At 59.8% G+C, this 115,343-nt stretch carries 91 protein-coding genes (1 of these 91 running past the window's edge); 41 read left to right on the plus strand and 50 right to left on the minus strand.

Going from position 1 to position 115,343, the window contains the following annotated elements; genetic code table 11:
• Nucleotides 1-82 precede the first annotated feature (82 nt).
• From Enr8_RS00005 to Enr8_RS00015, 3 genes are all read left to right on the plus strand, one after another.
• Nucleotides 83-922 (plus strand): polymorphic toxin-type HINT domain-containing protein, encoded by an 840-nt coding sequence (locus Enr8_RS00005; protein WP_146428580.1) that lies wholly within the window; start codon nucleotides 83-85, stop codon nucleotides 920-922.
• A gap of 338 nt (nucleotides 923-1,260) precedes the next feature.
• The gene (locus tag Enr8_RS00010) at nucleotides 1,261-2,178 is read left to right on the plus strand and encodes a polymorphic toxin-type HINT domain-containing protein (RefSeq protein WP_146428581.1); all 918 of its coding nucleotides are present in this window, start codon (nucleotides 1,261-1,263) and stop codon (nucleotides 2,176-2,178) included.
• A 16-nt stretch (nucleotides 2,179-2,194) separates the two neighbouring features.
• Nucleotides 2,195-2,701, plus strand: coding sequence for a hypothetical protein (locus Enr8_RS00015; RefSeq protein ID WP_146428582.1), 507 nt, complete (start codon nucleotides 2,195-2,197; stop codon nucleotides 2,699-2,701).
• A 15-nt stretch (nucleotides 2,702-2,716) separates the two neighbouring features.
• On the opposite strand, the gene Enr8_RS00020 is transcribed toward Enr8_RS00015, so the two are convergent.
• The gene (locus Enr8_RS00020) at nucleotides 2,717-3,115 is read right to left on the minus strand and encodes a hypothetical protein (RefSeq protein WP_146428583.1); all 399 of its coding nucleotides are present in this window, start codon (nucleotides 3,113-3,115) and stop codon (nucleotides 2,717-2,719) included.
• Here Enr8_RS00020 and Enr8_RS00025 point away from each other — a divergent pair.
• Both Enr8_RS00025 and Enr8_RS00030 read left to right on the plus strand, forming a co-directional pair.
• A complete protein-coding gene (locus Enr8_RS00025) occupies nucleotides 3,114-3,794 on the plus strand; it encodes a transposase (protein WP_146428584.1) in 681 nt (226 codons plus the stop codon). The genes Enr8_RS00020 and Enr8_RS00025 overlap by 2 nt on opposite strands.
• A gap of 311 nt (nucleotides 3,795-4,105) precedes the next feature.
• The gene (locus Enr8_RS00030; RefSeq protein ID WP_146428585.1) at nucleotides 4,106-4,477 is read left to right on the plus strand and encodes a VOC family protein; all 372 of its coding nucleotides are present in this window, start codon (nucleotides 4,106-4,108) and stop codon (nucleotides 4,475-4,477) included.
• A gap of 1,341 nt (nucleotides 4,478-5,818) precedes the next feature.
• Here Enr8_RS00030 and xerC read toward each other — a convergent pair.
• From xerC to bshB1, 4 genes are all read right to left on the minus strand, one after another.
• The gene (xerC, locus tag Enr8_RS00035; RefSeq protein WP_146429925.1) at nucleotides 5,819-6,721 is read right to left on the minus strand and encodes a tyrosine recombinase XerC; all 903 of its coding nucleotides are present in this window, start codon (nucleotides 6,719-6,721) and stop codon (nucleotides 5,819-5,821) included.
• A gap of 21 nt (nucleotides 6,722-6,742) precedes the next feature.
• Nucleotides 6,743-7,042, minus strand: a complete 300-nt coding sequence (locus tag Enr8_RS25140) for a hypothetical protein (RefSeq protein WP_186767341.1) — start codon at nucleotides 7,040-7,042, stop codon at nucleotides 6,743-6,745.
• Nucleotides 7,043-7,090: 48 nt separating this feature from the next.
• Nucleotides 7,091-8,053 carry a hypothetical protein gene (locus tag Enr8_RS00045; protein ID WP_246119891.1) on the minus strand — a complete coding sequence of 321 codons (963 nt, stop codon included), beginning with the start codon at nucleotides 8,051-8,053 and terminating at the stop codon, nucleotides 7,091-7,093.
• A gap of 192 nt (nucleotides 8,054-8,245) precedes the next feature.
• Complete coding sequence (gene bshB1, locus Enr8_RS00050; protein ID WP_146428586.1) at nucleotides 8,246-8,938, minus strand: bacillithiol biosynthesis deacetylase BshB1; 693 nt, start codon at nucleotides 8,936-8,938, stop codon at nucleotides 8,246-8,248.
• Between the two features lie 120 nt (nucleotides 8,939-9,058).
• Between bshB1 and Enr8_RS00055 the strand changes: the two genes are divergently transcribed.
• Entirely contained in the window at nucleotides 9,059-9,316 is a 258-nt protein-coding gene (locus tag Enr8_RS00055) for a hypothetical protein (protein ID WP_146428587.1), read from the plus strand.
• Nucleotides 9,317-9,480: 164 nt separating this feature from the next.
• Here Enr8_RS00055 and Enr8_RS00060 read toward each other — a convergent pair whose 3' ends face one another.
• Nucleotides 9,481-9,894 (minus strand): hypothetical protein, encoded by a 414-nt coding sequence (locus Enr8_RS00060; RefSeq protein WP_246119892.1) that lies wholly within the window; start codon nucleotides 9,892-9,894, stop codon nucleotides 9,481-9,483.
• Nucleotides 9,895-9,948: 54 nt separating this feature from the next.
• Nucleotides 9,949-10,368, minus strand: a complete 420-nt coding sequence (locus Enr8_RS00065; protein WP_146428589.1) for a hypothetical protein — start codon at nucleotides 10,366-10,368, stop codon at nucleotides 9,949-9,951.
• Between the two features lie 494 nt (nucleotides 10,369-10,862).
• Between Enr8_RS00065 and Enr8_RS00070 the strand changes: the two genes are divergently transcribed.
• Nucleotides 10,863-11,291 carry a type II secretion system protein gene (locus tag Enr8_RS00070; protein ID WP_146428590.1) on the plus strand — a complete coding sequence of 143 codons (429 nt, stop codon included), beginning with the start codon at nucleotides 10,863-10,865 and terminating at the stop codon, nucleotides 11,289-11,291.
• A gap of 286 nt (nucleotides 11,292-11,577) precedes the next feature.
• Here the strand turns inward: Enr8_RS00070 and Enr8_RS00075 are convergent, their stop codons facing one another.
• Nucleotides 11,578-12,258 (minus strand): zinc metallopeptidase, encoded by a 681-nt coding sequence (locus tag Enr8_RS00075; RefSeq protein ID WP_146428591.1) that lies wholly within the window; start codon nucleotides 12,256-12,258, stop codon nucleotides 11,578-11,580.
• Between the two features lie 267 nt (nucleotides 12,259-12,525).
• Here Enr8_RS00075 and Enr8_RS00080 point away from each other — a divergent pair, with 267 nt between their 5' ends.
• Nucleotides 12,526-13,707, plus strand: a complete 1,182-nt coding sequence (locus Enr8_RS00080) for an ADP-ribosylation factor-directed GTPase activating protein isoform b (RefSeq protein WP_146428592.1) — start codon at nucleotides 12,526-12,528, stop codon at nucleotides 13,705-13,707.
• Here the strand turns inward: Enr8_RS00080 and Enr8_RS00085 are convergent.
• Nucleotides 13,704-16,919, minus strand: coding sequence for a PDZ domain-containing protein (locus Enr8_RS00085; RefSeq protein ID WP_146428593.1), 3,216 nt, complete (start codon nucleotides 16,917-16,919; stop codon nucleotides 13,704-13,706). The two genes, Enr8_RS00080 and Enr8_RS00085, sit on opposite strands and share 4 nt — an antisense overlap.
• Nucleotides 16,920-17,125: 206 nt before the next feature.
• On the opposite strand from Enr8_RS00085, the gene dprA reads away from it, so the two are divergent.
• Together dprA and Enr8_RS00095 are read left to right on the plus strand one after the other, a co-directional pair.
• A complete protein-coding gene (gene dprA, locus Enr8_RS00090; RefSeq protein WP_146428594.1) occupies nucleotides 17,126-18,256 on the plus strand; it encodes a DNA-processing protein DprA in 1,131 nt (376 codons plus the stop codon).
• A 379-nt stretch (nucleotides 18,257-18,635) separates the two neighbouring features.
• A complete protein-coding gene (locus Enr8_RS00095; RefSeq protein ID WP_146428595.1) occupies nucleotides 18,636-19,919 on the plus strand; it encodes a hypothetical protein in 1,284 nt (427 codons plus the stop codon).
• Nucleotides 19,920-20,081: 162 nt separating this feature from the next.
• On the opposite strand, the gene Enr8_RS00100 is transcribed toward Enr8_RS00095, so the two are convergent.
• Both Enr8_RS00100 and Enr8_RS00105 read right to left on the minus strand, forming a co-directional pair.
• Nucleotides 20,082-20,627: a hypothetical protein gene (locus tag Enr8_RS00100; protein ID WP_146428596.1), complete on the minus strand. Its 546-nt coding sequence runs from the start codon at nucleotides 20,625-20,627 to the stop codon at nucleotides 20,082-20,084.
• Between the two features lie 109 nt (nucleotides 20,628-20,736).
• Nucleotides 20,737-21,531 (minus strand): SDR family NAD(P)-dependent oxidoreductase, encoded by a 795-nt coding sequence (locus Enr8_RS00105; protein ID WP_146428597.1) that lies wholly within the window; start codon nucleotides 21,529-21,531, stop codon nucleotides 20,737-20,739.
• A 1,212-nt stretch (nucleotides 21,532-22,743) separates the two neighbouring features.
• Between Enr8_RS00105 and Enr8_RS00110 the strand changes: the two genes are divergently transcribed.
• The 3 genes from Enr8_RS00110 (at nucleotide 22,744) to Enr8_RS00120 (ending at nucleotide 25,780) form a co-directional block, all read left to right on the plus strand.
• Complete coding sequence (locus Enr8_RS00110; RefSeq protein ID WP_390620157.1) at nucleotides 22,744-24,300, plus strand: sigma-70 family RNA polymerase sigma factor; 1,557 nt, start codon at nucleotides 22,744-22,746, stop codon at nucleotides 24,298-24,300.
• Nucleotides 24,301-24,387: 87 nt separating this feature from the next.
• Complete coding sequence (locus Enr8_RS00115) at nucleotides 24,388-24,906, plus strand: hypothetical protein (protein ID WP_146428599.1); 519 nt, start codon at nucleotides 24,388-24,390, stop codon at nucleotides 24,904-24,906.
• 37 nt (nucleotides 24,907-24,943) lie between these two features.
• The gene (locus Enr8_RS00120) at nucleotides 24,944-25,780 is read left to right on the plus strand and encodes a class I SAM-dependent methyltransferase (protein ID WP_146428600.1); all 837 of its coding nucleotides are present in this window, start codon (nucleotides 24,944-24,946) and stop codon (nucleotides 25,778-25,780) included.
• A 630-nt stretch (nucleotides 25,781-26,410) separates the two neighbouring features.
• On the opposite strand, the gene Enr8_RS00125 is transcribed toward Enr8_RS00120, so the two are convergent.
• Complete coding sequence (locus Enr8_RS00125) at nucleotides 26,411-29,968, minus strand: hypothetical protein (protein WP_146428601.1); 3,558 nt, start codon at nucleotides 29,966-29,968, stop codon at nucleotides 26,411-26,413.
• A 261-nt stretch (nucleotides 29,969-30,229) separates the two neighbouring features.
• On the opposite strand from Enr8_RS00125, the gene Enr8_RS00130 reads away from it, so the two are divergent.
• Nucleotides 30,230-31,150: a hypothetical protein gene (locus Enr8_RS00130; protein WP_146428602.1), complete on the plus strand. Its 921-nt coding sequence runs from the start codon at nucleotides 30,230-30,232 to the stop codon at nucleotides 31,148-31,150.
• A gap of 52 nt (nucleotides 31,151-31,202) precedes the next feature.
• Here Enr8_RS00130 and Enr8_RS00135 read toward each other — a convergent pair whose 3' ends face one another.
• The 4 genes from Enr8_RS00135 to Enr8_RS00150 all read right to left on the minus strand — a co-directional run bounded on the left by Enr8_RS00135 (nucleotide 31,203) and on the right by Enr8_RS00150 (nucleotide 34,077).
• Nucleotides 31,203-31,634, minus strand: a complete 432-nt coding sequence (locus Enr8_RS00135) for a peptidylprolyl isomerase (RefSeq protein WP_146428603.1) — start codon at nucleotides 31,632-31,634, stop codon at nucleotides 31,203-31,205.
• A 122-nt stretch (nucleotides 31,635-31,756) separates the two neighbouring features.
• Entirely contained in the window at nucleotides 31,757-32,629 is an 873-nt protein-coding gene (locus tag Enr8_RS00140; RefSeq protein ID WP_146428604.1) for an HvfC/BufC N-terminal domain-containing protein, read from the minus strand.
• A complete protein-coding gene (bufB, locus tag Enr8_RS00145; protein WP_246119893.1) occupies nucleotides 32,626-33,606 on the minus strand; it encodes an MNIO family bufferin maturase in 981 nt (326 codons plus the stop codon). The genes Enr8_RS00140 and bufB overlap by 4 nt, the downstream gene beginning before the upstream one ends.
• A gap of 18 nt (nucleotides 33,607-33,624) precedes the next feature.
• Complete coding sequence (locus Enr8_RS00150; protein WP_146428606.1) at nucleotides 33,625-34,077, minus strand: hypothetical protein; 453 nt, start codon at nucleotides 34,075-34,077, stop codon at nucleotides 33,625-33,627.
• A 292-nt stretch (nucleotides 34,078-34,369) separates the two neighbouring features.
• Between Enr8_RS00150 and Enr8_RS00155 the strand changes: the two genes are divergently transcribed.
• From Enr8_RS00155 to Enr8_RS00165, 3 genes are all read left to right on the plus strand, one after another.
• The gene (locus Enr8_RS00155) at nucleotides 34,370-34,663 is read left to right on the plus strand and encodes a hypothetical protein (protein WP_146428607.1); all 294 of its coding nucleotides are present in this window, start codon (nucleotides 34,370-34,372) and stop codon (nucleotides 34,661-34,663) included.
• A gap of 392 nt (nucleotides 34,664-35,055) precedes the next feature.
• A complete protein-coding gene (gene gap, locus Enr8_RS00160) occupies nucleotides 35,056-36,075 on the plus strand; it encodes a type I glyceraldehyde-3-phosphate dehydrogenase (protein WP_146428608.1) in 1,020 nt (339 codons plus the stop codon).
• Nucleotides 36,076-36,267: 192 nt separating this feature from the next.
• Entirely contained in the window at nucleotides 36,268-38,580 is a 2,313-nt protein-coding gene (locus Enr8_RS00165; RefSeq protein ID WP_146428609.1) for an alkaline phosphatase D family protein, read from the plus strand.
• Between the two features lie 879 nt (nucleotides 38,581-39,459).
• On the opposite strand, the gene queC is transcribed toward Enr8_RS00165, so the two are convergent.
• Nucleotides 39,460-40,119, minus strand: coding sequence for a 7-cyano-7-deazaguanine synthase QueC (queC, locus tag Enr8_RS00170; RefSeq protein ID WP_146428610.1), 660 nt, complete (start codon nucleotides 40,117-40,119; stop codon nucleotides 39,460-39,462).
• A gap of 111 nt (nucleotides 40,120-40,230) precedes the next feature.
• Here queC and Enr8_RS00175 point away from each other — a divergent pair, with 111 nt between their 5' ends.
• Both Enr8_RS00175 and Enr8_RS00180 read left to right on the plus strand, forming a co-directional pair.
• Complete coding sequence (locus Enr8_RS00175) at nucleotides 40,231-41,106, plus strand: hypothetical protein (protein ID WP_146428611.1); 876 nt, start codon at nucleotides 40,231-40,233, stop codon at nucleotides 41,104-41,106.
• Between the two features lie 27 nt (nucleotides 41,107-41,133).
• Entirely contained in the window at nucleotides 41,134-42,030 is an 897-nt protein-coding gene (locus Enr8_RS00180) for an MFS transporter (RefSeq protein WP_146428612.1), read from the plus strand.
• A 106-nt stretch (nucleotides 42,031-42,136) separates the two neighbouring features.
• Here Enr8_RS00180 and ilvC read toward each other — a convergent pair whose 3' ends face one another.
• Together ilvC and ilvN are read right to left on the minus strand one after the other, a co-directional pair.
• Nucleotides 42,137-43,141: a ketol-acid reductoisomerase gene (gene ilvC, locus Enr8_RS00185; protein WP_146428613.1), complete on the minus strand. Its 1,005-nt coding sequence runs from the start codon at nucleotides 43,139-43,141 to the stop codon at nucleotides 42,137-42,139.
• Between the two features lie 133 nt (nucleotides 43,142-43,274).
• Nucleotides 43,275-43,763: an acetolactate synthase small subunit gene (ilvN, locus tag Enr8_RS00190; protein ID WP_146428614.1), complete on the minus strand. Its 489-nt coding sequence runs from the start codon at nucleotides 43,761-43,763 to the stop codon at nucleotides 43,275-43,277.
• 317 nt (nucleotides 43,764-44,080) lie between these two features.
• On the opposite strand from ilvN, the gene Enr8_RS00195 reads away from it, so the two are divergent.
• The 3 genes from Enr8_RS00195 (at nucleotide 44,081) to Enr8_RS00205 (ending at nucleotide 46,975) form a co-directional block, all read left to right on the plus strand.
• A complete protein-coding gene (locus tag Enr8_RS00195) occupies nucleotides 44,081-45,031 on the plus strand; it encodes a helix-turn-helix domain-containing protein (RefSeq protein WP_146428615.1) in 951 nt (316 codons plus the stop codon).
• A 525-nt stretch (nucleotides 45,032-45,556) separates the two neighbouring features.
• Complete coding sequence (locus Enr8_RS00200) at nucleotides 45,557-46,516, plus strand: DUF1559 domain-containing protein (RefSeq protein ID WP_146429927.1); 960 nt, start codon at nucleotides 45,557-45,559, stop codon at nucleotides 46,514-46,516.
• Entirely contained in the window at nucleotides 46,517-46,975 is a 459-nt protein-coding gene (locus Enr8_RS00205) for a hypothetical protein (RefSeq protein WP_146428616.1), read from the plus strand. It begins immediately after the preceding gene.
• Between the two features lie 107 nt (nucleotides 46,976-47,082).
• Here the strand turns inward: Enr8_RS00205 and mprF are convergent, their stop codons facing one another.
• The gene (gene mprF, locus Enr8_RS00210; RefSeq protein ID WP_146428617.1) at nucleotides 47,083-49,641 is read right to left on the minus strand and encodes a bifunctional lysylphosphatidylglycerol flippase/synthetase MprF; all 2,559 of its coding nucleotides are present in this window, start codon (nucleotides 49,639-49,641) and stop codon (nucleotides 47,083-47,085) included.
• 205 nt (nucleotides 49,642-49,846) lie between these two features.
• On the opposite strand from mprF, the gene Enr8_RS00215 reads away from it, so the two are divergent.
• From Enr8_RS00215 to Enr8_RS00245, 7 genes are all read left to right on the plus strand, one after another.
• Entirely contained in the window at nucleotides 49,847-51,457 is a 1,611-nt protein-coding gene (locus Enr8_RS00215) for a DUF3239 domain-containing protein (RefSeq protein ID WP_186767342.1), read from the plus strand.
• 200 nt (nucleotides 51,458-51,657) lie between these two features.
• On the plus strand, nucleotides 51,658-52,500 hold the full coding sequence (locus Enr8_RS00220) for a suppressor of fused domain protein (RefSeq protein WP_146428619.1): 843 nt from the start codon (nucleotides 51,658-51,660) through the stop codon (nucleotides 52,498-52,500).
• 97 nt (nucleotides 52,501-52,597) lie between these two features.
• Nucleotides 52,598-53,455, plus strand: a complete 858-nt coding sequence (locus Enr8_RS00225; protein ID WP_146428620.1) for an AraC family transcriptional regulator — start codon at nucleotides 52,598-52,600, stop codon at nucleotides 53,453-53,455.
• Between the two features lie 801 nt (nucleotides 53,456-54,256).
• Nucleotides 54,257-55,822, plus strand: a complete 1,566-nt coding sequence (gene lysS / locus Enr8_RS00230; protein ID WP_146429928.1) for a lysine--tRNA ligase — start codon at nucleotides 54,257-54,259, stop codon at nucleotides 55,820-55,822.
• Nucleotides 55,823-55,886: 64 nt separating this feature from the next.
• Nucleotides 55,887-57,593, plus strand: a complete 1,707-nt coding sequence (locus tag Enr8_RS00235; protein ID WP_146428621.1) for an ABC transporter permease — start codon at nucleotides 55,887-55,889, stop codon at nucleotides 57,591-57,593.
• Nucleotides 57,586-58,461 (plus strand): ABC transporter ATP-binding protein, encoded by an 876-nt coding sequence (locus tag Enr8_RS00240; protein ID WP_186767343.1) that lies wholly within the window; start codon nucleotides 57,586-57,588, stop codon nucleotides 58,459-58,461. Before Enr8_RS00235 ends, Enr8_RS00240 begins: the two co-directional genes overlap by 8 nt.
• Nucleotides 58,462-58,713: 252 nt before the next feature.
• Nucleotides 58,714-59,697: an exonuclease/endonuclease/phosphatase family protein gene (locus tag Enr8_RS00245; RefSeq protein ID WP_186767344.1), complete on the plus strand. Its 984-nt coding sequence runs from the start codon at nucleotides 58,714-58,716 to the stop codon at nucleotides 59,695-59,697.
• A 204-nt stretch (nucleotides 59,698-59,901) separates the two neighbouring features.
• Here the strand turns inward: Enr8_RS00245 and Enr8_RS00250 are convergent, their stop codons facing one another.
• Nucleotides 59,902-61,686, minus strand: coding sequence for a GntP family permease (locus tag Enr8_RS00250; protein WP_146428623.1), 1,785 nt, complete (start codon nucleotides 61,684-61,686; stop codon nucleotides 59,902-59,904).
• Nucleotides 61,687-62,119: 433 nt separating this feature from the next.
• On the opposite strand from Enr8_RS00250, the gene lpxD reads away from it, so the two are divergent.
• Nucleotides 62,120-63,166: a UDP-3-O-(3-hydroxymyristoyl)glucosamine N-acyltransferase gene (lpxD, locus tag Enr8_RS00255; protein ID WP_146428624.1), complete on the plus strand. Its 1,047-nt coding sequence runs from the start codon at nucleotides 62,120-62,122 to the stop codon at nucleotides 63,164-63,166.
• A gap of 22 nt (nucleotides 63,167-63,188) precedes the next feature.
• Complete coding sequence (locus Enr8_RS00260) at nucleotides 63,189-64,097, plus strand: LpxI family protein (RefSeq protein ID WP_146428625.1); 909 nt, start codon at nucleotides 63,189-63,191, stop codon at nucleotides 64,095-64,097.
• A gap of 202 nt (nucleotides 64,098-64,299) precedes the next feature.
• Here the strand turns inward: Enr8_RS00260 and Enr8_RS00265 are convergent, their stop codons facing one another.
• Complete coding sequence (locus tag Enr8_RS00265) at nucleotides 64,300-65,619, minus strand: outer membrane protein assembly factor BamB family protein (protein WP_146428626.1); 1,320 nt, start codon at nucleotides 65,617-65,619, stop codon at nucleotides 64,300-64,302.
• Between the two features lie 90 nt (nucleotides 65,620-65,709).
• Nucleotides 65,710-66,381 carry a DUF3386 family protein gene (locus Enr8_RS00270; RefSeq protein WP_146428627.1) on the minus strand — a complete coding sequence of 224 codons (672 nt, stop codon included), beginning with the start codon at nucleotides 66,379-66,381 and terminating at the stop codon, nucleotides 65,710-65,712.
• A 412-nt stretch (nucleotides 66,382-66,793) separates the two neighbouring features.
• On the opposite strand from Enr8_RS00270, the gene Enr8_RS00275 reads away from it, so the two are divergent.
• Complete coding sequence (locus tag Enr8_RS00275) at nucleotides 66,794-68,413, plus strand: Kelch repeat-containing protein (RefSeq protein ID WP_146428628.1); 1,620 nt, start codon at nucleotides 66,794-66,796, stop codon at nucleotides 68,411-68,413.
• A gap of 135 nt (nucleotides 68,414-68,548) precedes the next feature.
• Here the strand turns inward: Enr8_RS00275 and uvrA are convergent, their stop codons facing one another.
• Entirely contained in the window at nucleotides 68,549-71,419 is a 2,871-nt protein-coding gene (gene uvrA, locus Enr8_RS00280; RefSeq protein WP_146428629.1) for an excinuclease ABC subunit UvrA, read from the minus strand.
• Between the two features lie 333 nt (nucleotides 71,420-71,752).
• Between uvrA and Enr8_RS00285 the strand changes: the two genes are divergently transcribed.
• On the plus strand, nucleotides 71,753-74,614 hold the full coding sequence (locus Enr8_RS00285; RefSeq protein ID WP_246119895.1) for a DUF1553 domain-containing protein: 2,862 nt from the start codon (nucleotides 71,753-71,755) through the stop codon (nucleotides 74,612-74,614).
• A 52-nt stretch (nucleotides 74,615-74,666) separates the two neighbouring features.
• A complete protein-coding gene (locus Enr8_RS00290; RefSeq protein ID WP_146428631.1) occupies nucleotides 74,667-76,124 on the plus strand; it encodes a DUF1501 domain-containing protein in 1,458 nt (485 codons plus the stop codon).
• 7 nt (nucleotides 76,125-76,131) lie between these two features.
• On the opposite strand, the gene Enr8_RS00295 is transcribed toward Enr8_RS00290, so the two are convergent.
• Nucleotides 76,132-76,455 carry a hypothetical protein gene (locus Enr8_RS00295; protein WP_146428632.1) on the minus strand — a complete coding sequence of 108 codons (324 nt, stop codon included), beginning with the start codon at nucleotides 76,453-76,455 and terminating at the stop codon, nucleotides 76,132-76,134.
• A gap of 392 nt (nucleotides 76,456-76,847) precedes the next feature.
• Between Enr8_RS00295 and Enr8_RS00300 the strand changes: the two genes are divergently transcribed.
• Together Enr8_RS00300 and Enr8_RS00305 are read left to right on the plus strand one after the other, a co-directional pair.
• Nucleotides 76,848-77,756 (plus strand): HDOD domain-containing protein, encoded by a 909-nt coding sequence (locus Enr8_RS00300; protein ID WP_146428633.1) that lies wholly within the window; start codon nucleotides 76,848-76,850, stop codon nucleotides 77,754-77,756.
• A gap of 291 nt (nucleotides 77,757-78,047) precedes the next feature.
• The gene (locus Enr8_RS00305) at nucleotides 78,048-78,650 is read left to right on the plus strand and encodes a TPR end-of-group domain-containing protein (RefSeq protein WP_186767345.1); all 603 of its coding nucleotides are present in this window, start codon (nucleotides 78,048-78,050) and stop codon (nucleotides 78,648-78,650) included.
• A gap of 82 nt (nucleotides 78,651-78,732) precedes the next feature.
• Here Enr8_RS00305 and Enr8_RS00310 read toward each other — a convergent pair whose 3' ends face one another.
• The 10 genes from Enr8_RS00310 to Enr8_RS00355 form a co-directional block, all read right to left on the minus strand.
• Nucleotides 78,733-79,224 carry a dihydrofolate reductase gene (locus Enr8_RS00310; protein WP_146428635.1) on the minus strand — a complete coding sequence of 164 codons (492 nt, stop codon included), beginning with the start codon at nucleotides 79,222-79,224 and terminating at the stop codon, nucleotides 78,733-78,735.
• Complete coding sequence (locus Enr8_RS00315) at nucleotides 79,221-80,015, minus strand: thymidylate synthase (protein WP_146428636.1); 795 nt, start codon at nucleotides 80,013-80,015, stop codon at nucleotides 79,221-79,223. The genes Enr8_RS00310 and Enr8_RS00315 overlap by 4 nt, the downstream gene beginning before the upstream one ends.
• 74 nt (nucleotides 80,016-80,089) lie before the next feature.
• Entirely contained in the window at nucleotides 80,090-80,530 is a 441-nt protein-coding gene (locus Enr8_RS00320) for a hypothetical protein (protein ID WP_146428637.1), read from the minus strand.
• 223 nt (nucleotides 80,531-80,753) lie between these two features.
• Nucleotides 80,754-81,047: a PAAR domain-containing protein gene (locus Enr8_RS00325; RefSeq protein ID WP_146428638.1), complete on the minus strand. Its 294-nt coding sequence runs from the start codon at nucleotides 81,045-81,047 to the stop codon at nucleotides 80,754-80,756.
• Between the two features lie 4 nt (nucleotides 81,048-81,051).
• Nucleotides 81,052-81,564 (minus strand): hypothetical protein, encoded by a 513-nt coding sequence (locus Enr8_RS00330; protein WP_146428639.1) that lies wholly within the window; start codon nucleotides 81,562-81,564, stop codon nucleotides 81,052-81,054.
• Nucleotides 81,565-81,594: 30 nt separating this feature from the next.
• Nucleotides 81,595-82,167, minus strand: a complete 573-nt coding sequence (locus Enr8_RS00335) for a DUF6931 family protein (protein WP_146428640.1) — start codon at nucleotides 82,165-82,167, stop codon at nucleotides 81,595-81,597.
• Nucleotides 82,164-82,841: a DUF6931 family protein gene (locus Enr8_RS00340; RefSeq protein WP_146428641.1), complete on the minus strand. Its 678-nt coding sequence runs from the start codon at nucleotides 82,839-82,841 to the stop codon at nucleotides 82,164-82,166. The genes Enr8_RS00335 and Enr8_RS00340 overlap by 4 nt, the downstream gene beginning before the upstream one ends.
• 16 nt (nucleotides 82,842-82,857) lie before the next feature.
• The gene (locus Enr8_RS00345) at nucleotides 82,858-83,430 is read right to left on the minus strand and encodes a hypothetical protein (protein WP_146428642.1); all 573 of its coding nucleotides are present in this window, start codon (nucleotides 83,428-83,430) and stop codon (nucleotides 82,858-82,860) included.
• Nucleotides 83,431-83,526: 96 nt separating this feature from the next.
• On the minus strand, nucleotides 83,527-84,747 hold the full coding sequence (locus Enr8_RS26345) for a hypothetical protein (RefSeq protein ID WP_186767346.1): 1,221 nt from the start codon (nucleotides 84,745-84,747) through the stop codon (nucleotides 83,527-83,529).
• Nucleotides 84,748-84,780: 33 nt separating this feature from the next.
• Nucleotides 84,781-86,493 carry a type VI secretion system Vgr family protein gene (locus Enr8_RS00355; protein WP_146428643.1) on the minus strand — a complete coding sequence of 571 codons (1,713 nt, stop codon included), beginning with the start codon at nucleotides 86,491-86,493 and terminating at the stop codon, nucleotides 84,781-84,783.
• A gap of 321 nt (nucleotides 86,494-86,814) precedes the next feature.
• Between Enr8_RS00355 and Enr8_RS00360 the strand changes: the two genes are divergently transcribed.
• Both Enr8_RS00360 and Enr8_RS00365 read left to right on the plus strand, forming a co-directional pair.
• Complete coding sequence (locus tag Enr8_RS00360) at nucleotides 86,815-91,695, plus strand: vWA domain-containing protein (RefSeq protein ID WP_146428644.1); 4,881 nt, start codon at nucleotides 86,815-86,817, stop codon at nucleotides 91,693-91,695.
• Between the two features lie 17 nt (nucleotides 91,696-91,712).
• On the plus strand, nucleotides 91,713-96,104 hold the full coding sequence (locus Enr8_RS00365; protein WP_146428645.1) for a carboxypeptidase-like regulatory domain-containing protein: 4,392 nt from the start codon (nucleotides 91,713-91,715) through the stop codon (nucleotides 96,102-96,104).
• 640 nt (nucleotides 96,105-96,744) lie between these two features.
• Here Enr8_RS00365 and Enr8_RS00370 read toward each other — a convergent pair.
• Nucleotides 96,745-96,966: a hypothetical protein gene (locus Enr8_RS00370; RefSeq protein ID WP_146428646.1), complete on the minus strand. Its 222-nt coding sequence runs from the start codon at nucleotides 96,964-96,966 to the stop codon at nucleotides 96,745-96,747.
• 12 nt (nucleotides 96,967-96,978) lie between these two features.
• Nucleotides 96,979-97,581 (minus strand): DUF6677 family protein, encoded by a 603-nt coding sequence (locus Enr8_RS00375; RefSeq protein WP_146428647.1) that lies wholly within the window; start codon nucleotides 97,579-97,581, stop codon nucleotides 96,979-96,981.
• A 253-nt stretch (nucleotides 97,582-97,834) separates the two neighbouring features.
• On the opposite strand from Enr8_RS00375, the gene Enr8_RS00380 reads away from it, so the two are divergent.
• Nucleotides 97,835-98,389, plus strand: coding sequence for a sigma-70 family RNA polymerase sigma factor (locus Enr8_RS00380; protein ID WP_146428648.1), 555 nt, complete (start codon nucleotides 97,835-97,837; stop codon nucleotides 98,387-98,389).
• Nucleotides 98,386-99,828 (plus strand): FecR family protein, encoded by a 1,443-nt coding sequence (locus tag Enr8_RS00385; protein ID WP_186767347.1) that lies wholly within the window; start codon nucleotides 98,386-98,388, stop codon nucleotides 99,826-99,828. Before Enr8_RS00380 ends, Enr8_RS00385 begins: the two co-directional genes overlap by 4 nt.
• Nucleotides 99,829-99,839: 11 nt before the next feature.
• On the opposite strand, the gene hemW is transcribed toward Enr8_RS00385, so the two are convergent.
• The 3 genes from hemW to Enr8_RS00400 all read right to left on the minus strand — a co-directional run bounded on the left by hemW (nucleotide 99,840) and on the right by Enr8_RS00400 (nucleotide 102,407).
• Nucleotides 99,840-100,994: a radical SAM family heme chaperone HemW gene (hemW, locus tag Enr8_RS00390; protein ID WP_146428650.1), complete on the minus strand. Its 1,155-nt coding sequence runs from the start codon at nucleotides 100,992-100,994 to the stop codon at nucleotides 99,840-99,842.
• Nucleotides 100,991-101,830, minus strand: a complete 840-nt coding sequence (locus tag Enr8_RS00395) for an MBL fold metallo-hydrolase (protein WP_146428651.1) — start codon at nucleotides 101,828-101,830, stop codon at nucleotides 100,991-100,993. Before Enr8_RS00395 ends, hemW begins: the two co-directional genes overlap by 4 nt.
• Nucleotides 101,831-101,945: 115 nt before the next feature.
• Nucleotides 101,946-102,407 carry a TIR domain-containing protein gene (locus Enr8_RS00400; protein WP_146428652.1) on the minus strand — a complete coding sequence of 154 codons (462 nt, stop codon included), beginning with the start codon at nucleotides 102,405-102,407 and terminating at the stop codon, nucleotides 101,946-101,948.
• Nucleotides 102,408-102,570: 163 nt separating this feature from the next.
• Between Enr8_RS00400 and Enr8_RS00405 the strand changes: the two genes are divergently transcribed.
• Nucleotides 102,571-103,713, plus strand: a complete 1,143-nt coding sequence (locus tag Enr8_RS00405; protein WP_246119897.1) for a M20/M25/M40 family metallo-hydrolase — start codon at nucleotides 102,571-102,573, stop codon at nucleotides 103,711-103,713.
• Nucleotides 103,714-103,719: 6 nt separating this feature from the next.
• On the opposite strand, the gene Enr8_RS00410 is transcribed toward Enr8_RS00405, so the two are convergent.
• From Enr8_RS00410 to Enr8_RS00455, 10 genes are all read right to left on the minus strand, one after another.
• On the minus strand, nucleotides 103,720-105,678 hold the full coding sequence (locus Enr8_RS00410) for an alpha/beta hydrolase family protein (protein ID WP_222434777.1): 1,959 nt from the start codon (nucleotides 105,676-105,678) through the stop codon (nucleotides 103,720-103,722).
• A gap of 180 nt (nucleotides 105,679-105,858) precedes the next feature.
• Entirely contained in the window at nucleotides 105,859-106,893 is a 1,035-nt protein-coding gene (floA, locus tag Enr8_RS00415; protein ID WP_146428655.1) for a flotillin-like protein FloA, read from the minus strand.
• Between the two features lie 84 nt (nucleotides 106,894-106,977).
• Nucleotides 106,978-107,751: a DUF4013 domain-containing protein gene (locus Enr8_RS00420; protein ID WP_146428656.1), complete on the minus strand. Its 774-nt coding sequence runs from the start codon at nucleotides 107,749-107,751 to the stop codon at nucleotides 106,978-106,980.
• 72 nt (nucleotides 107,752-107,823) lie between these two features.
• Nucleotides 107,824-108,534 (minus strand): carboxylesterase family protein, encoded by a 711-nt coding sequence (locus Enr8_RS00425; RefSeq protein ID WP_146428657.1) that lies wholly within the window; start codon nucleotides 108,532-108,534, stop codon nucleotides 107,824-107,826.
• Nucleotides 108,535-108,823: 289 nt separating this feature from the next.
• Nucleotides 108,824-109,981, minus strand: coding sequence for a metabolite traffic protein EboE (gene eboE / locus Enr8_RS00430; RefSeq protein ID WP_146428658.1), 1,158 nt, complete (start codon nucleotides 109,979-109,981; stop codon nucleotides 108,824-108,826).
• A gap of 58 nt (nucleotides 109,982-110,039) precedes the next feature.
• Entirely contained in the window at nucleotides 110,040-111,326 is a 1,287-nt protein-coding gene (locus Enr8_RS00435) for an MFS transporter (protein WP_146428659.1), read from the minus strand.
• A 67-nt stretch (nucleotides 111,327-111,393) separates the two neighbouring features.
• The gene (locus tag Enr8_RS00440; protein WP_146428660.1) at nucleotides 111,394-112,092 is read right to left on the minus strand and encodes a DUF3299 domain-containing protein; all 699 of its coding nucleotides are present in this window, start codon (nucleotides 112,090-112,092) and stop codon (nucleotides 111,394-111,396) included.
• A gap of 26 nt (nucleotides 112,093-112,118) precedes the next feature.
• The gene (locus tag Enr8_RS00445; RefSeq protein ID WP_146428661.1) at nucleotides 112,119-112,799 is read right to left on the minus strand and encodes a DUF4190 domain-containing protein; all 681 of its coding nucleotides are present in this window, start codon (nucleotides 112,797-112,799) and stop codon (nucleotides 112,119-112,121) included.
• 87 nt (nucleotides 112,800-112,886) lie between these two features.
• Nucleotides 112,887-114,410 (minus strand): hypothetical protein, encoded by a 1,524-nt coding sequence (locus Enr8_RS00450; RefSeq protein WP_186767348.1) that lies wholly within the window; start codon nucleotides 114,408-114,410, stop codon nucleotides 112,887-112,889.
• A gap of 28 nt (nucleotides 114,411-114,438) precedes the next feature.
• Nucleotides 114,439-115,343, minus strand: partial view of an ABC transporter permease gene (locus Enr8_RS00455; protein WP_146428662.1) — the 3' portion only. Its footprint extends 538 nt past the window's final position; 905 of the gene's 1,443 nt are visible here — the last part of the coding sequence; the start codon falls outside the window, past its right edge; it ends in the stop codon at nucleotides 114,439-114,441.

Raw genomic sequence — 115,343 nt, forward strand, 5'->3', positions numbered from 1 at the left:
CTTCGGCTTCTGCATCACGATCTTCGCAGGCTGTGCCGGTTTGAAGGGTTGCAGCTTGGCCGGTTGAGCAGGCTTCCACGGCTTGAACACCGGCACGGCTGACGGCGGCGGCTTTGGCTTTTTGCTCAAGCTCTTATTGACCGCTGAATCTCTCGGCAACGGGTTCATCTTCGATAGCCCGATGTCGGCAGTCTTGTCATTGAGGCACAAGCCGCCGCGATTGCTTTCTACTGGGGAAGACGAAGGCCCCGTTTTTCCTGGCCGCTGGGTCAATTCCCATGAATTGCAAGCGGGGGATGTCATTACTGGCCGTGACGGCCGGCCGCAAATCATTCGTCAGATTCATCAACGGTATGAAGAATCGTTTCCGGTCTCGAACCTGACAATCGGAGACTTCCACAATTACGCGGTCGGCGTCGACTCCATTCTTGTCCACAACGAATCGTTGTGCGACGATGGAATCGAAAGGTTGAATGAACTCGTCAACCAAGGAGCGGTAAGACTTGAGGATGCGGAGTATTACGCTCTGTCGTTTGACAATGCCGACGAAATCCTTAAGAAACTGGATGATTTTCGTGCCCCAAACACAAAGATCGTCGAACGTGGATCCCTAGACTGGTCCATCGTAAAGAAGAAGACGGGTGAAACTCGTTGGCAACACATTCAAAAGCGCGGCATCAACAACACCAAGAAAGACCTTCATGGTGTCTTTGACGAAGATGCCGTTCTTACCGTACAAGAAGCGTGGTATCGTGCTCAGCGGCTTGGCATCAGGATGGACGACACCGGAACGTTGGTCGTGCCGATGGGTAGACGAGTAGGCTGGGAAGGCGGCAAGTTAGGCACAGGCGTTGACTTACATAGTGTCACGATCCACACTACCGACGGCACAAAAATCATAACAGCATATCCTTCAAAGTAGACAAATGGCACACTGGTGCAAATCATGTCCTCGATGTAACCAAGGTCGCCTTTTCCTCATGCGGCGAGACGATGACGGCTCCTTGTATCTCCATTGCGAAGAATGTGAATGGGCATGGCAACATCCAAGTCAGATCACACAAATAGACGCTGGCACACTTGGGATTGACTACGAAAGCGAACCGGCGACCATTGCGGACATAGAAGCAGCAGGCTGGACGAATTTCGCACTACACGAGGACGAGTAGCTTCTAATCCTTCGGCTTCTGCATCACGATCTTCGCAGGCTGTGCCGGTTTGAAGGGTTGCAGCTTGGCCGGTTGAGCAGGCTTCCACGGCTTGAACACCGGCACGGCTGACGGCGGCGGCTTTGGCTTTTTGCTCAAGCTCTTATTGACCGCTGAATCTCTCGGCAACGGGTTCATCTTCGATAGCCCGATGTCGGCAGTCTTGTCATTGAGGCACAAGCCGCCGCGATTGCTTTCTGCTGGGGAAGACGAAGGCCCCGTTTTTCCTGGCCGCTGGGTCAATTCCCATGAATTGCAAGCGGGGGATGTTATTACTGGCCGTGACGGCCGGCCGCAAATCATTCGTCAGATTCATCAACGGTATGAAGAATCGTTTCCGGTCTCGAACCTGACAATCGGAGACTTCCACAATTACGCGGTCGGCGTCGACTCCATTCTTGTCCACAACGAATCGTTGTGCGACGATGGAATCGAAAGGTTGAATGAACTCGTCAACCAAGGAGCGGTAAGACTTGAGGATGCGGAGTATTACGCTCTGTCGTTTGACAATGCCAACGAAATCCTTAAGAAACTGGATGATTTTCGTGCCCCAACAACAATTCCCGGCGATGCCGGTTTCATTGGGCCACATAAGAATAGTTGGACGCTGACTCCACAGGGAGCAGGCGCACATCTGGTTGAACGTGCAAACGTTAGTGGGCGGTCAGCGTTGCGTCAGTTTGACCAACCGGGAACGCCTCGATTCTATCCATCGGGTTCGCCTGAGAATGCTGGTGCTGCTCACATTCGGCTGCACCGAGCAACTAAAAATGCTGGTATTAAACTTCGACGTGGAGGGAACTCGAATCTCTCCGATGCAGAATTGTTGCAACGATATAGGCAAGCATATTCAGACCCGGCTTTGCGTGGGATTCGGGGAGACGTGCGAACTCCAGACGGTAGTACAGTTATCGGCACAGATGTAACCCCGTCAGAAGCACTGGATTTGTTGCTGCAATGGGGCGGGTGATAATTAGGACAAGACAATGGTAATTGATGGAAAGACAATCTGCTTAGAAACTGCTGGCATTGGAATCATCTTTCATTCGCCGAAGTTTGCTGAGCATATCTCAGAAGAAGAAGACTATCTTGAGTCTAACTACACGACTGAGGAGCAGGTTCAATCGCACATTCAACAAGGGACGATTGTTGGGTTCGGTACCGGAGCATCTGGCACATTCATCCTTCACTTCCATGCAGGCTATCCTGAAGAGCAGTTCCTGCTTGACTGTGACTTCAAGTTGCGATTAGCGGTAAAATGCGTAGGCGGTAAGCTGTGTTTTCGTGACCTGTATGATTTGATGGATTGGTTTTCCGATTGCCCAGAGGAGCAACTTCTCGACATTGAGGATGGCATTTACCATGTAACTCTTTGTTCAAATCGACCGGCTTCTGGATATCTGGGAGACCAACAGGAAATCCACGTTTACCTGCAATTGCTTGATCAGTTTCCAGCACTTGCCAAAGAAGGGATTCCAACACTCTGCACCTAACGATTTTAAGCGAACTTACACCTTCTGCATCACGATCTTCGCAGGCTGTGCCGGTTTGAAGGGCTGAAAGCGTGCCGGTTCAGCAGGCTTCCACGGCTTGAACACCGGCACTGCCGTTGGCAATGGCTTCGACTTCTGCTTCAAGCTCTTGTTGAACGCTGAATCCTTCGGCAATGGATTCGCAGGCGACATCCCTTTGAGTCTGCCATCGCTGCCCAGCAACAGCCCTTCCTGTTGCTTCTGTCGTTCTCTCAGCCATTCGTGAAACGTCTTCATGCAGTATCTATGGCGATGGCTGACGGCTTTCCCGTGCGTGCGTGAGCGGTTTGCTTGAACATAAAGAAAAAGCAACCGGCGAAGAAAAGGTGTCAGGACTCTTTTTTCCTCCGCCAGCACATGATACCCTGCTGTCATGGGTAGACCAAAGCGAGCCGACGAAGCGGGCGGCATTTATCATGCCTTGAATCGAGGCAACTCTCGGGCGGCGATCTTCGATACGCCGGACGATTTCGAAGCGTTTGAACGCATCTTGGCCGAGGGGCTGTCGCGGTACCCGTGTCAAATTTTAGCCTACCAACTGATGCCCAACCATTGGCATTTGGTCGTCCGCCCCACGGCTGACGGCGGCATGAGCGATTTGCTGCGGTGGGTCACCCTGACGCACACGATGCGCCGACACGCGCACTGCCACACTTCCGGCGAAGGGCACATCTATCAAGGGCGGTTCAAGAGTTTTCCGGTGCAAGACGACGGGCATTTTCTGGTCGCATGTCGTTATGTCGAACGCAATGCCCTGCAGGCTGGCCTGGCAACTCTGGCCGAAGACTGGAAATGGGGATCGCTCGCCCGTTGGTTGGCCAAGCCGAGGCGAAAGCCCGATCTCCTGACGCCGTGGCCGATCGCCCGACCTGGTCATTGGAAAGACCGAGTCAATCAGGCGATGTCCAAGAAAGAAGTCGACGCCGTCCGCCACGCGATCCGCCGAGGCTCCCCCTTCGGCGATCCCGATTGGACCCAGTCCATTGCCCGCCGCCTGAACCTAGATTCCACCCTCCGCCCCCGCGGCAGGCCGAAGAAGGTAGCGCCTGGTTGACACAAAGAGTCCTGACACCTTTTCTGTTCCGATGCACTATCCCCTCGGGCATCGATCGGATTGGGACGCCAGGCGGATCCTACCCCTTTTACCCCCTGCGGGTTCCAGCGGGGATTTCTAGGCCACCCGTTTTTCGTCTAGAGTAGGTATATCGCCCGATTACCCGGGATGTTCACTGGCTTTATCCCTGGTAGCTAACCGGGATAATTTACTGTTATCCGTCAAATAGTCTCGTGTGATTTCGAGTGGGTTGCTTGAACCCACGCAGATCGTGAAGCCAGATTCACCCTCTACTTAAGCAGGTAACCAGTATGCCAAAAATTCGACGACCAAACTTGCAACTCGTGCACGTTTCCGACATTGACGTATCCACAAAGTTCTACACGGATATTTTTGGTTTCGATCCATTCTTCATCACTCCACGGTATGTTGTGTTCAAGATTGACGGCGATGCCGATTTCGCAATTTGGTCAGGTGGCGATTCGCCAGATCCTGAAACGCCTCGCTTCAGCGAAATTGGCATCAATCTGGATTCCGACGATGAAGTCACTTCACTTTACAAAGAATGGAGCGACCGAGAGGAAGTTTCGTTCGCCCAGCATCTTCACACCGCCGTGTTTGGTGAGACATTCCAGATCAAAGATCCGGATGGCCACATCATTCGCGTTTCATCAAAAGACTGACGGATAACCAATAAGGATTTGACTTCGCGTGGATGCGGCGGTTGAGTGGCAGGGGCGGACGGTGCCAGGCACCTTAACTGGCAATGACATGTACACCCATCGCGCCGGCGACTACTTGTACTGGGAATTGGCTGACAGGTTACACCTACACTTGGGTGGAAGGAGTTGATGGATGCCCTGGAATGAAAACCGTTTGCTATGATTGTGGCTACGATTATGGATACGGCAACTGCTCTTGCGGTCAAGAGGAGGAGGCGAAGGATTGTAATTCGCCGGGTGCCACTGGCCAACAGCCAGTGTCTTCTTGAGTTAGGGGCAAGGTCCGAGTCGCGATTCCGTCTGAGGCAAAGAGCACGGGTTCCTTCCAGTGGTGCCCGGCGCCAATCGCCAGCAGCAAGAACGGAATCAGGACGGAAAACAGTTTCCAGGCGATTAGCGACATTCTTCGATCGCTCTGGAGTGCTCCCCAAATCCTGATCCATTCGTTATGAAAGATCCAGAGCCAAAATTCTGGCAAAGGATTTTTCATGAGCAAGAAGCGACGTCGGAATTCGGCCGAACAGATCATCAAGAAGTTGCGGGACGCGGACGCCATGTTGTGGCGGGGTACCGTCCGTCAAGTTGCGCACATTTGATTCTCAGCCTGGCTCTCAAATGTGCGCATTATTTAGGACGTTATCACACGGGGAATCCAGGAAAGAACAAATGGCCCCGCAAGAGCACCGCGAACCTCTTTCGCCGCTCGCCGGACTCTGTGGAGAGAAATAAGATTTTGCTTCTCTTTTTCTGCTGGTCGCTACAACCAACGGACATCACTTCCGCACCGCTTCCACAATAGGACGGCCCCCAGTCTCTTTCGCTTGACAAAGCGCACGGATTTGTGGTCGATTTCGGGGTGCGGATGGAGTTGCTCGCTCGGCGACGGTTGGCGATCTGAAGTTTGGATGCGAAGCGATTGTAAGCGCCGGTGGGCGGACGGTTTGGGGTTCGGCTGGCGGCGAGGCGGTCAGGCCGTGGAGCGCGAAAAAAAACGTGGCGGTCCAGTCCACTAACTCAGGGGCGCTGATGCGTTGGAGGGGAATCGGCGGTGCGTTGGGGAGATGAAAAAAATGTGTGCGGTGGTCCAGTCCGGTCTTCGCGGGCCGGGCTAAGCCATGCTCTTCTCGCGAAGACGCGATAAGAGCATGGCACCAGATATCCAGACCCCGTTTCGCGATTCCGGATTGGTGATTGGGGCATTCGGGCTTATTTAGACATTCGTTATTCGACCTTCGTCATTTAGCTGGCGGCCGGATTCCCTCGGCTCGCGCCTCGGGTTAGTGAAGAGTTGGCCAACCCGTTTTAGACTTGCGCTCTGGGGTGCGCTTTTTCGTAGGCTTCCTTCAGCCTTGTCGTACTGACGTGGGTGTAGATTTGCGTTGTCACCAGGCTTTTGTGGCCTAGTAGCTCTTGGACGCTGCGGATGTCGGCGCCTGCGTCGAGGAGGTGGGTAGCGAAGCTGTGCCGTAGGGTATGCGGCGAGGTGCGGGTGTCGAGGTCGGTTTGGGCGATGTACTTTTCGAGCATGCGGCCGACGCTGCGGGTGGTCAAGCGATTGCCAAACTTGTTGGTGAAGATCGGCTTCTCTTTGGCGGCGGCCGAGCGAACGCTCAAGGTTCGTTTGGCGAGCCAATCTTGCAGCGCTTTAGCGGCAAAGCTTCCGAGCGGACCGAGACGTTCTCGCTTCCCTTTCCCACGAACGCGGATCAAGCCTTGCTCGAAGTCGACGTCGCTATCGTTGAGCCCGACCAGTTCGCTGACGCGGAGGCCGGCGCTGTAGGTGGTCTCTAAGATCGCCCGATCACGCAGGCCAGCGGCGGTGTTGGTCGGCGGGGCATACAGCAGCTTGCTGATTTCATCGGTCGTCAGAAAGTGAGGGAGCTTCCGCTTGCGGCGCGGGTTGCGGAGCGGCTTGGCCGGACTGCGGTCGACCAGGTCCTCGCGCTGGGCGAAGCGGAAGAAGGAGCGCATCGAGGCGAGACGGCGGGCGATGGTCGTTTCGCTGTAGCCTGCGTCACTGACGGCGGCGACATAGCCGCGCAGGTCGAGGGTGGAGACTTCTCCGGTGGTGGCCGGCGCGGCGTAGAGTTCTTCGAGATAGTCGACCAGCGCTTCCAGGTCTTCGCCGTAACTTTTGATCGTCAGGTCGGACGCGTTACGTTCGACCTTGAGGTAACGGAGGAAGCGGTCGGCGGCGGCTCGCATATCCACGGCCGCGGGCTCCTGTTATTCGAATTCGTCGAAATCGAGATGATCGACGCCGCCCAAGTCGATGGCGCCTTTGGCCGGATACTCGAAGCGCGGCTTGACGGCCGAGCTAGCAGCTTCGGGCTTTTCGCTCTCGGGCGCCGACGCGCGGATCTTCTGGCTCAGTACGGCCGCATCATACCACGAAAAGCTGAGTTCGGGGTTCGAAGCGTAGCGGCCAAGGGTTCGCAAGGTTTCGGCGCGACGGCTGTCATTGAACATGAAAACGTAGCGCTCGGCGCCTTTGACCAGTGCTAGTACATTAATCTCTTCAGTCACGTGAGGCTCTCTTATCCAAACGCTTCGGGAAACAGGCGGCAATAAGCGTTATCGGCTATCGTGCCACCTCAACGCCACTTTCGATTTTCCGGCGCCGCCACGAAGTGAGAGCATCTCGGTAATGTGCGTGTAGCAACAGAATCGAATGAAATCATCGCTACGATCCAAATATCCTTGCCACCCGCCGATGCGGGCGTCGTCGATGAATGCATAGTGGTCTTGCGCGAGTTCGGTGAAGTCGGTGTCGTTTTCGTCATAGCTGCAAATTTGCGAGATAATCGGGCCGGAGTAAGGCAACAGCGGCGGGCGCGTCGGACTGGGCGGCGGCGGTACGAAGCCGCGAGGATCGGGCCAACCGTTGGGGAGCGGCGGCACTGGCGGCGGCGAGTTGCCGTCTGCTAGCGGATCGCCGATGCTAGCGGGACCGTTGACCTCGGGCTGTGTGGGCTTTGGGGCGGATTCCATTTGCTGGGCGAGCGGATCGTTGGAGTTTTGCGGCGGCTTCGCATTTGGGTCAGGCGTTTGGGTGAGCAGCTGCTCTTTGGCGAGCGCGAACTCGGCCTCCCAAACATGCGATTCCGGAATGAATTCTTCGTCGGCGGTTCCCCAAGGCAAGCCATAGCCAGGCGGGATCGCATGAAAACCAGGATTGACCGCGTACCAGTTGATCGCCAGCGTCATCCGTTTGGGATAGTACGGCGTGTAGTCGGTGATCGAACCGACGACGACGGCGTCGACGCCCAGCGTTTCGCCCAGCTTGCGGATCTCTTCGAGATCGCGGCCGCGATTGCCGCTCGCTTCCATCGCACGAAGCACCACGCCCACCGGCACGACTTCGAAACCACGGATCCGCTGCAACTGACCGTAGTAGGCGATCGTCACATCGTCGGCGTTCAGCGTGGGAGCGTCGCTCTGATTATTGAAAGGAATAATCGCGACTTTGCTGAGCTGCGGAAATGGATTGTGAAATTGCGGCTGACGCTTGGTCTCGGGAATGGCGGAGCATCCCAAGCAAAGCAGCCCAGCTAGCAATATCAACCAATACGGACGCATGAAAGTGAAGGTCGCTTGCAGGATGCCCCCCTGCGCGACGAGTCCCTGACGCCGAGAGCGCAGGAAATCATGTCATTGCCTAGCAATCGACAAAGTCAGCCCAATCGCATTAGTCGGAACGAAAGAATTTTGGAAGAAAGGAAGATCGACCTAGACCAACGACTGCATGCTAGCGAGGCCGATCGGTTCGCGGCTGGTGAAGGGCTCGCCGTAGCGCTTGCCGATTGTCTTGCCCCAGTACGAGGCTTCGTCGCGCAGTTTGTCGAGGAAGGTGGGCGGCTCTTGCGGGCGGCCTTCGACGAACTGGCTGTGATAGCAGGCGATCGACGCCGCCTTTTGTTCCCAGTGGTCGCTGATGTCGAGGACGAACGCCGGCTGCGGGGTCATCTTCAGATGGACGCAGTAATAATTGTAGATTCGCTCGGGATGGAACGGCTCGCCGGGCATGTCGGTGTTCGACAGCTTCGACCAAAAGCGGGCCGCATCAACCAGTTGAGTGGCGGCAAGATGATCGGGATGGGCGTCCTCCCAATACGGCGCGAAGAGCCAGCGGGGGCGCACCTGACGAATGACCGAGGCCAGCTGCTCGCGGGCTGCTAGCGTCGGCTCGAGACTACGGTTGGGTAGGCCGAGGTTTTGTCGCCAGTCGAGGCCGAGGATCTTGGTGGCGGCGGCGGTTTCGGCGGCCCGTTTTTCGAGCGAGCCGAACGGAGTCGGTTCGCCGGTGGTCAGATCGAGCACGCCGATGCGGCGGCCTTCGGCCTTGAATTTGAGGATGGCGCCACCCATGCCAAGTTCCGCGTCATCGGGATGGGGGGCGATGACCAATACGTCCAGCTGCATTTCGACACCAATCGAGGGAGAACATCCAGGGGAAGTTGCTATGGCGTTGGCTTGGCGGTTTTGACAGACTCCGGCCCTTACCTCGGCCCTGTGCCCCGCCTGACCAAGACTATGAACCGCATGACCTTACTACTTTTGCTGGTCGCCGCCAACTTCCTGGTTGGATGCCAAACGTGGCGTCCATGGAACAAGAAAACCAAAGATGCGCCGATCGACGCCGAAGTCGAGGACGAAACGAGCGAAGCGAAGACCTACATGGAGTCGGTCACCGAAGAGGTTTCGGGCTTCTCGAAGGCGTTTCGTGGGGGAAGCGGAGATAGCGGAACGGGGCTGAGCGATCGGTCGCGCGACATCGAGCGCCGCCTGGGCTATAAGTAGCCGCTGCTGACCTAGCTGCCTGTTGAAAAATGCCCTCGTGGCATTTTCCAACCTCGCCAGGCTCAGAGCATCGCTCTTCGCGGCTCGCAAAATAACGACTTACCTCGCTATTTTGGGATCGCATCCCTGCGATCCAGCAGCACGTTGAGAAAATCAACGGACTGCTAGCCGGCCTCCGCCGCCTTACCGCTGGTCAATGTCGCGGCGGATGGTTCGCCGAAGAGCCAACTGCGAGCTTGCTCCAGGGTGCGAAACACCTGGCCGTTGAGCAGGGCGCGATTTCGCAAGACGGTTTCGACAAACTTCAGCTGCTCGTACTTGTCGGGATCGGCGGCGACCCAAGCGAGACGATGCTTCCAGGTCATGCCGGCCTCGGTGAAGACCTCGATGTGCTTAAACGCTTCCAGAGTCGACATCTCCTCTTTGGTTTCGGCTTCGCCAATGATGTTGTAGCAGTCATGCTGCTGACATGCGTCAACGATCCGGCGAAACATCACAAGAGACTTGGCGGCGGTGTTATTGCCGCGGGCGACCACGTGGATATGGTCGCCTTGGAAATCGATGATATTCTCGTCCATCATCATTCGCTCCCTGAGGGAAATGCCGAACTGCCGCGGATTGCCGGACAGCTTTTAGGTGGCGGAGGAGTCTTGGGATTTCGAAGCTTTGGCGTCTGCTTGCTCTGGCGAGAGGAGCCACTCGCGCGCTTCCTCGCGCGAGCAAAACAGGTGACCGTTGATTAGCGCGCGGTTGCGCAAGACCGTTTCGATGAACTGCAGCTGCTCGTACTTCGTGTTCTCTTCGGCCACCCAAGCGATGCGATGCTTCGCCGTAATGCCGGCCTGCTGGAAGATCTCGATGTGCTTGAAGGCGTCCATCGTCGACAGTTCGCCAACGGTCTTGGCCTGATTAAGAATGTTGTAGCAGCCGTATTTGTCGCAAGCGGCGACGATCTGCTTCCACAACTCCAGAGAACGAGGGACGGAGTCAAATCCGGTCACGATGACCGAGAGATAGTCCCCCATGTATTCGATGAAATTCTCGTGTTTCATGGCACTTTTACCTTCCGCTGGGATAACGCATCACATCACCGGAAATCGCCAGAGGAGCCGCTGTTATCCGCTGATGCGGCAATGCTGGAGGGTATCCAAACGTCACGTCCCCAAGTAACGCCCGCCAGAGCCATTGGACCGCCGCTGGGGGGTAACAAATCGACATGTCTAGATATCTCTTTTTAGCGAGCTTTCATCTGACAAGTTAAACCACGGTTTGTCGCAAATTCAATCTCTTGGCGAGAAAACGGCCGAAAATGGCCCGTATTTTCCTTCTACCCTTCGTTGCCAGCCTAAAGAACGGCAAATCGCCGCAGCAAGACAAGGTAGCTCACTGGGGCATTAACGCCGATTATGGCAGAAATTGACCCCGCAAAAACCAGCAAACTCATTGCTTTTTAATTGGCATGCCGATGCTCTTATTTAGGACGCTTATCACGTCCGATCATCCTCTACTTTCTATGCGCGAGTCTTTTCGGTTCAGGGCAGCCTTCATGCGCCAATCAAATTTACTTTCCACGAAGAAAACTGGTTTTACGCTAGTCGAGTTGCTGGTCGTTATCGCGATCATCGGCGTCTTGATTGCGTTTCTCTTGCCGGCGGTGCAGCAAGCCCGCGAAGCGGCTCGCCGGATGCAGTGCACGAACAATCAGAAACAGCTCTCGCTGGCGCTGCACAACTATCACTACGTCAACCAGAATTTCCCGATGGCCGCGTGCAATAACTCGGGTCGGATTGGCGTGCAGTTCCGTTTGTTGCCCTATCTCGAACAGCAGAACCTGTTCGACCAGGTGGAATACACCACCAACTACATCCACAACGTCGACCTGGCCAAGACGCGGATCGATGGTTTCCTCTGCCCGAGCGGATCGACCGTGATCTCGGCCCGCTCCGAGACGATTGGGGACGAGCCGGACGCCTAACAGTCCGTTGATTTTCTCGACGGACTGCGTGATCGCAGGGATGCTATCCCAAAATAGCGACGTAAGTCGTTATTTTGCGAGCCGCGAAGAGCTACGCTCTGAGCCTGGCGAGGTTGGAAAATGCCACGAGGGCATTTTCCAACAGGCAGCTAAGGAAGAAGATGCTGAGCTGACGATCGAACTGACCGACGGCCTGCGGTAACCCATCGGCCAGGCGTTGCTCTTCCGAGAAACAACAGCCCGCGACAGGAACTCCCGTCGCGGGCTCTGTTTTTATCTCGACCGCCTAGTCGCGGCGACTGGCGTAGATCATGACGTAGTACAGCAGCGTCAACACTGCCTGCAGCGTTGCGGCGACATAGGTCAGGGCCGCGGCGTACAGCATGTTGCGGACCGCCGGCATGTCGTCTTGCGGGACGATGTTCAGATCGACCAGCACCCGCTTGGCTCGCGCACTGGCGTCAAATTCGACCGGCAGGTTAATCAGCTGAAAAACGACGACGCAGCCAAACAAGACGATGCCGGCCAGCATCAGGAACTTGAAGTTGAAGACCATGCCGAGCAACAGCAAGATCCAGCTGGCGCCACTGCCGAAGCTGGCGGTCGGTACCGCCAGGTTTCGTAAGACCAGCGGCGCGTAGTGTTTGGCGTCTTGGATCGCGTGTCCCGCTTCGTGGGCGGCGATGCCGACCGCGCCGAGCGAACGCGATTGGTAAACGTCGGGGCTCAATCGCAGCACCTTGGCGCCGGGATCGTAGTGATCCGACAGGTGACCAGGGATTTGCTCGATCGAAACGTCATACAGGCCGGCCGAGTCGAGGATGTGCCGCGCGGCGGCGGCGCCGGACAACGGGGCCGGCTTCTTCATCGCCGACGCGTAGGTCGACTTCAGCCACATCTGGGCGATAAACGCCAGCAGCAAGGCTGGGGCGATGATCAGGAAGTACATCGGGTCAAAAAAGTACATGGCGTCTTTCTCGCCTTTCAATGCAAGGTGTAGGAGCGGCGCGACTTGGCAGAGAGTCTGCCAAGCATTGGGGTATTCGCCCACCGCCGCTCGGAATTATAGACCTGCAAAATGGCAGGTACAGCTCCTTTTGGGCTTATTCAGCAAGTCGCGTTCCGCAACCGTCAAATTACCTAAATTACGTATTCGCTAGTTTCTCCCTGAACCCCATGTTATAACGAAATGTCGCAGTTTTTTGTTCACAACTACTCCTTTTGAGCAGCTTGTATGTCGTCCTTCCGGTATTTCGGCGTTTGCTTGGTCGTGGTATTGACGGTTGTGCTGACCGGCACAAGCTGTCGTCCCTCCCTTGCGCCGCCGGCGGGGCAGGACCTGCCGACCGCGACGACCGAAATCGATATGGACAAGCTGCGCGATCGGATCGATGCGGTTCTCGACTACACGCTGAGCCAGCGCCGGCTGAACACCAAGGATCACGCCGCTTGGCAGATTCTGCACGGTTCGCTCGCCTACCAGATCGCCTTCCCGGTCGAGCATGACGGTAAGTACGTCTCGGCGGTCGAGCACGTCTTGAATGGCGGCAAGATGGAAGGGTGGACGATGGAGCGCGGTTCGCCGTTGCCGTTCGTCGGCGCCGATGGCGAAAAGCGCTATGGCCTGCGGGCTCTGCTCGAGCAAGGTTCCAAAACCGGTCAGGGACACAACGATCAATGGCTCGCCATCTTGTCGCAATGCAACCTCGATCCCGAGACCCCGATTCAGTTTGAAGGAGACGTGTACACCGTCGCCGACTTAATCGGCCAGGTGCAGCTCGACCTGTCGCGCAACTTCGACCACGAATATAGCTGGACCTTGATCGCGCTGACCGCCTACCTGCCGACCGATACCAGCTGGGTCGATTCAGCCGGCAAACAGTGGAGCATCCCCGGGCTGGTGCAAGCCGAGGTTGATCATGGCTTCGGCAGCGGCGCCTGCGGCGGAACGCATCGCCTGATCGGTCTGTCGATGGCGCTCAATCGACACACGGCTCAAGATGGCGAGATGACGCCCGAGTGGGTCGCCGCCGACGGGCGCATTCAAGAGGCAATCGGCAAAGCGCGTCAGTACCAGAATCCCAATGGATCGCTCAGCAGCAACTACTTCCAGCGTCCGGGCAACTCGCCTGATCTGGCCGAAGACATCGGCACGACCGGCCACACGCTCGAGTTCCTCTCGCTTTCGCTCCCCCAAGACGAGCTGAGCCAGCCGTGGGTCGCTCGCGCCGCACAGCACATGTGCAAGGTGTTTGAACAGACCGAAGGAGCTCCGCTGGAGTGCGGCGCCCTCTATCACGCGGCGCACGGCCTAGTGCTGTATCGCGAACGGGTCTTCGGCCCGCGTGAATACAAGTTTGAACTGACGCAAGCCGAACAAGACGCCAGCGACGAAGAAGAAGTCGCCGCTAACTAATCGCGGCGCCCGAGCTTGATTCGTTTCGAGCTTCGATCGGCCAGTCGGCGATACGCAACGTCGATCTCGTCACCAGGGTTCAGCGGAGCGACCGCCGCCAGCACATCGCCGCGACTCCGCACCTCTTGGCCGTTGACCTTGGTCAGCAAGTCGCCAACGCGGAACCCGATCTCCGCCGCCGGTCCGCCGCGGACCACCTCGGTGACTTCGACGCCTCCGTCGGCCTGACGAACGGTCATCCCCAAGGTCGGGCCCGAGCCAATCAACCAATTGCCGAAGACCTCGTTCCGCTTCATACGGTCGGCATGTTGACGGATGGCGTGCGGATTGACGATCACCGGCGATCCGCCGCTCAGCTTCTGCACGCAGATTCCGCCCAGACGCCGGTCAATCTCGATCGCCCCTTGGCCCACTTCAAACGGAAAGCCAGGGGAAGAGGTCCAGATCGCCCCGAAGAACTCTCCCTCTTTGCGGATCATCTCGGCCGCTGGCTGCTCATTGGCGCCTACTCCAACCGCCAGCAGCATTTGTTGGCGATCAAAGCGATCACGATGCGTCAGTTCGATCGCCGGCCAGCGGTCGTCGTTCTGCAACTTGTCGGTGATCTGGAGCAGGCCAAGATCATGCTCGCGATCGACCCCAAACGTTTTCGCGGCCGGCGTTTTTCCGTCCGAAGTCGTGACCTTCACGTCGCGCCGCGGTGGGAAGACCTGATGCCCTGGCGCCACGATCCAACCTTCTCGTTCGTTGACGACAAAGCCGCGACCATGTTGCCCATCGCCGTAGTCGATTGTCACGGAAGCGGCGAGCGCCTGCGGCAGGTTTTGCTCGCGGCGCTCGTCCCAATTCTCCCAGTTGTTTCGCTCAGGACTTGGCGCGACGATCAGTTCATAATCAGAATGTCGGCGAGCAAGATAGAAATGATCGAACATGCAGGGCCCGCCATCGACGACGCGGATCGCCATTCCGGTCACTTCGATCTCGCCAAAGTTAGCGAAGATGTCGGCGAAGCCCATCTTCCATTCTTCTTTCAGTTCGCCCGAGTCGAGCACGACGTAGCCCGGCTCTTTTTTCGATCCCTTGCCGATACGATAGATCGCCGGCGTTTCGCGATCGCCGGCATGCGTCAGGCGAATCTCGTAGCGGCCGCCTCCTTCTTTGCGATAGGCGAAGCGGAGGAAACGAAGTTCGCCCAGCGCCGACCGTTCGGTCAATTTCACCGGCGGATCAAACTGAGCCACTTCGACAAACTCGTCGCTGGGCGCGATCCGAATTGCCGGCGCTCCAACCATCCCCGGTGCGTCGACAAATTCAACCGTTCCCTCTTTACCGGCGTCGGTTTGCATCTGGGCGACGTCGGCGGCGGTCGGATCTTCCAATATCGCCAACAGGGTCGTGCGGTCGTGCTGGACTTCGATCTCGCGCCAGTCGATCGGCATCCTGGCGTTGCAAGGGGTTTGGCGAATGATCACTTCAACCGGCCCGGTTCGACCGGCCAGCGAAACGTACCGCGGCGTCTGCCCTGGTTCGTGACGAAAACTCTCTGGCAAGTCTCCTTCAAAGGCGAGCGCGCCGTCTAGCAAGACCTCCAGTTTCGGCGGAGCCCCGAAGTTGCCCCACCGATCGGTCGTGATCGTCAGCCAACGATCGTCGGCCGATAGGTCGAGCGTCCGCCGCAGTTCAAACGGTTTGTTGACCGCGACCGCCGCCAAACGCCACTCAATTGGCTGACGATCGACGTCACGGCGCAGGTTGACGATACGGATCTCTCCTTCCGGCTGCGGCGCAACGGCCCAACCTTCCCAGGCGACGATCTGCCGTATCGCCCGCTGGCGAACTTCCGTTTCTAGCTGATCGCGATCGAGCAGAAACTGCGGCTCCAGCCAATTCGTCAGATCGCGGATGTCAAACGGATCGGCGCCGGCCGGGCGATTATCGTGCGCCGGGTCAACGATCAGGTGCAACTGTTTCGCCTGCTTGTCGGCCGACCATTTCAGCGGGCCGCTATCGATCACTTCGTTGGAACCGACGATCAGCGGGCTCTCGAACAGTTGCTCGTCATCCAGATAGATGCGAGCCTGAACGCAGCCTCCATCCCGAGCGCCGTAATCCAAACCAATCTTGGTCTGAACTCCACGTACCAGCGGCGACAGAGGAACGCTGATCTTGCTGGCCGCCAATACGCCCAGCCCCCAGCCATAAAGATCGTCGCCGGTCCGCAAAGGCCCGCCTACGACGCTCCGGTTGTTGCGGGCCGGCCAGCCATTCTCCGAGAAGAACGCGCCGCTACGATCTTCGCTTTGGGCGAACCGCACCAGCGGCGGACGTTCTGGCGCGAAACTACGACGCAGATAGCTGCGGGCGTTCGGCAGCCACAAGACATCCAGCGACCAAGCGGGCTGCATCGCATGCACCCAGCGATCTCCCTGGTTGTTGTCCCCCTGCGAATCGACATCGAAACGCTCCATCGACGTCGTCGCCACGATGCCGTCGATCGTTTCCCACTGCAGCACGCGTGACAATCGGGCATCGCTAAAGCCGTCCGGCATCAGCGTTCCCAACTCGTCGAGATAAAGGTCCCAACTGTTGGCCTGGGGCATGTGCAGTTCGGCCAGCTCATCAAACCGGGCGACGCGGCGTCCGTTGGCCAGCAGCAGATGGGCGTCTCCGTCGACCAGGCGAATGGCGCGAAAGCTCACCTTTCGCCCATCGCGATAGTAGACGGTCGAGGGCTCGTAGCGATCGATCGGGGCGCCCCGCTTCCAGACGATCTTCTTGACGTACTTCTCGACGACGCGGACTCCGTAGTCAATCCGCTGATCGCCGGGGCGACGGATGTCGACGGTCGGCTGCACTTCAAAGTGAGCCGGGACGATCGAGCCTTCAACGGAAGTCGTCGGCACAAACCGCGTGACGTCGCCGGGCAGGCGATCGCCACTGACCATCTCGATATAAGCGCCCGGCGTATCGCCAGGCTGCAGCGACCGGTCCAGCAGCCACCGCATCGACTTTTCGCCGTCGATCAGATTGCGTCCCGCCAATTGCGGCAACGCGTTGTTCGAGTACCAATTGCGGATCTGCTCGTCGGCCAGCCGCTCTCCGTTTTCCATCGCGGCGAGATAACGTTTCGGTTGGTCGTCGGCGGCCAGCAGCAGATTCGCGCATAGCGCGACCCAAACCAGCGAGAGCAAAATGCGGGAGCCAGAAGTCATAAGCGAGATGCAAAGCGGAGAAGGGCGGCGCCAAGTGCAATGTTCCAGTCTATCAACAACCTATGTGCGCCGCCTGCGGATGGTTACGACGCAAAGCGAGCGGAAACGGCGGGTCTCGCCAAATGGCGCCTAAATTCTGGCATTCGCCCCCAAACCCCACTATACTGGCACAACTGCATACCCCGCCAGCGAGCAGCGAGTCTTCGATGAGCGATCTTTCCGACCGAGCCGCGGATCCCGCCTTTCGCGCCAAGTTGCGTCTGGCGCTCGTTTCCGGCGTCGGCCCGCGCACGTCGCAGATGCTGCTCCAGCGGTTTGGCGACCACGAGTCGATCCTGGCCGCTTCCCGCGGCGTTTTAGAACAGGTCTCCGGCGTCGGTCCCAAGCTGAGCCAGAAAATCACCTCCGCCGGCGAGATTGACATCGACCGCGAACTCTCGCTGTGCATCGATTTTGGCGTCGATATCCTGGCGATCGATGACGACCGCTATCCGCATCTGCTGACCGAGATTCCGGACCCGCCGAGCCTGATGTTTCTGCGCGGCGACCTGACGCCGACCGACGCGTTGAGCGTGGCGATCGTCGGCACGCGGCATGCATCAAGCTATGGCTTGGCCCAGGCCGAGCGGTTCGGTTATGAACTGGCCAAGGCGGGCTTCACCGTCGTCAGCGGCTTGGCCCGCGGGATCGACGGCGCGGCGCATCGCGGGGCGCTGCGAGCCGGCGGACGGACGATCGCCTTTCTCGCCAGCGGCCTGCGCAGCATCTATCCGCCGGAACATGAAACGTTGGCCGACGAAGTGGCCGAGCAGGGCGCCTTGCTAAGCGAGTCGCCGCCGCTGGCCAAACCGCTGAGCGGCGCCTTTCCGCAGCGGAATCGTCTAATCACCGGCATGAGCCTGGGCGTGATCGTGGTCGAAGCGGCGACGCGTAGCGGTGCGCTGATCTCAGCTCGCTGTGCGATGGAGCAGGGGAGGGAAGTCTTCGCCATCCCGGGACGTATCGACAACGCGAATGCCCGCGGGTGTCATCGGCTTCTCAAGGATGGCGCCAAGCTGGTCGAGTCGATCGACGACGTGCTGGATGAACTGGGACCGCTGACGCGGCCGGCGATTACCGACGACGGCAAGACGATCCACGCGCCGATCGAACTGCAGCTGAACGAGATGGAGACCGCGATCATGCAGGCGCTGGCCGATGGTCAGCCCGCCGACATGGACGCCGTCGTCAGCCGCAGCGGACTACCGATCCAAAATGTCCTCTCCACCATCTGCGTCCTCGAGATGCGACGATTGGTCCGCCGACTGAGCGGCGTCAGCGTTCAGCGAGCGGTTTGACCGCCGCTTTCGCGTTTTCTTTTGCGCGCGAGGTTTATTCGCCCGCGGCGGCTTTTCTGGTGTCGTTTCGCTGATCGTGATCAGGAAGATGTACTGCTCTGAGTGCTGGCCCTTCATCCCCCCAATCTAGCCACCCACGGCGCCAACTAGCTGTCACGCTGTTGGCAAGTGTCCCGCAAATCGTTCCTCTTTTCGACGGCTGGTCGAGGAGAGCTTGGCCTGCGATGATTTCCAGATCTAACGACTGTATGGGTCACGCAGTTTGGTTTTGCCGGGAGGGAGACCGGTCGGCAGTTCCCCGCAGGTTTCGTGCGGCGCATGGCCGATAAATCGAAAGATATTCCCCGTTTTTGATATGATCACCCAACCTACCAGCCTTATGAACGGCTCTGCCGCGATCCAAGAGGACTTCGCGACCTTCGTCGTGTGGGCGCTTGCGCAGTTGGGAGTCGACGTGGCGGATCAGGGGGACGGCCGGTACGTCGCGACGCCGACCAATCCGCAAGCTTCCTGGCCGGCTGGCGAGTTCCGCTATCGAATCGGCGCTGCGGGGGAAGAATCGCTCGACGACGAGATCGCGATCAGCCCGAGCGGAACCTTCTGGCACGACGTGCTTAGCCGCTTGGCGCAGCTCGATCCCGCTCCCCAAGCCGCGCCCGAAGATGAACCGGCCGGCGTTGGCGACATCGCCGAAGCGCTGTTCGCCCCGTATGTAGTCGAAGATGGCAAGGTCCAGCTGGGCGGCTGTCGTCTGGAAGAACGTCCGCTGTTGCGAATGACGACGATCCCAGCCGATGGCTCCGCCGTCAACCATCAGTTCTATTGGCGAACCGGTGAGCAGCTTAGCGGCGCCGAAATCGCCGCGTTTGGCCTTGGCAAACTGGCGCGGCGGTTGGCCTACACCCGAGACGCACGGGCCAACGTACAGATCTTGCTCGAACAATCGCACGATCACGCCCAGGCGGCGGAAGCAGGGGCCCGGACGTTGGCGACCATCGTCTGGTGCAAGTACGCGATCGGCAAGATCGACATCCTGATTGGCGAAGCGGTCACCAGCTTGCCGTTTGAAGGTTGGGCCCGGCACATCGCCGGCGGCGACATTTCGCCGCCGCGGTTTCATTGCTCCGAGACCGGGCGCATCAGCTACCATCTGTGCGTTACCGACAACGGCGCCATCGCTCCGGTCGAATCGATCGCCACGTGCGAACTGACCGGTCGCCGCGTGCTGGAGTCGGAGATGGATACGTCATCGGTCAGCGGCAAGCGCGGCTGCAACGATCAATTCACCACCTGTCCCGTTTCTGGCGATCGACTGCTGATCGACGAACTGCAGACCTGCAGCAGCTGCGGACAACAGGTCTCTCCCAAGTCGCTGCGCGGCGGCGTTTGCGTCGCGTGCCGCAACTTGCGATCGATCAGCAAAGACGATCCGACGATGGCGCGGATCCTCGACATCTATCCCGAGCTGGACAAGTGGCGCGTTTGGCGCCTGGCCGAATCGAACGAGGCGTACATCTTGCGGGGCGGCGGCTGGTGGAACGAGATCCGCGTGACGCTCGATCTGACGACGCTGGAGCCGCTGTTGGCCGAAGAACGAACCCGACTGGTCGGTCGCTGGCGCCCCTTTCCCGATGTGGAATGGCGGCGCATCTTTGAGAAGTAGGGACTAGATCGTTTTTCTGATAGCAGTAGCGTTTCTGGCGTTGGTGAGGCAAGCTGGTCAAGGCGACCGAAGCAGGCGATTCCTCAAGATTCGTCGATGCAGGTCAACGCCGAACAGCGCGGCCGCAACCAGCCAGAACGATACAGATGGAAGAAAACCGCTCTAGCCCGGTTTGCTGCGGGCGCCGGTCACTGCGGCGATCGCAACCAACGCCAGGCCAATCATCCCGACGCCAAACCCGCCGACGGCGAACTTCAGCTGCGCTTCGCGATAAAGGTTGACCATTTCGTCGCGAGTTCGCAGGTTGCGGATCTTTTCGAGATAGCCGTTCTCCGAGAACTCTTTCCACATGTTGAGCGATTCATTCGCCGGCAGCTTCTGAAACTCTTGCGTAATCAACTCTTGCGGCAACGGCTCAATCTCGACCGCTTCCGGCATCCGCATCATGACAAACGCGCCATAACCGACGCCGATCAGCATGATGACGAATCCGACCGCAAACAGCATCCCAGCGGCGCGGTTCCACTCTCCCTGGCCGCCGGCAGCTCGAGCGGCGCCACCTTCTTCGTATTCCGGCAACGTCCGCATCTCGCGGAGCGGCGGAACCTCGACGGTTTGGCCATTGGGGGTTTGAATCATTTCGCCGGCTTGGGTCGGCGTAACGACGATTTGCTCTCCGTCAGCGGTCGTAAGGAGATATTTCGGCATAGATCAAACGGACTAGCAACGAGAAGATCGGGCGGAAACCTCTATCTTAAATCGAAAATCGGCGCGGCGCCCCGGCCAAACGGCAGGATTTCGGTTTTTCGTCGATTCTTTACCCCGGCGCCGCCGAGCCGCGATTTCCCCACCACGGTAGGCTGATTCCCCCGTCGACCAACAGGGTCGCCCCGGTCATGTAGCTGTTTTCCGGATCGCACAGGTAGGCTATCGCTTCTCCCATTTCCTCTGGCGTTCCCAGGCGTCCCAGTGGGATTTTGGCGCCGCTGGACTGCAAGGTCTCTTCCGAGGCGAACTTCCGCTCGCCGGGCGTGTCGGTCCAGCCCGGCTGGCAGATATTGACCCGAATGCCGAACTCGGCGACCTCGATCGCGGCGGTTTTGGCCATGTGGTCGATCGCCGCTTTTGACATGTTGTAGGCCATCGCCTTGGGGGCCGGAATGAACGCGTGCGGCGAACTGACCAGCGTAATGGCCCCGCCGTTGCCTTGCTCTAGCATTTGCTGGGTTGCGGCATGCAGCAAGTGAAATGCGCCCCACATGGTGACGTCGATCGTGCGGCGGAAGCCCTCCAGATCGGCCTCAAAATACCGCTGGCGATCGCTGTAGGCGGCGTTGCTGACCGCGACGTCCAGGCTGCCAAACTTGGCGACCGCCTGCTCGACCAGGTTCTGGACGGCGGCCAGGTCCGAAACGTCCCCTTGAACGGCGATCGCTTTTCCCCCCGACTTCTCGATCGTTTCGACTACTTCGGCCGCTTTCTCGGGCTGTGAGCGATAGTTGACGACGACGCTGGCTCCGCGCTTGGCGAGCGAAATAGCCGCAGCGCGGCCAATCCCGATGCTCGACCCGGTGACCAGAGCGGTCTTGCCCGCAAAATTCTGCGAATTCATCGTTTAGCAACTCCGGAAGCTCGAGGATTGGAGAGTGTGGGGGCGTTAATGCTATCGAGCCCCAGGCGTAGGAACAACCGCCGCTCAACCGGCGCAACAGGCCGATCAGATAGCGCGAAATATCAACGAGGATGTTGTCAGTATTCGCCTAGTTGAGAATCCGCCACGCCTAGGCAATCTGGGTAATTTCATGGCGAATGAAATTCAAGCCCTGCCTTATGAGGAAATCCAAACTAAACTCTAGACCGAGCGAGGCCCCTAGTTAAAATTTAAAGACTGCAAATTTGGACAGAAGAGGCCAGGCAGATTGCAAACGTATCCCGTTCGCACCCTTAGCGACATCTTACCGCCGCGGCGATGGATTGAGGAAGACGCTCAAATCCGAAGATGGAAAACCAAGGGTCGCTAGGTTGGCTGGCGAAGGGAATTGCAGATTTGCTTTCGGTTCACCGCAGTAGGTATCGCGTCTTCCAGAGTCGTCGCATCGTGCCAATTTGACAACAGAAATGTCTTTCGTTGTCAATTACCCCATAAATGGCGGACAATGCGCATCCGACGCGAGGAAAACTCGTGGAAACCGAACAATACGTTTGATTAGAATAGTTGGCATAACCGATTCCTTAATATCCGCGATGTGTATTCGGGAAGTCGGTGAGGCACCGATGACAGCAGTGCGAGCTGGTCATTTTCGAGGACGCCGGACAGGTTCCTCCAAGTGGCGAGCTTCAAGCGATTAGGCAATGTTTAATTGGGCATCCGCTAGCAGACCAGGCAGTCGCGCCAGTGGACGTCAAATTGGATGGGCAGGATGCCGTCGCAAGACTCAAGAGTTGGCGGACGTAGCACGTAGGAAAAATACGGCGTCTTGGGAAAGCGGCGTGGTTGCGACATATGGATCGAGGTCGTAACGCGTTTAGGTCTAATCTTTTACCAAATGTCCACGGACGGCGATGCGTTACTAGTTCGGTGGTAGACTTGCTTGGTTTGATGCCAAGCCGCCGCGAAAAAACAACAAGAGAAGCACTAAGACGATCAACCCCATTCCTCATCTCTTCGTAGATAGATCTAAGGCCCCGCATGCAACGCCAACTGAGCGTGTCCTCGGCGTCGGTCGTGATCAAAACCCAGTGGATGGAAACTCGATCGTTCTTGGACACGCTTCCTTGACCAGGAAATCCCAACTCACGTTTTGGCGAGTGAAGGAGTGCAATGTTGTACGACGCCCTGATTGATGATTTTGAAGACGATGACGCCCGCGTTCGCAGTCCCCGCGATTTCAACACTTCGGTTGAAGTGCTGGATGGGGATAACGAAGACGGCCCCATGCTGGACATCGACAACGATAACGATGACAGCATCGAAGATTCGTCGGATGAATTTCTCGGCGATGACGGCGAAACGTGGTCGGACGACCCGGTTCGCATGTACCTGACGCAGATGGGCGAGATCCCGCTGCTGACCCGTCAGGAAGAAATCTTTCTGGCTCGTAAGATCGAGCTGACTCGCGCCAAGTTCCGGGGCATGCTGCTGGAATGCGATTACGTGATCCAAGACGCCATCAAGGTTCTGCGTCGCGTTCAGGACGGCGAACTGCCGTTTGATCGTACCGTGCAGGTCTCGGTGACCGATCGCCTTGAAAAAGAGCAGATCCTCGGCCGTCTGCCGCACAACCTGAAGACGCTCGATACCCTGCTGAAGCGCAACTATCGCGACTACCGCATCGCCACGAGCAAATCGCGCAGCGAAGCCCAACGGGGCGAAGCTTGGGTACGGCTGGGTCGTCGTCGCCGTCGCGCCGTCAAACTGGTCGAAGAACTCGGTTTGCGTACGCAGCGGATCGAATCGAAGATCGGCACGCTGGAAGACTTCTCGAAGCGGATCGACGATCTGAAGGCCCGCATCGACGAGCACAAGCAGGCGAAAGGCCACGAAGCCGACCGCGCTGATTGGGTTGCCGAGTACCGCAACATCCTGGTCGCCACCCAGGAAACCCCGACCAGCCTGCGTCGCCGCGTCAACCAGCTGAAGGTTGTCTACTCCGAATACCAGCAAGCCAAGCGTGAGCTGTCGGAAGGTAACCTGCGTCTGGTCGTCTCGATCGCCAAGAAGTATCGCAACCGCGGTCTCAGCTTCCTCGACCTGATTCAGGAAGGGAACGCCGGCCTGATGCGTGCGGTCGACAAGTTTGAATACCGCCGCGGCTTCAAGTTCTGCACCTACGCCACGTGGTGGATTCGCCAGGCGATCACCCGCGCCGTCGCCGACCAAAGCCGTACGATCCGCATCCCAGTTCACATGGTCGAAACGATGTCGCGCGTTCGCAACGTCGCTCGCCAGCTGCTGCAGGAAAAGGGTCGCGAACCTACGCTGGAAGAAACGGCCCGCCGCGCCGGTACGACCGTCGAAGAAGCTCGCCGCGTCTTGGCGATGAGCCGCTATCCGATCTCGCTCGACCGTCCGGTCGGCAACAGCGAAGATAGCCAGTTCGGCGACTTGCTGCCCGATGGCGAAGCCGAAAGCCCGGCCATTGGCGCCGCGCAAGAAATGCTGCGGACCCGCATCAGCCGCGTGCTGAAAACCCTCAGCTATCGCGAACGGGAAATCATCAAGCTTCGCTACGGTCTGGGCGACGGTTACAGCTACACGCTGGAAGAAGTGGGACACATCTTCAAGGTGACCCGCGAACGCATCCGCCAGATCGAAGCCAAAGCGGTTCGCAAGCTGCAGCAGCCGAGCCGCAGCCAAGAGCTGGTCGGTTTCCTCGACTAAACCGTTCGCAGCCTTGCCGCGAATCGACAATCGACAAAGCCGACGACCGCATAATGCGACGTCGGCTTTTTTCATGGAAAGACCCTCATGTCCTTAGGCGAGCCTTCCAATCCGTTCCGCTCGCCGGATGATGGCGATGGCGGCTCGACCGATGCCGTCTCGGCGACGCCGCCTTCGGTGGCGCTCGTCTATCTCTTTTCAGCCCTGTTGACCCTCTTCCAACTGTCGGTCGCCGTCGCTTTGGCGATGCAGGCCCAGGATCGCACGCAAGCGATCATGCTGTTTCCCTACTTGCCACTGCTATTGGCGGTCGGGCTGTGGTTCGGCGGCCGGGCCGTTTGGGCGACGGCCCGTTACTACCTCGCCTTCGCGACGGTCAGCTCAGCACTATTCGCGGTCGCATCGCTGTCGATCGGACATCTGTGGCCATCCGCCTACGCCGGCGTCAACACGCTGCTATGCGGAATGCTCTATTGGGAGCTTGGCCGCTCGGCGGCGCGGGCCTATTTTGGTTTTATCTGTCCCCGATGCGGCGCCGATCGTCCCCGCGGCATCGACATCCTGCAAATCGAAGTCCGCTGCCGCGAGTGCGACTATCGCTGGTAGTTGCGACCATCGCGGAAAATGCCGAGGAATTTCTACGTTGTCGACTGACCAAGATCCGCCCGAGTCCCACTCGCAAACGCTCGATCACAACCGCACCGCCTGGGATCGCAAAGTCCAGCAGCGCGATCGTTTCGCCCGCCCGGCCAAAGACGAAGACTTTCGCGATCCGCTCGCCTTGGTCGATCGCTGGGGCTGGCTTGGCGGCAGCGTCGTTGGCAAGCGGATCTTATGCCTGGGCGCCGGCGGAGGTCGACAAGGCCCGCTCTACGCCGCCGCCGGCGGCATCGTGACGGTCGTCGATATCAGCCCGGCTCAGCTCGAGCTCGATCGTCAGGTCGCCGCCGAGCGAAAGCTGGCCCTCACCACGGTCGAAGCGTCGATGGACGATCTCTCGATGCTCGGCACAGCCGACTTTGACGTGGTGATCAATCCGGTCAGCACTTGCTATTTGCCTGACCTGCGTTCGGTCTATGCCGAGGTCGCGCGGCTGTTGGCCGATGGCGGCACGTACATCAGTCAGCACAAAACGCCGACCAGCCTGCAGACCGACATCCGCCGCAGCCCCGGTGGGTACGAATTGATCGAGCCGTACTACCGCCGCGGTCCGCTTCCGGCGGTCGCCGGCAGTCGCCATCGCGAAGAAGGGACGCTTGAGTACCTGCACCGCTGGGAAGAGCTGATCGGCCTGATGTGCCGAAATGGTTTCGTGATCGAGGACCTGGTCGAACCGATGCACGCCAAAGAGGACGCCGAGGCCGACTCGTTCGCCGATCGCAGTCGGTACGTGGCGCCGTACGTGCGAATCAAAGCCCGCCGCGTCGGTCAGGCGGCGCAGCAAGAAAGCCGCGGGGCGATCTGGCTGCCGGGCAGCTAGAGCGTTTTTCTGATAGCAGTAGCGTTTCTGGCGTTGGTGAGGCAAGCTGGTCAAGGCGACCGAAGCAGGCGAATCCTCAAGATTCGTCGATGCAGGTCAACGCCGACCAGCGCGGCCACAACCAGCCAGAACGATACAGATGGAGGAAAACCGCTCTAACTGCCTGTTGAAAAATGCCATCGTGGCATTTTCCAACCTCGCCAGGCTCAGAGCATAGCTCTTCGCGGCTCGCAAAATAACGACTTACGTCGTTATTTTGGGATCGCATCCCTGCGATCACGCAGTCCGTCGAGAAAATCAACGGACTGCTAAAGGCCTCGTGTCGATCTAATCGCAGGCGATGTCGCGCCGATCGACACGCGGCGTCACTCTTTGGCCTCGCCAAAACTGACGTGACAGCATCCAAATCGGGACCTCGCTTACACTTCGGTCGAAGTGTGGCGAAACCGCCAATTTGGCACAAAACTTGCAGATATTGTTTAACAGTAGATGACTGCAAGAAGGCACGTTCTCAACCGTACAGTAACTAGGATGCAGAACGACGCTGCTCCTACAAAGTCGCGGATGCAACGCTTGGTTGGCGGCCTCCTTCTCGATTGGGAGGCCGCTGACCGTTTTTTGTTTCTTGGCCTAGCGATTGAACAGCTTGTCCAAGCCGCGGTTCAGACCACGCTCAAGCAGGTCCTGCGCCGCGCCGCCAATTGCCTGGCCGGCGATTGCTTCGAGCGCCCGGTCGTCAATCTTCGGGCTGTCGAGCGTTCCGCTGATCGGCACTTCCAGCGTTTGCCCTTTCAGGCTTGCCAGGGCCGGGTTGCTTTGGATCCAGGCATCCTGCACCGGAATTCGGGCGACCATCTGAATCGTCTGGTCAATCCCGACCGAACCCTGGCTGATGATCTGCACCGAGTCGATCTGCATCGTCAGGTTCTGGTGATAGACGCGACCGCCGGTCATCTGCACCGGCACTTGTTGGTCGGGCATTCGCATCAGCACCGTCTCGTTCGGATTGACCTGACCAGGGATCTGCTTCTTGACGATCGCTTGGATCTGTTTCGCCACGACGACGTATTGATAGGCCAGCGGCCCCGGGCGAACCTCGGCGCCATGGATCATCAGCGTACCAACCGCTTCGCCGCCCATCGGGTTGAGTAGCGGGAAGTCAGCCTGCTGCACATCAAGTGAGAAGCGTCCTTCCGCCCGGGTCGAATCGGCCAATAGCGGCGCGGCGTACTTCATCCAGCCTTGGCACATCTGCGGCGTGATCGCCAGGTTCTCGACCATGCGGCTCTGCGGCAATTGCAACAGCGGTGGATTGGTCAGCAGCGTCACCCGCGGCCGTGCGTTGAGCTTGCCTCCGCTGATCTCCATCGCCAGCGGATCAAAGTTGACGACTCCTTCGTTCAGGTTCGCTTTGATGTTGGCGGCGCCGATCGGCACGCCGTACAGCGTCGCTTGTTGCCAGGCGATCGAACCGGCGGCCGCCAGTTGCGGTGACAGCCAGGCGAACGGCGCCGTCGACTGCGAGTCTGCAGCGGTTAACGGTCCCGAGATTTGAAACGGCGACTGCTGTTTGCCGGTCAGCTTTACCTCTTGGCCGGCGAACGCCGCGATCACTGGAGCGAGCTTGTCCCAGTCGTATTTGGAATTCCCCTGCAGGTTGGCGATTGGCGCGGTCGACCACTGCTGCACTTTGCCAGCGACGTCAAATTGCACCGCATCGGTGCTCAGGTTCATTTTTTCAATCGTCGCCGTGTCGGCCGCGTCGATTTGACAGTTCAACTCAAACGCCACGCTCGGCTCGCGCCAGACGACGTCATACTGTGCGCCGCCTCCGGCGTTGCCCGCCATGCTGACCTGCGTCATCTGCGGCGCCGCAACACGCGACAAAGCGCCCAGCTGGAAGTTCTTCACCTCGCCGACGATTCGGGCCGTGGCGCCGCCGGTCTCCTGGGTGAAGTTCAAGCTGCCGGCCAGTTCGCCGGCCGGCAGAAACGCCGGCTGCGCGGCCCACCGTTTCCACTGCATCGTGCGGCTGAGATCCAGCCGATACGCAATGCTGCCAACGGCCGCTCCTTTGCGACCAGCGGTCGGCGGCAAGAAATTGACTTGCTTGCCGCGGGCCGAGATGGTCGTACCGACCATCGTGAAGTTGGGCGAAGTGATCCGTCCATCCTGCAACCCGTAGGTCAGGTTCCCTTCGACTTCCAGATTCGGTTCAAAGACGTTCAGCGTCGGCGACGACAGGGCGAAGTTGCTGAGCGACGCCTTGATGTCGGAGACCGCCACTTGCTGCTCCGACAGAACCACGCCGGCGGTCGCCGCCGTCGTTCCATCGAGTCGCACTTGGCCCAGGTTCATCAGCCCAGCCAGACGATTCTGCCAATGTCCGAGCGAGCCATTGAGTTGCAGCTTCAGTTGCTTCGGCTCGACGCCCCCTAACTCGATTGGGGCGATGGTCTCTAGCGATAGCAAGTCTTGGCCGGCAATCCAGCTGAAGGTCCCCGTTTCGACGACCGCATTGTCGCGAACGGTCGCGTTGAATTTGATTTCGGCGGCGGCGTCATTCCAAACGTCGACCCCATCGCGGATTGCCCGCATGTTGGCGCCGCGGAACGAACCCGCCAGCGAGGCGACGTTGGCGTTTTGCCGTTGAACTTGCACGTACCCATCCGCAGCGCCAGCGAGTTCGACGCCCAGATCAAGAAACTGGGCGAGTTCCGCCGACAGCTTCGCCAGGTCGATCATCATATGAATCTGGGCGCCGGTCGCGTCGCCGGTTCCGTCGGCGACCAGGAAGCTCGACTTCGCTTCGGCACGCTGCAGTTGCAGTCCCGACGGCCCCTGAACCAACGCCAAATCGACCGACAGCGGATCATCCCAGGCCACCGCCTGGCCCGACACAACCGCGCCGACATCGCTGACATTGCCAATCGCGGTGATCAACCCAGGTTGCTGCGGATCGTGCGACAGCTGGAACACGGCTTGGCCTGACTGAATCACCGCGTCTTCGCGCAGCCGCATCAGTTGAGGGAACTTAGCCGACATCTTTTCGAGATCGACCGTGCCTCCCACACGCCACGCTTGTTCGCTTGCGGCGACCGGCAGGGCGGTGAAGTCGGTCAACTGCGAGATCGGCACATCGCCGTCAGCGACGAAGTTGGCGCCAAAGTCGGTTGTAACGGCGACTTCTTCCGCTTGAAGGCGACCGCCGCCATGCAGCAGCTTCCCGCGAAAGGCGACTTGCCCATTGCTGACCGGTTTCGGCCCCAAAACCTGCGGCCAGGAAATGCCGCCGAAGACGGCCTGCATGTCGCCAGAGACCGTATTTCCTTCGGCCGATTGGGCAAGCCGCAGCTTGCCATCGAGTTTGCCTTGCGTGCGTAGTTCCGTTTCTAATCGGGTCGCGATCGCTTGCGCCAAACCAAGCGGCACATTGGTCGCAATCACGTCGACGACCGCTTCTTCCGCGGTTAGATTCCCCTGCGCTTGCAACTGTCCCGTTTGTTCAGCTTGTTTGACGGCGGTCTGCAGGGTGAAACCTTGCGCCAGCCCCCCTTCGGCAGTCGCGGTCGAATTGAAATCGGCAGCGAAATCGTCGAGCGACCACTGATCGTCCGACGTCGTTTCCCGAATCTCGATCGTCCCCTCGCGGATCGTCAGGTTCATCTTCGGCAGCGCGACCGGGTCGGTGGCCGCGGCGACTTCCTCTTCAACCGCTTCGTATTCCGCAGGCGGAAAGAGAATCGCTTCGATGTTGCTCGTACCAGGCGACACGACAATGTCGGCCGACGGCCGGAGAATCTCGACGACGCCCAGATCGCGCTGGCTCATCATCAAGCTCAGCAGCGACTTGCTGGTCTTCAGCTCTTCGATCGAAGCGACGACGTTCCCTTCGGTGTCGGCGAGGGTGACGTTGCGCAGCGTCGTGGCCGACATCCAGCCAAGCGATGCGCTGCCGACCGAAGCCTTGCCATTGATGTCGCCGGTCGCGGACGCAACGACAATGCCCAACAGCGGCGTCATGGCGATGATGCTCGGCAACAGGTAAAGTCCGGCCACCAGCAAGATCAGCGCAATCCACCGCCAGCTGCCGCCGCGGCTTTTGCGGGATCTTCGCCGCCGCGGTCGTGACCGACGATCGTCGTCGTCCTCATAGTCTCTGTCGCGCGATTTCCGTTTCAGCGCCATGACTTGCGTCCTGCGAGATATATCCGTCGATAAAAAAAGATCTAGGCGCTGGAACTTCTACCGAAATCCCCCCCACGACGCCAGAGCAAGCTGCACTTGCTAGCACTTCCAACTATTTCGCCGCGATTGGCCAGAATCGCTGAAGATTCGTCGCCGACCAGCCGGGGTTGGGTTTGACACCTGACGGCGATTTCTCTATTTACCTGCTTCCGGCCGTCGGCGCGACGCCGGCATTTTGTTCTCACCCGAACAAGCGAAACTGTGACACGACTTCACCTGCTTACTCCGCTCGGCCTTGCTTGCGCGCTGGTGCTTACTGGTTGCCGCACCGATCCGAACATGGAACTGCTGGAGCGCGATCTGCGCTACCTAGAGGACAAGGTCTACACGCTGCAGGACGTCGTCGAACAAAAGGACTCCGAGATCAACTCGATCCGCCGCGAGAACCAGACGCTCCGCAAGCGACTCGGTTTGCCCGACCTGAATGATGATTTCCAGTCGTATAACGACCTTCCCACCACCCCCGAGATGCTAGCAACCGGGCTGCAACCGGTGCATGCCGCGCCGCCGCTGCAAGCGCCGACGCTGGACTTGGGAATGGCGCTCGACGCCGAAGAGGCGGAGGTGATCGATCGTCACGTCACCGCCATCCACATCAACCCTCGCTTGACCGGCGGCTATGACTTTGACAAGCAGCCGGGCGACGAAGGGGTGATGGTCGTCATCGAACCTCGCAATCGCAACGGCCAGTACGTCGACGAGACCGGGCAGCTGTCGATCGTCGTGCTCGATCCGCAGAAAGAAGGCAAAGACGCGTATGTCGCCCGCTGGGACTTCGAGTCGTACGAAGCGCAAGAGAAGATGAAGCGGTCGCTGCTAGGGAAGGGGATTCATCTGCAATTGCCCTGGCCCGGCGGCTATCCCGAAAGCGAGACGCTGGTGCTATTCGTTCGCTACGAAACGCCGGATGGTCGCAAGATCGAGCAGAAGAAAGAAATCCGCGTCAAGTTGCCGCTGAAGATCTCGTCACGCTGGACGCCGGCGATGCAAGAGCTACAGCCGCGAATGACGCAGGCCCCGCGGGTCAATGTGCCGTCGACCTTGGATCTTTCGCCAGAAGAAGCGTCGGCCACACCGGCCGCTCGCACGGCGACGGCCCCCGAGTGGAAGCCGTATCGCTAAAGCGCGATGGCGAACGAGTCGCTCATCGCGCTGCGATTGAGTCCGTCAATGCTTAGGCGTCGGCAACGGTCACTTGGACCATCTTATCGCCTTGCTTGATCGCGTCGACCACGTCCTGGCCTTCGATCACTTTGCCGAAGACGGAGTGCTTGCCATCGAGCCAATCGGTCTTCACGTGGGTGATGAAGAACTGCGAGCCGTTGGTGTTGGGGCCCGAGTTCGCCATCGACAACACGCCAGGACCGTCATGCTTCAGGTCGGGGTGAAACTCGTCTTCAAACTTGTAGCCTGGGCCGCCGGTGCCGGTACCTTGCGGGCAGCCGGTTTGAACCATGAAGTCGTTGATGACGCGATGGAACTTCAGGCCGTTGTAGAAGCCGTCGCTGGCCAACTTCTCGAAGTTGGCGACCGTCTTCGGCGCCTTGTCGTCTTGCAACTGAATCTTGATCGTACCTTTGTCGGTCTCGATAGTGGCGACCTTCATCGGATCTCCTCTCGCTTGCGCTAATTAAGACGGGGTGCAGATTTGCATTCTCTATTTTACCGCCATATCGCTTCCCGCGTAACCAGTCGAAACCCCTCTCTAGCTCACGCGGCAGGCTAGTTTTACGGCTTAATCAGTTGCACGAAGAACCCCTCGTGGGCAAAGCGACGGAACCAGTCGGGCAGTTGGCGGGCGAGCGCATCAATGTCGTCGGTTTGCTGAGCCGCTTGTTCGATCGAATCACCGACCGTCTCTCCCTGCATCAGCGACTGCAGCAGCAGGAACTCGCCTTGCACGAGCGGAACCCGCCGCACCACATAGTCGCGCCGCGACAGCGCCAACCAAGTTGGCTTGGCCGCGGGAATCGACAACGGCTCGCCTGCGCGAAACGCCGTGAAGTAGTCGTTCACGGCAAAGCGATAGGCGTGCAAATTCAAACAAGGCGCCGCGATCAACCGACACTCGGGCCATTCGTCCAGCGCGACTCTCGCAAGGTCATCCGGCGAGATCACGCCGCTCTCTTCGGCGCCTGGCCCGTCAAACGTTTGTGCGACGTTCCATTCAAAGGACGCCAGGTCAATTAAAAAGTCAGCCCAGCCCGGTTCACCATCTTCCGTGGCTGGTCGCGTCGCATCGAGGTGCTCGACAAACCGATCGGCCAGTCGCGAAAGCGTATAGCTGGTCGACGGCCGCTTATCGAGATAATCGAGCGCGAACCCATCAAACAACTCTTGCCCGAGCGTCTCGACCAGCGCCGGAAACTGCTCGCGCATACACTCGACCAACCGGGCGAAGTAAGCGTTACCGTAGACCTGCAACCGCTGCAGACTGGTCCGCTTCTCGCTTGGCTCGATCACCTGTTCGATCTGCTCGCTCGAGACGTCGATCCACTGCCGCGCGGCGTCGGCGTCCACGCCGGTCGAAACTCCGCCGGGACACGAGATCACGCTCTGCATCCAGCGCTGCAGCTTCGCAAGTTGAACCGGCTCGCTCATTCGATCTCCGGCGCGACAAAGTGCAACGGATGCGGAGCATGAACTTCGCCGCTGGGCGCTTCGGCCGCCGCCGGCATCTCGCCCAACTGCGCGGTGATGTGCCCGCGGGCTTTTAGCACCTCGGCATGCAGCACGTCAAACGGCGGAATGTTGGCGTCCCATTCCAGCAACGTCGATGCACCGCCAGTCAATTCATAGGCCAGCCGATAGAGCTTCCAAACGGGATCAATCACCGCGGCGTCGTGCGTGTCGATGCAGTAGTCGCCCATGTTGGTGTGGCCGGCCAGATGGAACTGGACGACGCGCTCGTGCGGCACTCCGCGGATATACGTTTCGGGATCAAAGTCATGATTGACGCCGGAGACGTAGACGTTGTTCACGTCGAGTAACAAACCGCAATCGGCCTCATTGGCCATCGCCGAAAGGAACTCCCACTCGGTCATCGTCGACGACGCGAAGGTGACGTACGAACTAGGATCTTCCAGCACCAGCGGCCGCTCTAGGAACTCCTGCACCGTTTTGATCCGCTCAACAACATGAGCCAGCGACTCTTCGTTGTACGGAATCGGCAACAGGTCGTGCGAGTTGCGGCCGGCTACTCCGGTCCAGCAGAGATGGTCGGAGATCCAGCGAGCGTCGATGTCGCCCGACAGGCGTTTCAGCTTGGCCAGGTAGCCGAAGTCGAGCGGGTCGGTACTGCCGATCGACAGCGAGACCCCATGCATGACGATCGGATACCGCTCGGCAATTTGGTCGAGCACATACCGCGGTCGCCCTTGCGTATCGATGTAGTTTTCCGAGATGATCTCGAACCAATCGACCGCCGGCCAATGCTGCAGGATGTGGCCGAAGTGGGCGGCGCGGAGGCCGACGCCGAGTCCCAGGTTTGGATGGCCGAGCCGCGCGGCGGTCATGGCGTTCTCATCGTGATGCGTTTGCCCGGCGCGGAACATGTTCCCGAGACGGACGGGAATCAACTTGCCTAAAAGGCGGAACTACTCGGCCGGGGCCGGTTTGACCTCTTTGCCTGCGGCTTTCATCTCGGCTTCAAACTTTTCGCGAGCGCCTTGCCAGGCGCCTTCCATCAGCGGAATCGCGCAGCCACCTTTCCCTTTGCACTCGTTCGTGCCAACTTCCTGACCGCAGCCGCCTTGGCCCTTGCACTCGTTGTGACCGCCGCAGGCATGCGGCTCTAGTGACGAACAAGCGCCAGCGCCGGCACATTCGTTTTCGCCCCCTTTGCCTTTCCCTTTGCATTCGTTCAGCCCACGGCAAAGGTGGAATTCGGCCGGCTTGTCGGCAGCCGCCGCAGCGCCATCGCCAGCGGCGACGTCGGTTTTGGTCTCGCCGCAACCAAGCGAAACCCCACCAACCATTCCGCCCAGGGCGGCGGCCGAAAGGCGGTTGAAGTCGCGACGATCGAGTTGACGCTTGTTGTTGGTGCTCATGATTCCATGTTCCTGATGGGAGTAGAGAAGTTGTTCGTGGATAGGGGTTTCCTACCGTCCTGGCGCCACGTTGGCAAGTCTAGCGACCGCCCCCGAGGGACAGCTGTGGCGCACAGTACAAAGTTTCGGTTAAATTCAGGCGATTCCGTCGGTGGCCGCTCAAGTTCGAGTGTCTTCGGTCGGGCGGTTCAATTCTAATGAGGATCGTGCGAAGGATCGCTTTCGCTTCGCGTAAGGTTACCAGCTTTCCCAGCGGCAAGGGCCTGTGGAAGCTCGTTTCAGGCCAGTTCCCATGAATTCCATACCCCCACCATCGACGCCCGGTTCGACGCTGAGGTATCTCTATAACCTCTTTACCGACCTCTTCTTCGGACCGAATTTCCGCTTCAAAGATAACCTGTTGCAAGGGATCATCGTCGCGGCGTTCTTCGCGATGGGAGCCTCCTACGGCCTGTTGATCGCAGAAGACAAATACCAGGGATTTCTGATCGGCAGCCTGATCGGAATCGTCTCCGGGGCGCTGGGTAGTGGGTTCTCGCTGATGATCTTCCGCGGGCTACGGCACCTGCGGGGGCGTCATGATTAAATAATGAATTTTTCTGGGTGAAGTTCGGATTCGCGTTGGCTTGCCGTGGATCTGGCGGACAAGTGCGTGACTTTGGACGCCGATAAGCGCCGCTTGGCAGCTAACAGTTACCCACAATGCGCGGTTTCCCCAACTTTTGGTCTGTTCGGCGGCAGACCCCTACGCCCGTTGTGATGCAGTTTTAAGGGCAGTATAATCGCCTTCTTCTCATACTGGTTTCGTACACGATCAACGGGACCAGCGACGGATCAAAACTAGCGACGGACCCGCTGAAACAGCTTATACAGGCGGAGATCGAAACGTCCGCTTGAAGTCGATACATCACTAGAAGCGTTCGCGTCGCACGTGGTCAGACACCCCAGACCGCGGCGCAAGTTCAAGGAGAAATGACAGTGGCAGTTCGTGTTGCAATCAATGGTTTTGGACGCATCGGTCGTTTGACCTTCCGCAATCTCATCGCCCGTGGCGAAGAGTTCGAAGTGGTCGCGATCAACGATCTTACTGACAACAAGATGCTGGCGAACTTGCTGAAGTACGACAGCACGCACCGCCGCTTCCCGGGCACCGTCGAATACGACGCCGAAGGCCTGACCGTCAACGGCACGAAGATCAAGGTCTTCGAAGAACGTAATCCGGCCGCGCTGCCGTGGGGCGACATGGGCGTTGACGTCGTCGTCGAAAGCACCGGCGTCTTCACCTCGCGCAAGACCGACGCCAAGCCGGGTTACGACTCGCACCTGGACGCCGGCGCCAAGAAGGTCGTCCTCAGCGCTCCGGCCAAGGACGCTCCTGACTTGACCTGCGTGCTGGGCGTCAACGACAACGAACTGACCGCCGACATGAAGACGGTCTCCAACGCCAGCTGCACGACCAACTGCCTGGCTCCGGTCGCCAAGGTCCTGAACGACAAGTTCGGCCTGGTCAATGGCTTGATGACCACCATCCACGCCTACACCAACGACCAACAGGTCCTCGACCTGCCGCACGCCGACCCGTATCGCGCTCGCGCCGCGGCCCTCAACATCATTCCGACCTCGACCGGCGCCGCCAAAGCGGTCGGTCTGGTGATTCCGGCCCTGAAGGGCAAGCTGACCGGTATCTCGATGCGAGTTCCGGTTCCGACCGGCAGCGTCGTCGACCTGACCGCCAACCTCGAGAAGTCGGTCACTAAGGAAGAGATCAACGCCGCGATGAAGGAAGCCGCCGAAGGCCCGCTGAAGGGCATTCTGTGCTACACCGAAGATCCGATCGTCTCGACCGACATCATCGGCGACCCGCACAGCTCGATCTTCGCCGCGCCGCTGACCGACGTCATGAACGGCACCATGGTGAAGATCGTCTCGTGGTACGACAACGAAGCCGGCTACTCGGCTCGCGCCGCCGACCTGGTCGCCAAGTTGGGCAACATGTAATCGTTGCAACCGCGACGGAAACGTACAAAACCCTCGCTGCAGTCGCAGCGAGGGTTTTTTTGTGCGCACGTTCGAACTAATTTGGATATTACCTACTGGCGCTTCGTCACAGCCGGCGACGCCGGTAATCGCCCCTCCAATCGAACTCGGGCCAGGGAACGCACCCCCCGACCAGCCAGGAGTCTCCTCCTCATGCCGAAAACGACCCGCCGCACCGCCATCAAAGCGATGGCCGCCGGAACCGCCTTGATCAGCCTGCAAAAGTCGACCGCCCAGGCGCAAAACTCCGCCGCTAAGAAGTCGGTCAGCCGGCTCGAGAATCGCCACGACCGCGTCTGGCTGGGCGAAGAGTATTGGGCCAACCCGATGGAAGACTGGCGAATCGTCGACGGCGCCGCCGAGTGCCAATCGACCGGCGGGGATCGCAACGTCCACTTGCTCACCCATCAGCTGACCAACAATGGCGGCGCCTTCCAGATGTCGGTTCGCCTGCGTCAGGTCGCCATTAATCAAGAAGACGCTGGCGCCGGCTTCCGCATCGGCGTTCGTAGCGACATCAACGAGCACCGCAGCAACTGCTTTGCGAAGAACGGCATCAACGCCGGCATCATTGGCGATCAGCTCGTTCTGGCTGGCGCCAAAAAGCCGCTCTCGGGCAAGGTCGACGGCCAAGAGATCCAACTCAAACTCTCCGGCAAACCCTCCGGCAAAGGCTATCAACTGACGCTGGTCGCTTCGACGCCTGGCAGCGACAAGCCGCTCGCCACGCTCACCGAGACCGTCCCAGTCGGCGCCGTGCTCGGCAACGTCTCGATCGTCAGCAACTACAACAAGGCGCCTGCCAACAAGCGGGGCGCTCGCTATCGCTTTGAGGACTGGCAAGTCGCCGGCGACGCGCTGACCGAAACGACCGACAACAAATTCGGCCCGATCCTCTGGTCGATGTATTCGCTGAGCGACTCCCGCAGTGACGAAGGCTTCGTGCTGAAGCTGAGCGCCCTGACCGGCCCGCTCGGCAAAGACGATAACAAGCAAGTCGAACTGCTGGTCGAACAGGATGGCGATTGGAAGTCGCTCGGCATGGCCGAGCTCGATCCGGATGCCTGGGTCGCGACTTTCCGCGTTCCGAACTGGGACGAAAAGACCGCCACGCCGTTCAAGTTGGTCTATCGCGAAAGCCTGACCGATGGCGGCGTCAGCGAGTCGGATTGGACCGGTACCGTCCGGGCCAACCCGGTTGGTCGTCCGCTGCGGTTTGGAGCGCTGACCTGTCAAAACGATTACGCCTTTCCTTACGAGCCGGTCGCCAACAACCTGCTGGCGCTCGATCCCGACATTCTCTACTTCTCTGGCGATCAACTGTACGAGAACCATGGCGGTTACGGGCTGATTCGCGAACCGGCCGATCCGGCGATCCTCAACTACCTGCGGAAGTACTACCAACATGGTTGGTCGTTCCGCGAGCCGATGCGCGATCGGCCAACGCTCTGTCTGCCGGATGATCATGACGTCTTCCAGGGGAACATCTGGGGTGAAGGGGGTAAGGCGATGATCAGCGGCGATACCTCCAGCGCCGGCGGTTATCGCGAGCCCGCCAAGATGGTCAACGTCGTTCACAAGACCAACTGTGCCCATCATCCCGATCCGTACGATCCGGCGCCTTGTCTGCAAGACATCAGCGTCTACTACGGCGACGTCGTCTATGGCGGCGTCAGCTTCGCCGTGATCGCCGATCGCCAGTGGAAGACCGGCCCCGACCATGTCGATACCGGCGGCGGTCGTCCCGATCATGTGCCTGATCCCGAATTCGACACCTCGAAGCTCGACAAGCCGGGCCTGGTCTTGCTAGGCGAACGGCAAGAGGAGTTCCTGCAAAAATGGGTCGACGATTGGCGCGGGCACAACATGAAAGTAGTCCTCAGTCAAACGGTCTTCGCCGGCGTCGCCACGCATCATGGCGGCTTTGACGGCTACCTGAAGGCCGACCTCGACTGCGGCGGTTGGCCCCAAACGCCGCGTAACCGGGCGGTCAACATCCTCCGCAAGGCGATGCCGCTGCACATCAATGGCGACCAGCACCTGACGACGATGGTGCAGTACGGCGTCGACAAGCAACGCGACAGCTTTTGGTCGTTCTGCTCGCCGGCGATCGCCGTCGGCTATCCGCGGTGGTGGCGTCCCGACGAACTTGGCATGCCGCACGAAAACCGCCCCAAACATGGTTTGCCCAACACCGGCGAGTTCATCGACGGCCTCGGCAACAAGGCGTACGTCTACGCGGTCGGCAACCCGGAAGTCGCCAGCAAACGGAACCGCTACGAGCGGGCTCACCAAAAGGGAAGCGGTTTCGGCATCGTCACCATTGATACTGCAGCCAAGACCTACAAGATCGAGTCCTTCCGCTTCCTGGTCGACGCGACCGACGGCAAGCCCGAAAGCCAATTCCCCGGCTGGCCGATCACCCTGCAGCAAAAGGAAAACGGTGGCCAGAACGTGATTGGCTGACCAAAGCGGAAGTTATGCTACGCAACCTGCGCTGCGGACCAGTGGACCGGACCGTGGCGCATTTTTTTTTGACCTCGCGGGCTACGATCGGACTGGACCGCTCGCGCACGTTTTTTTCTTCAGCCCCAAAGGGGCGCCGCTAAAGTAGCCCTGGGTGTGTCGATCGATCCAATGCCTAAGCCCCACGGGACGATCTAACTGAAAGCACGCGGTCGCCGGACCAACTGGACTGGACCGTTTCCATTTTTTCGCGCCGCACGCGTTCCACCAGTTCGCCCCTTCAAGACTTGCCACGCTTAAATGTTCCCAGTCACAGGGGTTACGTCGCTGGCGCGACTTCATCCCGGACTGCTTTCGATTTTCCCACTGGGGCTAGGAACCGGACTGGACCGCCCGCGCACGTTTTTTTCATTGGCTCAAACGCCATGCTCAACCGCGAACATTCGTTCGCCCTCAAACGAACACTGGACCACTGCGCGATCTTTTTTTCGCCGTAGTGGACTGGACCGTAACGTTTTTTGAAGCGCGCTTCCTACCAATTCATTAGCACCCAAACGGAAAGTGGACTCGACCGCGCGTTTTTTTCCCGGATCCTAGTCTGAGGCGCGAGCCGAGGGAGACCGGATCGCGCCCCGCAGATAACTCCATTCCGATCTCGGCCAAAACCGAGGTGGACTCTTGCCGCAAATTTTCCACTGCGTTCCCTCCGCTCGCGATTTGGGCTACGATTGGACCATCCACAGCGCACGCTACGGCGAATCGACCACAATTCCGTGCGCTTTGTCAAGCAAATCGATTGTGGACAGAAGCGGCTGACTCGTGACTCTTGCCGCTTTTGGCTTTCCGCTTTCCTTCGGCTCGCGCCTCGGGCTAAGATCGCTAGGCCATATACGCCGTCGGATCTTCCAGCCCGTGCTTGGCGAACGCTTCTTTCCGTTCGGTACAGGCGCCGCACTTGCCGCAGTGCTCTTCCAAACCCTTGTAGCAGGTCCAGGTCAGATCGTACGGCACGCCAAGCTCGGCGCCGCGCTGGGCGATGTCTCCCTTGTCGATATCGACGAAGGGGCGCCACAGCTCGACCGGATTCCAGTCGCACAGTTGGGCCGCTTGGTCCATGGCGGTGGCGAACTCGGGCCGGCAGTCGGGATAGATCGCGTGGTCGCCGCTATGGGCGCCATAAGCGACGGCGACGCACTGCTGGCTGATCGCCCAGGCGATCGAGACCGACAGCAGGATCATGTTCCGGTTGGGGACGACCGTCAGCTTCATGTTCTCTTCAGCGTAGTGCCCTTCGGGAATCTCGATCTCTCGCCCGCTTAAGCTGTTAGCCCCAAACAGCGGATTGATCGCCGACAGATCGGCGACCATGTGCGGCACGTTCACCCCTGCACACAGCTTGCGGGCATACTCCAGCTCTTTCACATGCCGCTGCCCATAGTTGATCGAGATCGCGCAGACGTCGTGCCCGGCATCGAGCAAGTGGTAGAGGAGGGTTGCGGAGTCCATCCCTCCGGAAACGACGGCGACGACTTTTGGCATGGGGTTAGCGCTCTAGAGCGTGGCGGAACATGCGAGATTGTGGATACGCATTGTACTACAATCAGGCTCACCATGATGTTTCTTCGATCACCCCAACCTTGGAATCCAAGAATGGATCCGCTGCGAGTCTTGCAAGCCATCCTTTTTTGCAGCATCCCGATCGGACTGTTGGCGATTCTGGCGGCTTTGTATCGACTTCGCGTCACGGCGCAGTTGCTCGCGGCTCTCTGCATCCTGATCGGCGCCATGTTGACGCTGGGACTGGCGTTCCAGCTGATGTTTTCCGAAGGGGTCACTATCTTTGCCGTTTCGCTAGCGCCGGCGGCCCTGGGCGGCGTCGCGCTGGTGGTCGATCGCTATGCTCGCAATCGCCCTGCCTTGAAGCGGTTCCAGGTATCGATTCCACTTTTGCTGTACGGAACGCTGGTGATCGGCTGCTTCTTTGCGTTCGACAAGTTTTCGGAAGGGCTCAACCGCCGCGCACTTGACTTTCGTATGACGAAGATTCTGCAGATCAAGGAGATCGAAAACGTCGTCCCCATTGGCGCCGGCTATGGCGTCCCTTCCGACGTCGATGAGGTCGAGTTTTCGCTGGCGGGTCATCCTGACTCAAGAATGACCATGGGAGTGAGCCACTATTACGTTACCGACGACTACATCTATGGGCCATCGTCCCCAAATCGAATCCTACAGATTCGCGACCGGAAGGTTTTCGCCATGGTTGAGCACATCATCACAGACCCGCAGGGAAATCGCTGGAGGATGATTCTCAATGATAAACCTGGCTTGCGCTGCGATTTCAATGGCCGTTTGAACGAACTGATCCCGCTGGAGATCAAAAGCATCGACGCACTCGTGCAGCACTACGACGAGCTAGCCGATATCGTGGAAAAATGGCCAGGCCCCGACAATCCCGGCAAACATACCAATGTCGATGGTTCGACGATTACGTACTTGGTTGAGGAATCGCCCACCGCGAGCCACTAATCACGAACAGAGAACGCCCCTCTCGCCATGACCATCGAACAGGTCCATTTCGGCCTCTTTTACATCCTGTCGATTCCGCTGTGCTTGCTGGGCGTTTCGGCCGGACTGGCGGCGGTGGCGTATGCCTGTTGGGGGCGGTTTGAGCGGGCGAAGTGGCTGGGGAAAATGTGCGTCACGGTCGGCGGGGTCAGCGGGTTTTGGCTGGGCGCGGTCAGCGTGGGGCTCGAGTTTTCTTATCCGTGGATCTTCGCGATTCCAGCGCTGTTGGGAGGCGTTGCGCTTGCGCTTTCTTATCTCTATCGAAATTCGCCGCCCCTGGCGCGGTTTCAATTTACGATACCGATGTTGCTCTACGCGACGGTGCTGGCGGCGATTGTTGCATGCGGTGCGAAGCTCTGGCTGGTCGACGATACCGATTACACGCGGCGCAATGAAATCCGCGCGAATTTGGCGCGGATGAATTCGATCTCTGGCACGCGGGTGCTGGGACCCATTATCGGCCGATACGATGGAGAGGAGTACGTCCCTCATGAGATTGAATTCTCACTCTCCGGACGGCCCGATACTTTGGTGAAGATCTTTGCGGATGAGCGGTTGCGAACCTGCGACTCCGATGAACCGCTGCGGAAAGTCGTCCTGCATCAGGTTGGTCGCGTGCGGTTTCGGGCGACGGTCGACTCGAGCCAGATGGATTATCCTATCGAAGTGATGGGCATCAACGTTGGCCCGAACGGGTTGTTCGCGGATCAGTTTCCCTTTCCCTTGCGATCGATCGATGACTTTGTCGATCACTACGACGAACTGGTGAAGATTTTTGAGACCTGGCCGCGCGAAGATCAGCCTGGCAGATTTGCCTATGAAATCGATGGCGTTGAATACGGCGAAATCGAGTACTGGGCGACGGAAGAGCCGCTCGGCCGATAGTTGGGACAGGATCGAGCGCACAAAAAAACGAGGCCGCCCAAGTGGACGGCCTCGTTCGTATCTCTGGTCCTGCTGCAGCGATCATTCAACCGCCCCAGCGAGGCGACTAAACTTCTTTCGAGTCGATCCAGGTCATCAGCTTGCGGAGGCGCTTGCCGACTTGTTCGACCTGGTGGCTTTGTTCGTTGCGGCGGATCGCTTTGAAGCGAGGAGCGCCGGCGCGGTTTTCCAGGATCCAGTCGCGGGCAAAGGTGCCGTCTTGGATCTCGTTCAGAACGCGCTTCATTTCGGCCTTGGTTTCGGCGGTGATGATGCGCGGGCCGGTCGAGTAATCGCCGAACTCCGCGGTGTTCGAGATGCTGTAACGCATGTAGTTCAAACCGCCCTGGTAGAGCAGGTCGACGATCAGCTTCAGTTCGTGCATGCACTCGAAGTAGGCCATTTCTTCTTGGTAGCCCGCTTCGACCAGCGTTTCGAAACCGGCTTTGACGAGTTCGCTGACGCCGCCGCACAAGACGACCTGTTCGCCGAACAAGTCGGTTTCGGTCTCTTCGGCGAAGGTGGTTTCGATGACGCCGCCACGGGTGCCGCCGATCCCCTTGGCGTAGGCCAGGCCGATCTTGCGGGTTTCTTCGCTGGCGCCTTCGCCCAACGCGATCAGCGACGGAACGCCGCCGCCGGCGACGTATTCGCTACGCACCAGGTGGCCCGGGCCTTTCGGCGCGACCAGCAGGGTGTCGATTCCCTTCGGCGGCTCGATCTGGCCAAAGTGGAAGTTGAAACCGTGCGAGCACATCAGCACGTCGCCCGACTTCAGGTTGGGGGCGATGTGGGCCTTGTAGACGTCGCCTTGAACTTCGTCGGGAAGCAGGATGTTGATGACCTGGGCCTTCATGCAGGCGTCTTCAATCGACATCGGCTCGAAACCGTGCGATTTGGCCAGGTCGTAGTTGGCGCTTCCCGGACGCTGCCCGATTACGACGTTGCAGCCGCTATCGCGCAGGTTCTGGGCTTGGGCGTGTCCTTGCGACCCATAACCCAAAATAGCGATCGTCTTATCCTTCAAGACGGAAAGATCGGCATCGTTGTCGTAATAAATCTTGGCGGGCATGAAAAAAGTTCCTGTAACGCAACAAAACGGGTGTATGGAAAGCAGGCCGGGGCCATTGTCGCCCCAAGGCCTGCGAGCATGCGAAAGTGGAGCCAAAGCGCCGCACCATCAGCGGCGGCGAAATCCCCTTGGCTTAGTCGACCTTGGCGCCGCTGCGGACCATCGCGATGCGGCCGGTGCGGGCCAGCTCGGCAATGCCGAACGGACGCATGCAGTCGATAAAGGCGATGATCTTGTTTTCGGGGCCCGACATTTCGATCACGACGTCTTCAGCGCCGATGTCGACAATGCGGCCGCGGAAGATGTCGGACAATTCGCGAATTTCGCTTCGCTTGCCGCCAGAGGTCGAGACCTTGATCAGCATCAAGTCGCGTTCGACGAAGTCTTGCGAGCTGACGTCGTAAACGCGGACCACCGTGACGATCTTTTCGAGCTGCTTGCGAACTTGCTCTAGTACCTGATCATCGCCTACAACTACAAACGTCATCCGCGACAGGTTGGGTTCTTCAGTTTCCCCGACCGCAAGCGAATCGATATTGTAGCCACGCGAAGCCAGCATCCCCGAGATGTGCGCAAGCACCCCGGGCACGTTCTGGACGACCGCCGAAAGGACGTGTCGCATCAGTTTCTCCCAGTAGAGTCAGAATAAACCCGCATGATACTTGGCGTTATAAGCGGGAACAAGTAGACGAGACATCCCAAGAGCGGCAGGTTCGCCCTGGCGCAAGAGAAACGCGGAAACTTCATAACGCGTTTTCCTCCAATAACTTGCGTTTCCTCCTGACTTTCGAAAAACTGCCCTGAATGGATCGCCTGCGAGGCCCCAGGGGAGCCTGTTTTTTGGTTTCCCCGGAACTTCCATTACGTTAGCATGGGATTATTGGGCATTCCCCCCCGTTTGCCCCTCCCTACCACCCAACTTCCCGCCCAACGCGTCGCATGAACGTTGAGAGTCCACGAACGCCGCGGCCTATCGCCCGAAGTCGCTCGGTCGATCAGTGGCCCAACTGGCGGACGATGCCGGGCTGGATACGGGACCGCTTCATTCAGGTCGAGCAATTCGAAGAGCCGTCCCAAGGGTGGGAGATTGCCGAGGTCATCCTGGCCGAAGCCGTTTCTGGCGGCGAACCAAACGACTTCTACTATCTGTCGGTCGTGGTCGATACCGACGCCGAGCGCGATGTGGAGGTCGACTTCGGCCATGGCGCTTTCCGCCGACCCAGTCGCGCCGGCAACATGCTATTTGGCGACCAGACCTATGCCGACGGCTATCTCAAGGGCGCCGGGCCGTTCCACAACATTGCGTTTTACATCCGCAAACAGGCGTTTCACGATCGCCTATGCAACATCGTCGGCGACGACGTACCGCCGCTCGACGTCTTGCAAACCAAGTCGTTTCGCGACGATGGCCTGCAGACGATGCTCAAGTACCTGGTCAAGCAATGCCGTCATAACGACGCGCCGCTGGCGCGGTGGGACTCGGACGAAACGATCGACGGCATCTGCCGGCGACTGCTGCTGTTTGCGGGTCAAAAAGAGCCGGCGATCGGTCCCCAAGATCGCCTGCAGCCCGAAGGCGTGAAGCAGGTGCTGGAATATGTCGATGCGCATTTCACGCAAGATCTAACGCGTGATCAACTGGCGCAGATCGCCGGCGTCGCGCCGGGGCACTTCACCCGACTCTTCCGGCAAACGACCGGCGAAACGCCGAAGCGATATTTGCTGCAGTTGCGGATTGAGAAAGCGAAGCAGTTGCTACTTACCTCTTCGCAGCATCTGGGAATGGCGGCGATTGCGGCCGAGTGCGGTTTCTCTAGCGCATCGCACTTTGTGATGGAATTCCGGAAGCAGTTAGGCGTGACGCCGGACGTCTTTCGTCGCTACCACTAGCAGTCCGTTGATTTTCTCAACGGGCTGCTGGATCGCAGGGATGCGATCCCAAAATAGCGACGTAAGTCGTTATTTTGCGAGCCGCGAAGAGCGATGCTCTGAGCCTGGCGAGGTTGGAAAATGCCACGAGGGCATTTTCCAACAGGCAGCTAGCGGCCGCGGGCGCCTTCCGAGGCGACAACCGGCGCCCAACAAAGGCGCATCTGCCGGACAATTGATCGAGCGTCGCCAATCGCCTGCGCGCTTTTCTTGATATGCCCCCAGCGGCCGAGTTTCGATTCGCGTTGATTAGGAAGAACCCGTAGTCATCGTAAACTCTTTTCAAGACGGCACTTGCGGCACACCTTAGTCAAGCCGTCAAGCCTCTTGCGAGGGGGTGCAACGGGGGCAAGGCGCCACGCTTGCTACTTTTCCACCTCGAGACCCAACGATTGCCCATGCGATTCATCACCTTCATTGAACCAGCGGCAATCGAGATCGAGGTTCCATTTCGTCATCGCTTGTATTTGCAAAAGAGGAGTGGCCATGCGTCGTGCCGGATTTACGCTTGTCGAACTTTTAGTGGTGATCGCCATCATCGGCGTGTTGATCGCGCTGCTGCTACCAGCGGTGCAGCAAGCCCGCGAAGCCGCGCGGCGCATGAGTTGCCAAAACAACATGAAGCAGTTGGGCCTGGCGCTGCACAATTACCACGACACCTTCAAGGTGTTGCCGCGGGGCGGTCACCCCGACCTGCCGAACGGCCTGGACGCGTGCAGCCCGCATGTCGCCATCCTTCCATTTTTGGAAGGGAAGAACATCTATGACTTGTACAACTTCGACGAGTCGTGGGATCACAGCTCGAACCTGCAAGTCAAGAACATGATGCCTTCGGCGTACGCCTGTCCGTCGGGCCCCGGCGATGGCGAGACCTACGACTTTGAGAATTCCGACGGCGATATCGAACAGCGGAAAGCGACGAGCTATGTCTATGTGGGCGACGCCAGCGAACGCGTTGACGGCAGCTTCGTGAACTTTGGGCAAACGCTCGTCTCGTGCACGCCTCCGGATGGAAAGATCCGCTATCGCAAATTTCGGGACGCCCTCGACGGGCTCTCCAACTCGCTCTTTATGGTCGAAAGCGCCGGTCGCAGCCGATGGCTGATTGACGGCGAAGCGCAACCTGCCGATCGGTTGCCGGGTCGCGGCTACTATTGGGGCAATGAATGGGAGTGTTGGACCGGCCCCATCGCCCATACCGGCTTTGTCGCGACGGCCGTGACGACCGACCCGTCGACTGGCGAGAAGAACCTCTCGTTGTTCGTCGGCAGCCGACGCATGAACTTTTCCAACAGATATGGCCGCCCCTACTCGTTTCATCCCGGCGGTGTGATGTCGCTGTTTGCCGACGGTTCGGTTCACTTTCTGACGGAAAGCATGGACGTTTACACGTTGCAATACCTGGCGGCCTGTGACGACGGCCAAACGATCCCGGGAGAATTCTAAATGAGCGAGAAGTCCTTTCGTTCTCTGCGATTCCTAGCGGCATGGCAGAGCGTCGCGGTCATCGTCGCTTGTCTGGCCGGCTGCAGCAGTCAGCCTGATTGGCAAGCGGACGCCTATCCGACATCGGGTACCGTGCGAATTAACGGAGAAACGGCGATCAACGCTTTCGTGATGTTTCATTCGCTCGGGGGCGACGTCGACGTTCGCAAGTCGGAGCCCTGGGGCATCGTTGGCGCCGACGGCGTCTACCATGTCTCGACCTATGGCGATCAAGACGGCGCTCCGCTGGGGGAATACGCCGTGACGGTCACCTGGCCCAAGAACATGCGCGATCCGTACAGCAGCGATCGTATGAGCAACAAGTTCGCCTCGAAGGAGAAGGCGCCGTTGGTCGTGAACATCGCACCCGGCAGAAACGAACTGCCGCCCATCGAACTCAACGACGTCAAGCTGCGTTAGCAGGCAGTTAGAGCCGCATCTGACGTGCACCAAGTCGTCCCTGACGCCCTCACCGATTCGTGACGTCCTCCAGATCGTTTGCGAAACGGTGAGCGGCGTTTTTTCGTTTACGGTTCGTCGTCGGCGGAATCACTGCTGGGACGATGCCGACCGATCAAACGCGTCACGTCGGCCAACACCTGCGGCAGCGCCCAACCGCCGGGAGACGCTAGATAGCGCGACGTCCAAACCGGCTTGAACTTCGACTTGTAGGCCCGCAGCCCTTCGAAGCTGTAGAAATGGTCCCCATGCCGATAGACCAGGCCGGCCACTTTATTCCACATCGGGGCCAGCTTGCGGTCTTCGATGCCGGACAGCGGCGCCATGCCGAAGTTGAACCACTCGTACCCTTGCTCCTTGGCCCACAGCAGCAGCTCAATGAACAGGAAGTCCATCAGCCCTGGGATCGACGAGTCGTAACGCATCAGGTCGATCGACGCCTCTTCCTTCGGCTCGTTGGCCAGGACATTGGCGAAGGCGACGATCTTCTCAGCGTCCCGAATCACCGCGATGTCGAAGTGGCGCAGATACTCTTCCTCAAAGAAGGCGAGCGAGAACCCTTTCTCAGCCGAGTTCTTTTCGGCCAACCAACCGTCCGAGATCTCTCGCAGCCGCGGCATCAGTTCGGCCGTTTGATCGCGGGGGACGATCTCAAACGTGTAACCCGACTTCTGCAACTTGTTGCGGGTCGAGCGGAGACTCTTGAAGTGGTTGCCGGCGATCGAGTAGTCGCGAACCGGCACTCGGCCATCTTCTCCCAACTTCAGCAGCGTCAAACCTTGATCGAGATAAATCGACAGGCTCTCCGGCGCCACCTGGTAAAAGACGGGCCAGCCATGATAACGATCGCACAGCTCGCGAAACTTCCAGACCAGTTCCGACCATTGTTCGACCGGACCGACCGGGTCTCCCATCGCGACCCACGATCGCCGCTCGACGGCGTACATGATGAACGCCGTGTTGTCGTCGCTGAACAAAAAGCGTTTGTCTCCGAGCAGCGCCAAGGTCGACGAAACCCGCGGCGATTGGGAGACGATCGCCGCGACCGTCTCCAACTCAGCGGCGGTTGGCGGTTCGGTCCGTGGGCCTGGCGCCCGCGATAGCAACTTCCAAATGGCAAAGACCAGCACGACGACCGCCACGCCGACACTGGCCCGCAGGAAGCGCGATGCGTCGCCATGAAAGGTGAATTCCCACCACAGGTCGTTTTGGTAGTCGACGTGACGATAGCTGAAAAAGCCGAGCCACGTGGCGCTGACGAGCGCCAGCGCGAGCAGCGCCAGCCAACCAGGCGAAAATCGCTCATGCACCAGCGAGCCTTTGCGATAGAACTGATCGCGACAGGCGACCAGCGCGATCAGGACCAGCGACAACAGAATCGCCGCTTCGTAGTCCAAGCCTTTCAGCAGCGACGTGATGATGCCGGCGACCAGCAAGAAGGCGGCGCCCCACCAGGCCGAGTCGAGCTTCAATTGCAGACCCCGCGCGGTCAAAAGCAATGCCACGCCGGCAACGCTTCCCAAGAAGTGCGAAGCTTCGAGAAACGAGAGTGGAATGTAATGCTTCAGCGTCGTGATCCGCTCGCCAATGCCAGGCGTGTTGCCCGACAACAGCAGCACAACGCCGGCGATGAAGGCTGCAAACGCCAACAGCGTTGGCAATAGCGACGAGGCGATCTGCCACGCCTGACGCGCAACCGGATCAAAGTGATGCCGATGAGCCCGATACTCCTGGGCGCCCAAGAGCAAAATGGCGACAAACAGCGGCAGCAGGTAGTAAATCACGCGAAAGACGAGCAGCGCCGCGACCACGTCATCCTTGGCGGTCGATTCGGTCAGCGTCAGAATCACCAGTTCAAAGACGCCGACGCCGCCTGGCACGTGCGTCAGCACGACGGCGATTTGCGCCAGCAGGAAGACTCCCAAAAACTGCGGATAGCTCATCCCCACGTCCGGCGGCAACAACACGTATAAGCAGCCGCACGCGATCATGATGTCGGCGATGGCGATTCCCAACTGGCCGACGGCGATCCCTGGGCCAGGCAGGCGGATCTCGTGGCCGGCGATGGTGAACGGCTTCTTCCAGAGGAACGTCAGTCCCATGTAGACGACGGCGCTGGCGACCAGCAGCCATCCAAGTCCCGAGACCGACGTGATCGGCAAGTGCAAGTCAGGCGGCAGCGTGAACGGATCGAGAATGAATGCCAGGCCGCCGATCGCGAAGACGCCAATCCAGAAGGTTCCCCCGAGCATGATCGAAATCTGCAGCACTTCGACCGACGAGAGTCCTAGTACCGAGTAAGAGCGATAGCGGACCGGCACCCCGCCCAGCGTGGCGCCAAAGTTGTAGCTGGCGGCGAAGCCGGTAAACGAGGCGAACGCGACTCGCAACAGCGGCAGCTTCCGGGCGATCGCCTTGAGCGCCAGCAGATCGTACCCGACTAGCACGACGTAGTTCAAAATCATCAGCACGATGCTGAAGGCGATTTTCTGCGGCGGCATCGCGCTGAGACTCTCGCGGACGTCATGCCAGCGATAGTTACGAAGTTCATGCGCCAGCAGCCACGCGGCGGCGATAAAGATCAAAACCGCGAGAAAGGGAGACAATCGTGACAGAAGTCGTTTCATGGGGGAAGTTCTAACTTACGACGGGGCGCAACGCTACAAATCGCCAAGCGCAATTCTCGCGATTTCTATTCATAAATCGGGTTGCGACCGCCGAAGACTCGATTTTTTTGCGTCCCCCTGGGGCTGGGTGTATGATCATGCGAACCGGCGCCTGCCGGTCGACCGGTACTCCTCCCTTTTCGACCCTTTCTCAGCGAAATCTCGCATGCCTATCGAATTTGCCTGCCCGGTCTGCAGCAAACGGTTTAAAGTCGACGAAAAGCATGTCGGGCGTCAGACGAGCTGTCGCGCCTGCGGCGCCGCGATTACGGTCCCCGACCAGGGCGAAGCGGCCCTCTCTGGCGACACCACCGGCGGCAGTACGCTGTACGATCACTCTCAAAAAGAGCGTCGCGACCTTGGTATCTCGGTTGGCGACGAAGGGCTGATCGAATCGGTCTCGGAGCATATCGAACGGCATTTCGGCAAGGTCGACAACGTCTATCACGAGCTGATCTCGGAAGGGATCCATGTCGACATTCACGTGATCAATCCGACCGAAGAGCAGCCGTTCTACACGCTGGTCACGACCGGCATGTCCGAACTGCCGATGACGACGCCCCCTGGCGCCGAAGATCTGGCCTACGCCGAGTTGGTGTTATGTCTGCCGGCCGACTGGAAATTGTCGCAGGAGGACTTTGAAGACGAGTCGAGCTATTGGCCGATTCGCTGGATGAAGATACTGGCTCGTTTTCCGCACGATTACGAAACGTTCTTCACCCTTTCGCACACGATCCCCGGCGGCAATCCGCCCGAGGAATTTGATCCCAGCACGCCGATGGGCTGCTGGATGTTCGTCCCGCCGCTGATGTTTGAGGAAGAGTCGTGGGAGCTTCAGCACGAGGGACACACGATCAACTTCCTTTACATGCAGGCGCTGCATCTCGACGAGATGGAGTACAAGCTGAAGCAGGGATATGACGAAGCGGGGGATCGCCTGCTGAACACGTTCAACCTGTTGGAGCTGATGGACATGCAACGTCCCAGCTTCTGTCACTTCGAGACTTCCGGCGACGGTCCGCGACAGCGCAAACAACTCAACGTGCAGTGCGCTTGCGGCGAGAAGGTCGCGATCGCGACCGCCAAGGGAGGCAGTTCGATCCCTTGTCCCCAGTGCGGCAAAGCGGTTTACGTCCCCGTTTCCACCTTAGCGCAAACGGGCCAGCGCCCCGAAGGGGCGGCCGCCTCGCATCCGGCTGGCGTGCGGATCAACCATCTGCGGTACTTTCAGTTCTACCCGGTTGAGATCTTGTGGTGGGCGATTCCGTCGATCCCGTTGGCGCTACTTGGCCAAACGATCCATTGGGGATTTTACGTGCCGATCGTGATCATGATCGGACTGTTCGCGTTGCGTTGCCGGATTGTGTCGTCGTACTTTCGCGATGGAGACACCTGCCCCGGCGTGATCGTCTCGATGGAGCCGCCGCTATTGGCGGTGCTGACCAATGTCTCCGCCGACCCTTCGTTCGACGAGCCGATCATGGTGATTAAGGTCCAGGCGCATAAGCTGAAAACGGTCGGGGGCGAACCAGCCAAGGTGGGACAGCGGATCGTCTCGGCCGCTTTTTATGAAGAAGATGCGGCCGAAAAGTATCCGGCCGAACCCAAACGGTGGGGCGACTTCTTCCCGACCCCAATTGAATATGGCACGTCCGACCCCGCGGCGATCGACTATGTAAAGTCGCAAGTCTCCGACGAATCGTGGCGACAATTGAAAGATGGCCTGAAACAGGTTCCTCGCCCCTTCGCGCCAGGCATTTATGACATTCAGGTCTAACTGCCTGTTGAAGAATGCCCTCGTGGCATTTTCCAACCTCGCTAGGCTCAGAGCATCGCTCTTCGCGGCTCGCAAAATAACGACTTACGTCGCTATTTTGGAATCGCATCCCTGCGATCACGCAGTCCGTCGAGAAAATCAACGGACTGCTAACCAGCGAAATCCTTCTCTTCTCTCGTAGCCAGTATCGCAACCACTTTATGCCGATTCAGTTTCGCTGCGCCGTATGCAGCAAGAACTTCAAGGTTGACGAAAAGCATGTTGGGCGGAAGACGATCTGCAAAGGTTGCGGGACGATGTTCCTGGTCCCTCAGCCAGGCGAGCCGACGTCGATCGTCATCCCCAGCGAAGTCGATCTCAAGCCGCTCGTTCCGACGCTGCCGGCCGAGCCTCCCAAACGCGTGATCGATCGGGACGGGCGCCTCTTCGCCGCGATCAGCAGTCATGTCGAAAAGCACATCGGTTCGATTACTCGCATCTTCCGCGACTACGTCAGCGAGAAGAACCAGGTCGACATTCTGTGGGTCAAACCGACCCCCGTCGTCCCGTTCCATACGCTGGTGACCTGCGGCATGGCGGAAGCGCCGATGCCGGTTCCGCCGGAAGCGGAAGATCGCGCCTACGCTGAGATGCTCCTTTGCCTGCCGCAAAACTGGCCGATCGACGACGGCGCGCTCGCCAACGAGGCGATCTATTGGCCGCTCCGCTGGATGAAGCACATCGCCCGGCTGCCGCAAGAGAAGAAGACCTACATCGCCAAGTCGCACGTCCTGCCCAACGGCGTTCCGACGCGTCCCTTTCATACCAGCACGCCGATGTCGGCCTGGATGTTTATCCCGCCGCCGTTCGAGTCGGCCGAACTAAAACGGACGGCGGTCGGCGAGCGAACGGTCCATTTCATCGGGATGCAGGCGCTGCACATGAACGAACTCCGCTTCTTCTACCAACATGGCTACGCCGAGACGCTCCGCCGCCTACAGGCCGAATTCCCCGCTCGAACGCTACACAGCATGCGTCGCCCCAGTTTTTTGACGCCGGGCTAGTTTCCCCGCGCCGGAAAATCTCGGCTAAAATCGGGAATTCTCGATTTCGCAAGAACGATCAAGATCCCCCTTCGTCCGCTCTCTAAAATTCGCAGTCATGAACGCGACGCGCACACGATATGCCGAGAAGATCCTGAGGGTTCAGATCCTCATCCAAAACCACCTGGATGAAGATCTGTCGCTCGAAACGTTGGCCGATGCGGCAGGCTATTCGCCGTATCATTTCCACCGGGTCTTTCGCGGAATCGTGGGCGAGAGTGCGGATGACTACGTGCGCCGATTGCGAATGGAGCGGGCCGCTCAATCGCTACGGTATCGTCGTCGTTCGGTGCTCGAAGTCGCGCTCGACGCTGGATATGGGTCGCACGAGGCGTTTACTCGCGCATTCGTCCGCACTTTCGGCGTCACTCCGAGCGACTACCAGTCGCTGGAGCATCCACCAGCCGCGATCAAGGAGCACATCATGTCGACTGTCTCTTACGAAACGACCGACGTTCAAATCAAAACGCAGCCTTCGCGCCGCATGGCCTACATTCGGGTCGTCGGCAAATACGATTTCGAAACGCTCAATCCCGCCTTCGGGAAAGTCCTGCAGTTCGCCGGTCAGAACGGTCTGATCAACGAGAAGACCGAGTGCATGGGGGTCTATCACGACGATCCGCTCGTCACCGACGGCGGCAAACAGCGCAGCGACGTCGGCTTTACCGTCGACGAGAACTTCCAGCCGACCGGCGAGATCCAGGTGCAAACCATCCCCAGCGGCCGCTGCGCCGTGCTGCGTCACAAAGGGCACTACGACAGCCTGCATGGCGCCTACAACTGGCTCTTCTCGGTCTGGCTGCCCGACAGCGGCTACGAACCGGGCAACATCGCGGCGTACGAAATCTACGTCAACGACGCCAGCCAACTGCCGCCAGAAGAGTGGCTGACCGATATCTGCATTCCGCTGGCGTAAGGAAGGGGACAACCCAGTGGGCGCCGTTGACAAGTCTTCGTGGCAACGGCGCCCCTATTTCTTTTTTGTTCCTTCCTACCATGTCTCCGGCCGCGTTCTTCCCCGCGGCCTCCGTGTTCCCTTCTTCTATAACGGGGTCGAATTTCGAAGCTCATCGAACTTCCGCCGCGTCTGGCCTGTCTACCCCCGCATTGACCCGCCTCCGAATCTCTGGAAAATGTTGGGGTTCTTGAGGTTACATTCTCCGCTGTAGCGTCTGAAACATGCTCCGCGGCGGTTTTCGCCCCCCAATCAAGGCAATTTTCGATGGCTGCGCCCGCCAAACGCCCCTCCAAGTATCAAGTCTTCCTGCTGTGGTCGAACGATACGGTCAAGGAATGCCGCGAGGTGCGGAAGTTCTTCAAAGAATTCAACAAAACGGTCGCCAAACCCAACTATGGCGTCACGTTTGAAATCATCGACCACTGCTTCGATACCGACGATCAGGGGCATCCGGGCGCCGTGCCGTCGCGCGAGCTGCTGGAGAAAGCCCGTGAAACCCTCTGCCTGACGATTGGTCTGGGGTCGGACAACGAGGCGTCGCTGAACCCCTACACCCAAGAGACGGCCCAGCAAGAGCTGGATATCGTCCTGGAAAGCGCCAAGCAGACGCAACTGCTGCAGTGCGTGTGGTTTATGCGCAACGACCACAACGGCAATCGGGAAGACGTCGCCGGCGAAATGTACGATCTGCTCCGTCTGCCGGCCGGCCTGAAGCCCGACCAGGTCAAGCTGTTTGAGCCGACCGACGATTTCAAGGAAATGCTGGCCAGCGTCGTCACCAAGAAGCTGACCGCCAAGAATCGCCCCTGGACCGTAAGCGAAGACGAAGCGAACTTGTCGGCCCTGGAAGCGGCTCGCCGCCAGAAGATGCAGCAGCTGGTCGACCTGGGAATCGACCCGTGGGGCCAGCGATTTGACGATCACGTCGCGATCGCCGACGTCCGGACCAAGGAAGGCGAAATCACCGCCAAGACCGAAACGGTCGACGGCAAGGAATCGACCAACTACACCGGGCCGAAGGTTCGCATCGCTGGCCGCATCGTCCTGATGCGCTCGGCGGGCAAGCTGATCTTTGCCGACGTTCGCGACCGGACCGGGCAGATCCAGATCTTCATCGGCCAAAATCAGGTTGGCGAGCGGAACTGGAAAATCGCCCAGTGTCTTGACCTGGCCGACATCGTCGGGATCGACGGCGAGCTGAAGAAGACTAAGACGGGCGAACTGACCGTCTTTGTCGAAGAACTGCACTTCTTGACCAAGACCCTCGATCCGCCGCCGGAGAAGCACAAGGGCCTGACCGATCCGGAATTGCGTCAGCGGATGCGTTATCTCGACCTGGCGCACACCGACGGAGCGATCGAGCGGTTCGTCAAACGCATCGAGATCGTCAAGTCGGTCCGTCAGACGCTGTCCAACCAGGGCTTCCTGGAGATCGAAGGTCCGACGCTGCACGCCATCGCCGGCGGCGCCGCGGCTCGTCCGTTTATCACGCACCACAACGCGCTCGGCATGGAGCTATACATGCGGATCGCGCTCGAGCTGCACCTGAAGCGGCTGCTGGTGGGCGGCATGGAGCGGGTCTTTGAGCTGGGCCGCGTCTACCGCAACGAAGGGATCAGCCCCAAGCACAATCCCGAGTTTACGATGCTCGAGGTCTACCAGGCGTACGGCAACTATCGTTCGATGATGGACCTGACCGAAGCGATCATCACCGACGCTATCAAAGCTATCGGTGAGAAGTTCGAGCTGCCGTATGGCGAAACGCTGGTTAACTTCACCCCGCCGTTTGAGCGACGGACCTACGCCGAGTTGTTCCAAGAGTGCACCGGCATCGATCCGACCGACGACAACGCCGTGAAGCTGTACGCGGTCAACCTGGGTCTCGACACCGAAGGGAAGCACCCCGACGTCATCCGCAACGAGATCTTTGAAGAGAAGGTCGAGGATTCGCTGCAGGGGCCGATCTTTGTGATCGATTATCCTGCTAGCATTTGCCCTCTGACCAAGCGTAAGCCCGACAACCCGGCGGTCGCCGAGCGGTTCGAGCTTTTCATCAACGGCATGGAAGTGGCCAACGCCTACACCGAGCTGAACGACCCTGATTTGCAGGACCAACTGTTCCGCACCCAGCTGGAAGGGCAGCCGGAAGAAGACTCGATGGCCAAGATGGACCATGACTTCATCCGGGCGCTGCGCAACGGCATGCCGCCGGCTGGGGGTCTCGGAATTGGCATTGACCGGTTGGTCATGTTACTTACTAATACGCAGACGATTCGCGAGATCATTCTATTCCCCCTCCTGCGGCACGAAACGTCGCAAGAATAGAGCTTGCCGATAGATCCACGCCGGCACGGAAGCCGTCGTAGTCGATAAAGCCGAAGGATTGGCGATGTATAAGCTGTTACTCTGCCTGCGCTATCTGCGAACTCGCTATATTGCGCTCGCTTCGATCATCAGCGTCACGCTCGGCGTGGCGACCATGATCGTCGTTAACTCCGTCATGTCGGGCTTCGCGCACGAGATGCACTCGCGCCTGCATGGCATCCTGTCGGACGTGGTGCTGGAAAGCCACAGCCTGAACGGCTTCTACCACTGGGAAGAAGAGCTGGCCAAGGTCCAGGAAGTCGCTGGCGACGACATCGAAGCGGTCACCGCCACCGTCCATGTGCCGGCGATGCTCAGCATCAAGATCCGCGATCAGTGGATGCCGCGGCACGTGACGCTGGTCGGCATTGATCCCGCTTCGTACGCTAAAGTGAGCGACTTTACGCAGTACCTGAAGCATCCGGCCAACCGGAAGAACGTCAACTTCGACCTGAAAGAGTCCGGCTACGAAGCGGAAGAAGGTTCTCCCTTGCGCGAAGCTGGCTGGGGACATCGCCGCGGTAAAGTGATGTACGAGCGCGAACTGGAAATGCAGCTGATGCAGTTCCGGCAGTTTGAAGAAACCGGCCGCTGGCCCGATCAAGATTTGCTGAAACAAAAACGGATGATGCAACCGGCGCCGATCGCGCTGGTCGATCACGAGGAAGACGTCCTCGAGCAAACGATCGTTCCGCCGTTCGCCTCCGATCCTGACGCTCCGCCGCTGCCGGGCGCCCGGCCCGAAGAGCTGAACAAGATGGCCAACGCCGAGCTGTACGACGAAAACAAGAAGGGCGCCGACCCGTTCTCTTCGCGGCGCGGTTTGCCGGCCGAATCGACCTACGATCCGCTCACCCACCAGGCGACCGGCTTGATCCTAGGGATCGCCATCGGCAGCGTCCGCGATCGCGACAAAGTGACTGGCGAAGTGAAGGACTTTTTCATGGTCCTGCCGGGCGACGACGTCAAACTGACGTTCCCGACTGCGGAGAATCCGCCGAAAGCGATGAACGCCACGTTCACCGTCACCGACTTTTACGAAAGCAAGATGAGCGAATACGACGCCGCGTTCGCCTTCATGCCGCTCGACCAACTGCAGCGACTGCGCGGCATGATTCATCCTGAACAAGGGACCGCGATCTCTTCGATTCAGATCAAGCTGAAAGAGGGCGCCAACCTGCAGGAAGTGACCGATCGGTTGCGAGCCGCGTTTCCGCCTGCCACTTCGCCGTATCGCATTCAATCGTGGCGCGACCTGCAAGGTCCGCTGCTGTCGGCGGTCGAAATGGAAAAGACGATTCTGAACATCCTGTTGTTTTTGATCATCGGCGTCGCCGGCTTCGGCATCCTGGCGACCTTCTACATGATCGTCGTCGAGAAGACCAAAGACATCGGCATCTTGAAATCGCTGGGCGCCTCTGGCGGCGGCATCATGAGCATCTTCCTGGGCTACGGTTTGTCGCTCGGGATCGTCGGCTCCGGAGTCGGCATGGTGCTGGGCCTGTTGTTCGTCATCAACATCAATCGGGTCGCCGCGGTGATCGAATGGATTACCGGCCGCGAAGTGTTTGACCCCACGGTTTATTACTTCCGCGAAATCCCGACGATCATCGAACCTTGGAGCATTGTCTGGGTCGTCGCAGGCGCGATGCTGATCGCCGTTTTGGCGAGCGTTTTGCCGGCGATGCGAGCCGCGCGACTTCACCCAGTAGAGGCACTTCGCTATGAGTAACGCAGAACCGCAAGGCTTGTCCGCCCTCGAAATCCGTCTGCAGCGCGAAAGCGTGCTTCCTGATCACGAAGCCCGGCGCCATGGCGTCACTGGTCCGCACATTGCGGCCAGCAAGTTCACGCCGCCGGCCGCCGCGCCGGAAGCGAAGAGCGAGAAGCCGGCCAAGAAAAAGAAGAAGCCGTTGCTGGAAACGAAGAACCTGCACAAGAGCTACCGCAAAGGTCGGCTGACGATCCCGGTCTTGCGGGGCGTCGACTTTGCGGCCGAAGAAGGCAAAATCACCACCATCATCGGGCAAAGCGGCAGCGGCAAGAGCACGCTGTTGCACCTGATGGGGACGCTCGACTCGCCCGACTCCGGCGAGATCAACTTCGCCAACACGCGAATCGACAAACTGAACATCCGCCAGCGCGACGCACTACGTAGCCGCGCGTTTGGCATGATCTTCCAGTTCTATCACTTGCTGCCGGAACTGACGACGCTCGAAAACGTCCTGACGCCGATCATGATCTCGCACGGGATGTGGCGGTATTGGGCGGCCCGCAAGAAGTTCCGCAAGCGGGCTGAAGAGCTGCTCGAAATGGTCGGCCTGGGCCACCGCGTCACGCACAAACCGCGCGAACTTTCCGGCGGCGAAATGCAGCGGACCGCGATTGCCCGAGCGCTGATCGCGCAGCCGCGGATCTTGCTGGCTGACGAACCGACCGGCAACCTCGACGAGCAAACCGGCGGCGAGATCATGGACATCCTGAAGCGGCTCAACCGCGAACAGAATCTGACGATCGTCATGGTCACCCACGACAATGCGATCGCCGAGCAAGGCCACGAAACCATCCGCCTAACCGGCGGCCGGGTCGAAAAGACGTAGGCTGCAACGCTCGCTCTCCCTGGCGCCTGGCGCCATGCTCTTATCGCGTCTTCGCGAGAAGAGCATGGCCTACCGATTGGCGACTTGCTCTCCCAGCAGTGGCACACGTTTTATAGAACTTCTGCGAAGCTCTCTGCCGAAATTCGCGAATTTCTCGCGTAATTGCTCTGGATGCTGGCGCCCCCCGTTTGCTACTCTCCCGCGCGATTACCTCATAGTTTCTCGCTCACTGCACACAGCAAGGAGGCTGCGATGCGTGCCCTGGCACTCTCGGTTTTGGCGTTTCTCTTCGGATTGATCTTTTCCGGAGGCTGCAATGTCGAACAACTCGAAAAACTAGCCGCCGAAGTCGCCCAACATCAGCAGAACCAACAAGCCGGGTCGACCGCCGGCGATAGCGGCGGCGCCCTCGCCGCGCCGTCGGGCGATACGATCCGGATCGCCTCGTACAACATCCAGGTCTTCGGCCAATCGAAGATGGATAAGCCCGACGTGATGCAGGTGCTGACCGAGATCGTTCGCAAGTTCGACCTGGTCGCCGTGCAAGAGCTGCGGAGCAAAGAACAGGACGTCATTCCTCGCTTTCTGCAGATGATCAACGCCAACGGGGGCAACTACGACGCGATCGTCGGACCGCGCCTCGGCCGCACCAGCAGCAAAGAACAATACGTATTCATCTACGACAAGAACCGAATCGCGATCGAACCGAGCTCGGTCTATACGATCAACGACCCCAGCGACCTGTTGCATCGCGAACCGCTGGTCGCCACTTTTCGCGCGATCGGCGGCGATCAATCGCGCACTCCGTTCCGCTTCACCTTGATCAACATGCACACCGACCCGGATGAAACCGACGAAGAGCTCGACGCCTTGGGCGAAGTCTATCAACTGGTTCGCTACAGCGGCAACGAAGATGACGTGATCCTGCTGGGCGACTTGAACGTCAGCTACAAGAAGCTGGGCGCGCTCGGCCAGATCCCCGGCATCACCTACACGGTGGCGGACGAAGCGACCAACACGCTTCGCAAATCAAGCTACGACAACCTCGTCTTCCTGGCGGCCGACACGCAAGAGTTCACCGGCCGCGCCGCCGTGTACGACACGCAAAAAGAGTTCGGCCTGACGCTCGATCAGGCAATGGACGTTTCGGACCACTTGCCGGTCTGGGGCGAGTTCTCCGCCTACGAATCCGGCCCCTCGGCCGTCGCGTCGGGCGCCGGAGCGCCAGTTCGCTAACGACGTTGGCAAGAATAGTAGCCCGAAGCGCGAGCAAGGGAAATGCGTCGGGCTACTTCAAGAAAGGAATGTGGCGTCGCTTGGTTAATAGTCTTGCGGCCGCTACTGGCGAGTGTTTTTCTTCCTACCGCTTTCAGCTTTCCGCTATCCGCTTTTCTTGTCGACCCCATTTCCCTCGCTCGCGCGTCGGGCTACTATTTGCCCCTACACCAGCGGCAACAGCGTTGCGAAGGCGAGCGTTGACAGGAAGCTGACGCCCCCCAATACCAACAGCAGCAGCGTCCACGACTTCAGCGCTTCGACTTCGGTCAGACCGCTCATTTTCGCGAAGACCCAGAACCCGCTGTCATTCATCCACGATCCCATCAGCGAGCCGCTGCCGATCGCGGCGGCCAAATAGACCGGGTGGCAGCCGAGCGTTTCCGGCGTCGCCAGTCCTCCCAGCATCGCAGCGCCGGTGATCATCGCCACCGTGCTCGAGCCTTGGGCGATCTTCAAGACCGAGGCGATTGAGAAGCCAAGCAGCAAAATCATCACGGCGCTACCGCCGCCATTGCCGACGCTAAACAGCTCGCGAATCGCCGGGCCGACGTTGGCGGCTCCCAGCATCGCGCCGAACGCGCCGCCGGCACAGGTGATCAAGATAATCACGCCGCCGCTCATCAGCGCCACTTCGACCGACTGGGCCAGTTCTTTCAGCGACAACTTCCGCGAAGAGACCAGCGTCGCCATCGCAATCACCGCCGATAGCAGCAGCGCAAAGTTAGGATCGCCAAACGCCGCCGACCAGTTGGCCGCTTTTCGGGCGTCCGTTTCCCAGACATGCGGCTCGATCAAGTCGTCGCCGTAGGTCGCTTCGAGCACTTGGCGATTCATCCGCTCGGCGTCGACCGGTTTCATGCGGGTGTTGTCGCCGTTCACCTTCTTGACCAGCGCCGGCGGCATCTTGCCAGGCAAGTCGACCCCCAGCGGCTTGTGCGTTAGCACGAACTGATTCAAGCCGGAAACGAGCGCTTGCTGATCATCAGCCGACAGCGAACCGTCTTTCAGCAGCAGATCAGCGATCTCGGCCCGGCGTTCTTTCTGGAAATCGCTTTCCTGAATCGCGGCGACCATCCGCTTGCCAAGCGTATCCTCTTCGCCGCTATTTTCGGCCTTTACCTGGTTGCGGAGCTTCTCCCAGTCGACCTCTTCCACCTTCAGCTGTGCGGCACGCTGACCATCGGCGATGGTCGTCAGCACGGTATTGGTAGAGATTAACAAGACCGGTAACAGCACCGGCAGCAGCGAAACGAAGAGGCTCGGCAGCTGGTCGTCGGGCAGTTCTTCCGGCTCTGGCTCGGCGCTGATCGGCCGCATCGGCAACGGCATCCAACGATTCATGAACATGGAAAAGAGGAGCCCGGCGATTGCGCCCGGCAAGGCGACGCCGGCGCCAACCAGGATCATCATCCCTTTGTCGACGCCCAGTTGGTCCGCGACCACCAGCGGACCTGGCGTCGGCGGCACGAGCGTGTGCGTAATCGCGCCACCGGTGGCGATCGCCATCACATACAGCAGATAGTTTTTGGAGGTTCGGCGGAACAGAGATCGGGCCAGCGGCACCAGCAGGTAAAAGACGGTGTCAAAGAAGACCGGCACCGCCAGGATAAAACCGCTTCCCATTAGCGCGGCCGGCGCTCGCTTTTCGCCGCAGATCCCCATCATCCAGCGGACGACGCGATCGGCCGCGCCGCTATCGAGCATGCACTTGCCGATGATCGCCGCCAGGGCGATCACAATGCCAACGCCCCCTGCCATGCCGCCGAAGGCCCCGGCGACTCGGCTGAATTTGTCTTGTATGCTGCCGTCCGCCATCAAGCTGACCGCCATCGCCGCGACCAACATCGCGATGAAAGCGTTGGTTCGCAGGAAGATGATCAGCCCCAACACCGTGGCCATACCGACGCCCAAACAGAGCAGGGCGTAGTTCACTTCATCAGGGGTCATGGGCGGGCGTCTCTAGCGGCGTTTTCAGAGAAGTGGGGTAATTTTCCGTGGCGCGGGGAAGTATGAGAATGCCACAACGAGGCCCGAATATCAAGGGTTACGCTGGGAAATAGGGAGCCAAATCCGGCAAGAGCCGCTGCAGCCACGTTGATTGGGGGCAACAAGGGGGACGATCGGGGCGCTAAGCGGCGCTGACCCATTTGAGCCACCTCTCGCCGCCCAATTGCTTCGTATCCTAAGCCCGCAGATTCTTGGGAAATCGGCGCGACTCGGCTGCTCGCGTTGTTGGCCGCCACCCCGTTTATTCGGCCTCGATCGCCACCCAGCGTGCTAGCAACAACGCCGATCGGGCTTGGTTGTTTAGGGGCCGATCCGTTACATTGCCCTGCTATCAAATTCGGCTTCCCGGCTCCCGCGAAAGAAAGCATTCTCCATGAGCGTCACACTTGGCCAGCTGGCTACTCTCGTCGAAGGGAAGCTGCTGGGAGACGCACAACTCGACATCACCGGCGCCGCGATCATTCGCGATTCGCAGCCAGGCGAAATCACCCTGGCCGACCGTCCCGAATTGGCCAAAGAATTGGCTCGTTCGCAAGCCGCCGCCGTGATCACCAATGGCGAGTTCGCCCCAGCCGGCATGCCGGTCATTCTGGTCGAAGACGTCCACGTCGCGTTCGCCAAGGTGGTCGCGCTGTTCCGTCCCTCGCTGACCAAGATGACGCCCGGCGTTCACCCTTCGGCCGTCGTCGCCGAAAGCGCGACGATCGCCCCCGACGCATCGATCGGCCCGATGGTCATCATTGGCGAAGGAGTCACGATCGCAGCCGGCGCCATCATTCATAGCGGCGCCCAGATCAGCGCCGGTTGCTCGATCGGCGCCGGCACGACGATCTTCCCCGGCGTCGTCCTGTACGAAAACACCATCGTCGGCGCCGGCTGCATTTTGCACGCGGCGTCGATCCTGGGCGCGTATGGCTTTGGCTACGATTCTTCCAGCGGCAAGCATGTGCTCTCGGCGCAGCTGGGCAACGTTGTGCTGGGAGACAACGTCGAGATCGGCGCCGCCACCACGATCGACCGCGGCACCTACGGACCGACCGTGATCGGCGAAGGAACCAAAGTCGACAACCAGGTGATGATCGCTCACAACTGCCGGATCGGCCGCCACAACCTGATCTGCTCGCAGGTCGGCATCGCCGGCAGCACCAGCACCGGCGACTATGTCGTGATGGCGGGCCAGGTGGGCGTTCGCGACCATGTCCACATCGGCGACGGCGCGATTCTGGGCGCCAAGGCAGGCATCTCTTGCGACATCGGCGCCGGGCAAAATGTGATTGGCGCTCCGGCAATCTCCGCCAAAGAAAAGAAGCTGGAACTGGCGCTGGTCAGCAAGTTGCCCGAGATGCGCAAGCAGCTCAAAGCGCTGCTGACCCGGGTCGACCAACTCGAAAAAGAAGAAGAGCTGCGCAAGACGGCCTAAGGAGTTCATCAGCAAGGACGCCATGAATTCTAACGCAACCACGCAACAGCCGCCGTTCGGTTTGCTCGCCGGATGGGGACGCCTGCCGATCGAAGTGGTAACCGCACTTACGCGGCGCGGCTACGCCGTGCACACGCTGCTGATCAAAGACCACGCCGATCCGATCCTGGCTGAGCTCTCGACTTCGCACGAGTGGATCGGGCTCGGGCAGCTCGGCAAGTGCGTTCGCTTCTATCACCGCAACCACGTGAAGACCGCCACGATGGTCGGCAAGGTTCACAAGGTGCGGCTGTTCGACCGGAACGTGCTGTGGAATCACTTTCCCGATTGGTATGGCGCCTGGACTTTCGCGCCCCACTTCCTGCTGGGAACGAAAGACCGCAAAGACGACACGCTGCTGGGCGGCATTTGCCGCGCGTTCTTGAAGAAAGGAATCGAGTTCGTGCCTGCGACCGACTACGCTCCTGATCTGCTGGTCCAATTCGGACACCTGGCGGGCAAACCGTTAAGCAAAAAACAGTTGGCCGACGTTGAGTACGGCTGGCGATTGGCCAAAACGATCGGCCAATTCGACACCGGCCAAAGCGTCGCGATCAAAGGTCAAACCGCGCTGGCGCTGGAAGCGGTCGAAGGGACCGACGAGTGCATCCGCCGCGCCGGTCAGCTCTGCCGATCCGGCGGGTTCACCATCGTCAAGGTCGCCAAGCCGCAACAAGATATGCGGTTCGACGTGCCGACTATCGGCGTCGGCACGATCGAAACAATGAAGGCCTCGGGCGCGGTAGCGCTCGTGATCGAAGCGGACAAGACGATCATCGTCGATCGCGAAGAAGTGCTCGCCAAAGCGAACGAGCTGGGCATCGCGGTACTGGCCGCCACCGGCGGCCGGCTGGGCGAAGTGCTGACCGACGAAGACGCCGTCGCGGCGTAACGATCCGGGTAGGGCAGGCCGTGCCTGCCGACATGGATACGTTTGCGATTCCGGCAGGCACGGCCTGCCCTACGAAAAAGCGGCCGCAAATCTGGTTTGCGGCCGTGTTCAGTTGGTTTCTCTTTCGATAGCGATGAACGCATTCCCTCGGCTCGCGCCTCTGGCTACGATGCGTTCTCCGCTTTCGGCTTTCCGCTTTTCTTTATGGCGTGATGCAATAAAGCTTCGGCCCGGTGCGAATTAGCAACTTACCGGGCACCGCCGCATAGCCGTACAGGACCGGTCCCGAAGAACCTGGCGGACCGCGGCGACCACCTTCTTTCCCTTCGGCGGCTGGCGCTGCGGCGGGTTGTTCCGCTTCCGGATCCCATAGCATGTTCTCGGCCAGCACTTCCCATTTGGGGCCCGCTTTCACGACGGTCGTTTTGCCATCTTTGCCGAAGAAGTAAACGCGATCGCCTACCCCCAGCGAAGTCGCCCAGCACGATTGCGACAGGCGCTCGGTGAAGAGGGTCTCGCCGCTTTCGACATCGACGCCAAACACGACGCCGCTCTTGTTGACCCAATAGGCGACGCCGTTGTGCACGATCGGGGTGCTGAACGACGAAGACGCTTTCTCGTTTCGCCACAACACCTCAGCCGTCGCTCCGGCATCCGACTCACGGACGCGAACCGCCATGTTCGAGCGTTTGGCCCCGGCGCCAGACTCTTCGCCGCGACCGGCCGAAGCGCCCACCAAAAATACCCCATCGCCGTAGGGCATCGGCGTGTTGGTCGTGTTGCCGCCGAGATCGTCAATCGTCCACAGCTTCTTGCCATTGATCACGTCGTAACCATCGACCGTGCCGCTGCTGCTGACGATGGCTTGCGGACCACCAGGGGTCTGGATCACGCGGGGCGAGCTCCAGCTGATCTTGCTTTCGCGATCGGTCTTCCAGATCGCTTCGCCCGTCTTCTTGTCGAAGGCGACGATGTAGGAGGGGCCGTCATTCTCGACCAGCAAGATCACCGCGTCCTCGCTCAGAGCCGGCGAAGCGGCCAGGCCGTGGTTCGATTTCAGCTCGCCATACTCGGCGATCAGCGACTTGCTCCACAGCTGTTCGCCGTCGTGCGACAGGGTGATCATGTCGCCACTTTCAAAGAAGGCATAAACGCCCAACTGATCAACGGCCGGGGTCGGCGCCGCGCGGCTGACGTAGGTGCTGCTCTTGATCGGCAGCGACGACTTGAACTCCTTCTGCCACAGCTGTTTGCCGTCGGCCAGGTTCAAGCAAGTGACGATGTTCGACTCCTTGTTCGGGCCGTCAATCGAGGTGACGTAGACCTTGCCGTTCCAAACGATCGGGCTCGACTGTCCGTAACCTTTCAGGTCGGCGGTCCAGCCGATGTTACTGTCAGGCGACCATTTCAGCGGCAGTTGATCAGCGGCGGGAGCTTCGACTCCGGCGCCTTGAAACGCGGGCCAATTGTCGCTGCCGACCGCCATGGCGCTCAGCAGGACTAAACAGGAAACCGCATGCATATCGTTTCTCGCAGATAAAGGGAATTTGATTCGTAGGGAGGTCGAATTGACTACCAAGTTTACCTTGTTTTCAGCTGCGGTTGGTTAAATTCAACACGAACTACCTTCCGCTCTCCCTGATCCGAGGTCCGAATCGCGGTGTGGCTGACTGGCAAATCCCAGTCGCCGACCCGCTGCCAGCGGTTGTTCGACCGTCGCGCAGGCAGTTAGATTCCCCTCGGCGTCCCAGTTGCTGATGGTGAAGACTTGCGGAAGGTACTTGCCTTCCGGGTTCCGATAAACGTTGACCACGGTAATGGTGAACGAGCCGGTCGCCGAGCGGCGAATCACCTCGTGAATCACCCCATCTTTGACCCGCGACTGATTGGTCATCGCGCCGCCGCTCTTCTCGATCAGCTTGCCGAGCGCGTTGCCTTGGTCTTTCGGGTCGAACTCGGCTTCTTCGCCGGCTTCGTTCGCTTCGTCCCGAAAACGATGGGCGATCAGCGAGTTGAGCGCGCGGCCGATCGTCTTGTCTTCGGCCAGCGAAACGCCGGTGATTTCCATCTCGCCGTCAGCGCTGACATCGATCGCGCCGGTCTCGGTCTTGTCGTCGAGCGAGACGACCAGCTCGGCGGTAAAGCCAGGAATTCCATTCCAGACGATCCGGTTGTCGCGGGCATCCGCCATCATCTGGGCGGCGGTCATTTCGGTCGAAGTCGGCTCGGCGGCCGCCAGCGGAGCGGCGCACAACAGTAATAGGCAGCAGGCTCGGCGAATCATCAGCTAGGTTTCCTAAGGGAGGAAGTGGCGCGAATTTGGAGGGCGTCGAAGCATAGCTGGCGACAAATTCGGCTGGCGAGCTGACCACGCAACAAAATGAGACTGATTCTCGAAAGGCTATCCGCCGGCTGAGGAAGAGGCAAGCGGCCGCCGGCGGAAGTGGGCAGAATTCCCGAGAATCCGGGGAAACAGCGGGTTTCGGCGGCCGATTTTCCGAAATGGCCAATTGACGCCAAAAGCGGAACTGGTAAGCTAGACGAGTGAGATCAAATCTCAATAAGCCTTCGCCAGCAAGATTCCCGCCAGCCCGGCAACGATTCTCACAGCCGATTCCCATCCCCCCGCATTCCGCGATCTGGTCCAATAGGTTCCAGGCGCCGTGCTCCCAACCACTTGGCGAAGGAAACGTTTCATGTTGCATAAAATGACAACCGCGCTGACTGCGGCGCTGCTGATGGCGGCGATTGCCGGTCCGGCCCAAGCTCACTTTCTGTGGCTGGTCGAAAGCGACAACCCGAAGGTGCTGAACCTCTACTTCTCGGAAGGTCCCTACGCCGACGAGCCAGCGATCCTGAAGCGGGTTGAAGACGCCGTCGCCTTCAAAGTCTTTGACGACAAAGAGCCGGAAGAAATCAAATTCACCCTGGCCGACGAAGAGCTGAAGTCGGACGAACTGAAAGGGCGCGGCGATTCGCTGTTCGCACTCACCCGCACGCTGGGCGTGATGCAGCGCGGCGACGACAAGTTCCTGCTGCAGTACAACGCCAAGACGGGCCCGACGCTGGGCAAGTCGGCCTGGAAGCGCGACGCGTCGAAGTTGGTCTCGCTGGACGTCGTGCCGACGCTGAAGGATGGCGAAGGGGTACTGACGGTCACCTTTGCCGGCAAGCCGGTCGAAGGCGCCGAAGTGACGATCGATGGCGCCACTGACGAACCGGTGAAGGTCGAAACCGACGCCCAAGGGATCGCCAAGTTCGCCGCCGACAAGGCTGGCTTTTATGCGATTCGCGTGAAGTACGTCGAGAACAAATCAGGCGAAGCCAACGGCGACAAGTACGACAGCGTCCGTCACTACACCACGCTGACGCTGCCGGTCATCCCCAAGCTAAACGAGTCGATCAGCGCCTTCACCGATTTACCGGAAGCGGTCACCAGCTTTGGCGCCGCGATCGTCGGCGACGACGTCTACGTTTATGGCGGCCACTCCGGCGACGCCCATCACTACTACAACGAAGCGCAAAACGGCACGCTGCAAAAGTTGCCGCTGAAGAAAGACGCGAAGTGGGAAACGGTCGCCGAAGGCCCCCGTTTGCAAGGTCTGGCAATGGTCGCTCACGGCGACAAGCTGGTTCGCATCGGCGGCTTCACCGCGCTGAACAAAGAAGAGGAAGAAGGCCGCAACCTGGTCTCGCAGGCCGACGTCGCCGCTTTCGATCTGAAGACCGGCAAGTGGACCGAACTGCCGAAACTGCCGCAGCCGCGTTCGTCGTTTGACGCCGTGGTCGTCGGCGACGTGATCTATGTGATCGGCGGCTGGGCCCTGAATGGCGAAGACGAAGATTCGACCTGGCACAACACCGCCTATTCGCTCGACCTGAGCAAGCCGAACGCCCAGTGGACCGCGCTGCCCGAGCAGCCGTTCAAGCGTCGGGCCAACTCGGTCGGCGCCGCCAATGGCAAGATCTATTCGATCGGCGGTATGCAAGAGAAGGGTGGCCCGACCACCAAGGTCGCTGTCTACGATCCGGAAACCAAAACCTGGAGCGAAGGCCCCCAACTGCCCGGCGGCAACATGGACGGCTTCGGCACCTCGTCGTTCGCCCTGAACGGCAAGCTCTACGTCAGCACGATGAGCGGCCGTTTGGTTCGCCTGGCCGATGACGGTCAGTCGTGGGAAACGGTTGGCGGTCTGACCAACGAACGCTTCTTCCACCGCATGCTGCCGGTCGGCGACGATCAACTGATCCTGCTCGGCGGGGCCAGCATGATGATCGGCAAATTCAGCGAAGTCGATGTGGTGAACCTAAAGTAGTCGCTACGCAGCGAACTTCAAGAAACTCGAAACGCGAGCCGGATCCGGCTCGCGTTTTTTTGATGGGCGCCGTTGCCAAGAAGACATGTTCATCCGGCGAAGACGCCGCAAGAGCATGGCGCCAAAGGTCGATGTTCACTCGCTTTCGGCCACGGCGACGCGGCCGTTTAGCAGCGGTTTGAGGAATCGGCCGGTGTAGCTTTCTTCGACCACCGCCACTTCTTCGGGCGAGCCGGCGGCGATGATTTGGCCGCCGCCTGATCCACCTTCGGGGCCCAGATCGATGATCCAGTCGGCGCACTTGATGACGTCCAGATTGTGCTCGATCACCAGCACCGTGTTCCCCTTGTCGACCAAACGGTTCAGCACGTCGAGCAAGCGGCGGATATCCTCGAAGTGGAGACCAGTCGTCGGTTCGTCGAGCAGGTACAACGTCGAACCCGTATCGACCCGCGCCAGTTCGGTCGCCAGCTTGATCCGCTGCGCTTCGCCGCCCGAGAGGGTCGTCGAAGGTTGGCCGAGCGACAAGTAGCCGAGACCAACGTCGTCTAGACTTGCCAGCGTGCGGTGGATCATTGGGATGTTCTCGAAGAAGCTGACCGCGTCGCGGATCGGCATATCGAGAACTTCGGCAATCGACTTGTCTTTGTAGCGCACCCGCAGCGTCTGGCGATTGAACCGAGCGCCGCGGCAAGTCGCACAGGTAACGAACAGGTCAGGCAGGAAGTTCATCTCGATCTTCTGCAGACCTTGTCCCTGACAGGCTTCGCAGCGACCACCCTGGACATTGAAGCTGAAGCGGCTCGCTTTGTAGCCATACTGCTTCGCCTGGCGGGTGCCGGCGTAGACCTTGCGAATTTCGTCAAAGACGCCGGTGTAGGTCGCCGGGTTACTGCGCGGGGTGCGGCCGATCGGCGACTGGTCGATCGGGATCACCTTGTCGACATTCGCGGCGCCGCGGAGACTTTTGTGCGGGCCTGGCTTGGCGGTCGGCGTGTTCAACCGTTTGAGCAGCGCCGGAGCGAAGGTCTCGTTGATCAGCGAGCTTTTGCCCGATCCGCTGACGCCGGTAACGCAGACAAGCGCACCCAACGGAACCAGCACCGAGACGTCTTTCAAGTTGTTGGTCGTCACCCCTTCGATCGTGATCGAACGGGTCTTGGCGATCCGGCGGCGCTTCTCTGGAAGCTCAATCTTGCTCTTGCCCGACAGATACCGCCCGGTGATCGAGTCGGAAGTCGCTTCCACCTCTAGCGGCGTGCCATCGGCCATCACCTGACCGCCGTCGCCGCCGGCGCCCGGGCCGATGTCGATCAAACGATCGGCCATCCGCATCATCGCTTCGTCATGCTCGACCACCAGGACCGAATTCCCCTGATCGCGGAGATCGGTCAGCGAGCTGATCAGCCGCTCGTTATCGCGGGGATGCAGCCCGATCGACGGTTCGTCCAGGATATAGCAGACGCCAACCAAGCCTGACCCAATGCCGGTCGCCAGGCGCACGCGCTGCAGTTCGCCGCCGCTCAAGGTGTCGGCGGCGCGGTTGAGGGTCAGGTACTCGGCGCCGACTTTCTCGAGAAACTCGAGCCGCTTGATGATCTCGCGGACGATCGGTTCGGCGACCGGAAGCTCATGCTCGGGGAAGGTCAGCTGCTGGAAGAATTGGCGCGCCTCGGCGACGTTCATCGCCGTGATCTCGTGCACCGCCTTGTCGCCAATGCGGACGGCGGTCGCTTCCAGCCGCAACCGCGATCCCTTACAAGCGCTGCAGATCACTTCGGCCCGGAAGGCGGCCAGCTGATCGAGTCGCGCTTTGCGGGTGGTGGTGACGAACTCTTTCTCCAGCATCACCAAGATGCCGAGATACTTCTTCTCATCGCCGTGGAAGAGCTGCCGCAGCGTCTTCGGCGGGATCTCGGCAAGGGGAGTCGACGGCTCGACTTTGTGCTTCTTCAAAAACTCAACCGCCGCGGCGAGATGCTTCTTTTGCGTCGCCGCGGTCAGCGCCTTCCAGACGACAATCGCGTCTGATTCGACCGACAGCGACATGTCAGGGGCGACCAGTTCGGCGTCGAACTCTTCCTTGGCGCCCAAGCCTTCGCAGACCGGGCAAGCGCCATACGGACTGTTGAAGCTGAAGGTCCGCGGTTCGATATCGATGAAGCTGAGACCGCAGCTGGGGCAGGCGAGTTCGGTGTTGTAAACCTCATCGCGCCACGTTCCCTTGGGATGCTTGGCGTCGATGGCGTCGACGTCCAGATAACAGGCCAGCATTCGGCCTTCCCCCAGCTTTAGCGCCAGGGCGACCGATTCGCCCATCCGGTTCCGCAAACCTTCGCGGACGATGATCCGGTCGACGACGGCATCGATGCTGTGCGACTTCTTGGGATTGAGCTCCGGAATCTGATCGAGCTCGTAAACGTCGTCATCGACGCGAGCCCGCAACAAACCAGCCTTGCGAATCTTGTCGATCTCTTCGCGATGGGCGCCTTTCCGGCCGCGGACCATCGGCGCCAGGACCATCAGCTTCGTCTGGTCGGGCAGGGCGAGCAGGCGATCTTGAATCTGCTCCGGCGTTTGCTGTGAGATCGGGACGTCGCACTTCCAGCAATGCGGTTGCCCCAATCGCGCCATCAAGAGCCGTAGGTAGTCGTAAACCTCGGTCACCGTCGCGACGGTACTGCGGGGGTTCTGGCTGCCGGCACGTTGGTCGATGCAGATGGTCGGCTGCAAGCCTTCGATCAGGTCGACGTCGGGGCGTTCCATCTGATCGAGGAACTGCCGCGCATAAACCGAGAGGCTTTCGATATATTGCCGTTGGCCTTCGGCGAACAACGTATCGAGGGCGAGCGAACTCTTCCCGCTACCACTGGGGCCGGTGAAGACGACCAGCTGATTGCGAGGGATGTCGAGATCGACGTTTTTCAGATTGTGAACGCGGGCCCCACGAATTCGAATGAAGTCGGTAGGCGATTCCGGAAGCGTGTTTTCCTCGCGATGCACCACGTCAGCTTTCGAGAAGAGAGTCGAGTGCCGCCCCTATCGGCGACCAAAGTGCGGTTACGAATCTTTTCAGACTAACACGCCAGCCCCGTTCTCACAATCGGCGGCTGCCTTAAACAAGCACCACAGAGGGGAATGCAGGGCATATTGCGGGCAGTTTCCCACCAATTTGGCGATTCTTGTCAGAAATGGCTTTCGATATGGGTCGCTCGCGCAATTTAATTGGTAAACGGACCTCGATTTTGATCGATCAGCCGGCGCCAATCGGAGACAATCAACGGGTCTTCGCCCTCCCTTCCACCTTCCCGCCCGCTCGTTTTCTGGTGCTTTCAAATGATGCCGCGAACGATTTGCATCCGCTGGATTATTTCCTTGCCGTCGCTGCTGCTGAGTATCAGCATCGCTGCGGCGGAACAGCCGATCGACTTCAACCGCGATATTCGCCCGCTGTTGTCGGGCAACTGTTTCCACTGCCACGGGCCCGATGCGGAAACGCGCGAAGGGGGCCTGCGGCTCGATCAAAGGGAAGGAGCGACCAGCGAATCGGACAGCGGCCAGATCGCCGTCGTCCCCGGCAACCCGGAAGAAAGCGAACTGCTGGCCCGATTGACCGGCGATGAGTTCACGCGGATGCCGCCGCCCGAATCGGGCAAGCAGATGACTCCGGCCGAAGTGGAACTCTTCCGCCGCTGGATTGCCGAAGGCGCCCAGTACCGCCGCCACTGGTCGTTTGAGCCGCCCGTCCAAAGCGAGTTGCCAACGCCGCAGGGACTCAAGTGGGCCAACAACCCGATCGATCACTTTATCCTGAAAGAGCTGAACGCGCATCAGTTGCAACCGGCCGCTGAGGCCGATCGGGCGACGCTGATGCGACGGGTTTCGCTGGCGCTGACCGGCTTGCCGCCGACCGTCGCCGAAGTCGACGCGTTCGTCGCCGATACCGATCCCAACGCTTACGAGAAAGTGGTCGATCGTTTGCTGGCCGATCCCGCGTATGGCGAACGTTGGGCTCGGCCGTGGCTCGATATCGCTCGCTATGCCGACTCGGCCGGCTACGCCCAAGATCCGGAGCGGAGCATCTGGAAGTATCGCGACTGGCTGATCCAGGCACTCAACGCCAACCAGCCGTTTGATCAGTTCACCATCGATCAACTGGCCGGCGATATGTTGCCTTCGCCGACCGAAGACCAGCTGATCGCCACCGCTTTTCATCGTAACACGATGACCAACAGCGAAGGGGGAACCAACGACGAAGAGTTCCGCAGCGCCGCCGTTGTCGATCGGGTGAACACCACGATCCAGGCCTGGATGGGACTGACGATGGAATGCGCCCAATGCCACACGCACAAGTACGATCCGATCACGCAGCACGAATACTTTCAGTTCTTTGCGATCTTCAATCAATCGGCCGACGCCGACCGCGGTGATGAATCGCCGAATCAGGAAACCTGGACGCCCGAGCTGATGGCCCGCAAGTTGGCCCTGACCAAGAGTCTGGAGCATGCCAAGCAAGAGCTGGAAAAACTGAAGCAAGCGACTCCTTCACCGTCAGCGCCTCCCACCGGTCCGCTGGCGGCCCGGTATATTCGCGTCGAGAATCTGGGGGAAGGGAAGATCTTGTCGTTGGCCGAAGTGCAAGTGATCGTCGATGGCGAGAACATCGCGCCGCGCGGCGTCGCATCGCAGGCAAGCGTCGCTTACGATGGTCAGGCCAAGCTGGCGATCGACGGGATCACTGATGGGCACTACTTCAACGCGAAGAGCACGACCCACACCGCGACGCAAACCAATCCGTGGTGGGAACTCGATCTGAAAGAAGCGGTCGCGATCGAGAAGGTCGTGCTGTGGAATCGGACCGACGGCGATTTGTTCTCGCGACTGGCCCCGTATCGGGTTGTACTGCTTGACGCCGACCGCCAGCCGATCTGGGGACACGAAAGCGCAGCGCCGTTCGCCAGCTTCGTGGAATTCAACATTCCTAAAAATGGCGAGGACCTAGACGAGGCCTTCCTCGCGGCGATCGCCAAGGTTGCCGCGACCGAGAAACCGGAAATAGCGGCGAAAGAGAAACAGATCGAGAGCTTGAAGAAGCGGCTCGCCGCGGTTCGCCCGATCAAAACGCCGATCATGCAAGAGCTTCCGGCCGACAAACGTCGCAAAACGTTCATCCAGATTCGAGGCAACTACCAATCGCATGGCGATCAGGTCGAAGCCGGCGTCTTGACCGAGTTCCACCCGCTGCCGGAAGGCGCAACCGCCAATCGCTTGGGCGCGGCGCAGTGGCTGGTTGCCCGCGACAATCCGCTGACGGCCCGCGTGGCGGTCAATCGGTTGTGGGAACAACTCTTCGGCATTGGCCTGGTCGAAACGAGCGAAGACTTCGGATCGCAAGGAGAGCTACCGGTCAATCAGCCGCTGCTCGACTACCTGGCGGTCGACCTGATGGAACATGATTGGGACATCAAACGAACGCTGAAGCTGATCGTCGAGTCGGCCGCCTATCGTCAGGCGGCGATCGTCACGCCCCAGAAGCTAGAGATTGATCCCGGCAATCGGCTGGTCAGCCGTGGTCCGCGGTTCCGCTTGTCGGCCGAAATGGTTCGCGATTCGGCCCTGGCGGTCAGTGGATTGCTTAGTCGGAAAATGTACGGCCCGTCGGTTCGCCCGGTGCAGCCGAAGATGGGCATGAGCTCGGCGTTTGGCGGTTCGACCGACTGGGATCCGAGTCCCGGCGAAGACCGTTATCGTCGCGGCCTGTATACGAAGTGGCGGCGGACGACGCCCTATCCATCGATGATGGCGTTTGACGCGCCCAGTCGCGAAGTCTGCACGATTCGCCGCATCGCCACCAACACGCCGCTGCAAGCGCTGGTGACGCTGAACGATCCGGTCTATGTCGAAGCGGCGCAGGCGCTGGCTCGCCGCGTGGTCAAACAGGGGGGCGAAACGAACGACGACCGCATCGTGTACGCGTTTCGGCTTTGCCTTAGCCGGGCGCCCACCGCAGCCGAGCAAGCGCGGCTGCTAGAACTGTGGCAAGCGGCGCTCGCCCAGTATCAGGCTCAGCCCGAGATGGCCAAGACAATCGCGACCGATCCGCTGGGGCCGCTTCCCGAAGGCGCCGACGCCGCCGAGCTGGCTGCCTGGACGTTGGTCGGCAATGTGCTGATGAACCTGGACGAGTTTTTGTCGCGGTAGCCACTTTGCCGCGACACGTTCCAATTCCATATCCTTACCGCGAAGCCTGATCATGAATCCGCGACTTCAACAACTGCAATCGATCACGCGACGGCACTTCTTGGGCGCCTTGCAGATGGGAGTCGGCGGCTTGGCGCTTGGTTCGCTGCTGGCCGATAACGCCGCGGCGGACACGATTCAGGTCAATCCTTCGCAGCCGATGTCGCCCCGCAAATCGCACTACGCGGCCAAGGCGAAGTCGGTGATCTATCTTCACTTGGCTGGCTCGCCGCCCAATCTCGATCTGTTCGACTACAAGCCGGAACTGATCAAACGCACCGGCGAAGACTGCCCGGCGCAGTTCTTCGATGGCAAAGAGTTCGCGTTCACCAAAGGCACCCCGACGCTGCTCGGTACGCCCCACAAGTTTCGCCAGTGCGGCGAGTCGGGCGCCTGGCTGTCGGACGCGATGGTGCATCTCGAAGAAGTGGTCGACGACATCTGCTTCGTCAAGTCGATGAACACCGATCAGTTCAATCATGCCCCGGCCGAATTGTTGCTCTTCTCCGGTTCGCCGCGACTAGGTCGTCCGTCGATGGGATCATGGGTGACATACGGCCTGGGATCGGAAAATCAAAACCTGCCGGGCTTCGTCGTGTTGAACTCGGGCGGGTCGAATCCGAGCTCCGGCAAGAGCGCCTGGGGCAGCGGCTTTCTGCCTTCGGTCTTTCAAGGCGTGCAGTGCCGTTCCAAAGGGGACCCGGTGTTGTATCTCTCGAACCCCAAAGGAATGTCAAGCGACGTGCGGCGGATGTCGCTGGACGCGATTCGTGATCTCAACCAGGCGCAGGCCCATGTGCTGGGCGATCCCGAAACCGAAACGCGCATCGCGCAGTACGAACTCGCCTATCGCATGCAGGCCTCGGCGCCGGAAACGATGGACCTGTCGCAGGAAACGGCCGCGACCTTGGCCAGCTATGGCGCACAACCAGGGGACGGTAGCTTCGCCGCCAACTGCTTGCTTGCGCGTCGGCTGGTAGAGCAGGGGGTTCGCTTCGTGCAGCTGTTCGACTGGGGCTGGGACTTCCATGGCACCAGCGATGGCTTGGCGCTGGGAGACGGGTTGCGGAACAAATCGAAAGGAATGGATCAACCGGTCACGGCGCTGATCCAAGACTTGAAACAGCGCGGCATGCTGGACGATACGCTCGTCATTTGCGGCGGCGAATTTGGCCGCACGCCCTTCCGCGAAGGACGAACTGCTGCAAGTGCGAGACTCGGCCGCGATCACTATCCGGAGTGCTTTACGCTGATGATGGCAGGCGGCGGCGTGAAGCCGGGCATCTCGTACGGCGCGACTGACGAACTTAGTTTTGGAGTCACCGAGAACAAGGTCCATGTCCATGACCTGCAAGCGACGATCCTGCATCTGATGGGGATGGATCACTTGCGACTGACGTATCCGTTCGCTGGTCGCAACTTCCGGCTGACCGACGTTCATGGCGAAGTGGTGCCGGGGATCTTGGCTTAGTGCCGCGTTAGAGCGGTTTTCCTCCATCTGTATCGTTCTGGCTGGTTGCGGCCGTTTCCTGCGGCTCAAACGCCAGCAGAGCGGATAGGGCCACCGCGACGACCAACGGCAACAGCGTCAGCGGATGGATCGGCGGTTGGCGATCGGCAGGCGCCTCGACTTGCAACTCTTCGACCGGTTCCCAGCCGTCGACCGTATGACGCCACTCGATTGGTTCTGGCGACGCTTGGGCGGTTTCGGCTGGCGAATAGTCGGCCATCGGAATCACCGCAGAGGTCGCCAACCAAAAGGCGAGCGGCAGAGTTGCGATTAGCAAGATGGTGCGTAACAAAGCGGTTTTCCGCGATAACGGCAAGGATGCGATTGGGTTTGGTTGGTACCTGACCCTAAAAAGCAATCTCCGTGCCTAAATGCCCTTTGCCGACGTTAACTGCAAGTTGCGTAACGTCTTAGCGAATATCTTCGCATCCCTGCTGAGGCCGGCGGTCGCGTTTAGGCAACATGCATGTTTCCTGAAAGCGACGCGCCAGGTTCTGATTATAGCGACTGGCCGCCGAGGTTGCTCAAACTTGGTCCGTTTCGCGCTCGATGAATCTCCGGTAATCGATCTTCGGGAGTTTGCTTCGCTGGATCACGTAACCTACGTTTCGGGGTGGAACTCTCATTCGCGTCGTTCCGGCGGCTTGGGTTAGGAATTTCAGCACCGGGGTAGAGTGAAAAAAAATGACAGACTCTTCAAAGCAGCTCAAAGATTTGTTGGCGGGCGCACAGCTTCCGGCTTTGCCGCAAAGCGCGATCCGTCTCCTAGAACTCTCGCAAGATCCGGAGAACGGACCTGCGGAATTCGCCGTACCGATTGAATCCGATCCGGGTCTTACCGGCCAGGTGTTGCGATTCGTGAACTCGTCGTACTTTGGTTTCTCTCGCGAAATCTCCAGCGTGAAGCTGGCGATCACGCTGGTCGGGATTCGCACGATCAAAAACTTCGCGCTCTGGAGCGCCGTCTTCAGCTTGATGCCCAATCCGAAAAGTGGGCCGTTCGACCTGAAGAACCTGTGGCAAGACTCGCTGCGTCGCGGCCTGTTCGCTCGGGCGATGGGCAAGATCCTGGGCCTGAAAGACTCGGAAGATCTGTTCGCCGCCGCCTTGCTGCAAGACATGGCCGTGCCGCTGCTGGCGAAGGAATTGCCGGAGAAATACGCCGACCTGTTGATCAGCCGCGCCAGCGGCGAACACCGCCTGTCGGAGTTGGAACGGGAGAGATTCGGTTGGGACCATGCCGAAGCGGGTGGCGTTATCGCTCGCGGCTGGAGCCTGCCGGAAGAGTTCGCCCTGTTGATCGAAGCGCACACCGATATCGCCAACCTGGTCAACCAACCGGAAGAGCCAGGCAAGGTGTCTGTCGCCTTGTCGGCCTTGTTGCCGGCCAGCAATGACGACGCGTGGGCCGATCGCGACGCCTTCATCCAGTACTATGAACAATTGCGGGGGGATGGCCCCTCGATCGAAGAACTGCTGGCGCAGATCGACGTCGAATTCGAAGAATTCGCGCCGGTCCTGAAACTGTCGACCCCGGCCCAGTCGCTGGTCGACACGCTCCACCCGCAGCCGCAGGAACCGTCGCAGGCGTAGGAGAGCGACAGTTAATTGCAGATTTCTACCCAGTGCATAAGGCGCTGCGGGCGATTTTCGTCCGCGGCGTTTTTTTGCGCCTCTTCGCGACCATAGTGCTAGCGATCAGCGGGGGGTATTTCGACCACCGCCAAAGATTGCCAAATGCGTCGCTGCGGCATAAGTCGTTTAATCTGAACGCGATTGCACTTTTCGCCTCGTACTTGTGCGACAAGAATTTGGCGTCCGACTTGCCCGTCGGTAAAATTTTTTACAGTTCGGCGCTGGAACATGGCAGTCCCTCAGCGAACAATGGAAAAGCCATCCGAAACCAAACTGGGACGTCCCGATATGAACAGCCTGCAGGAAACGCGGCGTTTGCGTCGCATCCGCGAAGTCGAAGGTTACCTCGACCTGATCCTCTCGGCCTCCTCCCAATTGTCCGCCTCGATCGAAGCGAAGCGCCGCGTCGCGTTGCGAGCGATCTCGCTGCTGGACGAAATTGATCGGCTCGACGGAGCTTCCAGCGATACGCTCTACCTGCGCGGTCAAACGTACCGCACGCTCGACGAACACGACAAAGCGATCGATTGCCTCCGCCGCGTATGCGATGACGATCCGGCCGATGTGCATGTCTGGCTGGCGCTAGGTTGGTCGTACAAGCGACTCGGCCGCTTGGACCTGGCGATCGAAGCGCTGGAAGAGGCGATGTGCCAAGATCCGGCGCAGCCGATCATCCACTACAACTTGTCGTGCTATTGGGCGCTGGCGAAAAACGTGCGGCTGTCGCTGGAGTATCTGGCGCAGGCTTGCGAGATCAACTCCAGCTTTCGCGAACTGGTCGGCAACGAGCCTGACTTTGATGCGATCCGCCATGACCCCGAGTTTATCGGGCTGTTGAATCTAATCGCCTAGAGTTTCGTCCGTTGTAGGTTTTTGGTGCAGCGCTGGCCCAACAATGTGCTTGCAAGCTAAAGGTGGGTTACGCAGGCGCCGCTTAGCCTCGCCGACGCCAAATCTCGAACGTCGTTGGATAGTCGTTCTTCTCGTCTGCGGCAATTTCGGTCGCTTCCACCCGTTCCCACTCTTGCAGATCAAGGGCTGGAAAGAAGGCGTCGCCATCCTCAATTTGGATATGCACGCGCGTGAGATAGATCTGGTCGGCCAAGTCGATCGATTGCGCGTAGACCTCGCCACCACCGACGATGAACAATTCTCCGGCGGCGGATGGAACCTTCACCGCTTCCTCAATGCTGGAGGTAACGATGGCGCCTTCGACCTGGTAGCCTGCCTGACGTGAGACGATTACGGTTTGTCGGCCCGGCAGCAAACGTCCGATCGACTCATACGTCTTGCGGCCCATGACGATGATGTTGCCCATCGTCAGCTTTTTGAAACGCTGCAAGTCGCTCGACAGTCGCCAGGGCATGTCGCCGTCGCGGCCGATGACGCCATTTTCCGACGCCGCCACGATCAAAGAAATCGTCATACCGCCACCGGCGCCGAAATATGCGGGTGCGGGTCGTAGTTAACAAGCTCGAAGTCTTCAAAGTTGAACGCGAACAGATCGGTCACGTCGGGATTGATCCGCATTGTCGGCAACGGCCGGGGATCGCGCGAAAGTTGCAGTTGCGTCTGCTCCATGTGATTGGCGTAGAGATGGGCGTCGCCGAAGGTATGGACAAAGTCCCCTGGCTCGAGCCCGGTCACCTGGGCGATCATCATCGTCAGCAGCGCGTACGAAGCGATGTTGAACGGCACCCCCAAAAAGACGTCGGCGCTGCGCTGGTACAACTGGCACGACAGCTTCCCTTCGGCGACGTAAAACTGGAACAGCAGATGACAGGGGGGAAGCTTCATCTGCGGCACGTCGGCCACATTCCAGGCCGAAACGATCAACCGCCGCGAGTCGGGATTGGTCCGGATCTGTTCGACAAGGCTGCTGATCTGGTCGATGTGCCCGCCGCCGGAGGTCGGCCACGATCGCCACTGGTAGCCGTAGACCGGGCCGAGTTCGCCATTCTCGTCGGCCCACTCGTCCCAGATGGTGACTTTGTTCTCTCGCAGGTAGGCGACGTTGGTTTCGCCCTTGAGGAACCAGAGGAGTTCGTGAATGATCGATCGCAGATGCAGTTTTTTGGTCGTCACGGCCGGAAATCCGTCGGCCAGGCGAAACCGCATCTGATGCCCAAAGATGCTAAGCGTACCGGTACCGGTCCGGTCTTCCTTGCGGACTCCTTCGTCCAAGATACGCTGCATGAGATCAATATATTGTCGCATGCCAAGTATGATTGCCCAGCGGCGCAGTTTTCGCAAGTAGCGAACCGCTGCGGATCGCCGCGCAAGCGGGAGAACTACGTTTCGTGCCACATCAAATAGACGATTTTCTCCGCCGGGTCGTCCTCGTCGATCAGGACGTTCAGGCACTGGGCCTGGGGTAACTTGTACTGACCGGCTCGATACTTTTTGGGAGGAGCGGCAAAGAAGCCGCGAAAGTCGTCGATTCGCGAGGAATCGCTGCTCGACAATTCTTTCGGGTTGATCGGCGAGGCGGCGAAGAAACTCGCCAGATCGGCCGCCGGGATTTTCATTTTCAGCCAAATCGCCATGTCGATGCCATGCGACTCGCGCCATAAGAGCGGCGTCGAAGATGTGGGGATTTTCAGCTGGGCTGACTCTTCGAGAAGTCGGATCTTCTCAGGAGTCGGGGTCACGATCGAATCGAAGTCCAAACCGCATCCACTGATGGCGAGCCAAACGCCAACCAGCGTCGCCAAGGCGAACTTGCCATTCATCGATCGGTCTCCGCAAATCGTGCCGGGCCAAAGCGACGATGATTATAGCGGACCGCAATCGCCCAAACGACTATCTGCCTGTTGGAAAATGCCCTCGTGGCATTTTCCAACCTCGCCAGGCTCAGAGCATCGCTCTTCGCGGCTCGCAAAATAACGACTTACGTCGCTATTTTGGGATCGCATCGATGCGATCAAGCAGTCCGTCGAGAAAATCAACGGACTGCTATTCGCCAATCAACACGTCCGGCACGCCCAAGACGATCGCGCCGCCATGATCGGTTTCGTCTCCCATCCGAGCGGCCGGCATTTCTTCGAGCAGCACCGTCATCGAGCCGAGGATGATCGTTGCCGGAGGTCCGACGCAGACGCAGGTGTTGCTCATCTGGGCCGCCGGCAGTTCGGCGACCAAGACCGTCACGGCGCCAGGGCCGACGATCGGGCCGCCGACATGCGGCACCAGCACGTCGACCATCGGGCAGACTTGCATGAACGAGATGCAGGAGGCGGGTTGTCCCATCGGTTTAGCCCTCGCCCAACGGTTTGTCGCCGTTCCATTGCCAGTCGTCCCAGATCGCAGCGTCGCGGGGGGCCGACATCGGGGCGGCGGGCAACTTGCCAAACTTGTTCAGCAGTTCGTCTTTCAGCTGGTCGCCCCAACCCTTCGGCATCTTGACTTTGGCCAGCTTTGGCTTGACCGGCTTGGCGAGGATCTTCTTTTTGTCGGCTTCGCGCCGGGCTTTGGCTTCCTTCGCCTGCTTCACGAGCGCTTCGCGACGCGCCTTGCGCTGCGGCGCTTCGTCATTCAGCTTTTTCAGTTTCTCTTTGACCCGTTCTTTGCGCTCGTTCAAACTGTTGATCGCCGCCGGCACGGAGACTTCCGCTTCCTGGCGAGCTTCTCGCATCTTGGTCAGCAGATCCTCGAACAGATCGCGATGTTGTTGGTTGACAAGCCGCGACTGCGCATCGGCAATCTTGCCGATATAGGTGTCGACATCGCCCATCAGGTTTTGAAAGTCGCCCAAATCAAGGCTCATAGTTTTTACTCCTTGCGGTTGGAAATCGCCCTACGTCGCCGCCGCGTCGATCGCCAGGTTGTGTTGCCCGCGACTTACTTCCATCGCCAGACGCAGGAACTCCGGCTTCATACTTGTTTTCGCCTTCTGCCCACAGGCGGTAGCGGCTGATCGGACCGCCGTCGCGATCAGCGCAATCGGAACCTTAAGGCTGGGCTTCAACTGTGGACCGCCGGGCGGGGTGACGCTCTCGCCCGAGTGAAACAAGGCGTGGGCCAGCATTTTCAAATGAGGGGACACTTCTTTCCGTTTCGACATCGTGCGGCACTTCCACCGCAGGTCTTCATTCGGCTCCCGCAGGTAGCCAACCATCATCTGCAACAGCAGATCATCGTCATCGTTGACGTCAGGACGCAGCGACTCCCAGACGCACAACACGCCCCACCACAAGCGATCCATCGGCGCCAGGCAAGCCGACGCAAATTGCAGCGCGTCGTCATGCATCTCGCCATCGACCAGCGCCTTGAAAAAGCGGGCGCTCTCGGGCTCTTGGGCGAGCAACTTCTGGGCGGGCTCCGACAAGTCGCACAGCGCCGCCGCTTGACTCGCTTCTTTTCCGGTCATGTCGTCTCCTGCACCATTGCCGACCGTCGCGACCAGGGGGCCGGACCGTTCGCTAAACTTTGTCCCAATAGTAAGTAGCGGCGTTGTCGCTCGCGATAACCGAGCGACCCGCCATGGACCGAAGCCATGTATACGAGCGCCGCCACAAACCGCCGCGACATCTCAGGCGGCGCGACCACCAGTTGTCGCTCTGGCGGACTAACGCGACCGGCGGCGGCGTAGGTCGCCTGGTAAAGGCAGCCCCACAAACGGTTGCGTTTGACTTTTCGATCTTGGCGGCGAACCTCGATCAGTCCGGCATCGCTCGGTCGGGCGATCCACTGCACCACCGGCGCCAAGCGACTGGCTTGCTCCGCTTCGTCGGACCCGAGCGAATCGTGAATCGCCAAGACGCTCCACCACAATGCCCGGCGCACCGGCAGCGCAGCCGCCAAAAACTTGCGGGCGTCAGCGTCCAGGTCGGCCGTGAGCAGGCGGGCGAAATAATGTTCGGACGAAACCTGTGAAGTCAACTGACGCCGCGCAGCCAGCGACAGTCGCAACTTCATCCGCTGGCAAACAATCGCCGCAGCCGCATCACCGCGCAGCGGCGGCTGGACGACGCGCGGCGTCGGCGGAACGTGCTTGTGCGAGCCATCACAGCCGCATTTCTTCGCGGGTTGGGGAGCGTGCATTGTTCGCGTTTGAGGGCTAGTTGATGTTGACCAGGGCGCCTTCCATCGTGATCATCGCGTCGCCGGTCACTTCGATCGTCGGGGCTTCGAGCGAGATCGCCGCCGGCGTCACTTCCAGCGAACCGTCCGCCGCTTCCAGCACATGACCGGCCGGCGTGGCCGAGCGAATCGTGTCGGTGACCGTTTCGGTGATCCCCTCCGGCGTGATGCTGAGCGTGTTTTCCGCCACTTTGAAAATGATCGATTCGGGCGTCATCGTAATGCTGGCCCCTCCGGCCAACGGTCCGACGTTGATCGTGATCGACTCCGGCTCCATCTGCAGGCTGGCGCCAGCTTCCGGCACGCCGACGATCTGACGAATTTGCCCCACTTCGCCGGCCGAGACGCAGATGGTGCTTCCTGTGTCGGACCCCGAGACCGAGATCATCCCCAGTCCGCTGGTGAGTTGGACCTGGGTGGTGGCGAGAATGTTGACTTGTCCGTCCAGGCCGGTCGCGGCTAGGTCGACGCCATATCCTTTCGCTTCGACCAGGACGCCGCCGTAGGCGGTGGTCGTGTGGGAGCCCCAGAGGATGTGATTCTTGTTCATTGTCTTTCGCTTTCTCTCTAAACGCGTCGATGTTCGTCCTGAAAATCTTACCGCTGTACCTCAGCCCATCCGACAGGCATTCCATCTTGGCATCTCTTATTCGGGCCTCTCTTCTCCGGGCGCCTCATCTTCCTGACCACCGCCGGCTCCACCGCCATCGCCGTCGCTGTCGCCGCTATCACTATCACTATCACTATCGCTATCACCGCCGTCTCCACCGCCGCCGCCATCTCCACCGCCGCCGCCGTCTCCACCGCCGCCGCCGTCTCCACCGCCGCCGCCGTCTCCACCGCCGCCGCCATCTCCACCGCCGCCGCCATCTCCACCGCCGCCGCCATCTCCACCGCCGCCGCCATCTCCACCGCCGCCGCCGTCTCCACCGCCGCCGCCGTCTCCACCGCCGCCGCCATCTCCACCGCCGCCGCCCAGGTCACCCTCTCCGTTCGGCAATTGATTTCCCGGATCCTGCGGGTCGGCCTCAGCGACATTGCGGGCCGCGCCGCCAGCGTCGTTTCCTTCACGCCGGCCGGCGCCTTCAGCGCCGTCTTGGACCGGCGCCTCGACCCCGTTACCGCCAGCATTGGCGTTGGGCGCCTCTTGCCGAGGAACGACTTGGCCGGCATGGTCAACGTGATGCTCGGCCGCTTCGACCGGTGCGTTGACTTTTTCCAACGATACGATCACCGCGAGCATCCGCGACGTGACCATCGTCGCAATTCCCTCGAGTAAATGCGGCCCCCAATCGTCTTTCGGTTCGCTTCCGCTGGACTCGGAACTCGTGCCCTCGGTGGTGCTATCTTCACCGTCATGCTCTTCGCCGAACTCCGGATACTTCACATGAATCACCATCTGGTACGCAATCGTCGAGAGGACGTACAAGATGATCAGCGGGCGCAGCGCCGTCGGGATCGCTTCCGCCGACGGGGCCGGCAGATGGTTGGCGGCTTCGCCGGCTTGGGCGGCGGCGGCGGCTTCAAACTTTTTCGTAAAGATCGGCGCCCCGGAGTACTCGTATTTGTCGGCGCGCGAAAACTCTCCTAAAGGGCCTGCATAGGCGAGGTCATTCTTGCCGCCCAGAATGATTTCGTTCTCGCCCCATTGTCCACCCAATAGGCCCAAGAGAATGCCCATCGGCCGAGCGCCGACATTGGCGAAAAACGTGGGGTCGACGACCAGCGTCTGACGAGTGCCGAAGAACGCCTCGAGGTTCTGACCATAGATCGAGTCGACCCCGGTCCCCAAGGTGCATTCGTACTTGCCGCCGCCGAAGGCGAATAGATCTTTCGCCGTCGTTTCCAGCCAATTCTCAAATGACATTGCCGCTTCTTTCTCTCGCTATTGGTCGATGAACTAACCCGGCAATTGACCGCACAAGGCGTAATGCTTGGTGGGGGTGTAGTTGTAGCGATAGCTCTCGGTGTTATCGACCGCTTGTCGCTCGGAGTGAACCTGCAGGTACTGATGACCAGGGACGTCATGGAAGACGAGCGCGTTGAAGTTTTTCAGCGGGTCTCCCTGGAAGATGCATGACTTGATTCCGCCCTTCTGATTGTTCATCGGAAGTTCGAGCGGCGGCATGTTCTTCGAGTTGTAGACGCTGCCGACGACGATCGGCCGATCGATGTCGCCATCTTCAAACGCGACGATCACCTCGTGGCCAATTCGAGGCCAGAAGAAAGCGCCCCACCGCGGACCGGCCCAGACCTGGCCGACGCGAATCCAGCACGACGCGTTTTCATTCTCGATGTCGCTGCGGTCCCACGCAAATTTCACCTTGATCCGGCCATACTTGTCGATGAAGATCTCTTCCTTTTCCGGACCGACGACCCGGGCCGACTGCATGCCCTGGATCTTGGGACGCGGCGTGACCAACTGTGGGCGAAACTGTACCGATTTTGGTTGGCACAGCATCTGGTTTTCGTAGTGCAGGTCGGTACCAAGCGACGCGTCGTTGGTGCGATAGTTGACGTCTACCTTGGCGTCATGTTCGACTTCCAGCAGTTGATACTCGTCATCGGCGTTCGGATGACGCAGCAGCGTAAACAGATAGCCCGGCATCAAACGGGGAATGTCGCTGTTCCCCTGGCAGCGAACCGCCGTCGTCGCAATCCGCTGTGCGTCGATCTTGGCCGATTCGTCTCCGGCGCCCTGCGTCTTGCCGAGCTCGTCGCTTTGGTCGCCGCCGCCGCCATTGACGTCGTCAAACCAACCGGCATAGCCCGAATGGAAGACATACGACTCGCGACGCTCGTCCGGCAGATCGCTGACGGCATGCAAGTCATGCTCGGCCAGACCACAATTGACCGTTTTTACAATGTCGGCCGAGGCGTCCAGATCTTGACCAGTCATCTGGAACGCGATATCCCGCAGCGCCACCTTCTTGGTGGTGATCCGCTGCTCCCGTCGCCAGGTGTAGACCCGGTTCTCGGGGCGAACGCCGCCGATCACTTGTTCGTAGATCAGCGCACTGATGCCGTCGATCGACTTCTGCGTGACCGTCTGGTCGCACAGGATCATCGTGAGTTTATCGTTCTCGTGATGGAAATAGAAGTAGATGCCAACTTCTTCCATCAGGCGCATGGCGAAGTCGAGGTCCGACTCTTCGTACTGCACCAGGTAATCGCGATGGGGATAGTTCGTCTTCAGTAGAATGTCGACGTCGTAACCGGTGAATACCTCTTTCAGCACCTGCGGAACGGTCATCCGCTGGAAGATGCGGCAGTTGCGGGTCAGCCCCATCAGCCAATGCTTGGGCGCGAGGGTCGCTTCATATTGCGTGAATTGATCATCGCGGCTCACCTCGGCGAAGGAAGTGAAGATGCCGTGGAAGTATCGCGTCGTCAGCCCCGAAAAGTCGTCAAGCGACACCTTCGCCGGCTTGCCCAAGACCTTGGAGAAATCGATATCGCCGGTCGGGCTTCCCAGCAGCGTCAACTGAAATTCGTACAGTTGACTGACCGCTTCTCGACCGCGAAATGCGGAGATCGCCAGCGAAGTCGGCCCCAACGGAGTTTCGACGCGCAACGGGCGATTCGAGGCGTCAAAGAGTTCTGCGAGATCCACTGCGGACGTACCTCCGACCTAAAAACCGATTGCTAGCACGTCTTCTGCTTCGGCATTTGCCGCCCGATCCATTTGCACAACGTCGGGGAGGGGAGAAGAAAAACCTCGCTACCTGCGTAGTCCGTAACAACTCTATGGGTTAGCCGGCTGTAGCGATCCGGCGAGTTCCAAGCGAGACGACGACCGCGTCAATTGCAGCGATTGCCCACCAGTCAAAGCGTTACAAAAAGAATACCGGCAACTCACTTGCCCCGCTTTGATGTTGATGTAGAGTTGCATGGTTTTTTTCTGCAACATACCCTGAGGCGAAACGGCAACGTCATGACTCGAGGCCGCAATCACCAAGCGAGTTCCCACACCCCAGCTCGTGGGGAACATGCAGACCAGCAGCGTTGGCATACCTTCGACGCGCCGCGGCGAACCGATTGGAAACGGCTGCAACTCCCATTTTCGATCGCGTTTCTCTCGGTCTTGATCCTGGTGATCTTGTGGGCCAGCAGTTGGTTGCGCCCACCGCGCCCGACTCGATTCATCTTGGCTGGCGCCGGCTACGAGACGAACCTGTCCGTTCCGCACAACGCTCTCGGCTGGAATGTGCTGGTCGACTTGCAACAGGTTTCCAACGACGCCCAGACGCAGCGCTATTGGGGGCATCGTTTGCTACGTAGCGGCGACGGACCGCAGCGGATGCAGATTGGCTGGCGTCCGAAGTTTGACGATGTTGACGAAAACAACGTCGTGCTGATGCTGACCGGGCACGGCTTCATCGGCGAGAAAGGGCCGGCGTTGTTGCCGGAGGACGTCGATCTGTCGGAGCGGCCGCAAGCGATCAACATCTCGGACATCATCGCCGATCTGCAGAAACTGCCGGAGGCGACCAAAAAGCTGCTGATCATCGACAGCTGCCGCACGGTCGTTGCGCCGCGACTGGGTCTGCTGACCAACAACTTCTCCGATGCGATGCATGGCCTGGACGCCGAGATCCGTAAGGCGCCCAACTTGACCGTCGTCGTCGCCGCCGATGTCGATCAGCGCGGTTTTAACTATTACCAACAACATCGGACCGCGATGGGGCACTTCGTCATTGAAGGCCTCCGCGGCGCGATCACCGACAGCGATGATGACGGCCGAATCGACGCCGGCGAGCTGTTCGGCTACGTCGACCGCGAACTGATGCAGTTTGCGGCGGCCAACTACGATCGTCGTCAGAACGTCTTGATGCTGCCGCTGGGCGAAGAGGGAGAAAAGCGGGCCGACGCATTCGACTTGGGCGTGCTTCGCTCGGAATATACGCCTTCCAAGGCCCCCACGCCGCTGCCGGTCAGCGAATGGGAGTGGATGACCGAGTTTTGGCAGCAACAAACCGCTTTGGCGAAGGCCCAGCCCTCAGTCCTGCAATACGCGCCCCACATCTGGCGTCGCTATCAAGAGACAGTGCTGCGAATGGAATCGCTGTTGATCGCCGGCGACATCGCCAACGCTTCGCGGCTGCGCAGCTCGGCCTCGGAATTGATCAGCGCGCTGGAGAACGATCGGCAGTTGCCGCTGCAATCGCAAGACCTGTCGCTGTCGTGGCGAGCGGCCGCCGGTTGGCGGCAACCGTCGCAGGAAGCGGTCTCTTCGGCGGCGACCTTGTTGACCTCCACGGCCCCACAAGACGTTCGCGCCACCTACGACCAAGCGGCCCAACAACAAATCGCCCTTGGCGTTCCCGAGACTTCCTTCGCCGACGCGCTCCGCCGCGAATTGCTGCTGCGAGCGGCCGAAGACCCGATCCGCCAATTGCAAAAGAACTGGAAGGTAATCGGCTCGGTCGGTCAGTCGCACGAGACCGGTCCCACCGAGTTGGTCTTCGTCGATTTGCTTTGCCAGCAGATTGACATTGCCAAGCTGACCCCCGCCGACGCAGAAGCGATCGGCCACGCCATCAAGACGAACCTGCTGGCCGAACAGGCGGCGACTTCAACCGCGCTTTGGAGCGAGCCGTTCTCGTCGCAAGTTGACGCCGCCGACCTGGAGCGGCGATTGGGGCAAGATCTACTTTTTATCGACTCGGCGTCTCGCGCGAAATCGATCGCCCATATCGAAGCGGCCGAGAAGGCCTATACCGCCATCACCAACGACGTCGCCATTTTGGTGCGAGCGACGGAAGCTCGCAACATCGCCTTTTCCGAGCTCCCCTACTTCAACCTCTGGACGCTCGCCACTCCGCCGGAATCTGGCGGCGAAGGGATGAAGATCCAGGTGATGACGTTGTGGGAGTCGGCGCATGATCTCGATGACCAGCTGAACGGCGTCGTGTCCGCGCCCAAGATTACGGACGAGATGCTTTCAACCCTGGTTGGACAGACGACCAAAGTCGAGCAAGAGCGGCTGGCCCTGACCAAGCAGTTTGAGCAGGAACAATCTTCCGCGTTCGTCGCCGATCCGAGCGAGTCGCTGCGCCGTTTGAGCCAGGCGTTGTTAATGCCGGCCCAAGACGCCGAATCGCGACGAAAGCTGCTGATCGCCTGCATCGACGCAACCAGCGCCGAAGTAATCCGCGGCAACCAGCCCGCTCCGTCGGTCGTCCAGCAAGAGAAGTTCGCCAAGATCGACGCCGCCCGCGCCGGTCACCTGGTGCTGTCGCAGTTTGGCCACACCTGGTTTGATCAACTGAATGGTTCCCGCAATGACGCCTACATGGTCGCCAACCATCGCTTGGAGGTGTTTGGCGTCGAGCAGGTTTGGCGTCAAACGCTGGCCGAACTAGGCGCCGATTACGCCCAGAAATGGCGCGAACTGATCCAGTTGAACACCCGAATCGATCGCGACGACATGGACCTGGCGATGATTGATCGCGTCGCCTCGCAGTCGCGGATCATCCCGGCCGACGTCACCGCGGTCGACAACGACGCCCGCGACGCCCGCCACGCTACCTTGGCCGAAGCGGCGCTGTTGTTCGCCGGCCGAGCCTGGAACGAACACTGGGACGATCAAGGACAAACCCCGTACTACCTACGAGCCGCAAAGCTGCTGACGTCCGACGCGGTTCGCTTTGGACTGCATCCGAAAAAGATGTCGGAAGAAGCGGCGCCCTGGCAGAAGCCCGGCGACTTCGCCCTTACATCGACGCCGCTGCGGAACTGGACGACCGAAAGCAACGAGCGATACCACTTCGATTTGAAAATCGTCGGCGTCAATCCGCCGCATGGCATTCCCCGATTTGGGTTCACCACCAACGGGCTGCTGCATTTGGCGGTCGACGACGATGCGATGCGCGGTATTGAGTGGGCCGGCAACTCGCAGGGAGGGATCGACGTCCTGGTAGAGGCCGATCTGACCAAGATCGCCAGCGGCGACAAACCTGCCGAGTTGGACGCCATGGTCGACGGGTCGGTCTTCTTTCGCGGACATATCTCGACCGCCAATACCAAAGTGGTGATCCATCGCCGTCCGTCAAACCAACTAGTCAACAACCCGGCGCCTAATGCCGCCAACCTGGCGATCGTCGCTTCGCCGGAACTGCATCAGCAATATGGATCGGGGGACGCTGCGATCACAATCGTGCTGGACGCCTCCGGCAGCATGGGAGCGCCCGCTGGACAGCCGTTCGGCCCGCAAACCAAGTATGCCGAAGCGGTTCGCGCACTCGACCGCCTGTTGGAGACGATTCCCAACGGCACGCAAGTCAGCGTCTGGACGTTCGGCGAAGCGATGGGATCGCAGAAGACCGTCGTCGAAGCGGAACGGACGATCGAGCAACTCGTTCCGCCGATCATCTGGAACAGCAAAGACAAGTCGCAATATCAGAAGCTGACCCATGCGATCGCCTATCCGCAGGTCGAACCCTGGAATGAGTCGCCAATCATGCGAACCATGATCGAAGCCAAGGCCGACTTGGCCGGCGTCAATGGTCCGCGGACGATGCTGGTGATCACCGACGGCGCCGACAACCGCTTCGCCAACGATTCGACCGTCAATCCGACCGGCAAGAGCGTCGCCGAGGCGTTGTTCGACATCTTCGACGGCAGCGGCATTTCGATTCAGGTGGTCGGCTTCAAGGTGGTCAGCGCCGAAGCGGCCCTGGCGCAAAAACAATTTGAACTAGTCGAACAGCTCTATCCGCCGGGCGGGTTCTACATGATCGACCGGGTCGAAGCGCTCGAAGCGCATCTGGCCAACGTGCTGAGCCGTCGGCTGACGTTCGTCACCGCCTCGCCGCAGCAGCGGCAGCCGGGTCCGGAACACCCGATTGGCGATATCGGCGGCGGGCAGATCTGGTTGACGCCAAATCTGAAACCAGGGCGTCTGGCGGTTGAAACGCCGGTCGATCCATCGCTGGCGCCGACGCTCAACCTACAGCGGGGCGACTTGATGCTGCTGCAACTGACGTCCCAAAAAGACAAGCTGTCGCTGCAGACGGCCGACTACCTGGGCCAACGTTTCCCCCATCGTCCTACGATGGAATCGTCGGGCTGGAAATCGGCGCTGCTGCAAAACCGCATTGACGGCAACCAACTGGAACTGACGCTCGGCATGCAGCAACAGGCGCTACAGTTGGGGGACCTGGCGGTAATCAAACCGGCGCGAATTTGGATTAGCGTCGGCCGCCCGGACGGGCAATACGCCGCATCGAGCGTTATTCGCCAGGAAGGCTTTCCGATGGCGACCTATGGCGTCACCGCCCCCGATTGGCCAATCACCGGAACCGTCGCGACTCCTTCGGTCGGCGTCTGGTGGACGGTTGAAGACGACAACGTCGGTTTCGTCTTGCGACAAACCACCGACTATTCGGCCTTAGAAGCGATTGAAGGTCAATCGGTCGAAACAGGCGCCGGGCAAGTGCGAATCTTAGGCGCCAACGTCGAGCAGGCGCAGTGCATGGGCCCGGACGGCCAACTGGCGACCGTTCGCCGGTTGGCGATCCGCACGCAAGCGGCCCCGGGTGAAATCGTCTGGTGCGAGCCGGTGGGATATCGTCCGGAAGGAAGCGAAATCAAAGCGTTCTGCGACATTGGGGCCGCGACTTCCTACTTCTGGCCGCTGCCGGAAGGGAACGTCGACAGCATCGTCGCCGGTCTCCGGGTCATCTCGCTGAAAGACTTTCGGCGGCATGCCGAGAACCGAGGCCAATACCTTCAATTCAACGAGTTGGCCGCCCCGGCGACGCGCGATTTCGCGCCTCGACCGGCGCTGCGACTGACCGGCGATGGCAACTAGCCCAAGGAGCATGACGCGTGAATCCATCGGCTGAAACTCCGCTGTGGCGACAATTTGATCTGCGTTCTCGTAGCGAAGCGACGAATCCGGGTACTCGGTTCTCGCAGCGAACCTTGATTGCGCTGGCGATCGCGCTAGGCTTGCTTGGCGCGATGGCAGGGGCGCTCGCATGGTTCCGCGCTCAGCCGCACACCCATTTTGTCGGCTGCATCGTGACGCGGTTCGGCCAGTTGGACGTTCAGGATCGGACCGCTCACGACGCCGATCTGCGAGCAATGATCGCGGCTGGCTACATTCACGACACCGGCAAGGCGTCGCGAGGCGTGATGCATCGCGGAGAACTGATCGAGCGTTTCCTCAACCTCCGCAAATCGGCCAAGAACGAAACGGTCGTCGTCTATCTCTCAAGCTACGCCACGCTGCAAGAGGATGGGGACGTTAGCCTAATTCCGAGCGACTGGGATTTGTCGGACGGCGGCGCCTCGCTGGCGCAGTTGATGTCGGCGCTGCGCGATTGCCCCGCCGAGCGGAAATTGCTGCTGCTCGACATTACTCCTTTTTCGCTCAGTAAGAACGAAGCGACCGGCGTGCCAACGGCGGCCCATAAGATCATCGAGCAGTTGAACGACCCGAATCTGGCGGTCCTGTTTAGTTGTTCGCCGGGGCAATTGCCGCAGCTAGACGAATCGCTGGGGCGTTCGTTGTTCGGCTACTACGTCGAGACCGGGCTGCATGGCGAAGCCGACGGCTGGGGCAGCTATGCCGATGGCCGCGTCATCGCCGAAGAACTAGGCGAATACGTCCGGGCTCGCACTATCGAAACCAGCCTGGCGACGACCGGCATCCTGCAGTCTCCTTACCTGGTCGGCTCGACGAATCGCGCGTGGGAGCTTTCGAGCGTTGGCGCCGAGCCGGTCGCTCCGCTGGTCGAAACCGAGCGTAAATATCCAGAATGGCTGACCAAGGCCTGGAACTCGCGCGATACGTTGCTGCAAGCGGGCAAGGATCGGTTCGCCCCTGGGGCGTTTGATCAGCTCGACCGCGTGCTGCTGCAATCCGAGCGACAGTGGCGACTGGGCGACGACTCCGACAGCTTGCAGCGCAACTTTGAACTGGCCAACCACTATCTCACGCGGCAGCTCGATAATTTCACCGCCGTACGGAAAGAGTTTCCCAACGTTTCGCTCTCCGACTATCGCCGCGAAGGCTTGACCGTTACGCCCGAGGTCGCCGCCGCGATCACCTCGTATTTCATGTCGCTGGACGATCTGGCGGCCCTGCCGACCGATCAGAAGATCGCCGCGGTCAAGAAGATGCAGACCGAGCTGCAAGCGAAGTTGAAATCGGCCAGCCGCATGGAAATCGCCTTGGCGATCGACGATCAGCTGCAACAGCAAGAGAAGTTCGATCCAGGCACGTTCCAAGCCGCCTCGGATCTGTTGCAACTGTGGGAGCCGCATCCCCAGCAGATTGAAGAAGCGTACTGGCTTTGGCTGGCCCGTATGCCGGCCGGCAACGCCAACGCCCTGCGTTTCTATAACTGCGTCACGCAGCAACAGGAAGTGTCGTCTCGGTTAGAGCCGCTACCGTGGGTTATCAGTTCGCTGAACAAGGCCGACAAACCGCTACACGCGGCGAAGGTCGGCTTGACCTATCCTGGCTACCTGCCGCCAAGTTGGAATGCTGAACAATTAAGCGCCGCGCAGCCGCAATTCGACCGCATGGATCAATTGTCTTCACGATTGGCGACCGCCTATGACATCACCCGCCGCGGCTATCGTCTCCGCTGGTTGATGGCCGAAAGGGCGGCGGTCGATCCTGACTCGTCGGTCACGATTCAGTCGGCGCTGCAGCATATCGATTTCTTGATGTCGCGGTTCTCGCTGCAAACCGGGCCGGTCTCAGAGTCAGAAATTCAAGGCGAAATGGCGCTGGTCGACCAAGGAATCACGATCTCGGTACAGTTGGGGAAGACGCTCGACGAGTTCTCCGAGTTGCCGACCGACTCCCAGATTACGCAGTGGATTTCCGATCTCACCAGTTCGCAGCCGACGGTCTCCGCCTATCGTGAGGCCGCCATGTTATTGCGCGCTCCGTGGGTTCCGGTCGCCAAGCGAGCCGAATTGTGCGCCGCACTGCACAAGGCTTCGTTCACGTTGACCACCAACGTGCTCAACGCGCCGTCGCCGACCTACCGCGAAATTGATCTCGAAGCTCATGCGCGAATCGATTCGCGATTGGCCTGCTATCTGCATGGTTTTTACTTCACCCAAACGCCTGGCGAGATATCGGCGGCGCAAGAATCGAAGGCGGCGACCGCCGAGAAGTCGGGAATCGGTCCTCGCTGGCAACAGCTCTTTCAACTTCAGGCCGACTACCGGCTGTCGCAGATGAAACGGATGCATACGGCGCTTGATGACGGCATCTTCGATAGCGTTCAGCGCCGCTTGGCGCTGGTCGCTACCAGCCCCAACTACCAAATCTCCAGCAGCATCGGCCAGGTAACTTCCAACCACGGTCGCACGACGATTGAAGTCGACTATCGCGTGATGTCGGCTGCCGAGCATGACAAATCGCCGCAGATCGACGTCGTCTCGCCCAGCAACTTTTTGAAAGCGAGCGTCGCCGCCGCAATCCCCGATCGGTCGGCGACGATCATGGTGCAAACGACGCCAGAGGCGACTCCATCGCAGCTGGCCAGCGCCGAAGGCGTGATGATGACGTTCGCGACTTCGCTCGGCACGATCTTCCGCCCGATTCCGCTGCCGCCGTTGTTCGATCATGAGTTGGAGTTGCTGGTCGCCCAATCGGCCGATGGTCCGCAAACGCCCCTCTCAGAGATCGACCTGCGTCCGATCGCCGGTCGCCAGACGCAACATTGGTTCCTCCGCAACGTCACCGATAAGCCGCTGAGCGTTCAACTGCAAATCACCGCCGGCGAGGTCTATCAGCAGAAGCTCGACATCCCGGCCCGCGGCGTCGCGCCGATCGTCATTGCCGGCAAACCGATCGCCGCTCCGGCGGCGCTGCCGACCCTTCCCGGCTCGATTGTGATCGACGCCACCGCAGCGACCGGCGGCGATTCGCTACTGCACCAAGAGCTGCCGGTCCGCGTCTTGCCGCCGCGCAGCTATGTACAAATCACCGACATGCTATGCGAATACCGTCCTGGCGGCGCTCGCATTACCGCGATGCTCGCCGCGACCGACTTCCCGAGCGGTCCCCCTTCGACCGCGACGATTGAAATTACGCCGCAAGAGTTTCCCGCGCTGGTCAACATCGTCGGCGGAGTCCTCAGCACGACGCTCACCGGCGACGACCAACAGGTGCAACTCTCGGCCGATCTCCTCCTGTCGCCGACTGCCAGCCAAAGCGGCCAGTGGCGGATTGCGGTCGACGGCTACTCCGAGGCGTTCCGTTTCGACGGCATCGTGCCGACCAGCTCCGGCCTTTCTAGTCCGCATGCCAACGACAACCCAGACATCCGCCTGCAAACGCCGGCGATGCTGCGAACGGGGCAGCCGTTAGAAGCGCTGCTGATCGCCGAGAGCGCGCCGGAAGGCGCCTCGTTGGTCGCGCAGCTTGGCATCCCCAATGCCGCTGGATTCTTGGCCGAGCGAACCGTCACCTGTCCCACATCGCGGCAGTCGACCGTCGGGTTCTCGCCGATCGATCCGAAAGGCGCTATCCAGTGGACCGCTCAACTGACCAACTGGGACGTTCAGCTCGACACGACTGGCATCGTCGGCCGTCGCCGCGTCCGGCTGCAGATGCTGGATGCCGATGGCGACGTGATCGACGAGGCGTGGCAATCGATCGTAATCGACGACACGCCGCCGCGCAGCGTTCGCTTCACCACCAATCCGGCGCTGGTGCAGGCCAAAAAGCCGGCCACTTTTGTCGCGACTGCGTTTGACGGCGAAACCGGCGTTTCGCAAATGCAATTGTTCGTTGGCGAGCCGTTTGACAACGCCATCCCGAAGGACGCCAAGCCGGTCCCGATGGTCTTGGGTAAGGATGGCAACTTCTCGGCACAACTGACGCTCAACGATCTTGGCCGCAACAACGTCACCGTCATCGCCACCAACGGCGTCGGCATTCAGGCGTTCAAAACGACGTCAGTCGTCGTCGTCGACCAACTGCCGCCGCCAATGGCGACGATCCGCGGTACCGTCTTGGAAGCGGGTCGCCCGCAGCCCGGCTTAACCGTCACGCTCTCTGGCGCCGACGGCAAAGCGATCAAGACCAGCGAAACGAGCCCTGAAGGAGACTACGTCTTCGGCCAGCTAAAACCAGGCGCCTACAAGCTGTCGGTCGAAAAAGCGGCTGCCGCCCGCAACGCCAAAGCGGACGCCGTCGGCAAGCCGGATCAAACGACCACCGTCGATCTGAACCTAACCTTGCAATAGTAGACCGAAGCGCAAGCGAGGGAAAAGCATGCGCAGACGGCACTTTCAAATGAGCGAAGAAGCGTCCGCCCTATCAAATAGAAAGCGATCATTGATCGCGGCTTGTGCTTAGCTCAATCGCCAGCGCCCAATCTCGATTCCACCGTGGCCGGCCATCCAAGACGCGTTGAATGGGCATCGTCTGCCGGCATACGCATGGCTTTCCGTAAGGATCTCGACCGCCAACCCTGGCGATCGTCGTCTCGAAATGCGTTTCGTCCGCGGTTAGCTGAAATTCTAACTCAAACGGAGCGAGTCCCAGCGCGCCGATCCAGGTGACGCCAAGAATGTGAATGCGAGATTCGCCGCACGCATCAATCTGTTGCTCGATGACGCCATCCGACCACCAGCCGCCAAGTTCGTCGGGACCAGACGCCAGACATTCGCAGAGATACCACTCTAGCAGCGACGCGATTTCCGCTTCGATCGCACGGTCGCTTGGCTGAAGCGCGGCCGGGTTAATGGGCCATTGGCGAAGCGCGGTGGCGAGACGAGCCTCGGTGTTTGAATATCGGTTTGGCGGTGGTTGGTTGTTGCAGGCTTTCGACCCTAACGAGTTAGCGACCGCATTTCCCTTGCTTGGGCTGCTGGCTACTATTTTTTAGAACCACCAAGTGACGGCCATTAAGACGACGAAGACGACCGCCATGAAGCCGATGATCCAGAGGGCCGTGTCCCAGGCATGTTCCAGGATCGGCGCCCAGCGTTCGTGGCGTGTGGCGGCGTAGACCAGGCTGACCACCACGATCAACGGAATCGCGTACAGCAGTCGCGCGGCAGGCAGCGCCGCCAAGGTCGGCAGGAATGTAAGTAGCGAGAACATGGTCGTTATCCCTTAGCTGTCTGCCGTAGCGGTTTTCTCATTGGCCGTCTCTTGATCCGCAGGGGGCGGATTCTCCTTGCTCTCGCGCAAGCGCCGCTTCTTTTCTTTCTCGGGCACCACAAACACCGGTCCGGCATAGGCGTCGAAGATCACCAGGATGTTCAGCAACCCGGCCACCATGGTGTACAGAGTTCCCATCTCAAACCGGTAGCCATATTCGCTATGGAGCTGGCCCAGTTCGTTATCATTGGCTGGCGGGGCCATCAGCGGCACGCCGAAGATCTCTAGCGGCGGCTTCCGGTCTTTGACTAGATAGGCCTGGTACAGTGCCGGCGCCGCTGGCAAACCGACCCCGATCTGACAGAGGTAGGGCAACCGCTTTTCGCTCATGTCCCAGCGGGCGTAAACGACCCGTCCCCCGCCCATCGACAGGCCGACGAAGAAGGTGAACAAGATGCAGACCCCGAACAGAATCCCTTTGCCGGTCCGACCTTGGTACAAGTGGCCAGCCCCAGGCAACAGCCAAGCGAACAGCAAGGCAAGCTCCGGATTCTTTAGATCGACCTGGACCGGAGCGAAGCGGTCTTCGCCGGCAGTCGACGGTTCGTCAGCCATATCGTATCCAATGGGGGGAAGACAACGGGAACAATCCCACAATCTTAGCCAAATTGACGCCTGAAGATAGGGCAAACCGGCCCGCTTGGGCTTCGCTGGGGGGATCCTAAAATTAGAACCAGGGGCCGATTTGACCAAGTTTTCTGGGAAACCTTCCAGATCGATCAAAATTTTCCTTTGCTTTTTGTTGGTGGGGGCTCATTTAGACATAGATGCCCCGAATATCGATTCGCTCGCTTTTTCTTAAACCATTATGAGCCAACAACCAACGAACAAAACGCCGCCGGCTGGACCGCTGCAGCCGGATGAATTCGTTCGTTTGGTCATGGAAAACGAGGGACGGATTTTCGCCTACGTCGTGTCGATTCTGCCCGGCTCGCCCGACGTCGAAGATATCGTGCAGGACGTCATCACGCTGATGTGGGAGAAAATTGATGACTTCGAGCGGGGGACCCATTTCGGCGCGTGGGCTTGCCGGATCGCCTATTTCAAAGTGCTGGAACTTCGCCGCTCGCACGGCGTTCGCCGCGCCTTCTTCCTCAGCGACGAGCTGCGCGAATCGCTCGCCGCCGACGCCGTCGAAATCTGGGACGATCTAGCCCAGCAATCGTCAGCCCTCGAGAAATGCTTGGACCGGTTAGACGACGCCGATCGCCAGATGGTGCTGAAACGATACGGAACCAAGGGGACGCTGAAAGAGACCGCCGCCTTGTTGGGCAAGTCGGAAGTGACCGCGCGGAAGTGGATCCGCCGCGTGCTTGCCCGGCTCGAAAAATGTATCGCCTTGCGATTGGGGTTAGAGCTATGAGCAAACCTCGCATGCTGGAACTGCTGACCGAGTTCGACGCCGGGCTGCTGTCTGACGCGCAAACGGCCGAGTTGGAGCAACTGCTGATCGACAATCCCGATTTGCGCAAGTCGTACCTGCGACGAATCGCGGCCCGTACGCAGTTGGTGATGATTGCCCGGCGGCGGGCCCAGCAAGTCGACCAACTGCCGGAAGAAGCCTGTCCGCTTCCGCCGGCCGACAACGTTTGGCCTGTCGCTTATTGGATTGCGGCGATCGCGGCCAGCTTGCTGATCGCGGCGACGCTCGGGAGCGTCTTCTGGTATTCAGAACAGCTGCCACCAGACGACTCGCAACTCGCCGCGACGACGCCGGCGGCCGCTTTGGTAACCAATTTGGCCGACAACTGGTGGGGCGCCGCCGAAATGCGGGCCGATCTGGGTCAACCGCTGCAAGCGGGCGAAAGCCTCTGGCTGGAATCGGGACTTGTCGAGCTAACGCTCGCTTCTGGCGCCGTGATCACCATGGACGGAGCCTGCCTGTTGCAAATCGCCGACGACAACAGCATTGTGCTTTCGCACGGTACGGTTCATGCGCTAGTCCCGCCCAAGGCCCGCGGGTTTGCGGTGAAGACCGAACAGGTTGAGATCGTCGATCTGGGCACAAGGTTCACCGTCTCGGTCGATCAACAGCAAGCGGTCGAAGTGCATGTGCACGAAGGGAGCGTCGAGCTACGGCGCAACGGTCCGCTACAGGAGACGCCGCTAGTCGATCAAGTCGAAGCAGGCGCCTCGGTGTTGTTCGATCCTGAAACGTGCGACGTTGCGCCGCTCGAGCAATTCAGGCCGTTTCAAAAGATCTCCCCGCCCGACGGCAAACATATCGCCTATACCACCCGCGTCGGTACCCGCGGCAATCAGGCGTATGCCGGCAAGGTTGGCCATGACTTTTTAGTGCACGAGACGATCGAAGTCACGCGACTGGGCGTGTTTGATAGCAACTCGGACGGCTTGCATGGTCTTCTCTATTGCGAGATCTGGCAGCGAGATGATCGAGGAACGCCGCTCGATACGCGGAGTGACTTTGGCGTCGCCATGGCGGCCCGGATTCCGTTTACACCGGTCGATCCCGGCGAACTGATCGAGTCGAATCGGTTCAAATCGCTTGAGGCGCCGCTGACGTTGCCGCCGGGCTCCTACACGATTGTCGCCTTTGGTTTTAGCGAAGCCGATCCGATGGGCAACGATCGAGATCAAGTTGGCGTGCAGCGAAACCGCAAGACTCGCGACGACGCCAACGGGGCGATCTCGTTTGTCGGGACGAGTCGCTATGGCGACAGTACCGAAGGCCCGCACGCCTTTCCGGGCAAGGTCGACAAGTACTGGGCCGATCGCTACTCGGCCGGCACGTTTGAGTACCGGCTGCTCGAGCCGTTCGCGGACCAAGACGAACCGCGCTGATAGAGCAGGCGTCACAAGAGCTCGGGCCAGATCGAATCGCTGACGAGCAAACCGGCCCGGGTCAAACGAATCCGCTCACTAATTCGCTCGATCAAGCCGTGGCTTTCCAGATCGTGCATTGGCTGCGCGGCGAGCTGATCGACCTCAAACCCGGTCGCCGCCGCGAAGTCGGTCGGGTCGATTCCTTCCAACCGCCGCATGCCGAAGATCAGTCGTTCGCGGGCCAACTCTTCCGGCGTCAGCTCTTCCGCTTCAGCGACCGCCGACTCGCCTGAGAGCATCTTTTGGATGTAGCGGGTGGTACTGCGATGATTCGTCTCGCGGCGACCGCCGACATACCGCGCGGCGCCAGGACCGAATGCGTAGTAGCCGCCGCCGAGCCAGTAGTTCTCATTATGGGCGCAGCGACAATCTGGCCGGGCGAAGTTCGACACCTCGTAGTGCTCGAACCCGGCAGCGCTCGCCATTTCGATGCCGGCCAGGTACTGCTCGCGCTGCACTTCTTCGTCGACTTCTTCCAGATCGTCATGCAACAGACGATTCCAAAAGGTCGTTCCTTTCTCGAAGGTCAACCCGTAGGTCGACAGGTGATCGGCGCCCAAGTCGATCGCCTGGCGCACATCGTCGCGCCACATGTCGACCGTTTCGCCCGGCGCGGCGAAGATCAGATCGATCGCCAGGCGGTCAAACTTGGCTCGCACTCGCTGGGCTGCGTCGATCGCATCGGCGGCGCGATGATCGCGCTCGAGTAATTCCAACTTGGCATCCCGAAACGACTGCACGCCGAGACTGATTCGGTTGACTCCATACTGCGCGAGCAGGTCGAGCTTCTCGTCGCTGAGGTCAGCCGGGTTCGCCTCGACGCTCCATTCGTAGCCTTCGGCCGGCGGAAAGCGATCGATTGTCAGCTTCAGCAGTTGTTCCAGATGTGGCGTCGGTAAATGGGTCGGTGTGCCGCCGCCGTAGAAGATCGTGTCAACCTGGTGCGGAGCGGCGACGGTTTCCATCTCACGCTCGATCGCGGCGAGATAATCGCCGATGAGATCGTCGCGTCCGGCGACCAACGTAAAGTTGCAATAGCCGCAGCGTCGCAAACAGAACGGCACATGCACGTAAACGCTGTGCGGCGTTTGTGCGGCGGCCGGAGAAATCAGTTTGCGGGTCATAGCCACAGCTGGAGTCGCCCGTCGAGCAGGTCGGGAAGCTTCTCTTCGACGTAGTTCTTGATCTGGCGATCGTTGTAGCGAACGCTGAAGTGCCCGGCGATGATCGTCTTGTTCTTGAACTGGTCACGACGTGCGACAATGTCGTCGAGATGGGTATGCCCCATCTTGTGGATTTTTTCGCGACGATGATCGGGTGCCAGGAAGGTCATCTCCAGGATCAACGTTTCCGCTTCATAAAACGCCGGGCAGTCGTCGAGCGCCTCGGGGCGGCTGTCCCCCAGGTAGGCGAGCTTCGGCACCCGATACTCGTCGGTCACTTCGACGCCGGAGAGGCGAATGTCGCGGATCTTATCCCCCGGCAGCTCCGCATATTCCGGCTTCAGCTTCCGCCGCCGCTGCCAGACGATGTAGCCAACCGACGTGACGGTATGCTTAGTGGCGACCGGGGTGACGACTAGTTCCCGCGACAGTTCGATCTCGTCGCCTGGATTGACGCCGATCAGTTCGCACGGCATTCGCCCGCGATCGAGTCGCTGGAACGAGTTGAGCATCTGCTGCACGCCGCCGATCGCCGACTCGGGTAGATAAATCGTCGGCGGGTCCATCTTCATCATCCGCCGCCGCGAGACGTAAACCGGCAGGGCCGCGACGTGATCCAGGTGGGTATGGGTCACCAGCGCTGTCGGAGTCCCCATGAAGTCCCACGGCTGCAGCCCCAGGTCCAGCAGCAGTTTCATCTCCGGCACGCGCCAGTACGACTGCACCGCGGCCCTCGAGAATCCCTCGATGGTGAGGTCGCCGGAAGTCATTTTGCGAACGGGTGCGTTCTCGAACATGCACAAAAGCGCCGAGCTGCGGAAAGATGGAAAACTCTTCAGTGTAACGCCTTACGGCGACGATCAACAGATCCCAGCGCGGCCCGAAAGGTTCGCGTGGGGGGGTGAAATCGAGTTATTCCGCTTTGGCAATCGCCTGTTTCGCCTGCTGGGCCTCGGCGATTCTCTGGGCGACGTGCCCCAGCTCCAGCTCACGCAGAAAGTCTTCCATCGTGGCGTAGATCTCGTCGCTAAGGAATTTAACCGCCCAATTGTGCTTCAGCGGGCTGATCATCAGCACCACTTTGCCGGCCCGGTACGCCTCCCAGATTTCGATGGCGGTCCCCATCGAAGCCTCAGGGATGTAGGCGACCACGACGTCGACTTCGCCGCACATCGCGTTGTGCCGCAAAAAGACGCCGCGACCTTGCTCTTCGGTGTAGTCGAGCGACCCGCTGTGGTCGGCCCAGGGATCGTAGATGTCAGCGCCTGGAAAGTGACGCAGCAAGATCTCTTTCAGCTGCGATCGATAGTCTTGGCGATGCACCAGGCTACCAACGTGCGAACCTTGCATGATCCCGGCGAGAAAAAATCGCATCGCGTATCCAGCGTTTGAGCCATCGACAATCGACCAGGCCGCCCCCGGTCCGCTCCTTCTTAAAGTACAATATCAGGCCGATCGTTGTCGACCGCCGCACCTTTGCATCGGAACCGCGCCCATGGCCTCTGTCGCCGCAAATCGCCCTAAATCTTTAAAATTGGTGAAACAACTGCTGGCCATCCCCGGCGGCAGCGGGCGTGAGAAACAGGTGGCCAAGTTCATCAAGGCCGAACTGCTGGCCGCTGGCGCCGAGGAAAGCTGGTTCCGCCTCGACAAAGCGAACAAGCTGGGTCCAATCGACGACGCCGAAGTGGGCAACTTGGTGGTCACCATCCCCGGCACGATCGACGCTCCGCGGCGATTGCTGATGGCGCACATGGATACCGTGCCGCTGTGCGTCGGCTGTACGCCGGTCAAAAAGGGAGAAGTGCTGGAGTCGAAGGAGAAAGACCTGGGACTTGGCGCTGACAACCGCGCCGGCTGCGCCGTGGTGCTCAACGCGGCCTGCGAAATCTTGCGCAAAAATCTGCCGCACCCGCCGCTGACGCTGCTGTTTACGATTGAAGAAGAGATCGGTCTGCATGGTGCCCGAAACTTGCAGACGTCGCTACTAAAAAAGCCGGCGCTGGCGTTCAACTGGGATGGCGGATCGCCCACCAAGTTAACGGTCGGCGCGATTGGCGGCTATCGCTTCTTTATCGACGCGCATGGAATCGCCAGTCATGCCGGCGTCGCGCCGGAGCGCGGCGTCAGCGCCATCGCGATCGCGGCGCTGGCGATCGCCAAGTTGCAAAAAGGGGGTTGGCTTGGCAAAGTCACGAAGCGCAAGAAGAGCGGTTCGGCCAATGTCGGCGTCGTAACCGGCGGCGCAGCGACCAACGTCGTCTGCGACCTGGTGAAGATCAAGGCCGAAGCCCGCAGCCATGACCTGACGTTCCTCAACGAAATGGTCGCCCAGATCGAAACCGCGTTTCACGACGCGGTCAAAGAAGTGAAGAACATCGACGGAGAAACGGGCTCGGTCGAGATCACCGGGCGTCTCGACTACGAACCGTTTCGCCTAGCCGACGACGACCCGTCGGTCGAAGTCGCGCAGCAAACGATCGCGGCCCTGGGCTACGAGTCGGAACTGGCGGTCGCCAACGGCGGACTCGACGCCAATTGGCTCTTCCGCCATGGGATTCCGACGGTGTCGTTTGGCTGCGGTCAGCGAAACCCGCACATGTCGACCGAACAACTCAACATCGAGTGGTTCCATCAGGCCTGCGATATCGGCCTGAACATTGCGGTCGCCGCCGTGTAGCGCGGCTTACTTATTCACCGTGACCTGCTTGGCCGGCCACTTCAGCTGCTTGCCAACCGTCTGGGCGTAGGCCACCGCTGCGGCGCCGTCGGCGTCGACTTCGATCTGGGCGTTTTGGGCCGCCAGGGCGACCGCTTCCGGCATGTTCATGAACCGGCGAACGTTCAGCAAGATTGGCCCGTTGCGATGATCGGCCGGTAGGTGCGTGGCCGTCACCTTGGCGACGCTGGGCTCAAAGATCGTCGCGTAGATGGCGACGCCGGCGTCGACTCCATCGGCGGCGATCGTTAGCGGCGTACCTGGCGATTGCGACTCAATCGCCTGAATCGCACGGCGCGTGTCCCAGACCCGCATGCCGTGGACCGTTTGTCCTAGCTGCAAGAAGCGGCGACGAATGTGGGTTTCTTTTTTCTTGTCTTGATCCCACTGGGTCGAGCCGACGCCGCGCTGCACCAGGAAGTACGTCTTACCAGGCGACTTCAGCAGCGTCTGCGCCGCGTCGCTGTTGGGCGACTTTCCATCGGCGGCTGCCGTGGTCAACGTTTCCAGCGCGGTCCAGTCGGTCTGGTCGGCCAGTTGCAGCGTGGCGTTTTGCCCGCCGTTGTCGATCAGGATCACGGGCAGGACGACGCCGGGCTGCGTTTGCAGATCGAAGGTAGTGATCGTGGCGTCGCCGATCTTGTCGGCGACGACCTGCGTCAGCTGCGGCTTCGATTTTCGATTAGGCCAGCCGGCGAACGACTTGGCCAGCAGCGTCTCTTTCAGCTCCGCCGCTTGCGACTTCCAGGCGATCTCCGAAGCGGGAACTTCCGCTCCCGGCGCGACCGGCACGAACGTCTCTTGGATCTCGGTATTGATCTGGTCGGCCGGCAGTTCACCGAAGACCTTCAGTTCCTTCTTCGTGAACATCGGCGTCGCGGGATCGTCAATCAGCGGCGACTCTCCCTTCAGGTGACGGCAGAGCCAGTGAAACGCCGGAACCCGCAGCGGCTGCGTATCGGCATGGCCGCCATCGACGATCGCCAGACCGAGGTTCGCTTTGGCATCGTACAAACTATAGATCTCGCGGGCCGCGAAGAAGGTGCGAGTCACGCCATCGAGCGGAAAGATCGGATCGCTGTCGGTGTTGGCGATCATCAGCGGCCGAGGAGCGACCATCGCCGGGAGGAAGCTGAAGTCGTACCGCGGCGTGTTCGTCCAGAACATGCAGTCGCAGTGACCGTTGATGCAGTCGTCGACGATGTGGTTTTGCAGGTCGGTGATGCCGGCAACCGGAACCGCCGCCTTGATGCGATCGTCGAGCGCTGCGATGTACCAGCTGTACGCGCCGCCGCCGCTCCGTCCAGTGACCCCGATCCGCTCGGGATCGACGTCATCGCGAGCTTGCAGCAGATCAAGCGCACGAACGCAGTTCCACGTTTCGACGCCGATCGGCGAGTAACCCCGATTGACCCACCACCACATGCCCAGGTGGTGCGTCCCGTGGTGCAGCCCCTGGATCTCGCCCAGTTGTAGCGTGTCGATCGTCAGGCAAACGAAACCATGTCGGGCAAACCACGCGCCATGATGTTGATAGTGGGTCTTGTTGCCAAGGCTAACGCCATCTTCGACCACTTTGCCATGTCCGCAAACGTACAGGATCGCCGGCAAGCGTCCTTCCGCCTTGGTCGGGCGATAGAGATTGCCGGTGACGTACAGGCCGGGTCGCGATTGGAAGTGGATCTTCTCGACCGTGACGCCATCTTTTTCCAGCGTCCCGGTGACTGTCGTCTGCAGGTCGGTCTTTTCCGGCCATGGCTGCAGACCGAGCATCTCCTTTAGCTGCTCTTGGTATTCGCCTCGTTTAGCTTTCCACTGATCGATCGAAGTTGCGGTTACGATCGGCTGATTGGTCAGCGCCGCGGTCTCGGCGGCAAAGTACTTTCGCACCGCCGCATCCCCCGGTTCGGCAACCGCCCAGGTCACGAGGGAGAGGGAAAGAAGCGCGGAGAGCGCAAGGGAGAAAGCGAGTCGATGACGACGCATTGAACAATTCCAGCGAGGCGAAGGGAGGAAGGCGGGAAACGGGTGTGAACTACTATCCTGGTCGCTTTCCCCCCCGCGTCAACTCTCAGCTGGCCCGAGATTCTCTTCGCGTCGCGAACCTTAAACGGTCGTCGACGGCGGTGGCGGAGAATCGGACGAAGCTCCGTTCTCTTGGGATCGCAGGGTGCCGTTGCGGAAGGCCTGGGCCATCGACTTGGGAACCTCCGCTTCGGCCAGAACCAGCTTGGCCCGGTTCAGGACAACCTTCGCCTTGTTCTCTTGCTCGGTGGCGACCGCTTCGGCGCGGCGCTGTTCGGCCTTCGCGCGAGCGACGCGGGTATCGGCTTCGGCCTGATCGTTTTGCAGTCGAGCGCCAATGTTCTCGCCGACGTCGATATCGGCGATGTCGATGGAAATGATCGCATAGGCGGTTTGTGCGTCCAAATTGCGATCGAGCACCGCACGGGTGATCAGGTCCGGATTCTCGAGCACCCGGGTATGTGTGTCGCTGGAACCGATCGCCGAGATGATGCACTCGCCGACACGGGCGATGACGGTCTCTTCAGTGGCGCCGCCGATCAATTGCTCCAGCGACGTGCGGACCGTCACCTTCGCGCGAACGCGAAGTTCGATGCCGTTCTTGGCGATGGCGCTGAGGGTCGCCTTGCCGCTGCGGCGCGGATCGGGACAGTCGATCACCTTGGGCGAGACGCTGGTCCGCACCGCTTCGACCACGTCGCGGCCGGCCAGATCGATCGCGGCGGCGCGGTCAAAGTCGAGGGCGATTTGGGCGCGATGGGCGGCGATGATCGCATGAATCACCGCCATCACATTGCCGCCGGCCAGATAGTGCGCTTCAAGCCGCTTGGTGCTGATGCCGTCACGGCGGTCGATGCTTAAACCGGACTGCGAGGCCATGATCTTCGCTTTGACGATCACGCGGCTATTCACCTGGCGGAAGCTCATCCCGACCAGCTCAAACAGCGAGACCCCGGCCTGCGACATGTAGGCCTGAAACCAGAGCGGCCCATACGCCAGCATAATGACCAGGAAGACGAAGCCGAGGAAGGCCAACATCCCCCCAACGACGACATACATAAGGTACCCGCCGCCTTCTTGTTGGGCCAACAGCATCCAGGGCACGACGTTCGGCATAAAATCTCGACCTCAAGCGAATAGTTCTAACGGCGATCCACTAGGGCGCATGATACCGGATCGAACCGCCCCCAGCCAGCAGTTTTACGGGACGATCTGAATCTTCATCCCACCCCGAGACAGGTAGACTTGGTACATCTGCATCAGGAGATGCGACATCGAAAACCAGGAGATCACCACCGCCGGCAGCGCGCCGATGCAGCAGAGCAAATAGCCAAGATTGATCATGATCCCGGAGCTGAACGCCACGAACAGCAACACCAAGATCTGCTCAAACCACATTTTGCTGATGAAGTCGCGGATGAATGCGAAGTCAAATCCCTGCCCGATGTCGTTGGTCATCGCCACGCGAAACATTCCCGGCAGCATCGCGATGTTCATGAACAAGATCGTGCCAAGGTAGATCGCCCCCGCGATTACGATCCCAATGACCGCCAAGACCTCGTTCTTGGAGCTCGCCAGAACGCTGAAAATTAAGAAGCAAACCAGCATCACAGGGATAATCAAGAGCGAGGCGCACAGCCCATACAGCATTACCCACAGGGCCCGCATCAGGTATTCGCCAAACCGATCAAATGTGAACAGCGAATAGGGGCGCTGGCCGCGGCCTGCGAGCCGCTGCGCGACGCAGTCATACTCGTAGCCTAACACGGCGAATGCGCCGATGAACGGAATCAAGACCGTCAGCGACGCCATCAATAGACCGTTGACCCACTCGGGATGGTCAAAAAACTCGGTGATGGAACCGAAGTAGTCGATCGATTCGCGCGTTTCGAGCGGCATGTCGCCTGCGTCATCGTGCTCGCGAAACGCTTCGGTACTGGGCGACACATAAGGATTCGACGAATCGTCGGACATTCTGGGCTCCGTCGTCAAAATAGGCGATTAATGGTGCAGGCGGTCCGCCAACTTACGCGGCATTGTCGCCGCTTAGTCGTCCTTTTTCAACTGATGCGACAACAACCAGGTAAAGACTTCCGGATTCTCGTAGGTCTGCGTCCAGCTATCGTGGTCGACCCCGGGGTAAATCGTCAGCTTGACGTCTCCGCCGGCCGCATTGACCGCCTCGACCATTTCTTCGCTCCGTTTCAGCGGTACGACATGGTCTTTTTCGCCGTGGAAGACCCACAGCGGAGTCGACGTCAGCGCCTTGGCTAGTTCCGGATCACCTCCGCCGCAAATGGGCAAGGCCGCGGCAAATTTGTGCGGGTGCTTGGCGACCAGCGACCAGGCGCCAAAGCCGCCCATGCTCAGCCCAGTGCAGTAGATCCGCGTCGGATCGACGTTGTAGTTCGCTTCGATCTCGGTCAGCAGCTGCGTTAGCGCTTCCTGTTTTTCAGCTTCGTTCCACCAGACGTTCGGCGAGCATTGGGGCGAAACGATGATGAACGGCAAATCTTGCTTCGCGACCAACTTGGGCGGGCCATGCTTTTTGACCTTCGCCAGGTCGTCGCCACGTTCCCCGGCGCCATGCAAAAAGAGCATCAGCGGCTTCGGCTGGCCGTCCGCCGCGTAGTCGGTCGGAAGATAGATCCAGTAGCCCAGTTTTTCGGGGTCTTGGCCCTCCAGCTTCACTTCCAACTGCTGGGCGACTTGCTTGCCGGGAGTCGGCTGAGTGGGGGAAACGGGGTCGGCGGCCATCAGCGTGAAACTCCCTAGCAGCAAAAAACCTAACGAAGCAATTAACTTTAGTACGGAAAATCGCCCCCAAAAAACGATAGAAATCGCTTACAGCCTAATAGGGGATGCATCCAAATGCAATCAGCGCAAGCTAGAGCGTTTTTCTGATAGCTGTAGCGTTTCTGGCGTTAGTGAGGCAAGCTGGTGAAGGCGACCGAAGCAGGCGAATCCTCAAGATTCGTCGATGCAGGTCAACGCCGACCAGCGCGGCCGCAACCAGCCACAACGATACAGATGGAAGAAAACCGTTCTAACGAAGCTGCTGTTTGAGCCAGTCAATTTCGGTCGCGATACCGGCGGCCAGCTCTTCTTGCCGCAGTTCCGGCGGCAGCACCGTCCAGGCGTACGTCTCGACCTCAAAATGCTTGATCGGAGCCAGCAGCTCACGCTGACGCAGCAAATCGAGAATCGCCCCTTGGGTGGTCCGCAGCGGCCCAAAGGCGTCGATGTAAATCGGCATGTGAAAGTGAATCCGCCAGATCCCGTCGGGGGTTCCCTCCAAGGCGTTCAGCACCTCCGGCAGATCCTCGACCAGCGTCCGCTCGCCGGCGGCGGTCTCGACCATCGTCTGGTGCAGGTAGCGGTCTTCAGCGAATTGCATCAGGCGCTGGATCGCCGCCTCACGTTCGTCCTCGCTCAGCGACTTGAAGTCGACTTCGATCGCTGACGAAATCTGCACCTTGCCGACGCCGATTCCGGCCGCTGCGTACTGCGACAAGACCGACGATTGGTCTTCGCACATGACCGCCGCGTGGCATACGTCGTGGCAAACGCGAATGTAACGAGCCAGCTGCGCCGGATCGCCAGCGGGGAACAGGCGATTTTGAAAGAAGGCGATCATGTCGGCGGTCGTGTCGATCGCGCAGCCAGGCTCCGGCTCGATACAGACATAGATCAAGCGGCCGGTCGACTGCTCGATACGCGCAAGTTCGTTGGCCAGCTTCACCAGGTTGGCGACGGCCGCGGACCAGGCCTCTTCGCTGAGCGGCGGATTGCCCCACGCAATTGGTAGGGTCGAGATGCTTCCTTCTTCGCCGGGCGGGAGCAGTTGATCAAGGACGTACGCCAAATCGAGCGTGTATTGCAGCCGCAGCGGGTCGATCCAGGTTGGTTCGTAGACGGCGTGCTTGACGACCGCTTGATGAAAGTTGCCGTACGGAAATCCGTTCAGCGTGTAGGGAATCAGCTGGTTTTCGTTCAAGAAGCTGCGAAAGCGGGTCAGGCGTTCGCCGTCGCGCAGCTCTTTGGCGGTCATGGCCGAAAGCCAAAGCCCGACGCCCATCGGTTGGCGCGGCGAGATCATCTGCCGAACTCGGACAGCGTGCTCTTGCAGATTCGCTTCCGTTTCGGCAAGATTCGCGCCGGCATGCACATTGGTGCAATATCCAATCCAATCAGGCAGCGACATCCGGTTCTCCGCTGGGGCAGTGGGGGGCAAGCTTCAAACCGCTTGATCGTAGCAAGGATCAGCGATTGCTGCGAGAGTCTGGTTCGATTGGCGGTTCGCGTAAGAACAATAGTGGGATAGCGGCCGCCGAGCGCAGCAGCCAGGCGACGACAAAATAGGGGAAGTACGCCTCCGGCGCGCTTCGCAACTCTTGCGGCAACCATTGATTGGTCAGCTGACCATCAATCAAGACCGAGACGGCGTAGACAACGCCGGTGAGGCCAAAGTAGACGCTAAAGTTCGCCGAAGCCTGTTTCGGGCCGGCGATCCGCATCATCAGCGTCGCCAGCGAGACGTTCGTGCCGACGTAGGCGATCAGCGCCACATAGCTAGCGACGTATCCCCAGGCGCCTCCCAAATACAGCAGCGGAGCGCAAGCGACGATCAACTGACAAACGATCATCAGGCGTTGGCAGCCAAATCGATCGACGATCTGTCCGCACCAGCTCGAGAGCAGCGGCTGCCCCAGCCGCATGATCGCCTGACTGGCGAGCACTAGCGCCAGCGACAAACCGAGCGCCTTGTTGACGTAACTCCAACCGAGCGAATTCGACACGCCGTTGGCGGCCGAAAAACAAACCCCGTAGATCAACAGCCGCCGCAGCGGCCGACTCTTCAGCAGCGCTTCGCCGGCGGCAAGCAATCGTGACGCGCCAACCCTGACCTCGGCGTTCACCATTCGCATCAACGGCAAGGTCGACGCTCCCAGCAACAGCGCGCCGCCGGTCGCCAATGCAACGCGCAGCGGCAACACCGACGCCCCTTCGTACTGCTGGCGATACCAGACGTCAAACCCCGAGGCGACGACAAACCCAACCAGCCGCCCGATGTTGAGCCACAACTCGCGCCGCCCGGTGAACCGTCCATAGAACGGCCGCGGTATCAGGACCGAGAACCAACTCCACAGGATGATCGTCCCCAGGTACTCGCACAGGTGATAGAGACACCAACAGACGATCAGCGCCGTGCAGCTGAGCGCCTTGCTCGGCAAGACGCCAGGCCAGGCGGTCGCCGGCAACAACAACAGCAATACGACCGACGCCCAGTAGAACGCAAGGCAAGGGAGTTTGTGGCCGCGAAAGTTGGCCAAGATCCGCGGACTGAACCACCGCAAGACGCCTGCCAGTTGCGGAGCGGCGATGATCCAGGCGACCTGAGCGTTGGTGGCGCCCAGGTCAAACGCCAAATAGGTGACCAGCGACGTGCTGATGACGCCATTGCCAAACGCCCAGATTGTGGCGTTGGCGCTGGCGGCGGCGATAGCGCGGCGGCGGTCGGCCGAAGTGATCGAGTCAGCGGTCAGCATGCGAAAATCTTACCGAAGCGGTTCCCAGTGCGAGACTGCGAAAATATAACCGCTCAGCCAACCTGCGTCACTTCGCCGATTCCCCTTCCATCCGATAGATGGCCAAATGCTTGCCGTCAGGGCCCAGATATTCTTTGATTTCAAAGATCCCTTCGACCGTCACAGGACGAACGGTGAAGTCGACCCCACTCCCTTTCATCTCGACCAGGATGCAGTCATAGAGAGCGGCAGTGGGACCAAAGCAGCATTCCATATTGTCGCGTACCAGCACGAACTGCTTGATGCCGCGCGACTCGAAACTTGGCAGGATGTAGCCGCGAATGCGAATCTTCTGATTGGCCAGCTCTTCGATCTCTTGCGGCAACATCGACCGGGCGAAAGGCTCTCCCTTTTCCATCTCGAAGGCGATGTCGTCAAACGTTAGATCTTGTACGCCTGGCTTGCGGGGCAAGGTCTTGTCAGGCGCCAGCGCCTTAGAAGGCTTAATCGGCGACGTCGTCGAGACCCCCGGCGGGGCGCCGGCGGGGGTTTCTGGCGTGGCCGGCTTAGCGTCCGCGGGCTCGGTCGGCTGTGGATCAACGTTGGCGGTATCTTCCGGATTAGGATCTTCGGCCGGTTTCTGCGCTGGCTCAACCGGTTGGGCCGCCGACGGCGGAGGGCCATCGAGTCCCGTCATGTTCGCCGAAAAGGGAGTCCCTTCCGGAGTTGTCGGCGCACAGGCGCCGCAGAACAGAAGAATCGCAGCGATCGAACCACGGGTCCACATAGGCGAGCTTTGTCAGGAGGGACGCTTTATTTGACGTAGTCGGCGTCAATTTCGTAGTAGACGCCGGTCAGGTCTTTGATTTGATGCAGGCTCTTGTTGATCGTCAGCGTGCCGCCAATCTTGCGGCGGTTGAACGACCAATCGACCCGTAGCGGTTCTTGCAGGCGAACTTCGATCATGTCGGTCAGCTTTGGCTGGCCGCCGAAGCAACAGGTGTCGAAGTCAGGCACCAGTACGAAGCGGTTCAAGCCTTCCTTTTGATCGTGCGGGTAAACGTATCCAGAGACCAGCACGCGCTTACCGTCGTACTGCCAAGCTTTGTCCGGCACTCGCGCCGTACTGCCGAGATCAGGCTGCAGCGAACCGAAGGCCATCACTTCGTACCCTTCCGGGATGTTGATGTACTCTTCGTAGTAATAGCGGCTGGGGCTGATGACTAAGGCGATCGCGCTGATGATCGTGCCGGCGATCGCCAGGTTGCGGCCCGTCAGCAGGTCTCGGTTGCGATCGACCATCCGCGTGGCGAACAGGCCGAAACCGACGCCGATCACCGCCAAGGGCAACAGCGAGATGGCGAAAATCGACAACAGGCTAAGGATGCCGACGATCAATGCGCCGACCGCAATTCCGCTGAGCGATCGGTAGCGATCGTAGTCGGGTTCGCCTTCAGGCGTTTGGGCGGGAGGTGAATCCAAAGTCGCAGTCATGAGTCAATAAACGGGGTTGGAGCCAATTCAGGCCGTCATGCCTAGTACGCGAAATCGCCCTCGCTGACGATTCGCCTCTACACGGAACTAGGCGCTAGGCGCCTGATAGGGACTTCGCAAAATCAGCCACATTCCCAGCGCCAACAACAAGCCGACAATCAGCGGCATGGCGAACAGGGTCAGGCGGCTGGCCGACGGAGCGTCGACCGCTTGCGGGTTTTGAATCGCGTCGGCCAGCAGTCGATCGCCGCGGGTGGCGAAACGTTCGCTGCCGCTGGCGGCGGCTGGCGCGGCGGTCGCCTCTTGGTCTTCGTCGGTTGCGACAACCGGCTCGTCATTGGCCGCTTCCTCTTCCGCCGCTTCGATCAGCGACGGCTTCTCGGCGGTCAACTCTTCGGTGGTGGTGGCCGAAACAAGTCGGACGCCCACTTTCGAGTTGGACATCGCCAACTCTTCCACTTCACGCGATGGCGTGACGCCGGAGTTGCGGAAGGGGAAGAACGTCTGGGCCCGCTTCATCGCATCGGGATCGATTTTTTCGAGTTCGACCAGCGCTTCCTTCGCTTCCGGTTTCGGACAGGCCATCAGGTAGCGGATCACCGGCACGCGAACCCAGCTCGAATCGTCATCCGCTTCTTTGAACAGCTTGGTCAGCTTGTCGACCACCGTCCAGTCTTCCCAACGAGCCAGGTCGACGATCACCAGGTCGGCCAGCGACGGACGATCGAGCATCAAGTGCAACCCTTCGAGCAGTCGCTCGCGCGGGATGATGTCGGTCTCAGTACCGTGAAAGCGAATCGCCATGATCGCGGCGTAGGTGTCGGCGTATTCCGCTTCTTTGTCTTCCAGGAACAGTTCTTCGACCAGCGGCATGCCATCTTTGCCGGCCAGCGTCAGGTAGCAGCCGATCAACGCGTCGAGCCCCGCCTTCTTCTTGCGGTCGTCGCTTCGCAGCAGCGATTCGAGGAACGGCAGGTCGTCTTTGCTGCCGCAAACGCCCAGCATGGTGAAGTAGAGCCGGCGATGGTTGGCTTGCAGGTCGTCGTTCTTGAGCCACTCGATCAGTTGGTCATGATTCATGTCCCCCTTCATCGAGTGCAACCAGTCGTACGGCGCTTTGGCGAATTCGTCATAAGCGTCGCGGGCCGCCATGTCGTCCTTTCCTTCCAGGTACTCTTGGAAGTAGATTAGACGGTGGTAGTCGTCTTTGGGCTGCTTGAGCGAGCCATGGATGTAGTCGACGCTCGATTCTTCGAGCAGCGTCGGCGTCGACCACATCAAGTTGGTCGGGTCCGAACCGAGAATCAGAAACTTACGTCCGGCGCGGCCTTCGCCGTAATAGAGCGTCTCGACCGACTTGGCGTCGCCCAGATGCTCTTTCCCTTTCAGGACCTGGGTGATGACGAAGTTCGCTTTGACGCCGCCAATGGCCGGGTCGGGCGCGGCGGTCGGCGTCTTTTCGAGCGTGGCGATCAGCGCCACGTCCATCGACTCGATCTCTTCCGAGAAGGTTTGCGAAACCGCGGCACAAAACGGACAGGCGGTCGCCGTCGACAGCGGAGCGGTCGCCAACACCGTCAAAATCAACATCCAGATGAAAACAGAGCGCATCGACTACTCGCAGGCAGGGGGGAAGGAGTTAGTCGCCGAGCGATTCGGCCACGTCGGTCTTATAAGCAGTATACGCCGGTAGGAAACCAACCAGCACCGCCAAAAATATCAACCCGGGAATGATCAGCAGTTCCAGGCTGAGCAGCCCCCGCAGGAAGGTGGGCAACGAGTTAATTATTGCGGGTCCGATCCTCGCTTCAACCGACATCGGCAGGGGGGCCATGTCAAAAAACCCGATAGAAACGCCAGTTTTCGCTTCAATCATCGGGCTCGCGGCCGCCATCATCCCATGTCCGATGGTCCAGCCGATCAGGCCGCCGCCAACCGACAAAATGACCGATTCGAGCAGTACGACGCTCATCACCGTCCCTCGGCTGGCGCCCAAAGCCCGCATCACCGCGATCTCATGCTTGCGGTCGTTCATCGAGTTGTAAATGCTTACCAGGATTGAGATTCCGGAAACAATACAGATCAAAACGGTAATCACCAGCAGCAAGGTCTGAATCGGCGAAACGATCATCTCGAAGAGATTGGTGATTTCCAGAACCGGCAGCACCACTTGGGCGACACTTCCCTCGTTGACGGCGTTGCGGATAAAAATCGGCGAAAACGGATCATTGGTCCGAATCAGCACGGCAGTCACTTCTCGCTGGTCGATCGGCAGCGGATCGCGGCGGAGCTTGGCCTCTTTTTTCGTCTCCGGCGAAGAATCGGGCGCCTCGTCGTCGACCGGCTTGGCGTGCCCCTCCATCAAGTAGAAGCCTTCCATATTGATGAAGACCCCCCGATCGTTCGGCGTGCCGGAGGGCGCCAGGATGCCGACCACGATAAACGGCGATTCGTCGTGGGCGTGCCCTTCGTCCGAACCGTGCGAAGCGGCGATCTTATCTCCCAGCTTCAGGCCGGTCTCACGGGCGACGATCGAACCGACGA

The sequence above is a fragment of the Blastopirellula retiformator genome, assembly GCF_007859755.1.
In the GTDB taxonomy this organism is placed as follows: Bacteria; Planctomycetota; Planctomycetia; order Pirellulales; family Pirellulaceae; genus Blastopirellula; species Blastopirellula retiformator.

What these genes read in the sequence shown, in the direction of transcription:
- Enr8_RS00015 (WP_146428582.1), top strand. Translation starts at nt 2,195, where the DNA reads ATGGTAATTGATGGAAAGACAATCTGCTTAGAAACTGCTGGCATTGGA.
- Enr8_RS00025 (WP_146428584.1), top strand. Translation starts at nt 3,114, where the DNA reads ATGGGTAGACCAAAGCGAGCCGACGAAGCGGGCGGCATTTATCATGCC.
- Enr8_RS00020 (WP_146428583.1), bottom strand. Translation starts at nt 3,115, where the DNA reads ATGACAGCAGGGTATCATGTGCTGGCGGAGGAAAAAAGAGTCCTGACA.
- Enr8_RS00030 (WP_146428585.1), top strand. Translation starts at nt 4,106, where the DNA reads ATGCCAAAAATTCGACGACCAAACTTGCAACTCGTGCACGTTTCCGAC.
- xerC (WP_146429925.1), bottom strand. Translation starts at nt 6,721, where the DNA reads ATGCGAGCCGCCGCCGACCGCTTCCTCCGTTACCTCAAGGTCGAACGT.
- bshB1 (WP_146428586.1), bottom strand. Translation starts at nt 8,938, where the DNA reads ATGCAGCTGGACGTATTGGTCATCGCCCCCCATCCCGATGACGCGGAA.
- Enr8_RS00055 (WP_146428587.1), top strand. Translation starts at nt 9,059, where the DNA reads ATGACCTTACTACTTTTGCTGGTCGCCGCCAACTTCCTGGTTGGATGC.
- Enr8_RS00060 (WP_246119892.1), bottom strand. Translation starts at nt 9,894, where the DNA reads ATGGACGAGAATATCATCGATTTCCAAGGCGACCATATCCACGTGGTC.
- Enr8_RS00065 (WP_146428589.1), bottom strand. Translation starts at nt 10,368, where the DNA reads ATGAAACACGAGAATTTCATCGAATACATGGGGGACTATCTCTCGGTC.
- Enr8_RS00070 (WP_146428590.1), top strand. Translation starts at nt 10,863, where the DNA reads ATGCGCCAATCAAATTTACTTTCCACGAAGAAAACTGGTTTTACGCTA.
- Enr8_RS00075 (WP_146428591.1), bottom strand. Translation starts at nt 12,258, where the DNA reads ATGTACTTTTTTGACCCGATGTACTTCCTGATCATCGCCCCAGCCTTG.
- Enr8_RS00080 (WP_146428592.1), top strand. Translation starts at nt 12,526, where the DNA reads ATGTCGTCCTTCCGGTATTTCGGCGTTTGCTTGGTCGTGGTATTGACG.
- Enr8_RS00085 (WP_146428593.1), bottom strand. Translation starts at nt 16,919, where the DNA reads ATGACTTCTGGCTCCCGCATTTTGCTCTCGCTGGTTTGGGTCGCGCTA.
- dprA (WP_146428594.1), top strand. Translation starts at nt 17,126, where the DNA reads ATGAGCGATCTTTCCGACCGAGCCGCGGATCCCGCCTTTCGCGCCAAG.
- Enr8_RS00095 (WP_146428595.1), top strand. Translation starts at nt 18,636, where the DNA reads ATGAACGGCTCTGCCGCGATCCAAGAGGACTTCGCGACCTTCGTCGTG.
- Enr8_RS00100 (WP_146428596.1), bottom strand. Translation starts at nt 20,627, where the DNA reads ATGCCGAAATATCTCCTTACGACCGCTGACGGAGAGCAAATCGTCGTT.
- Enr8_RS00105 (WP_146428597.1), bottom strand. Translation starts at nt 21,531, where the DNA reads ATGAATTCGCAGAATTTTGCGGGCAAGACCGCTCTGGTCACCGGGTCG.
- Enr8_RS00115 (WP_146428599.1), top strand. Translation starts at nt 24,388, where the DNA reads ATGTCCTTAGGCGAGCCTTCCAATCCGTTCCGCTCGCCGGATGATGGC.
- Enr8_RS00125 (WP_146428601.1), bottom strand. Translation starts at nt 29,968, where the DNA reads ATGGCGCTGAAACGGAAATCGCGCGACAGAGACTATGAGGACGACGAC.
- Enr8_RS00135 (WP_146428603.1), bottom strand. Translation starts at nt 31,634, where the DNA reads ATGAAGGTCGCCACTATCGAGACCGACAAAGGTACGATCAAGATTCAG.
- Enr8_RS00140 (WP_146428604.1), bottom strand. Translation starts at nt 32,629, where the DNA reads ATGAGCGAGCCGGTTCAACTTGCGAAGCTGCAGCGCTGGATGCAGAGC.
- Enr8_RS00150 (WP_146428606.1), bottom strand. Translation starts at nt 34,077, where the DNA reads ATGAGCACCAACAACAAGCGTCAACTCGATCGTCGCGACTTCAACCGC.
- Enr8_RS00155 (WP_146428607.1), top strand. Translation starts at nt 34,370, where the DNA reads ATGAATTCCATACCCCCACCATCGACGCCCGGTTCGACGCTGAGGTAT.
- Enr8_RS00165 (WP_146428609.1), top strand. Translation starts at nt 36,268, where the DNA reads ATGCCGAAAACGACCCGCCGCACCGCCATCAAAGCGATGGCCGCCGGA.
- queC (WP_146428610.1), bottom strand. Translation starts at nt 40,119, where the DNA reads ATGCCAAAAGTCGTCGCCGTCGTTTCCGGAGGGATGGACTCCGCAACC.
- Enr8_RS00175 (WP_146428611.1), top strand. Translation starts at nt 40,231, where the DNA reads ATGGATCCGCTGCGAGTCTTGCAAGCCATCCTTTTTTGCAGCATCCCG.
- Enr8_RS00180 (WP_146428612.1), top strand. Translation starts at nt 41,134, where the DNA reads ATGACCATCGAACAGGTCCATTTCGGCCTCTTTTACATCCTGTCGATT.
- ilvC (WP_146428613.1), bottom strand. Translation starts at nt 43,141, where the DNA reads ATGCCCGCCAAGATTTATTACGACAACGATGCCGATCTTTCCGTCTTG.
- ilvN (WP_146428614.1), bottom strand. Translation starts at nt 43,763, where the DNA reads ATGCGACACGTCCTTTCGGCGGTCGTCCAGAACGTGCCCGGGGTGCTT.
- Enr8_RS00195 (WP_146428615.1), top strand. Translation starts at nt 44,081, where the DNA reads ATGAACGTTGAGAGTCCACGAACGCCGCGGCCTATCGCCCGAAGTCGC.
- Enr8_RS00200 (WP_146429927.1), top strand. Translation starts at nt 45,557, where the DNA reads ATGCGTCGTGCCGGATTTACGCTTGTCGAACTTTTAGTGGTGATCGCC.
- Enr8_RS00205 (WP_146428616.1), top strand. Translation starts at nt 46,517, where the DNA reads ATGAGCGAGAAGTCCTTTCGTTCTCTGCGATTCCTAGCGGCATGGCAG.
- mprF (WP_146428617.1), bottom strand. Translation starts at nt 49,641, where the DNA reads ATGAAACGACTTCTGTCACGATTGTCTCCCTTTCTCGCGGTTTTGATC.
- Enr8_RS00215 (WP_186767342.1), top strand. Translation starts at nt 49,847, where the DNA reads ATGCCTATCGAATTTGCCTGCCCGGTCTGCAGCAAACGGTTTAAAGTC.
- Enr8_RS00220 (WP_146428619.1), top strand. Translation starts at nt 51,658, where the DNA reads ATGCCGATTCAGTTTCGCTGCGCCGTATGCAGCAAGAACTTCAAGGTT.
- Enr8_RS00225 (WP_146428620.1), top strand. Translation starts at nt 52,598, where the DNA reads ATGAACGCGACGCGCACACGATATGCCGAGAAGATCCTGAGGGTTCAG.
- lysS (WP_146429928.1), top strand. Translation starts at nt 54,257, where the DNA reads ATGCTGGCCAGCGTCGTCACCAAGAAGCTGACCGCCAAGAATCGCCCC.
- Enr8_RS00235 (WP_146428621.1), top strand. Translation starts at nt 55,887, where the DNA reads ATGTATAAGCTGTTACTCTGCCTGCGCTATCTGCGAACTCGCTATATT.
- Enr8_RS00240 (WP_186767343.1), top strand. Translation starts at nt 57,586, where the DNA reads ATGAGTAACGCAGAACCGCAAGGCTTGTCCGCCCTCGAAATCCGTCTG.
- Enr8_RS00245 (WP_186767344.1), top strand. Translation starts at nt 58,714, where the DNA reads ATGCGTGCCCTGGCACTCTCGGTTTTGGCGTTTCTCTTCGGATTGATC.
- Enr8_RS00250 (WP_146428623.1), bottom strand. Translation starts at nt 61,686, where the DNA reads ATGACCCCTGATGAAGTGAACTACGCCCTGCTCTGTTTGGGCGTCGGT.
- lpxD (WP_146428624.1), top strand. Translation starts at nt 62,120, where the DNA reads ATGAGCGTCACACTTGGCCAGCTGGCTACTCTCGTCGAAGGGAAGCTG.
- Enr8_RS00260 (WP_146428625.1), top strand. Translation starts at nt 63,189, where the DNA reads ATGAATTCTAACGCAACCACGCAACAGCCGCCGTTCGGTTTGCTCGCC.
- Enr8_RS00265 (WP_146428626.1), bottom strand. Translation starts at nt 65,619, where the DNA reads ATGCATGCGGTTTCCTGTTTAGTCCTGCTGAGCGCCATGGCGGTCGGC.
- Enr8_RS00270 (WP_146428627.1), bottom strand. Translation starts at nt 66,381, where the DNA reads ATGATTCGCCGAGCCTGCTGCCTATTACTGTTGTGCGCCGCTCCGCTG.
- Enr8_RS00275 (WP_146428628.1), top strand. Translation starts at nt 66,794, where the DNA reads ATGTTGCATAAAATGACAACCGCGCTGACTGCGGCGCTGCTGATGGCG.
- Enr8_RS00285 (WP_246119895.1), top strand. Translation starts at nt 71,753, where the DNA reads ATGCCGCGAACGATTTGCATCCGCTGGATTATTTCCTTGCCGTCGCTG.
- Enr8_RS00290 (WP_146428631.1), top strand. Translation starts at nt 74,667, where the DNA reads ATGAATCCGCGACTTCAACAACTGCAATCGATCACGCGACGGCACTTC.
- Enr8_RS00300 (WP_146428633.1), top strand. Translation starts at nt 76,848, where the DNA reads ATGACAGACTCTTCAAAGCAGCTCAAAGATTTGTTGGCGGGCGCACAG.
- Enr8_RS00305 (WP_186767345.1), top strand. Translation starts at nt 78,048, where the DNA reads ATGGAAAAGCCATCCGAAACCAAACTGGGACGTCCCGATATGAACAGC.
- Enr8_RS00310 (WP_146428635.1), bottom strand. Translation starts at nt 79,224, where the DNA reads ATGACGATTTCTTTGATCGTGGCGGCGTCGGAAAATGGCGTCATCGGC.
- Enr8_RS00315 (WP_146428636.1), bottom strand. Translation starts at nt 80,015, where the DNA reads ATGCGACAATATATTGATCTCATGCAGCGTATCTTGGACGAAGGAGTC.
- Enr8_RS00320 (WP_146428637.1), bottom strand. Translation starts at nt 80,530, where the DNA reads ATGAATGGCAAGTTCGCCTTGGCGACGCTGGTTGGCGTTTGGCTCGCC.
- Enr8_RS00325 (WP_146428638.1), bottom strand. Translation starts at nt 81,047, where the DNA reads ATGGGACAACCCGCCTCCTGCATCTCGTTCATGCAAGTCTGCCCGATG.
- Enr8_RS00330 (WP_146428639.1), bottom strand. Translation starts at nt 81,564, where the DNA reads ATGAGCCTTGATTTGGGCGACTTTCAAAACCTGATGGGCGATGTCGAC.
- Enr8_RS00335 (WP_146428640.1), bottom strand. Translation starts at nt 82,167, where the DNA reads ATGACCGGAAAAGAAGCGAGTCAAGCGGCGGCGCTGTGCGACTTGTCG.
- Enr8_RS00340 (WP_146428641.1), bottom strand. Translation starts at nt 82,841, where the DNA reads ATGCACGCTCCCCAACCCGCGAAGAAATGCGGCTGTGATGGCTCGCAC.
- Enr8_RS00345 (WP_146428642.1), bottom strand. Translation starts at nt 83,430, where the DNA reads ATGAACAAGAATCACATCCTCTGGGGCTCCCACACGACCACCGCCTAC.
- Enr8_RS26345 (WP_186767346.1), bottom strand. Translation starts at nt 84,747, where the DNA reads ATGTCATTTGAGAATTGGCTGGAAACGACGGCGAAAGATCTATTCGCC.
- Enr8_RS00360 (WP_146428644.1), top strand. Translation starts at nt 86,815, where the DNA reads ATGACTCGAGGCCGCAATCACCAAGCGAGTTCCCACACCCCAGCTCGT.
- Enr8_RS00370 (WP_146428646.1), bottom strand. Translation starts at nt 96,966, where the DNA reads ATGTTCTCGCTACTTACATTCCTGCCGACCTTGGCGGCGCTGCCTGCC.
- Enr8_RS00375 (WP_146428647.1), bottom strand. Translation starts at nt 97,581, where the DNA reads ATGGCTGACGAACCGTCGACTGCCGGCGAAGACCGCTTCGCTCCGGTC.
- Enr8_RS00380 (WP_146428648.1), top strand. Translation starts at nt 97,835, where the DNA reads ATGAGCCAACAACCAACGAACAAAACGCCGCCGGCTGGACCGCTGCAG.
- Enr8_RS00385 (WP_186767347.1), top strand. Translation starts at nt 98,386, where the DNA reads ATGAGCAAACCTCGCATGCTGGAACTGCTGACCGAGTTCGACGCCGGG.
- hemW (WP_146428650.1), bottom strand. Translation starts at nt 100,994, where the DNA reads ATGACCCGCAAACTGATTTCTCCGGCCGCCGCACAAACGCCGCACAGC.
- Enr8_RS00395 (WP_146428651.1), bottom strand. Translation starts at nt 101,830, where the DNA reads ATGTTCGAGAACGCACCCGTTCGCAAAATGACTTCCGGCGACCTCACC.
- Enr8_RS00400 (WP_146428652.1), bottom strand. Translation starts at nt 102,407, where the DNA reads ATGCGATTTTTTCTCGCCGGGATCATGCAAGGTTCGCACGTTGGTAGC.
- floA (WP_146428655.1), bottom strand. Translation starts at nt 106,893, where the DNA reads ATGCCGAACGTCGTGCCCTGGATGCTGTTGGCCCAACAAGAAGGCGGC.
- Enr8_RS00420 (WP_146428656.1), bottom strand. Translation starts at nt 107,751, where the DNA reads ATGTCCGACGATTCGTCGAATCCTTATGTGTCGCCCAGTACCGAAGCG.
- Enr8_RS00425 (WP_146428657.1), bottom strand. Translation starts at nt 108,534, where the DNA reads ATGGCCGCCGACCCCGTTTCCCCCACTCAGCCGACTCCCGGCAAGCAA.
- eboE (WP_146428658.1), bottom strand. Translation starts at nt 109,981, where the DNA reads ATGTCGCTGCCTGATTGGATTGGATATTGCACCAATGTGCATGCCGGC.
- Enr8_RS00435 (WP_146428659.1), bottom strand. Translation starts at nt 111,326, where the DNA reads ATGCTGACCGCTGACTCGATCACTTCGGCCGACCGCCGCCGCGCTATC.
- Enr8_RS00440 (WP_146428660.1), bottom strand. Translation starts at nt 112,092, where the DNA reads ATGTGGACCCGTGGTTCGATCGCTGCGATTCTTCTGTTCTGCGGCGCC.
- Enr8_RS00445 (WP_146428661.1), bottom strand. Translation starts at nt 112,799, where the DNA reads ATGACTGCGACTTTGGATTCACCTCCCGCCCAAACGCCTGAAGGCGAA.
- Enr8_RS00450 (WP_186767348.1), bottom strand. Translation starts at nt 114,410, where the DNA reads ATGCGCTCTGTTTTCATCTGGATGTTGATTTTGACGGTGTTGGCGACC.